Below are 111358 nucleotides of genomic sequence, written 5' to 3' on the forward strand. Positions count from 1 at the left end.
GTCATCCCCGCCAGCAAAATCAACGACGCCTACGAGCGCGTCCTGGCCTCCGACGTCCGGTACCGCTTCGTCATCGATGCTTCCACCTTCTAGGAACCAGCTGGCGCGTTTGTCAACAACGGACAGGGGTTGTGGCCCCCGCCTTTTGGCGCGGTCCACAACCCCTGGTTTGCCTGCGCTAGCCGGGGATCGCACTACCCGGAGCCTGCCAAGTCCTCCCACAGAGGCTGGGCCACTTCCACGATCAGCCCCTCCGGGCCGCGGATGTAGCCAAGCCGAAAGATGCCCTCGTAGTCCACCAGCTCGCCGACCAGCCCATACCCGGCCACGCGGGCTTTTTCCACCACGGCTTCGACGTTGGCAACGCGGTATGCGATGTGGCGGAGTCCGTGGGCGTTCGCCGGAAGCACCGGGTAATCCTTCTCCGGCGCCGGTTCACTGAAGGTACTTAGTTCCAGCTTCCCGCTGCCATCCGGTGCGCTGACCATGACCATCCTGGCCCTGGCGCCCCGCAGCGCGATGATGCGGTCCATCCACGGCCCACTGATCTCGGCCCCGCCCTGACGCACAAAACCAAGCGCCATGAAGAACTCCACAGCCGCGTCCAGATCGTGCACCACCATGCCCATGTGGTCGAATTCCATCAACGCCATGCTGACAGCCTACAGTTCCCGCAGCCGCTTGGGACTGGGGTAGGCGTCCCGCATGTGGTCGCTGGTCAGGAAGTCCGCGATGCCGATCATGAGAACGGCAAAGATGATCTGCTCCACCACCATCCAATACGGGTACAGCCCTGGAATGGTGGCCACCACCAGGGTGATGACGGGGAAGATCTGGCTGAAAAGCCGTAGCCGTTGATAGCCCCAGTAATACCCCTGCTCAGCCCGCCAGGCAAAGAAGAACAGGGTGAGCGTCATCAACAGCACCACCACGCCGCGGAACCAGACGGCGAACCCCACGGGCGTGCCACGAATTTCAAGGATCAGTGCGATGACAATGGCGCTTAGGCCCACCAGCACTTCGAGGGCCAGTATCCAATTCACCCAGCGAAAGGCCTTGCGCGTGCGCGGATGCACCCGCGCCGATTCTTCAATCACATAGTGGCCGTTGCCGCCGCCGGCAAGTTTGTCGATGTCCAGTCCAAATACTTTCAAGGCCGTCATGAGAACAGCTTAGGGGGCCGGACGGTGACCGTCACACGGGCCGCCTGCCCGCCGCACGCCGGGATCAAGTGCCGGCAGGGAGCTAGCGGGCCATGTCCGGGCTGACCGGTACCAGGCCCACGCCGTCACGCCGGTGAATTTTCACCGGCGACCGGTCAAAGCCCTTGGCATCGAGGTTGTTCCCGAGCCGGTAGGCGGCAAGTGCCTGGTCATACAGTTCATTGAGCCGGGCGCCGGAAAATTCGCTGCGGCTGCCGTCGATGAAAGTGATGGCGATGGACATCTTCCTTGGAAGGTGACGGCTCATGTGGATGAAGCCGTCGGTGTCCTGCGCGAGGTTAAGCATGGATGTTGCCGCCTTATTCTGGGAAGGTTCCAGTCTGCCTTATCCGGGCCGGTTCAATGAACGCCGGCGGAACCAACATAGCTGCAATCAGTGGCTCACCTCAGGGCCTCGGCCCGCTGCAGCACCGGGGCTTCGGCCGCCTGGCCGGACGTCAGGACCACCCTCGCCAGCCGTTCCAAGCCAAGCCCAACAACGATGGCAACAACGGTGGCAACTGCAGCTCCCAGCAGGGCGTTGTCCTTGATCCACGCTCCGGCGAGCGCGCCGATGCCCACCGTGTAGCCGGCCCACAGCAGGGATGAAAGCGCCGTGATCGCGGCAAATCGCTTCCGCGGGAACCCGGCCGCCCCGGCGCTGAGACTGACGGCCACACGGCCCACGGGGATGAACCGGGCTGTGAGAATTACGGACAAGCCGCGCTGGTCCAGTTCCCGCCCCACGCGGGCCAGGGTCCGCTGCATGCGCGGGCGCCTCATCCAGCGGAAGCGCTTGGGACCCATGCCCCGTCCTGTCGCGTAGGCCACGTTATCGCCCAGGAACGCGCCGACCGCTGCCGCAAGCAGTAGCGGAAGCCAGCCGGGCACACCTTGCGCAGCTGACAGTGACGCCAATCCCACGACAATGGTCTCGCTCGGAAAGGGCGGGAAGAACCCGTCGATGATGCAGGCAATCACCACTGCCGCGTATATCCACGGCTGTCCGGACGCGCCGAGTAGAAGATCGTTGACCGCGGTCAGCAAAGAATTGATGTCACCCATGTGTGGCTCCTGTTGGCAGCTGGCGACCAGAAATGGCCACACCTCAAGCCTGTCGGTACCGGCTGCACAATGACATCCAGGAGGCCACCCATTCACGGTAGGGATATCCCTACCTCCCGTCATGGGGCTGGGCGTTCATCCCAGGTGGCGGGCCCGGTCCAGCAGGTACTCGCGGATGGCCGCCTGCCCGGTCACTGCGACTGCGGCGGCGAAAGCGGCGGCTGCTTCCTCCCGCCGGCCCGCACGGGCCAGGAACTCCGCCCTGGTGGCCAGCAGAGGCTGGAAATGTTTGACGGCGGCAGGCACCGTTGCGCTTGCACCTGCACCGATGGCTTCCAAAGCGGCCAGCCCGGCCGCGGGTGATTCAGTGCGCCCGATGACGGCTGCCAAGGCCACCCGCGCCCCAAGGCTGGGGGCAATGGTTACCAGCGCCGTGTAGAGAGTGCGCAACGCCGGCCAGTCGGTTCGTTGGGTGCGGGCGCGCGCGCAGTGCACCGCCTGGATGGCTGCCTCGAGCTGGAAGCGCCCAGGAGCCCCCGCTGCTGCCGCCTGGCGTAGGTAGCTTTCCCCTTCGTTGATAAGTTCCACATCCCACGCCGCGGTGTCTTGTTCCTCCAGCGGCACAAAGCCGCCTCCCCGTGAGGCTGCGCGTGCCTGTGAGAGTGTGATCAATGCGGCCAGCCCCCATGCCTCCGGCTCGTTCCGGAGCAGCCCGGCCAGGCTCACGGCCAGGTACTGCGCCTCGCCGGCCAGGTCCTCCCCATCCTCTGCGCCGGCATCCTGCACGGAGGCATCCGCCGCGTCCCGAAAGTCAAGCGCATAGCAGCCATAGATCGCCTCAAGGACGGCTGGCAACCGCCCCGGCATGGCGTCCCTGCCGGGCACGGTGAACGGTATGCGCGCCTCCTTGATGCGTTTTTTGGCCCGCACCAGCCTTTGTGCCATCGCCGTTGCGGGGACGGCAAAGGCAGAGGCGATCCGGCCGGCGTCGAACCCCAGGACAGTCTGGAGCATCAGTGGCGTGCGCACGCCCGGGTCGATGGCCGCGTGGGCGCAGACGAAGAGGAGTTCCAGGCGTTTGTCGCCAATTGCATCGATATCCAGCTCGTCAAGGGCTGTCATGGCGGCACCGTCGTTTCGCCCTGCGTCGTCCAACGGTGCGGAGGTCTTGTGGAAGGCCGATTTCCAGGTGTCGCGCTGCCGGTTGCGGGCCACAGTGAGGAGCCACGCTTCCGGGTTACCGGGCACACCATTGGCCGGCCAGGTGATGAGCGCTTGTTCAAAAGCTGCGGATAGTGCATCCTCGGCCAAGGCAAGGTCGCCCGTGGACGCGGCCAGCAGCGCCACGAGCCGGCCGAAGGAGGCGCGGGCCACGTGTTCCGCAGCAGCCCGCGCCTCCCCGGCAGTCACGTGTTGGGCTGCCAGGCGCCGTCGACAGTGTAGGTGGCGCCCGGGCGGATTTCCACGGCTCCCCACTGCACCGCGGGAGCCTTGGCACCCCAGTCGATGGCGGCGTCCAAGTCCGGAACATCGATCACGAACGTCCCGCCCAGCTGCTCCTTGGTGTCCGCGAAGGGCCCGTCCTGCACCCGCAGCGAGCCGTCGGCCATGGTCAGCGTGGTGGTGTTGGGTGATTGCTGGAGCACCTCTGCACTGATGAGGATGCCTGCCTGATGGAGCGCGGCGGCGTAGCTGTTGAAAGACCGCCTGCCCTCCGCCATGGCGTCTTCGCCCAGTGATTCGGCGTTCATTTCCGGGTAGTGCAAAAGCAATGTGTAGCGCATGGTTCATTCTCCTTGATCCGGGTATCGCCGTCCATGGGGCGGCACCACATTTTGGTCCTTCACAGGGATGACGAATGAACGTCCGCCGGATCGACAGTGCCGGTAGCCGTTGCCGGAAGTATTCTTCGAAAGTTGGCATCAATTTTGTGTGACAAGGGTCACATTGGACCGAAATCGGCGTAGCGTTGTCCGTGCACCCAAAGGAGGGGCACCATGGAAACAACACCAGCCTCCATCGTCGGATTACCGGACTTGATGCATGCAGTGCGCGTCGAGGCGCGGGGCATCATGGAGGAGAACAAGGGAGATTACGTCGCCGAACACCGGGCCGTGCTCGCAAGGCTGACGGCCGCCGAGGTCATCGGCGACAACGAGGCCGAGACACTGCTTGGGCTCTACAAGCTCGGATACGAGGCGGGCGAGCCAAAGGGCAACGCCCAGAGGGCCTACTTCGAAACCCGCGACGTCTATGCCAAGATGCTCGCGGCCAACAAGCCCAGCCCGGTAGCCCTGGTGCTGGCCTCGGCGGCGCTGGGCTCCTTTGAAGTCTCGGTGGACCCCGGAGGCACCACGACAGTCTCCATCGCCAGGGTCAGCTACGGCTCCAGCATGGCCGGAATCGGGGCAGGACTTGGCACGCTCCTGGGCGGTGTCGCAGGTGGTGTGCTCGGAGGGGCCATTGGCGGCCTCCTCGGCGGCATGATTGATGACAAGAAGGGCAAGGGCAAAACCTGACGGGGACGCAGGAGTCCTGGTCCTGGGAAGGCCCCATGGTCAGTAGCTTCCGGACGCCGGCCGGCCGGCAGTCCTGGCGGCCGACGTCGGCTACGCGCGGCACCGCACAGGCCGGCTTTCCTGCCTCAGGGCGGCCCGGACGGCCGGCAGGACCTCGGCTGCCAGGAGTTCGATGGAGCGCAGGGTTGCCGCCTGGGCAACCCACCCAAACACACCTGAGCCAGGAAGCGGGGGTGGCCCAGGACCTCGCGTTCCCACAGGACTTTGTCCACGATTTCCGCCGGGCCGCCGGCAAGGAATGCGCCGCGCGGGCCGGCCCAATCCTGGAAACTGGCACGGTCAAGCCCGCCGGCGCGCGGCACGTTCTGGCCAATGTAGAAGGAGTGCTGCGGGTGAAACGTGTCCTCGGCGCCCTGGGAGATTTCCTCCACACAGAAGTGTGACGTCACTCCAACCTGCCCCGGCTCCCTGCCAGCGGCCTCGGCGGAATGCCCGTGCAGCTCCGCCAGCGAAGCGAACCGTTCCGGCCGCGCCCGAAGGGACTGCCGGCCCGGAATTGCCCCAAGGCCCTGGCCACGCCGCTGGCGTGGCGCATGCAGCTGGCCCGCTCCACCACCCGCCGGACCACAGCTGCCGAACAAGTCCCCATCGACCAATTGCGCCAAACTCAAATCAGGAACGTCTGACCAGGTCCCCCGACGACAGGACAACCATGGGCGCCGGAAGATCCCAGCCAAGCCCGACAGCTAGCCGAGGCTGGAGCCGTTCCGCAGCAGGTCAAAGACCACGGCGATGGACGCACCGGGTTCCCCGCTGGACACGGCGTAGGTGTATCCATCCAAGGCAAGGTGCGCCACCATTTTGGCCGTGAGCGCGTTAGCGCTTGATGTTTCCCTGATGGCCGCGGCAAGTGCGGGCTCGTGCTGCTGCCACCGCGCCCGCCAGTACCCCAGCAGCGCGGGGGTCCCGTTCACGAGGTTCATGAAGGAAGCAAAAGAGGGGTCGCTGGATTGGGTGGCCGAGACGGTGTTCGTCTGCAGGAACCAGCCCTCGAGGGCATCCAGGACGCCCACGCCTCCAGCGCGCTCCCTCACCGCGAGAATCAAGGCTGCCGCCATGTCATCGTCTTCATCGAAGAGCAGGGCTTCCTTGCTGTCGAAGTGCTTGAAGACCGTCGCCACGGCAACGTCCGCCTGCGCGGCGACTTCCCGAATGCCGACGGCGTCAAAGCCCCGCTCAAGGAACAGTGTCAGCGCGGCCGTGGCAATGGCGGCACGCGTGGCCGCCTTCTTGCGCTCCCGGCGCCCGGGCGTGGTGTCTTCAGTTGCCTGCGATGTCATATCCACAGCATAGCGCACAGCTCTACAAAAAGAGTTGTTGCGAAAGTAGAGTTGTTATGATTTTATGGAAACAGCACGACATCCACACCATTCCACAGAGGAGACTTCCCATGACATCCACATCACAAACACCCCGCATCAGCATCATCGGCGCCGGTCCCGGCGGCCTGACAACCGCCCGCATCCTCCAGCAGGCCGGCATTCCCGTCACCGTTTATGACCGTGATCCTTCCCCTGGCTTCCGCGATCAGGGTGGAACCCTGGACATGCAGACCGACACGGGCCAGAAAGCCCTGCGCGCGGCAGGCCTGCTCGATGAATTCATGGCCATCAGCCGCCCCGAGGGGCAGGACATGCGCTCACTGGCCAAGGACGGCACCGTCCTGTTTGAACATCACTCCCCCGAGGGGGAAACTGACGCCCCGGAGATTGACCGCGCCGATCTGCGCGAGCTGCTGCTGCGATCCCTGCAGCCGGGTACCGTCCGCTACGGGACGAACCTCGACCGCACCGAACCACGCGGCGATGGCCGGCTTGAACTGTTCTTCCGCGATGGCACCTCGGAAATGGTGGACCTGGTCATTGGCGCGGACGGCGCGTGGTCCAAGGTGCGTCCACTGGTTTCAGCTGCGGAGCCTTTCCACGAAGGAGTCATCTTCGTGGAAATCCAGTTCGACAATGTTGACGCACAACACCCGGAAGTCGCCAAGCTGGTGGGACGCGGCGGCATGTTTGCCATGGAGGACAACAAGGGAATCGTTGCCCAGCGCCAATCCGGAAACCGCATCCGTGCCTACGTCGCATTCCGCGACGGCACCGATTGGCTTGAGCGCCGCGGCCTGGAGTTGGACAACGCCAGCGCCGTTCGCGCCACGCTGCTTGAGATGTTTGAGGGTTGGTCGCCGGAACTTCGGCGACTCATCGAGGAATGCAATGACCTGTTCCTCTCCCGACCCCTCTTCGCCCTCCCCGTCCCGCCCCAATGGACCACCCGCGCCGGCGTGACCCTGCTGGGCGATGCCGCGCACCTGATGTCCCCCGTCTCCGGCCTTGGCGCCAACACCGCCATGCTGGACGGTGCCGACCTCGCCCAGGCAATAATCCGTGAGCCCGATCTGCCCAGCGCCGTCACCGCCTACGAAGCACTCATGTTCCCCCGTGCTGCCACCAATGCAGCCGCTTCCCACGAAGGTTTGCAGATGATGGTGTCCGACGGCGCCCCCGATACCGACCACTTCGCGCTGGAGCACCAGGGCAGCAAATAAGTCCTACCGGAAAGTGCGACGGCGGCACTCCCCTTGGGTGTGCGGCCGTCGGCGCGCCCGCCTTAGCTTCCGTTGTAGTCTTCGTCGGTGATGTGCCCGCCCCAGATGGTGGTCGTGACGGGGTCCCCGCCGTTCTGCAGCATGGCAATATGGTGCATGAAGGCGCCGGGGGCGGCGCGGAGGGTTCGATGGGCGTCCCGTTCCACACGTCGGCAACGAGCATGTCGTCGGTGGGCTGGGCCGGCTTCTGGGCGAAGGGGCGAACGACCTTTTCCGTGCTCCGCGCAGTACCGGGGGAAATTCGGCCTCCTGGACAGCCATGGCCAGACTCTCGAGGCCAGCTCTTGGCGCTCATGGTAGCCACAGCTGCCACTTAATCAATCGTCCGGGAACAAGCAGGGGCGAACCAATCAAACCGCATGCGCACCAGCTGACGTAGGCAGAGCGTTCGCGAAGTGGATGTCACCGGCTGGGCACTGCGCCCGCGGCCGGGTCTCCGCCACCAGTTCTCACAATTTCCCTCAGCGGCGGCGCCCCGCCCACAGCCCGAAGAGCAAGGGCACCACGGATGCGATCATCAGCACGCTGCCAAGCACTGTGTCGTCCGCCCGGACCACGGCACCGGCGATGAGCAGGGCACCGAATACCAGTGTCGATCCTGCCCGCTGTGCCGTGCGATTGAGCCGGGCCAACTGCCGTTCAAGGCGCGGGACGGCCACCGACAGTGAGCCGTCCTCGATTCGGGTGATCAGCCCGTCCAGGCGCTTCGGCAGACGCAGGGCCACCCCGGCGGCGTCGAGCGCCTGCCCAGCCACGTCCTGGACGATGTTGCCGCGCTCGTCGCGCAGCAGTTGCGCCGCATAAGGCTCGACCGAATCCCACAGATTGAACTGGGCGTCCAGCGAGCTGCACACACCCGATGTCAGAGACATCGCCCGGATGATGAGCAGGAAGTTCTCCGGCAGCTGGAACGGCAGCGAGCGGACTACGTCACCGAACTCCACCCCAAAATCACGGAACTCCCGCGGGTCAACGTCGCGAAGCTGGGCAAAGCCCATCCCGCCAAACCGGGCGAAAAGGTGCGTCATCGCCCGCTCAAGGGCCGCAGTGTCCGCCGTCGGCACCAGCACACCTATGTCGCCGATGGCAGCCACCAGACCCTTGCCGTCACGCGAGGCGGCCGCGATCAGCAGCTTCCGCAGGCCGCTGCGCGTCTTGGGCGGAACTTCGCCCATCATGCCGAAGTCGATGAACGTGAGCTTCCATGGACGCTCTGCGGATGAACCGGCAATCGGTGTGATAAAGATGTTGCCGGGGTGCGGATCGGCATGGAAAAAGCCGTTCGTGAACAACTGGTCAAACATGACCGAAGCGAAAACCGGGGCCACCTGCGCCGGGTCGATGCCCGCCGCACGCAGCCCCTGTGCATCCGTGATCTTGATGGCCGTGACATCTTCGAGGGTGAGTACCCGGCGGGTGGTCCGCTCCCATACGACGCCGGGCACGGCCACCCTCTCGTCGGCGGTGAAGTCAGCGGCAAAGCGCTCTGAATTTGCCGCCTCGTTCAGGTAGTCGATCTCTTCAAGGCTGGTCTGTGAGAACTCTTTGATCAGGGCGGGCACGTCGGCACGGTTGGACACGATGCGGATGCGGCTGAGCCAGCCGCCCACTTTGCGCAGCGCGGCCAGATCGACGTCGACAATCGCACCGATGCCCGGCCGCTGCACTTTCACCACCACGGTGCTGAGCCCGGAGTCGGCGGCATTGCCGGGAAGAAGCCTGGCCCGGTGTGCCTGTCCGAGAGATGCGGCGGCGATGGGCGCCTCCTCGACCGAGGCGAACACCGTATCCAGCGGCGCACCCAGCTCCGCCTCGGCAAGGGCCCGGATCGCAGGGAACGGAACTGGCGGCACCTCGTCCTGCAGCCCTTCGAGTTCGGCGGTGATTTCCGGCGGGAGCACATCGAGCCTGGACGACATGAACTGGCCGACCTTGATCATCAGGCCGCCAAGCTCCACGGCGAGCACGTGGAAGCGCTGCGCGAAGCGCCGCATCCTCTTTGTCCGGGTACGTTCGGCAATCCTGCCCAGCCCGATGCGGGGGAGGAACAGCTCAAACCACCAGGTCACCGAGAGATGCCATGCGGCGAAGCGCAGGATGCGCCGGTATCGGGCACGGATGTCCCCCGCGCCGGGCACCGGGTCTGCCCGGTCGCGTCGAACCGACGTCACCCCTGTCAGTCCTGGGCGAGAATGGAGTACAGCCGGCGGCGTGCCTCATCCAGTACCGCCACGGCTTCCTGCACCTGCTTCGAAGTACCGGTCCGGCCCACTTGCGCCGCGGCCTGTGCCAGCTCGACGCCGGCCTTGGGCAGCGCCGCGAACCCTTTTCCTGATTCCGGTCCAGTCGAGTCCCAGGGCACTGATTCCTTGGAACCGGCAACCTCCTCCCGGCCTGCCTCGGTCAGCGAGTAGATCTTGCGGCCGTTTGATTCCTCGGCACTGATGAGCCCCTCATCGGCCAGCAACTGCAGCGTGGGGTAGACGGAGCCTGCACTGGGCTTCCAGCTGCCGCCGCTGCGCTCCTCGATTTCATGGATGATCTGGTAGCCGTGCATCGGCTGATCAGCGAGCAGGGCCAGCACCGCAGTGCGCAGTTCGCCGCGGCCCGCCCGGGTGCCCGTGCGCTTGTCAAACCTTGAACGCAACTCCTCAACGGCCTGCCACACGCCGTCCATGTTGCTGCCGCCAAAACCGCCTGCCGGGAATGAATTATGCATCATGCTCTCCTTGAGTCAACCGCGAACGATACTAAACGATAGCTAACGATATACCCGGATGCCGACAAAAATCCATAGTGCGGGAAGCGGGGAACGGCGAGCAATGGGAGAGTTCCCCGGCCATGCCGTCGACCAGGACTCCGCCACCGCCGAAACCCGGATCAACGGATCATGAGTTTGGCCGGGCGGCAGCCCATGCGCGGTGTTCTTCCCGGCTCCCGCAGGCTTCAGCCGGCATGTCCGGCTCTCCTTGCGATACTGGGCGATATAGTCGCTCCGCCCCCGGGCGCAATTCCGTGCGAGATACTCAACAGTGCAGACGTCATCGCTCCAATGACTCCATCAACGCAGCCGCCGGTCCTGCACCACTTTGCCGAGCCAAAGCGCGCCGGAGCGCACTGCGGCAACCGGTCCGCCGTCGACCGAAACTCGGTGCCCGCGATGAAGGAACAGTCGACTTCCGCCATGAAACCAGAGCCGCAGCACCACCTCCGTTTGGCACACCCGACCCATGGCATTGAAGCGGCCATCCGATTTTGGGTCGATGGCGTCGGATTGACACTCCCAAGGAGGCCAGGAGGACGGACCGTCAGGGCACAAGCTCGCATTCATTGGCTGGCCGGAGGCTGCCTGGCACTTGGAAATAGTCGAAGACCACACCCTTCCACCGTCGCCAACCGCTGAAGACCTCCTGGTGATCTACCTCGGCGGCCCCATCGGCGAAGACGCGATATCGCGGATCGAGAACGTAGGCGGCGTCCGCGTCCCCTCACGCAATCCCTATTGGGATAAGCACGGCATGTCCTTCGCCGACGCTGACGGGTATCTCCTTGTCCTCGCTGCCGCGACTGGCCATAACTCCATTCACATCGCGTTGCGGGCCTTGCTGTGACTGGTCGCCAGGCGGACGAGTCCGCTGTGCAGTCGGGCACAGCAGTCCCAGTGGGAAAGGCCCCTGGCGCATTGTCTGATATTCAGGCCTGTACGGCCCAGTGCCCGGCGCCCGGACGGGTCACTGCCGGCCACCGGGCCAAGGTGGGCTAAAGGACCCGGTCGGTGCCGCCATCGTGGTTTGCCTTGAAGCGGGCCCGGAAGTACTCCCCCACGACGGCGCCGCCGAGATCCTCGGGGGCGGGCGCGACGACGCGGCCGCCGATGCGCCGCGCGATTCCCTGGACGAACCGTTCGAGGCTGGGCTCGTCACCGAGTCGGAAAAACGTCACCTGCGTGCCGGCCCGCCCGAGGCGGTCAAGTTCGGCGACAGTGGCGCGGATGGTCTCGGCGGCTGGCGGCCAGGAGAACAACGACTCGCCCCCCGCCGCCAGATGCGCGGTGGGTTCGCCGTCGGTGACGATGAGCAGGACATGCGCCATGGTCGGGTGCCGGCGGAAGAAGCGGCCGGCCAGCAGCAGGCCGTGGTGGAGGTTGGTGCCCTGGTCCCGCAGGGGAGGCAACGCCGTGAACTCACCGATGTCCATGGACTGCGCGTAGCGGCCGAACGTGATCAAGGCCAGCCGGTCACCGCGGAAGCGGGTGGAGATGAGCTGGTGCAGGGCCAGCGCCGTGCGCTTCATCGGAAGCCAGCGTCCTTCGGCGGCCATGGAGAACGACACGTCGACGAGCAGGGCTACGGCAGCCTGGGTGCGGGCCTCCGTTTCCGTGACTTCGATGTCGCCCGCCGCCAGGTGCAGGCCGCTGCCCGGGTCACCACCATCGACGATGGTGCGGCGGATGGCATTGGTGATGGTGCCGGTGACATCCCACGGTTCGGCGTCCCCGAACTGCCATTCGCGGCTGGAACCTGTCTGCTCGCCGGCGGCACCGGCCATCCGCGTGTCCCGGCTGCCCTGCCGCCCTGACAGTTGCCTGGCGGCGTCCCGCAGCAGCGATTTCCCGAGCCGCCGCACTGCCTGCGGGGACAGCCGCAGTTCGCCGTCGGCACTGCGGCGCAGATAGCCGCCGTCGTGCATGGCCCGCTCAATCTCGGCCAGGTCGCGCGCGGAGACGGCGGCGTTCTCGCCGAGCTGGCGGGCGAGGGCCGCCAAGTCCACATCATCCAGATGTGCCCCGTTGTGGGACTGGGAGAGCTGTTCGGCCAGCTCATCGAGCTCGGCGAGGTCCGCAAGGACGCCAGTCCCGTCGCCAAGGCCGAGCCCTTCCCGGCCCTCGAATTGTTCGGATCCGGTCCAGTCCTCGCCGGGGCGGAGGGCGCGCAGGCTCGAGTCCAGCTGATCGAGCCGGGCCGTGAGCTCCGGCGATCCGAAGGCCTGGGCGGACAGCCGCATCAGCTCCCCGCGTTGTTCCGGCGACATCGACTGCAGCAGCCGCTGCGCCGCTGCGGCGCGCCGCGCGAGGGCGTCGATGAGTTCCTCCACGGATTGCGGGTTTTCAGGGAAGAAGCGGCCGTGCCGTGCCATGAACTCCTGGAAGTCAGCGTCGGTGTCCTCCCCGTGCCGGTGGCGTTCGAGCAGTTCGTTGAGGTCGCCGAGCATCTCGCTCACGGCTGCGCGGTCCTCATCCGTGGCGTTCTCCAGCGCCTCCTTCATGCCGGCGAACCGCTGGTCCAGGACCTCGCGGCCGAGCAGGTCCCTGATACGTTCGTAGGCCTCCCGCGCCGTGCCGGACTGCCAGTCGTACGAAGCGAGTTCGTTGACTGCCGCCGCCGTCGAAGCGGGCAGATTTTGCAGCTGCATTTCCCGGAACGCGCGGTCGGTGTTGTCCATCATGGCGTCGCGGGTCAGCTGCTTGCGCTCCTCCAGGACGGCAGTGTCCAGCAGCTTCTTCACTTCCTCGAGCGTGCCATCAAGCCGGTGGCGGCCCAGCAGCTCGTGCCTGCGCTGCTGGATGCGGCCGGCGAGTTCGTCGAGGCCCTCACGGTTGCGGGTGCCGCGGCGCAGGAACTCCTGCAGGGCACGCCGCGGCGAATAGCCGCCCATGACGTCTTCGGCGATCGCGTCCAGCGCCTCGGCCAGATCGACCGGCGGGGCGAGTGGGTCCGGTCCTCCGGTGTACCGGCCGTATCTGGAAGACCCATTGTGAATACCCATGATGCGTCCCTGTCCCCGATCCGGTGCCTAGCCGTAGATGGTTTCCCTGCCGTCGGACTCCTTGGAGATCCGGCGGGCAAGGAAGAGGCCCTCGAGGGCCAGTTCGATGGCGGAGGCGCGCTGTCCGTCATTTTTTGCGTTCAGCCGGGCGCCAATCTCCTCGTAGAGACCGCTTCCGTTCAAGGACGGGAGGCTGTCCAGAAATTCCCTTGCGGTGACCTCATCCCCGGTGGTCACGGTGGTGTGGCCGTCGAGCGCCGCCACGAGGGGCCCAAAGTCCAGTCCGCGGTAGTGCAGCCGTACCGCTTCCGCCGTAGCCATGCGCAGGAGGTGGTCCAGGACGGCCTCCTCGCGCCCCTCCTCCCCCGATTCAAATTCGAGCTTTCCAGTGAGCACTTCCATCGCCGCTTCCAGATCGACCATGCGCGAGACGGCATTGGCCTCCCCGCGCACGGTGGAGCGGCGCAGCGCGGCCGCCGCCACGGTTTCGGCACCAGCGATGGCGAAGCGGGCGGAAACACCGGAGCCTTGATTGATCGCCGGGGACTGGCGCAGCGACCTGGTGTAGCGGGCAAGGATCTCGACAATGACGGGCGGGACGTCGGCGGCCAGCCGCCCCTCCTGGCGGATGATGGCCACCTCGTCGTCCAGCTCCAGGGGGTAGTGGGTGCGGATTTCGGCGCCGAAACGGTCCTTGAGGGGCGTGATGATCCGGCCGCGGTTGGTGTAGTCCTCGGGATTGGCCGATGCGACGACGAGCACGTCCAGCGGCAGCCGCAGCACGTAGCCGCGGATCTGGATGTCCCGTTCCTCCATCACGTTCAGCATCGCAACCTGGATCCGTTCGGCCAGGTCCGGCAGTTCGTTGATGGCCACGATGCCGCGGTTGGAACGCGGGACCAGGCCGTAGTGGATGGTTTCCGGGTCACCGAGCCGGCGGCCCTCGGCAACCCGCATCGGGTCGACGTCGCCGATCAGGTCGGCGACAGAGGTGTCTGGAGTGGCGAGCTTCTCGACATAGCGTTCCGAGCGGTGCCGCCAGGTCACACGCAGCCGGTCCGCTTCGGTCAGTACACGGGCCTTCGATTGTTCCGTAATGGGTTCGTAGGGATGCTCGTTGAGTTCCGATCCCTCGATCGCCGGCGACCATTCATCCAGCAGCCCTGCCAAGGTGCGCAGGAGCCGGGTCTTGCCCTGCCCCCGCTCACCCAGCAGGACCAGGTCGTGGCCGGCGATCAAGGCCCGCTCCAGCTGGGGCAGGACGGTTCGGCTGAAACCGTAGATCCCAGGCCACGGGTCACGGCTCGCCGCCAGCGCGGCGAGCAGATTCTCGCGAATCTCCCGGCGCAGGTCCTTGTGGACATGGCCGGAGGCACGCAATTCACCAAGGGTAAAGATTTCGGGGCGATCACTCACCCCTCAACGGTAATCCCGAATGCACCGGGAATCCAGCATCCAACTTTGACGTTTCCAGCGCGCAAAACCCCAAAAGCACCTACGCTGGAGCATGATGACTGAGACAACATCGGCGCCGCCTCCGCCCCCGCGCACCCTCCTCCTGCTGGTGCGTCACGGCGAGACTCCCACCACGGGAATGGTGCTGCCCGGCCGGACTCCGGGACTTCATCTGTCCAACCATGGCAGGGCCCAGTCCGAACGCCTTGCCGAACGGCTCCAAGGCCTTGCCGTGGACGCCATCTATTCCTCCCCCCTGGAGCGCACCCGCGAAACCGCGGCGCCTGCGGCGGCCGTCACCGGGCTTGCGATGCACGACGACGCCGGGCTGCTCGAGTGTGACTTTGGCGAATGGACCGGAGCCACCCTTGCCGATCTCGCGAAGCTGCCGCAGTGGCAGACCGTGCAGAACAGTCCGTCAACCTTCCGCTTCCCCGGAGGGGAGAGCTTCCCTGAAATGCAGGCCCGGATGGTCGGGGCACTCAAGGGACGCTGCGCAGCCCACCCGGGCGGCGTCGTCGCCTGTTTTTCCCACGCTGATCCGATCAAGGCCGCCGTCGCCCATGCCCTGGGCACTCCCCTGGACCACTTCCAGCGGATCTTCATCAGTCCCGGCTCCGTCTCCGTCATTTCACTGGTTGAGGGCCGGCCGCCCGATGTGCTCATGGTGAACTCGACCCAGGAGCCCCTGGGCGGGCTGAGGGCCACATGAAACGGGATGGACAGTGCCCGCGCGGGAGCTGAAGCTGCTTCTTGAGGGGCGCGTCGAGCTCATCGGCCGCATCCCGCACAGCAGCAACGCCGCGTTTCTGGCCGAGGTCTCGGACGGGGACGACACGGGGTGGGCAGTCTACAAGCCCGAAGCCGGGGAACGGCCGCTATCGGACTTTGAACCCGGGCTGTACCAGCGCGAACGGGCAGCCTATCTGCTCAGCGACCACTTGGGCTGGGACATCGTGCCGCCCACGGTAGTCCGTGAAGACCCGCCCCTGGGTGTCGGATCGCTGCAGTGGTTCATCAATGCCGACGCGCGGGAGCACTACTTCACGCTGTATGACGACGCGCCCGAGATCCACCCGGCCTTGGCGCAGCTCGCCCTGTTCGATTGCATCGCCAACAACACCGACCGCAAGAGCGGCCATGTGCTGCGGGACTTTGACGGCCGGGTATGGGGAATTGACCACGGACTGTGCTTCTCGGCCGGATACAAGCTGCGCACCGTGATCTGGGAGTTTGCCGGCGAACCCATTCCAGAGGCACTGCTGGCGGACATCGCCCCACTCGCCGTGACCGTGCCTGGCGTGATCGCCGAGCTCCTGGACGACACCGAGGTTGCGGCACTGCGCCGACGGGTGCAGCGCCTGCTGCGCCAAGGCGTGCTGCCCTCGTTCTTCACCGGCACGCACTTCCCGTGGCCGCTCGTCTAAGCGGCGGCATGGGCCAGGCGGCCCTCGGCCCACCGCCTAAAGCGAACCGCGTCCAACGGGGAAGACCACCCGCCCTGACCGGGGGAACGGGCGTCGGTGGGCGCGCCGCCGTCGGCCTTCCCGGGCATCTTCGGGATCATGCCGGTGAATGGCGGCCCGGCGGGTTCAGAGCACCTTGGACAGGAAGGCCTTGGTGCGCTCGTGCTGCGGGTTGGCGAGCACCTCGCGGGGGTTGCCGGATTCCACCACCACGCCGCCATCCATGAAGACCAGCGAATCGGCCACCTCCCGGGCAAAACCCATCTCATGTGTCACCACAATCATGGTCATGCCGGTGCTGGCGAGTTCCTTCATGACATCCAGCACCTCCCCCACCAGCTCCGGGTCCAGCGCACTCGTGGGTTCGTCAAAGAGCATCAGTTTCGGATCCATCGCCAAGGCCCGGGCTATGGCCACCCGCTGCTGCTGGCCACCGGACAAGTGCGCCGGGTAGTGCCCTGCCTTGTCGCCGAGGCCCACGCGTTCCATGAGTTCAACGGCACGCTTGCTCGCCTTTGCCTTCGACGCCCCCTTGACCCGCATGGGCGCCTGAATGATGTTCTCCAGGGCTGTCAAGTGGGGGAAGAGATTGAAGCGCTGGAACACCATGCCGATCTCGCGCCGCTGGAAGGCCGCTTCCTTGGGCCTGAGCTCATACAGCTTCCCGGCCTTTTGGCGGTAGCCCACCAGCTGCCCCTCCACGGAAAGGCGGCCGGCGTCCACGCGTTCCAGGTGGTTGATGCAGCGCAGGAACGTTGACTTGCCGGACCCGCTGGGTCCCACCAGGCACAGGACCTCACCGGAATTCACGGTCAGGCTAATGCTTTTGAGCACGCGGTTTGATCCGAAGCTCTTGGACACGCGGTCCGCGTGCACCATGGGTGTCCCGCTCATTGCCTGCCCTCCTCAATGTTGTTCATGCGAATGTTGGTGATGTCCGACGCCGGCCCCACCGGTGGGAGGGACTTCTCCGCCTTCCGCTGTCCGGAACCGCGGGCAAACCGCTTTTCGATGAAGTGCTGGCCCACCATGAGTATTGAGGTGAACAGCAGGTACCACAGGGAGGCCACAATCAGCAGCGGCACCGGAGTGAATGTCACCGCCGAGATGCCCCGCGACACCCCGTACAGATCGATGCTCAGCGGGATGGCCGCGACGAGCGAGGTGGTCTTGAGCATCGAGATCACCTCGTTGCCGGTGGGCGGGATGATGATGCGCATCGCCTGCGGCACCACCACAAAACGCATCGTCTGGCCCCACGACATCGCCAGGGCCCGCGATGCTTCCTCCTGGCCCTCATCAACCGAAAGCAGTCCCGCACGGACGATCTCGGACATGTAGGCGGCCTCGTTGAGCGCGAGACCGATGACCGCTGTCACGAAAAGGTTGGTGAAAATGTCATTGTGGAAGGAGATCCACGGTGTCATGAAGGGTATGCCAATGGTGAGCACCGGATAGATCAGCGAAACGATTCCCCAGAAAACCAACTGCACATAGACCGGCGTCCCGCGGAAGATCCAGATGTACAGCCACGCGACGCTCTTCACGACGGGGTTTGGGGACAGCCGCATGATGGCCAGCAACAGCCCCAGGACGATGGCAATGACCATGGCATAGAGCGTCAGCTGCAGCGTGACCAGCGCGGCCTGGCTGATCCGTTTGTCAAAAATATACTTGCCGACATCGGCCCAGCCGAAGTCGTCGCGCTGGGCCGCGTCGATGACAAACACGGCCAGTGCCAGGACCAGCACCACCGCAATGAGGACCCGCCATGGGTGGCGCAGCGGGATGGCCGTGATTGCCTCCCCTTCCTGATCGTCGGCCAGCGGATCATTCGCCCGGGTGGCGGCGGCGTGCGCCCCCGGGCGCGGCCCCAAATCCGGCTCCGGATCGTTCGTCACCGGCTAACCCTTCGCCGCAACGTTGAGTGCAGCGGTCTTCACGCCGCCACTCTCCACGCCCCACTTCGTGAGGATCTTCGTGTAGGACCCGTCATCGATGAGGGACTGCAGGGCTTTCTGCAGGACCGGGGTGAAGGCGGAACCCTTGGCAACCGGCATGCCGTAGGGCGCTACCTCGAAGGCGTCGCCAGCGGTCTGAAGCTTCTTTTTTGTCTGGGAAATCGCATACAGGGTGACGGGCGAGTCGGCGCTCATGGCGTCAACCTGGCCCACCGCAAGGGCGTTGGTTGCCTGGTCCTGGGCGTCGTACTTGAAGATGGTGATGGCGGGCTTTCCGGCATCGGTGCACGCCTTGGACTTGGCGGGAACCTCATGGGTGTCCTCGTACGTGGTGGCCTGCACTGCCACCTTGAGGCCGCACGCGTTGTTCGGGTCAACGGTCTTGCCCGCCGGGGATGCCCACTGGATACCGGCTGAGTAGTAGTTGACAAAGTCGGCCTGCTTTTCCCGCTCCGTGGTGTCCGTGAAGGAGGACATGCCCATGTCATCCTTGCCGCCCTTGATGGCCGGCAGGATGTTGTCGAACGTGCCGATGTCGAAGTTGACCTTCAGGCCCAGGACCTGGCCCAAGGCGTTGGTCAGGTCCACGGACCACCCGGCAGGCTTGCCGTTGGCGTCCTTGAACTCGTTGGGCGGGTAATTGTTGGCCATGCCCACATTGAGGACACCGGCGCTCTTGATCTTCTCCGGCAGTGAGGCTGCGATGGCGTCATTCTTCTGGACGGTGACGGTGTCCGCCGTGGCCGCGGCAGTGCCGCCGCCCGGGGAGGACGCGCTGTTGTCAACGCAGCCTGTGAGCATGAGCGCGGCGACGGCGGCGACGGCGGGAAGTGCGTAGATGCGGCGCATGGGAATTCCTTAGTTGTTGTTGCTGCCGGACGAAGAGCCGGACGGTGGGTACGTTTCCGTACGCACCTAAAATGCTGCGTACGACGAACCTCTTGTCTAGGGTCCGGCGATAGATGAAGCGTCCTCATGTGTCCTGGTGCGTGCAGCGCAGGCCACTTTGCCTGTCGGCTGGATCACACCGGGCCACCCGTTGCAACTAAACATACAGGTACGCCCGGCCTTCCGAACGTACATTCGCACCAATCTTGATCCTTGCCACCCCCTGCGGAGTGAGGATAATGAGTCCCAAGGTTCAAACATTTTCCCGTCATTTGCGGGGGCAGCGGGCGGTGGCTGCCGGTGCGGACCGGCGTTGCTTGTGAGGAGTCACCATGCGGTGGTGGGCAGGTGCGTGGACGCGGGGATACGCCTTGGCGGCCGTTGCCGTTCTGGCGCTCAGCGGCTGTGGCGCGTCACCGCCCGCGGCCGCACCGCCGTCGTCCGGAGACGGTGCGCAGACCGTCGCAGCCCCCACCGGGATTGTCCCGGGGAGCCCTCCCGTGAAGCACGACGGCGGGACGCTTGCGTGGGTGCCGCCGGGGCCCGTCGATCCGGCCGATCCCCCGCAGAGCCAGTGGTATGTGCTGCTTCAGGCCAAGGACTGCGACGGACTGGCCGCCGCCGTCGATGCCGGCAACGCCACCACGCCCGACGGCTTCGCGCTGTGGAGTGCCGCCACGGCGGCCTGCCGGGCCGTGTACCAGGGCCAGGTTTCCGGGTGGACGGAAGCCGCAGCCGGCTTGGCCGCCCTGCAGCAGCCGGGGCAGGACCACTGCCTTGACCGCGCCGCCTACGACCTCGTGGCGGCATTGGTGGCGTTCCATTCACAAAACCCGGCGGCGGCGCCGTCGCCCGAGGTGGGGTCCGGGACGGCCTGCCCGCTGGGCCTGACAGGGCTGGACGCACTGGACGGCCAGGGGCCTACAGCCACCCCCTCGAGCGGATTGGCCGGTGGCCGCTTCCAGCTGGCTGGCCGTTTCCTTGACGTCGTCGCGGTCATGGTGGGAGGGCAACGCGTGGCGGCCGAAGCGGATCCGGACCAGCCGGGACGGTGGGACATCGTCATCCCGCCCGCCGCTGCCACGGGCACCGTCCGAATCACGGCTGAGGGAAGCTCCGGAGCGCTCCCCGGCTCGCTCACTTTCACGTATCTCGACGACACAGCCACCCCACCAGTCTCCACTGCACCCGAGGCGCCAGGCACCACCACGGCCGTCGACGGGGGTGCCGGCTGATGGACGGCCAGGCCGGCGCCGGCCACACCGAAGCGGACCCGGCGGTCCTTGCCGATGACGGCGAAATTGCCGCGGGAGGTCCCGCCGCGGGAGGTTCCGCCCCAGCACCGGGCAGCAGCTCCGTGGGGACTCCCTCCCCGGGCGGCGCAGCCGCCACCGCCGCGGCGCCGGATGCCGATGTCCGGACGCCGCTGGCGAAAGCCCTGGCCATCATCTCCTCCATTGGCCCTCCCGTCACCGTGGCCACGGCACTGCTCGTGTACTTCGGCTGGGCCCGCTCCGATGCCCAGGCACGGGCCATGGGCCTGGACGTCAGCCTGTTTGGCTACACCGTCCAGGATTACGCCCTGAGGGGCATCCGGTCCCTCTTCTTTCCTCTGGTATCCCTCTTGATTGCCGGACTCGTATGGCTGGCCGCCGACGACTGGGTGCGCAGCCAGCTTCGACCGGGCCGGCGGGGCCGCCTGGCGGCCCGGCTGTCCGCCGCAGCGGCCATCGGCGGCATCTGCCTTGCCGCAGCTTGCTGGCTGCTGGCGGTGGTCCTCCCCCAGGGGGCATTTTTGGCGGTACCCTTTCTGATGGCCGCCGGCGTCCTGCTGGCCGAGTGGGGCGTGCGCCTGCACCGCCTCACGCTGGGGCGCGGACCCCGGCCGGCCGGCAGGCTGGTGGTGCAGCACCGGGCCCTGGAGACAACGTTTGTGTTCACGCTCGTGACGGTGCTGCTGTTCTGGGGCGTCTCGGATTTTGCCCAGGTGGTGGGGCGTGGCCTGGCGGCCGACATCGAGGCACAGCTGCCGTCGCTGCCGCGGGCGGACGTGTACAGCCATGCCGATCTGTCCATCGGCGCTCCCGGCGTGAAGCAGACCCGGCTGGGTGCGGCGTCGGCCCCCGTATATAGATACACCGGCCTGCACCTGCTGGTGGTCAGCGGCGGGCGCTTCTTCCTGCTTCCCGACGGCTGGACGCTGGCCCGCGGCACCGTCGTCGTCCTTCCGGACAACGACGCCGTCCGGGTGGAGTTCGGCAACCGGTAGGGCGGCGGGCCGAAGCGGCCGCCAGCCTGCTCATCCTGTGGCTCGGGCCCGCCATGTTCGCGTCCGTCAGCGCCACCGCGGGAAGCCGCGTCCACGCCTACCACGCGGCGGAAATGGCGGACCTTGCCGGGCGCGTCCTCGTCGGGACGCTGCGGGGCCCGGGAGGGTCGCTGCCGCTGGTGCCCGCCGCCGCCGTCATGGTTCTCGGCCTGGCCGGGCGCCGGGTGGTCCAACGCCGGCGCCCGGCCGTCACCGCCGTTTAGCGTCCCAGGCAGGCGTGCCCAGGCCGACCAGCTCGGCGCTGACCTGCCAGAGACGCGCCGCAGCCACCCGGTCATCGGAGCGCGGGGCGGACTTGCCGGCCTTCCCGTTGGCAAAGCAGCAGCCCGTCACCCCCTCCAGCCCGGGCGCGGATGACACGAGGATGGAGGTGGCGGCACCCCTGGCCGGGGACTTCATGAAGGGCCGCAGGAAGGGAATAAGCACACGTTGGATGGCGCCCGGGTCCTCGGCCCCGAACCGCGTGTTCACCACGCCGGGGTGCAGGGCGTTGGCCGTAACCCGGCTGCCCGTGAGCCTCCTGGCGAGTTCATGGCTGAACATCACATTGGCCAGCTTGGACTGGTTGTAGGCCCGCGCCCCCGAGTAGGCGCGTTCGCCCTGCAAGTCGCCAAAGTCGATCCTCCCCAGCGCCTGCGCGTTCGACGCCACCGTGACCACACGGGCAGTGCCTCCCGCCAGCGTCCGCTCCAGCAGCAGGTTTGTCAGTCGGAACGGAGCCAGGTGGTTGAGCGCAACGGTGCGTTCGAGCCCATCGGCGCTCACGTGCCGGGTATCCCAGCAGCCGCCCGCATTGTTGACCAGGACGTCGATCCGCCGCAGCGCCGCCAGCACCTCCCCCGCCAAGCGCCGCACCTCCGACTGGGAGGACAGCTCCGAGACGAACCCATCCACCGCCCCGCCGTCGGCGGCGCGGATCTCCCGGGCTGCCCCCTCAATGCGTCCCGGATCCCGCCCCACAATGGCCACGTGCGCACCCATCCGGGCCAGTCCGACGGCGGTTGCCCGCCCGATCCCATCGCTCGCCCCGGTGACCAGCACGGTCCGCCCTGCCATCGAACCTGCCTGCTGCTGCTTCATGTCATTGCTCCCATCGCTTTTGCCTGACGCCTTTCGTTGCTGCCGATTCCGCCCGGCTCAGGCGGATCCCGGATTCAACGCGTCGGCGGGAGGATCGAACGGCCCCTGGCCCAGGCGGAACGGCGGATACTTGTCCGTCATCAACGCCACATAGGCCATGGTGCGCAGCGCCAACCGGTTGATGCCCATGAGCAGGTTGAACACCCCCACGCGGTACACCCCCGTGAAGAGCAGGACGACGGCGGCCACCAGGACCAGAACGCCCACCAGCGAGATGCCCGAGGCGGACGCGGACGCCCATGCACCGCCGGTCAGCAGCGAAACAACGAGCAGCTGCGGCAGTGCGAAGAGCCAGGACTTCAGCAGGATCTGCCAATGGGACAGGCTCTCCGGACAGGCGACGAAGAAGTCGGCCGGGTAGGCGGTGCGGGCCAGCGTGAATGGCGGGTACTCGTCCGTACCCAGAACCCCGTAGGCGTAAAAGGACACCCGCCAGTTCCAGCGCAGCACGCCGACCGCGAACTGAAACAACGCCGCCGGGTAGCGTCCGGTGAACAGGATGGCCACGCCGGCGGCGAAGGTCACCACCAGGAAGGCAACCCAGAGAACGGCCAAGACCGCGTAGTGCGGAATGGCCAGGAACCACTTGACCAGCCACTTCCACCGGGAGAGTCCCGGCTCAAGCTGCCCGGTCAGCTGAGCCGGCATGGACGCCGCATTTTTCGGTCCTGACCGCCTCCGGCGGCGCGCCCGGGCTGATGCCCCCGCCAAGTCCGGCGGCTCCGAACAGGATCAGGGCTGCACCAAGGGTCATTCCGACGGGCGCCCAGGGAAGGGGAAGGGCCGTTCCCAGCGCCCCCAGCGAGGTTGCGCCCAGGAGGACGCCGGCAACGAGTGCGAACATGTACACCCCCGGCCTGCGGGCCGCCGGCGGACCGGCCTTGGAAGGGGTTTCAAACGGTGTCGATGTTGACATGGCTTGCTGCTTTCATGGGGTGTTGCGTGATGGGTGGCCGTGCATGAAGGGCCTGCCATTGGACTGCGTGTGGCGAGCTGTTAACGCGTAGGACGGTGGACTATTGGGGTCGCCGGACGGTGATGGCGAGTTTTCCGCGCGCCTTCCCGGCCTCGAGATGGCGCATGGCGTCCCGCGCCTGGTCCAGCGGGAAGGTCCGCTCCAGGCACGGCCTCACCTTTCCCGCTCCGATGAGTTCCGTGAGCAGTTCAAGGTCCGCGGCCCGCTGCTTGGCGGCGACCATGGTCAGCCGCTGCGAGATGAACGGTGAGAGTGCCATCCCACGCATCTGCCGGCCCATGCCGGTCAGCCTGCCGCCGTGCTCCCCGCCCCCGACGACGGCGGTCCCGGTTGCCGAGAGCGCCTTGCGGAGCAGGGACAGGGAAGGGTTCCCTGCGAAGTCGAGGATGAGGTCGTAGTGCCGACTGCCGTCGGCAAAGTCGTCCCGGGAGTAGTCAATGGTGTGGTCGGCGCCAAGGGAACGCACCAGGTCCAGTTTTGACGTGCTGCAGACGCCGGTGACGTCGGCGCCAAACGCCTTGGCCAGCTGGACGGCGTAGCTGCCCACGCCGCCCGAGGCACCGGTGATCAGGACCTTCTGCCCGGCCCGGACCCGTCCGGCGTCGCGCAGTCCCTGCAAGGCGGTGACCGCGGAGACCGGAACCACCGCCGCCTCCTCGAAAGACAGGCCTGGCGGCTTAAGGGCCAGTTTGTCCTCGCGGGCCGTGGTGTATTCGGCGAAGGAGCCGCTGCCAAATCCGAACACCTCCTCCCCCACCCGGAACCGGGTCACGGCCGCGCCCACGGCGGCGACCGTGCCGGCAAGATCAAGGCCCGCCACGGGGTTCCGGGGCCTGCGCAGCCCCGTGAAGAGGCGCATGAGATACGGCCGGCCCGTCATCATGTGCCAGGTTCCGCGGTCCAGGCCGGCGGCGTGGACCCGCACGAGCACTTCGTCGTCCCTGACCGCGGGCCGGTTGATCCGTTCCTGTCGCAGGACGTCAGCATCGCCATAGCGGTCCCGCACCACGGCCCGCATGAGCCCGCCCTCCACTGACGGGTGCACCGCCCGTGAATCTTCGGTCCCGTACTGTCCTCCCATGACTTTTCCTTTCGTTGTTGGTGGTTCCGGCAATTCCCAGCCTTACTTAGTAAGAGAGCATAACGTACAGTGTACGAAAATGCGATAGTCTGGGCCCATGACGGCAGAAGAAATTCCTGAGGCAGCCCTGGACCGCGTACCACTGAGCCGCGAACGGGTGCTCCAATCCGCCGTCACCATTGCCGACGGGTCCGGCATCGCCGCGCTGACCATGCGCTCACTGGCCCGGGCCCTGGACGTCAAGCCCATGTCGCTCTACTACTACGTCGCCAACAAGGGGGAAATCCTCGATGCCATCATCGACATGGTCTTTGGCGAGATCGACATGCCCTCCACCGATGGCCACTGGCAGTCGGAAATGCGGCGCCGTGCCAGCTCTGTCCGTCAGGCGCTGCAACGCCACCCGTGGGCGATCGGACTGCTGGAGTCCCGGTCGGCGCCCGGGCCGGCGACCCTGCGCCACCATGATGCGACCCTGGGTGTGCTCCGAAACGCCGGACTGTCCGTGGCGCTGACGGCCCATGCCTATGCACTGCTCGACAGCTACATTTACGGCTTCGCCCTGCAGGAGGCCGCGCTCCCGTTCAACGGAGCCGACACGGCGTCCGAGGTCACCGAACCCATCGTGGAACTGTTCTCCGCCGGCGACTACCCCCACCTCGTTGAGATCGCCGCCGAGCACGTGCTCCAGCCCGGCTACGACTTCGGCGACGAATTCGACATCGGGCTCAACGTCATCCTTGAGGCCCTCGCCCGGTGGATACCAAAGGACACCGGCCGTGGCAGCCCCGCTGCTTGAGACGAAGCTGATCGTCCCGAGGCGGCGGCGCTCCCTGGTGGCGCGCCCGAGACTGCGCGAACGCCTGGACCGCGCCGGCGAAACGGCCCTGACGCTCGTTTCGGCTCCGGCAGGATTTGGCAAGACGACGGTGCTCACGGAGTGGCTTGCCAGCCGTCCCGAACACGAACGGCCCGCCGCGTGGCTCTCGCTTGACCCGCGCGACAACGATCCAGTCGTGTTCTGGACGTACCTGATCACCGCGCTGGGGCGGGCAGCACCCGGCATCGGCGCGACGGCACTGCCGCTGCTTCAGCCGCCGGCGCCGCCCATCGAGTCCTTGCTTTCCCTGCTGCTCAACGACGTGGCGTCCAGCACGGACGAGTTGGTGCTGGTGCTCGACGACTACCACGTCATCCACTCCCAGTCCGTGCAGGAAGGGATGGACTTCCTGGTCCAAAACCTGCCGCCGCAATTCCACGTGGTGGTGGCCGGCCGTGCAGACCCCGCGCTGCCGCTCGCGCGCCTGCGCGGGCGCGGCGCCCTGGTGGAGGTCCGCGCGGCAGACCTCCGTTTCACCCCCGGGGAAACTGCGGAGTATCTCAACGAAGTCATGGGCCTGACACTGGCCGCCGCCGACATTGCAGCATTGGATGGGCGGACGGAGGGCTGGATCGCCGCACTTCAGCTGGCGGCGCTGTCCCTCCAGGGGCGGGAGGACGCGGCGGGGTTCATCGCCGGTTTCACCGGGGACGACCGCTACGTCGTCGACTATCTCGCCGAAGAGGTGCTGCGCGGCCTGCCCGGGGACGTCCGGGACTTTTTGCTGCAGACCTCCATCCTCGAGCGGTTGGGCGGCCCCCTGTGCGACGCCGTCACCGGCCAGGCCGGGGGCCAGGCCACGCTCGACGCACTGGAACGAGGCAATCTGTTCCTGACACCTCTGGATGCCCACCGCACCTGGTACCGCTACCACCAGCTCTTTGCCGACGTTTTGCGGGCACGCCTGCTCGATGAACACCGTGACCAGCTTCCCCAGCTGCACGGGAGGGCCAGCATTTGGTGGGAGCAGAACGGCGAAGCCGCCCCGGCAATCCTCCATGCCCTGGCAGCGGAGGATTTCGAACGGGCGGCCGATCTAATGGAACGCGCGGTGCCGGCCATGCGCCGGAGCAGAAGCGAGTCCTCCCTGCTGTCCTGGCTCAAGCTGCTCCCGGAGGAATTGTTCGGTACCCGTCCCGTCCTCAGCGTCAGCATGGCCGGGGCATTGCTCGCTGCCGGCGAGACCACCGGTGTCGAGGAACGGCTGCTGGACGCCGAGCGGTGGCTGGGCCCGGCGGCAGGAGGCAGCAAGGGACGTCCGCCGGCTCCGGCCATGGTGGTGGTGGATGAGGAGGAATTCCACCGCCTCCCGGCAGCCATTGACCTCTACCGCGCCGCCCTGGCCCTGACGCGGGGCAACCTGACCGGCGCGGCACGGCACGCAAGCCGGGCCCTCGACGCATCGCCCCTGGACGACCACCTTGGCCGGGCCGCAGCATCGGGCCTGTTGGGCCTCGCGGCCTGGACCGGCGGCGACTTGGAATCCGGCATCCGGGGTTACCAGACGTGCGTGGCAGGTCTGCAGCGGGCAGGCCACATTGCGGACACCTTCGGGTGCACGGTCGCGCTGACCGACCTCAGCCTGGCACAAGGCCGCCTCAGCGATGCCATGCGCACCTGCCGGCAGGCGATGGAGGACGCGTCGGGGCCGGACGGCTTGGTCCTGCGGGGAACGGCGGACCTGCACGTTGCCATGAGCGGAATCCACCTTGAGCGCAACGACATCCCGGCAGCCACAGCGGAACTGCAGCGGAGCCGGGAGCTGGGCGAGCACCTGGGCCTGCCGCAGAACCCGTACCGCTGGCAGGTGGCAATGGCCGGAATCAGGGCTGCCGAGGGTGATCCGCGCGGCGCCCTTGAACTGCTCGATGAAGCCGGCCGGGTGTACATCAGCGACTTCTTCCCGCAGGTGCGGCCGATCCCTGCCCTGAGGGCGCGGGTCCTGGCCGGCCAGGGCCTGCTGGGCGAGGCGTTTGGCTGGGTTCGCGAGGTCGGCATCACGGCCGATGACGAGCCGAGCTACCTGCGCGAATTCGAGCACATCACCTTGGCCAGGCTGCTCCTTGCCCGCCATGCCACGGAAGGGACGCCCGGTGCCCTGGACGATGCAGCTGCGCTTCTCGAACGACTCCTGGCGGCAGCGGACGCAGGGCGGAGGACGGGAAGCACCATGGAAATCCTGGTGCTGCGCTCGCTGGCGCAGCGGGCAGGCGGCGACATCCCGGCAGCGCTCGCTTCCCTGCAGCGGGCGCTGGCGCTGGCCGAGCCGGAGGGTTACGTCCGCCTCTTCGCCAACGAGGGAGCCCCCATGGCATCCCTGCTGGGCACGGCAGCCAAGCAAGGTATGACCCCGGCCTACGCCCGCCGGCTCCGGGCCGCCGCGGGCGCCCTCATGGCTCCGGCTCAAACCGGCCTGATTGAGCCATTGAGCGAACGGGAGCTGGACGTGCTCCGGCTGCTGGCAACGGACCTGGACGGCCCGAACATTGCCCGTGAGCTCATGGTGTCCCTGAACACCGTGCGCACGCACACCAGCCACATCTATGCCAAGCTCGGCGTCAACAGCCGGCAGGCCGCGCTCCGGCGCGCCGGCGAACTGAATCTGCTCTCACGCAAGGGATAGCGCAAGTCCCGGCAGGCCGCCGTCGCACTCGAAAGCGGTGAACGGAGCGCAGCAGAACCACCACGTCAATCACCATAAATGGTGATGCCCGCTCATCATCACTGCTCCTACATTTGGATCACATCAGGGAATGCCAACCACCTTGGCACCGATCCAGCCGCCCGCCACGGCGAAAGGAGCATCATGGGCAAGCCGAAACCAGCCGCCCGCCACGACGCCGGATGGTACGAAATTCGCCTTCAGGGCCACCTTGATCCCCGCTGGTCAGCCTGGTTTGACGGCCTGACGCTCACCAACAACAGCGACGGCACCACGGCGATCCGCGGCCGCGTTGCCGACCAGGCCGCCCTTCACGGACTGCTGCAAAAAGTGCGCGACGCCGGGCTGCCGCTCGTCTCGCTCACCCCGGTCAAGCCGGTCAAGCCGGTCAAGCCGGTCAAGCCGGTCAAGCCGGTCAAGCCGGTCAACCCCGACCATCCACCGGCACCCGCCACCACACCCTGACCGGCGCCACCCAACCTTGCAGTATCCAATTCTTGCAGTGCTCAATCCAATGAGGAGACAACCATCATGACCATCACCGACCACACCACGGCAACAGGACGCGCCCCGATGAGCTCAAGCAGGAAGACCTCGCTGGTCGCCGGCGCGCTCTACCTGCTCACCTTCGTTTCCATCCCCACCCTCGCCCTCTACCGCCCGGTGGCAGAGACGAATTTCATCACCGGCGCCGGCCCGGATGCGCCCATCATCATTGGCGGCATCCTGGAGATCATCGTCGCCCTGGCCGGCATCGGCACCGCCGTGGCGCTCTTCCCGGTGATCAAGCGGCAGAATGAGGGGCTCGCACTGGGCGTTGTCGCAGCGCGGGTCTTCGAAGCGGCAGCCATGTTTGCGGGCGTCGTCTGCCTGCTGGCCCTGGTGACCCTGCGCCAGGCCGGCGGCGGGGCAGGCTCTTTGGCCACCGGCCAGGCACTGGTGTCGATGCACAACTGGTTCTTCATGGCCCAAAACCTGATGCCGGCGGCCAACGCCCTCATGCTGGGCACACTGATGTACAAGTCCCGCCTGGTGCCGCGCGCCCTTCCCATCATGGGATTCATCGGAGCGCCGCTGCTTATCGTCTCCACCTTCGCCACGATTCTCGGCGTCAACGACCAGATCTCCGCCTGGTCCGGACTCTCCGCGCTGCCGGTCGCGGCGTGGGAGTTCTCACTCGGCGCCTGGCTGGCATTCAAGGGATTCAAGCCCTCACCCATCACCGCCGAGATGGATTCCGCTCGGGGCGCAGGGCGCGGCGCATCAGCCTAACCAGCCACCTGGAAACGGCCGGACCCATGGCGGGTCCGGTCGTTTTCCGTTGCAGGCCAGCCGCGCCTTTGAACATAATTCCGAAGGGCGGGCCCGCAGCCAGGCACGCATTCAGCCGCCTGCCCCGGCTTCCGCACACCTCCACGCCGCTGCGGCGTCCGCACACGTCCGCGCAGCTGACAATGTCGGAGGCCGCCAGGTCCACCAGTTTTTGCGTTCCCGTTCGGGCGCACACGATCCAAACCATCCCCACGGACGGCAGGGTGCGGCTCACCCTTCCTTTTTACGCCAGCCTGCCGTCCCGCCAGGGTTCGATTTCGGCACCGGCCGACAGCCCGACGGACCGGCGGTCGAGGGGTGTTGCCTGTGTTTCAGTCATGTCCCGCTCCTTCCCTTCAGCTGCCCCTCGTCTTCCATTGTGCTGCGCTGCCGTGCTGTCCGGAAAGGGGAAAGATGGACCTGCCGACCCCCATGAAGCGCCGGGAGGGGAACGCGGCGACAGGTAATCAGGCCCGCGGTCCGGCACCTGCCGCCTCCGGGCCGCGGCGCGTCAGGCCGGTGGAGGATGAGCGTGTTCCTGCCGTGAAACCGGGCAACACTTAACGCGACCGTACCGGGATACAGTTGCGGGCGGCGTAGTAACGAGCCATTTCAAGCACGGCGGCGGGCTGGCCGCGTGGTGCGATTCCGCACCCCCCGCCATGCCGGCATCGTAAGTCAGCGGAGCGTCAAGCCATCGGCCCGGCCGAAACGACGCAGGCAATACAAGCCGTTGCCCGCCGCCCGCCAGCTATTCTTATTCAATGAGAATTACCGGGCTTATGTGGTGGTCTAGCACACACACTTGTTCCAGGCACCCCACACCTCCGCCCGAAGGAACCTGATCCCCATGACTGCGCAGCGCACCATCCTCAAGACCAAGGTTGGCATTGTCGGCGGCGGTCCCGCCGGCCTGATGCTCTCGCACCTGCTTGCCAAGAACGGCATCGAGAACATCGTCGTTGAGGCGCGCGACCACGAGACGATCCACAACACCCACCGCGCCGGCATCCTTGAGGCCCAGGCCGTGAAAATGCTCGTCGAATCGGGCGTTGGGGGCCGCGTGCTGTCCGATGGATACGAGCACAGCGGCATCGACCTGCGCTTCAATGGCGAGTCCCACCCGCTGGATTTCACCGGTCTTGTGGGCGCCACGGTGACCCTGTATGCGCAAAACGAGGTCTTTGTCGACCTCGCTGCCGCCCGGAAGCGCGACGGCGGCGACGTGCGTTTCTCCTCCGAGGTCACCGCGCTCATGGACCTGGAAACCGAGACCCCTAAGTTCCGTTTCACCGACGCCGCAGGCACCGAGTTAGAGGTGCATTGCGACATCCTGGTCGGTGCCGACGGGTCCCGCTCTTTCTGCCGCCGGCAGATTCCGGACACCAACCGCCAGGACTTCAAGATCGAGTACCCCTTTGCCTGGTTCGGCATCCTCGCCAAAGCACCAAAGTCGGCCCGGGAACTCATCTACGCAAACTCCCCGCACGGTTTTGCGTTGATTTCCCAACGCAGCGAGACCGTGCAGCGCATGTACTTCCAGTGCGACCCCAACGAAAATGTGGACGACTGGTCCGAAGACCGGATCTGGAGCGAGCTGCAGCGCCGCGTCGACGGACCGGACGGATTTACGCTCAAAACCGGAAACATTTTTGACAAGACAGTGCTGAAGTTCCGCTCGTTCGTGCGCGAACCGCTCTCCCACGGCCGCCTGTTCCTGATCGGCGACGCCGGGCACACAGTCCCGCCCACAGGCGCCAAGGGCCTGAATCTGGCCTTCGCCGACGTCTTGGTACTCTTCGAGGCGCTTGACTCTTTCTACGCCACCAAGAACGACGCCCTGCTGCGCGGCTACTCCGACAAGGCGCTCAGACGCGTATGGAAGGCGCAGAACTTCTCCTACTGGATGACTTCCATGCTGCACACGCCGGTGAACGCCGACCCCTTCATGGCCCGCCGTGCGCTCGGCGAACTCGACACCGTTGCCTCCTCCCGGTACGGACAGCAGTACCTGGCCGAGTCCTACACCGGCTGGCCGCATTCCTAAGCCGCCTCAGGGATTTCCCTTGACATCCCACCAAAAGGAGCTCGCAGTGAGCAGCGAAACCAAACCGGACAAGACATTCAACGATTCCCACGTGGTGGATCCGGCAGCCAGGGTCCCTGCGTTTCGACCGCCCGCGGGGATTACCCCTCGGTGCGCTCGACGTCGTCGTCCGTTTCGGGCACCTTCGGCAGGGATTCCGTCGGCGGCACATGGGGCGTGATCATCGAGGCGTAGTCATGGTCGCTGGAGTACTTGAGGAATGAAAGATGCGCCTCGTACCGGTCCAGGACGTCGTTGATGACCTGCTGCTGGCTCAGTCCCATGAGGTCGTAGCCCTCCGTGCCGGTCTGCGTGAAGACCTCCAGGCGGTAGTACACGTCAATCTCCCGGGACATGCTGCGGCCGCCAAACATGGGCACCGGCGCCTCCACCGCGGCCACCTGGTACTGGAAATTGCGGTGGTCCTCCATGTTGACCACGAGCGTGTGCTCATCAATGCCCGTCTCGGCGTTGGGCGCGGTGGTGAGCCCGGCGTTGTAGCCCAGCTCGTTGAACTCGTTGGCCACGTCCTGGAGCGCCGGCTGCACAATTCGCTCGACGAACTGCGCCACGGCATTGTTTGACGGATAGGAGCGAATGCGCGCCAGCCGCTGGCGCCAGGTCTTCTCCGGGGTCTGGCCGCCGTGCATGGCAACCGAGCGCCTGCGCATCACCTGCCCCTCACGCTCCGCCCGTTCCATTCGCAGCACCTTCGAGAAGGAAGCCATGACGAGGTAGGCGATGATCGTCACCGGAAGGGCGAAAATGAGCGTCGCGTACTCCATTGTCGTCACCCCGCCGGCCACGAGCATCGCCACCGTGAGGACCGCGGTGACCAAGGCCCAGAAGATGCGCAGCCACTTCGCCCCGTCCACTGACGGGTCCGGGATTGAGGAGGAGAAGTTGGACATCACCATCGCCCCCGAGTTGGCGCTGGTGAGGTAGAACAGCAGGCCGGACAGCGTGGCCAGCCCAATGAGGAAGGGCGCACCGGGGAACATTTCCAGGAGCGAATACCAGCCGTGTTCGGGGCTCTTGATGGCCTCCTCGGCAAAGGCCCTGTTGCCGTTCAGGACCTCGCGGAGGGCGCTGTTGCCGAAGATCGAGACGATGAAGAAGTCGCAGAGCACCGGTGCCGTGATGGCCGCGATGACGAACTCGCGCAGCGTCCGGCCCCGGGAGATGCGCGCCAGGAAGAGCCCCACGAACGGCCCCCACGCCAGCCAAAACGCCCAGAAGAACAGTGTCCAGCCGGCCATCCATTCTGCGCCGCCGGATTCATAGGCGAAGGTCTGCAGGGTCCGTTCGGGGAACGTAACGATGAAACGGCCGATGTTCTCCACCATGGCATTGAGCAAAAAGGACGTGTTTCCGGTGACGAGGATGTAGAGCATCATGGCCCCGGCGGCCCAGAGGTTGAGCTCGGAGATCAACCGGATGCCCTTGTCCACGCCGGAGGTGCAGGCCGCCACGGTCATGATCACGTCGACCGCCACGAGGGAGATCTGCAGTGCCAGCCCTTCCTGGAGGCCGAAGAGCCAGGCGATGCCGACGTTGAGCAAGATGACGCCGATCCCCATCGAGGTTGCCACGCCGAAAACGGTGCCGACGAGCGCAAAGATGTCGATCACGTCGCCGGTGGCCCCGCGCACCCGCTTGCCCAGCAGCGGGTACAGTGCGGCCCTGATGGACAGCGGCATGCCCCAGCGGTACGCGAAATACCCCATGGCCATGCCAAGGAGCGCATAGATGGACCAACCGGCAATGCCGTAGTGGAACATGGTCCAGACAACCGCGTCCTGGGCGGCTGCGGCGGATTCGGGCGTGCCGGAGGGAGGTGAAACAAACTGGGTGATTGGACCAGTCACCGAGAAGAAGAGCATGTCGATCCCCACGCCGGCGGCGAAGAGCATCGCCACCCAGGTGAAGAGGTTGTACTGGGGCCGTGAATGGTCGGGGCCCAGGCGGACACTGCCCTCCTTGGAGAGCGCCACCCACAGGACAAACACGATGACCAGGGTGATGGTGAGGACGTAGTACCAGCCGAGGTTCGTGGCGATCCACGTGACGACCGAATGCATGATGTCCCTGGCCTGGGCTGGCATGGCCATGGCCCAGACGGAGAAGGCGAGAATGATGACGGCAGAGATGATAAAGACGCGCCAGTTGACCCGGGGGTTGCGGTCCTCAACAAGCTCGGTGGGGCCGCGGCTCAGCTCACCGCTGGAAATCGGCGGGCGGTTTTCATCCGTCTCCGGAGGCCTGCGCCGCCCGTCCACTCCGAACCGGCTGCGCTCGACCATCGCCTTGAGGGACTCGTTCCCGGCCTGTTGTGCGTCGCCTGCGTCAGCCAATTGATCTCCTTCGATGCAGTACGGTGCAGGCCGCCGGCTTCGGCCCGACACATGTAACGGCAGTGATCCGGCGGAGCGGCCCACTGCGGCCTTGCAGCAAGATCATGGTAGGCCTCATTCGAAGGGGTCCGGTAGGGCCGGCACCATGTCACAGATGGCGGGGCTGTCTCGTCTTAGCTTTATAACAGTCTCTAAAGTTAGGAAGGTGATGGTCATGCGGGTTTTCTTGGCAGGCGGGACCGGGGTTGTGGGGCGGCGGCTGGTGCCGCAGCTTCTGGCCCGGGGCCACCAGGTCACGGCGACGACGACGTCGTCGGACAAGTTGGCGTTGCTGCAACAGTTGGGCGCCGAGGCGGTGGTGATGGACGGGCTGGATGCTGTGTCGGTTGGCGAAGCGGTCGCCAGGGCTCGGCCCGACGTGATTGTGCACCAGATGACGGGGCTCTCCGCAGCACATGCGGGAAAGCCCGACTTGAGGCATCCCGACCGGTTCTTCGCCGCCACCAACCGGCTGCGCACCGAAGGGACGGACCACCTGCTCGCCGCAGCGGAGGCGGCCGGCGTGTCCCACGTAGTGGCGCAGGGCTTTGGCGCCTTCAACGCAGTCCGCACGGGCGGATGGGTCAACACCGGGGAGGACCCTCTGGACCCGGACCTGGCCGGCGCGCCCGGGGTGAGGGACGCGATCCACCACCTCGAGGATGTGATGGTTAAGGCTGGCGGCACGGTGCTGCGGTACGGCAGCCTGTACGGGCCCGGCGCCATCGAGGACCAGGTCACGCTTGTGCGCAAGCGGCAGTATCCGCTCGTCGGGGGCGGCACCGGCTACAACTCGTGGGTGCATCTCGACGATGCGGCGGGCGCCACCGTGCTGGCGGTGGAACAGCGGGCCCAGGGCGTGTTCAACATCGTCGACGACGAGCCGGCCCCCGGCCGGCGAGTGGCTGCCTTATCTGGCGCAGTGTGCGGGCGCGAAACGGCCCATGCGGCTCCCCGCCTGGCTGGCCAGGCTGCTGGCCGGGGACATGGCGGTTATGATGACCGAGGGGCGCGGCTTCTCCAACGCCAAGGCGAAGCGCGAACTCGGCTGGGAACTGCGCTACCCGTCGTGGCGCCAGGGCTTCAAGGACGAGCTGGCGTGAGCCGGGTCCAGGAGTTCGAGGCGCTGCGTCCGCTGCTGTTCGCGATCTCCTACCGGATCCTGGGCAGTGTGGGCGAGGCCGAGGACGCTGTTCAGGAGACGTGGCTGCGCTTTGACGCCTCCTCGACGCTGCCGACGTCGGTCAAGGCCTTCCTCTCGGCCGCGGTCACCCGGATCTCCATCGACGTCCTGCGCTCGGCCCGCGTGCGGCGCGAGACATACGTGGGGCAATGGTTCCCCGAGCCGCTGGTCAACGACCCCTACGACGATCCTGCCCGGGCGGAGGAGCTGGCCGATTCGGTGTCGATGGCGGCCCTGCTGCTGCTCGAGCGGCTCAGCCAGCTTGAGCGGGCAGTCTTCGTGCTGCGCGAGGTGTTCGCGTTCGACTTCCCCGAGATAGCCGCGACGGTTGAGAGATCCGAGGCCGCGTGCCGCCCACTCGCGGTCCGGGCGCGGCGCCACATGGAGGCCGAACGGCCCCGCTTTGACGCGGACCGGAAGGTACGGGACACCCTGGCGGCCCGCTTCTTCGATGCACTCCGGGACGGCGATCTGGCAGGCCTGCAGGAACTGCTCGCCGCTGAGGTGCAGTTGGTCAGTGACAGCGGCGGCAAGGCTCCCCAAGGGGCAAGGGAATCTCTGGCGCAGGGAAGGTTGCCCGGACGCTTACCTCGATATTCTCATTGTTCATCGAGGTTGGAGGGACTGTGGAGCAACACGCGGTCAACGGCCAGCCAGGCGCCATCTTCCGCGACAGGGACAACAAGGTGCTCAACACCTGGGCCCTTGACGTCCTCAACGGGAAGCTCCAGGCGATCCGTATCGTCATCAACCCCGACAAGCTCGGGCACATCGGTCCGGTGGCGGATGCCTGGGCGGTCGTCCGCGAGGCGAACGGGGCCCGCAGGCCGGGTGTGTGACCCGAAGGGCCGTGGCTCACTACAGGCGGACGTAGGCCCAGCCGTCCCACTGCCGTTGTGCGAGATGGACGACGGCGGACGGGACCGGTGTGACTCCGGGCAGGAGGCTGTCGCGGTCCACGGCCGCGGACCGCATGCTGTTTTCACAGGCGAGGACCGCAACGCCGCGTTGCAGGACCTCACCAACCCGACCGGCCAATCCGCCGTCGGCGCCCAGCGCGGTGACGGCCGGGCCCTGGATGACAATTTCGATGGTGGCCCCGGGAAGGCCCGCGGCCGCATTCAGGGCGCTGCGGAAAACGCCTGCCACCTGTTCGCCGCTGGCGCCTAATCCGTGCATGAGCAGGCCCTTTAGGGCGTCGTTGCCGTCAACCATGGTGGTGTCCTTTCGCTTAGCCACTCGAGAATACCAGCGCCTGGATTCCGGCGCGGTTCCGGCGCGGTTCCGGCGCGGTTCCGACCATTGACGTGCAAGTAGTCGCCTGCCTGTGGGGTGGCCCCAGCGTTGGGTGCCGGCGGCTGATCGAGCTTGCCGCGACCGGTGGACGAGGCCTCGAACGGAGCAATTTGGCCGTTTCTCCCTCCACAGGAAGGTCCATCTCCGAACTCGTACACATATTCGAACAATCATCAAACTTTGTCAGTGGCAGGCCGTAGTGTTGAGGGTATGGAAGCAACGGCACGGATGCCGGGAAATCCCGGTTCCACACAGGAGGGAAGGGGCGCTGGCGTGCGTGTCCGCCGGCTGATCACCCTGGCCGAGGCCCTCACCCGCTCTGCCAAAGCGGCTTCCACCACCGCCACCCCCGGCTCGGGCACTTCGGGTGCCGGCCCGACCGCGTTCACCGCGTCCGGCGAGGCTTCCGGGGCAGCTTCGCGGGATGCGTGCCCGCCCATTGCCGACGGGCGTCCCACAGCCCCGCTGGGCATGGACGTTGACTCCCTCAGCGATGCGCAGGCCGTGTCCTGGGCGCAGGAGCTGGAGCATCTGGGCGGATTCCTGGCCGCTTTGCAGGTCCAGATAGCCGGGAACCTGGCGGGGCGGGTGCGGGCGGGACGTTTTGACGGTGTCAAGCTCCCTGGAGACCTGTTGGGCACGAGCCTGAAGCTGGGCCGGAGCGAAGCGGCGCGGCGGCTGCGCCTGGCCGAGCGGTTCCTGCCTGCCACGGACGAGGCGACCATGGTGACGGCCCCCGCGGCGCAGCCGGTGACAGCGGCAGCATTTTTTGGCGGGGAACTCTCCGCCGAGCGCGCCCTGACTGCCTCGCGCTACACCGAGGAGGCCCGCCACCTGGCCGACGCCGGCCGGATCACCGATGAAACGGCTTGTAAGGTTGAGGAAACCCTGACCGGCTACGCCCGCACCATGGACCCGGACTCCCTGGCCCGGGTCGGCTTGCGTACGGTGAACACCCTGGACCCCGACGGGCAACAACCCACTGAAGGGGAACTGGTGGCCAAGCAGGGCATCACTTTCCGCCAGCCACGCCGCGGCCTGGTCCATTTCGAGGGTTGGGCCACCGTGCCCCAGTACGAGGTCTGGATGGCTGGGACCGGTTCGGCAGCAAACCCCAGGCAACGCACCGATCTCAATTCCGACCTCAACCTGGTCAACACCGGCGGTGAAGACACAGCAACAACGAAAGGCTCCGGTGGCGGCATCAATGCCGGAACGGGTTCGACCCGCGCCGGGGATGACGCGATTCCCGGGCAGATGGACTTGGATGGCTTCCTTACCCCGGGCGATGACCTTGCAAGTCAGGACGGGCCCGGCGACCCGGACCGGCTCCGCGACCAAGACGGGACCGGCGACCAGGCCGAGGAAGAACCGGGCGGAAGTGGGGGACGGTGGCCGCCGCCGGGCCAGGGCCCGATCCCCGACTGGGCCCAGGGGCCACGGGCTGAAACACAAACGCCGGCACCAGCAGAACCGCCCGCCCAGGAAAGCCGAACAGCCCAAGCCCGACCGCCGGAGCCCGACATTGCCGACAACCCAGGCGTCGGGGAAACTCCGGCGCCGTGGCCACACCTGGTCAACGGGATCCAGGTGCCGGAGCCCGGCTCCGACGAGGAACTTCCCGGACTGGACCCGATCGACCCCGCCTGCACCAACCCGGTCGTGGCAGACCGGCGCACCCGCGCCCAAAAGCTCCTCGACGGCACCATCGAAGGCATCAAGCTCGCCGCCCGCACCGGCAAGCTCCCCATGAACGGCGGGCTAAAACCCCAGCTGTTCATCTCCACCACCGAAACCGAGCTCCAGCGCCGCACCAAGTGCGGCCAACCCGGCGGCATCGCCTTCCTGCCCTACAGCGGACCCCAACCCCTGGCCCTCTTCAGCACAGAACTCTGCGACGCGGACGTCACCACCATGATCCTGGGCAACGGACAGGACATCCTCAACGTCGGCCGCACACAGCGGCTATTCACCAACGCCCAACGAAAAATCCTCATCGCCCGCGACAAGGGCTGCTCCTTCCCCCACTGCACCAGGACAGCCATGACCACCGACGCCCACCACATCACCCCCTGGGCGGACGGCGGCGAGACCAACATTTCAAATGCGGCGTTGCTTTGTGAAGTGCACCACCATGCGGTCCATCGAGGCTTTTGGGGCGTTGAACTCATCAATGGCGTGCCCTGGTTTACGCCCTGCTTCAAGCTCGACCCCACCCGAACCAAGCTCCGCAATTACTACCACCATGGCCGTCCCGACACGGGAGACTGAACATCACGGCCGCGGGCGGCAGGGGTGATCCGGCCTGTCGAGCCCCCGGGCCCGGCTACCCGTCCTGATACGCTCGATCACCGGATCTCCCGGGACTCGACCACGGGGGTTATGTCAGGAGCCGGCCTGCCGAGCCAAGTTGGTGTGCGGCTTCAACGACGCGGTCCGCCATGGACTGCTCGGCCGGCGTGCCCCAGGACCTCGGGTCGTAGGACTTTTTCAAGCCCACTTCCCCGTCAACCTTTAGGACTTCGTCGTAACGAGACAGCATGTAGCCGGCAATGGACCGGGTGAACGCGTATTGGGTGTCGGTGTCGATGTTCATCTTCACGACGCCGTGGCCCACAGCGTCGCTGATTTCCTGGGGCGTTGAGCCGGAGCCGCCGTGGAACACCAGGTCCAGCGGCCGGTCAACGCCTGTTTGTTGTGAGAGTGCCGCCTGGATCTCGCCCAGGAGGGCCGGGCGGAGCTTCACCTTCCCCGGCTTGTACGCGCCATGGACGTTTCCAAACGTCAGCGCGGACAGATACCGGCCGTTGCCACCCGTTCCGAGTGCCTCAACGAGCCGGCCGGCATCGCCAACGGTCGTGTACAGCTTCTCGTCCACGGAACCGACAATGCCGTCCTCTTCGCCTCCCACCACGCCCACCTCAACCTCCAGAATGGTCCGCGCCTGCTGCGAGAGCCCCAGCAGGCGGCGGGCGATCTGCAGGTTTTTTCCCAGCGGGAGGGCCGAACCGTCCCACATGTGGGATTGGTAGAGCGGCAGTTGTCCACCTTGAACCCGCTGGATGGAATGTTCCAGCAGTGGCAGGACCCAGTCATCGAGATTGGCTTCAGGGCAATGGTCCGTGTGCAGGGCGATTTTAACCTTGTAGTACCTGGCCACCTCATGGGCGTAGGCCGCCAGGGCCAGCGACCCCGCAGCCCGGTTCCGCGCGGCCCCCGCGAGATACTGCGCGGTGCCCACCGACACCTGGATGATTCCGTCGCTCTCCGCCTCGGCGAAGCCGCGCAGGGCTACGTTGAGGGTCTGTGACGATGTGACGTTGATTGCCGGGTAGGCAAAATGCTCCGTCTTGGCGGTGTCCAGCATCTGCGCGTATTCGTCGGGGGTGGCAATTGGCATGGCAGGCTCCTTGATCAGTCGGTGCAGCCGCAGGAATTCCGGTGGTGGTAGATGGTCTCCGTACGGAGGACTTGGCGTGGGCCGGTTTGTCCGTCGATCCTGTCAATCAAGAGGTCGACGGCGGTTCTGCCCATCGTCTTGACGTCCTGTTCGATCGCGGTGAGCTGAGGTTCGAAGACATCGGCCCACTCAAAGTCGTCATAGCAGGCCAAGGCAACGTCGCCGGGCACTGTGAGCCCGAGGTCCTTTAGCGCCTGCATGGAACCAATGGTCATGGCGTTGTTCAGGACAACAAGCGCCGTGGGGCGTGAGGAAGGGTTGGCAAAGATTTTGTGCACCGCGCGGTAGGCGTCCTTGGCCTTGGAATTGCCTGCGACCATCGTCGATCTCACGGCCGGATCGGCACTCGAAATGGCCGATTCATATCCGCGGATCCGTTCGTCGGTGGACTGGATTCCCGCCAGCCCGGTGACCGCGGCGATATGGGTGTGCCCTCGCTCGACCAGGTGTCTGGTGATAAGCCGCGTCGGTTCGACGTTGTCCGGGGCCACCTGGTCACAGTCCACATCAGCATGCCGGTCGATGAGGACCACCGGCGTCCCGTCGTTGAGGACGCGTGGGATGTTGGCGGTTTCACTTTGCGGGGCCGGAGCAATAATCATGCCGTCAACCCGCCGGTCCAGAAGCGTTCCGAGAAGCGCCGCTTCGGCCGCCTCGTCGTCGTGCGAGTCGCCCATGACCAGGCTGTAGCCGCGGGCCGATGCGCGTTTCTCGATGCTGTGGACCAGATTGGCGAAATACGGATTCTGCAGGGCGGAAATGGACAGGCCGATGGTGTGCGTGCGCGAGGTGACGAGTGCCGTCGCCAGCGCATTGCGCCGAAAGCGCGTGGAAACCATGGCATCCAGCACGCGCTGCCTAGTGTCCGGGCTGACCGCGCGCGTCTCATTGAGCACATGCGAGACAGTGCTGATCGAGACTCCGGCCTCCCGGGCGACATCGGCCATGGTACCCAAGGATCCTCCTGAAATTGGCGTTGCTCAGTATGTGGCACCACTCACATTATTTTAATTCAAACGCTTGCGCAAGCGTTTGCGAGGGGCTTACAGTGGAGCCACTCGACGGCAGACCCCTGCCTCACTGGTCGAAGGAGTCCAGATGACGAACACCAGCAGTTTCAAGAAAATCACCCACCGCGCCGGGATGCGACGGTCCATGTCCGCCCTCGTATTGGCAGGCGCCCTTGCCCTTACCGCCACGGCTTGCGGCGGCTCCGGGACCTCCGGATCCACAAACAGCGGCGGAACGGCCAACGTCAAGGTTGGCCTCATCACCAAGACAGACACGAACCCATACTTTGTGAAGTTGCGCGAGGCGGCCAAGGCGGAAGCAGCCAAGAAGGGCGCCGATCTGATTGCCCTCGCCGGCAAGTTCGACGGCGACAACGAAGGCCAGGTGACCGCGATTGAGAACCTGGTCAGCCAGGGAGTCAAGGGCATCCTGATCACGCCCAACTCTTCCACTGGCATTCTTTCCGCAATCAAGCAGGCCCGGGATGCCGGCGTCGTCGTTATTGCGCTGGATACCGCAACGGACCCCGCCAACGCGGTGGACGCAACGTTTGCCACGGACAACAAGCAGGCCGGAGTGTTCCAAGGCAAGTGGGTCAAGGGCACGCTGGGCAGCAAGACGCCCAAGCTGCTGATGCTTGACGGCACCCCCGGCGGCACGGTGGACGACTTCCGCCACAACGGCTTCCTGGAGGGCATGGGCATTGCTGCCGGATCCTCGGAGATCGCAGGCATGGAGAACACCAACGGCGACCAGACCAAGGCCCAGACTGCCATGGAAAACCTGCTTCAGCGCGTTCCCGATGCCAATGCGGTTTACACGATCAATGAGCCAGCCGCTGCAGGCGGATTCCAGGCAATTTCCGCTGCCGGCAAGACCAAGCAGATCACCATGGCATCGATCGACGGCAGCTGCACCGGCGTGCAGAACGTCAAGGCAGGCAAGATCGGCGCGACCGTCATGCAGTTCCCTGCCAAGATGGCCCAGCTGGGAGTGGACGCGGTGGTCAAGTTCGCCCAGGACGGCACCAAGCCGAGTGGCTTCAATGACACCGGGGCACAGCTGATCACCGACCAGCCTGTCACCGGACTTGACTCCAAGGACACGGCTTGGGGCTTGCAGAACTGCTGGGGATAGGCACAAGGAAGGTAATTCATGACTACTACCACCACCGACTCCATCAGCCCCGCGCCTCCCCGGTCCCACCGGGACTGGACGTGGGTTGCACGGCAGCCCCTCGTTGGGCCCCTGGCTGCACTCATCCTCGCCGTCATCGTGTTCTCCATTGGGTCGCCCCGATTCCTCACTCCCTACAATTTGTCCTTGATTGGCCAGCAGTCGATTGTGATCGGCATCCTGGCCGTGGCCCAGACAATCGTGATCCTTACGGCAGGCATTGACCTTTCCATCGGTGCAATCGCCGTTCTTGGAACCATCGTGATGGCCAAGACCGTTGAAAGTGCAGGCGGGGTGGGTGCACTGCTCATCGCCCTGGTGGTCTGCGTCGCCATCGGGGCGGTCAACGGCTCCCTGGTGTCGTTCCTCCGCCTGCCGCCCTTCATCGTGACATTGGGAACCTTCACGGCGGTGGCCGCCGCCAGCCAGCTGTATGCCGGTTCCGCCACCTACCCGGTGACCTCCCCGCTTCTGACCTTCTTCGGCCAGGACTTCGGTGTCGGCGCGTGGCGCACTACCCTGGGCGTCGGGGTGCTGGTCATTGTCTACATTGTCTGCTTCTACGTTTTAAGGCAGACCGCGGGCGGCCAGCACGTGTATGCCGTGGGCGGCAATCCGACGGCGGCCCGCTTCACCGGCATCAAGATCAACCGGACCCTTCTCATGGTGTACATCATGACCGGGGTGATCGCCATGATCGCGGCCTGGGCGGCACTGGGCCGCATCCCGAACGCGGACCCCAACGCATATCAAACGGCCAACCTGGACACGATCACCGCCGTCGTCATTGGCGGGACCAGCCTCTTTGGCGGCCGTGGATCGGTCGTGGGAACGCTGATCGGGACGTTGATTGTGGGTGTTCTGCGCAACGGCCTGACCCTCATCGGCGTCGACAACCTCTACCAAAACATCGCCACCGGCGTGCTGGTCATCCTTGCCGTTGCCTTTGACCAGATTGCCCGCAGGAGGACGCAATGACCAACTTGGAGACAGTCGTGCTCGAAGCGCACAACCTGGTCAAGCGCTACGGCTCGGTCACCGCGATCAACGGTGCTGAATTTGAGTTGCGCGCCGGCGAAGTGCTTGCCGTCATCGGCGACAACGGAGCCGGAAAGTCCAGCCTGATCAAAGCGCTCTCCGGGGCACTCGTGCCCGATTCCGGCGAGATCAAGATGGACGGCGAAACGGTCCGGTTCAAGACGACGCTAGATGCCCGGCACCGCGGCATCGAGACGGTGTACCAGGATCTGGCCGTAATCCCGGCCCTGGACATTGCCAGCAACGTTTTTCTTGGCCGCGAGGTGCGCAAGAAGGGCTTCATGGGCACCGTGTTGCGCCAACTCGACAAGCCCCACATGCGGTCTGAATCGATGCGCCACCTTTCCGATCTGAAGATCGGCGTCAAGTCGGCAACCCAGGCTGTTGAAACCCTGTCGGGCGGTCAGCGGCAAGGGGTGGCGGTGGTCCGGTCCGCGGCCTTCGGCAAACGCGTCATCATCATGGACGAGCCCACCGCAGCCCTCGGCGTCAAGGAATCGGGGATGGTCATGGACCTCATCCGCCAGATCCGGGAACGCGGCCTGCCCGTGATCCTCATCAGCCACGACATGCCGCACGTCTTCGAGGTTGCCGACCGGATCCATGTGCACCGCCTGGGCAAGCGCGCGGCGGTCGTGGACCCCAAGGTCCGGAGCATGGCCGAGGTTGTTGCGTTGATGACTGGCGCCTTGGAGCCGACCGAGGAGGAGCGCGGCGGTGGCGCCTGATCGGCCCGCAGGCCGGCCCCAGGGCATCTTTGTGGGGTTGTCGACCCTGGACATCATCCAACGGGTCCGGGAATTTCCGGGCCGCAACGCCAAGGCCACGGCATTGCGGCAGGACGTGGCGGGTGGCGGCCCGGCACTCAACGCCGCCGTCGTCTTTTCCAGGCTCGGCGGCAAGGCAACCTTGGTGACCCGGCTGGGCCACGGGAGCATCTCCACGGTGATCCGCGAGGATCTTCAATCCCGCGGCGTGAACGTTGCCGACCTCGCCGGGGCCCAGTACCAACCAGCTGTCTCCACCATCACCATCGATGACGGCACGGGCGACCGGCAGATCGTTTCGACCGACGCGCTCGGCCAAAAAGGCAATTTGGCGCACTCCCTCCCGCCGCACGACCGGGAAATTCGTGCCGTGCTGGACTCCCTCGGCCGCGCCGACGTCATTCATCTTGACGGCCACCATCCGGACCTGACGCTCGCCGCCGCCCGCTGGGGCAATGATTTGGGCATCCCGCGCGTGGTTGATGCGGGCCGGTGGAAGCAGGTCATGGCGGAACTTGTCCCACTTTCAACGGACGTCATCTGCTCGTCCGACTTTGCCGTCCCCGATGGCCATGGTGGGCCGCTGCCGTGGATCCTGGACCAGGGCGCGGAGCTTGCCGCCGTGACGAACGGGCCCTTCCCCGTGCAGTGGAAGACCCGTCTCGGCGAAGGAAGCGTCGATGTTGAACAGTTCCACGCCGTGGACACGCTGGGTGCGGGCGATTTCTTCCATGGAGCATATAGTTTTGCTCGAGCGTTTCACACTATTGCCGGGCGGGGGCCCGACCCTGCGGCATCACTAAGATTTGCGGGCCACATCGCGGCACTGAAGTGTGCCAGTCCCGGCACCCGGGAATGGCTGGATTCACTTGCCGGCGAATGGCCTCCTGACCATCTGAGAACGGAATGACCATGACCACCCCGGTCCACCTTGACGATCTAATCAGCAGCGCCGGCGCCCTCGCCGCTGGAGGCGGCAGGGTCATCCTTGGCATCACGGGTGCCCCCGGCGCCGGAAAATCCACTGTCGGCACCCGGATCGTGGACAGCCTGGGTCCCGACAAGGCCGTTCTGGTGCCCATGGACGGCTTTCACCTGGCGAATGCAGTGCTGCTTGCGAATGGTCTCCGCCAGGTCAAGGGCGCCATCGAGACCTTCGACGATGCGGGATATGCCAAGCTGCTCCAACGAATTCGCGAACAAAAGTCCGGCGAAATAATCTACGCCCCCAGTTTCAACAGGGACCTCGAAGAGCCCATTGCCGGCAGCATCCCCGTAACGGCTGACGTGCCCCTCGTGGTGACCGAAGGAAACTACCTGCTTGCCGAGGCGGGCGCGTGGCCGTCAGCCCGAGAGTGCCTTACGGAATCCTGGTTCCTCGACCCCGAACAGGACCGCAGGCACCACTGGCTCATCACCCGCCACATGGACTACGGCAAGTCCGCCGAAGACGCACGCTTGTGGGCCCTTGGATCCGACGAGGACAACGCCAGGCTCATCGAAGCCATGGCACACCGGGCAGACCGGGTCCTGCGGGTGAAGGGGCTTTAAGGAGACACTTAGCCGTCTTGGTCCAAGGTCAGGCGACCGGCGCGGTCCCCAGCCGGGGCAAGGCCCGGACAACGCGGCACCCCTGGTCAGTCCCGCCCCGGCACGGCCCCGTGCAGGGCGTTGCGGACCAGCTCGTCGGCGAATTCGAGCGTCAGCGGCTCGTCGGGGATGAGGAGGCGGTGATAGCAGGCGCCCCACAGCTGGTCGACGATGACGTCCAGGGAGAATCCATCGCGGAGCTGGCCGCGGTCCCGGGCGCGCTGGAGCGCCGCGATTGCCAGGTCCCGCCGCGGCCGGGAATATGCGGCCGAGAAGGCCGCCCGCAGGGCCGGATCAGTCTGCGCGGCGCCAATCAGCTCCACAATGACCGTGCCGGCGCCCTCCTCCGTCATGAGGTGGACGAAGGCGCGCAGCTGCGTGCGCAGGTCCGCCTCGATGCCGCCCGTATCGGGGAACTCAAGGCTGTGCTCGACGCGGGCGAAGTAGGCCTCGGCCGCCAAGGCACCGGCGCTGGGCCACCACTTGTACAGGGTCGTCTTGCTGGAAGCTGCGAGCGCAGCAACCTTGTCGAACGTCACCGCCCCCAGCCCCTGCTCGAACAGCAGGGTGGCCGCGGCGTCTACCACCCTCCCCCTGACCTCGGCGGCCGGCCTGCGGCCGCGGCCGCGCCGTTCCGGCAGGGCGGCACTGGATACACTTTTTATGGACATGTTGTCCATTATGGCATAGTCTCACTAGTGTACAACTTGTGCATTTAGGAGACGTAATGGAAGAACAGCAGATCCGCAGCGCGATCGTGACCGGCGCATCCGGAGGCATTGGGCGCGCCGTCGCCGAACGCCTCGCATCCGACGGCGTGGCTGTCGTGGCCCATTACAGCGGGAACCGACGGCGGGCCGAGGAAGTGGCCGAGACGATCCGCGCCGCGGGCGGCCGGTCCATCGCCGTTGGCGGGGACGTTGCGGACGGGGCCGCCATGGGGGCATTGTTCGATGCGGCGGAGGAAGCGTTCGGCGGGGTCGACGTCGTCGTGCACACCGCTGGCATCATGCCGCTCGCGCCGCTCGCCGAGCTGGACCTCGACGTGTTCGACCAGGTCCAGCGCACCAACGTGCGCGGCACCGCCGTCGTCGCCCAACAGGCGGCGCGCCGCGTGCGTCCGGGCGGGGCGGTTGTGCTTTTCTCCACGAGCATCACCCGGCTGCAGTCGCCTGGCTATGCTGCGTATGCGATGTCAAAGGGCGCGGTGGAGGCGCTCACCTTAATCCTGGCGCGCGAGCTGCGCGGCCGCGACGTCACGGTCAACACTGTCGCCCCTGGCCCCACCGACACTCCGCTGTTCCGCGAAGGCAAGCCGCAGCAGCTCATCGACACCATTGCCGGCCTGAACCCCATGGGGCGCCTGGGCGCCCCCGGCGACATCGCCGACGTCGTCGCAGCCCTTGCCGGCCCGCTCCGCTGGGTCAACGGACAGGTCCTCTACGCGAACGGCGGCGCGGCTTGAGCCGGGCGTAGGCGGAAGCGGTGAAGCAGCTGCCGCGCGAGGGACCGCTGGACCTGGGCGCAACCCTCGCCGAACAGCGCCCGCTGCTGGATGCGCTGATGGCTGCCCGTCCCTGCCGTCAGGTGTGCGCACGTCCCGCGGCAGTCTGGGCGGCGTTCCCGTCGTCGAGGTGTTGGCTGATGGGGCCGACGCCGTTGCCGCCTACCGCGGGCTGCATGCCTCAGGCGTGCCGCATGTGTTCCAGGGCATTGCCGCCGAACTGGACGAGGGCGCCGCCGCCCTGGAGTCCACGGGCAGGTTCCCGTGCAGCCACCTGGGCGCTGAACGGCCTTACGGTGGCAGGCCTCCCCAGTGCCACCTGGGACCGGAACGGAACCATCACTGCAGTGCGGCGTCAATGACATGAAGCGGGGACTGAACCGTCACCGGTAACTTGGCTGTTCCCCGGCGGGATCGGCCACAACAACGTCCAGGCGCGGATCCGCCAGAAGCCCGTTGATGGCCCCGACGCCGGCCCCGATCCCGGCCCAGTGCGGGTCGACGTCGTTGGCCACGCACCAGGCATGATCGGCGGCCCAGACAAATGCGGGGTCCGGGGTCCACTGCCGCGGTGAGGGCCGGCCGCTGCTCGGAATATCCCATTCGAGGGGCTCGGCGACACTGCCATGGAACAGAAAATACGAACGGTTCGGCACCGCCACCCTCGGTCCGTCCAGCTCCTGCGCCCAACCGTCCCAAAAGGCGAAGTGGCAATCCACCTGCGTGCTGGTATGCGACGCCAGCACGGTCAGGACTGCCTGAAGCACCCCGGTCTCCGACAGGACGCCTTCGGCATCGGCATCGTTTTCGCTTAGGCACTCATAAGCGGGGTCGGGCAGGAACCGCACCCGCGAATGGGCGGGAAAGGCGGACGGACCGAACGAAACCAGCTGCTGGCAAGGGAGCTCGGCAGCTGTGAGCCAGTCCGCGTCCGAGACGTCGGAGCAGGGCGTGAGCATCATGATCCGAGCCTAACTGGGCGGCGCCTGCTCCGAACCCACTGCAACGGGGGGAATGAAGAACATGGTCCAAAATGTCTGGCGGGCTTCACGGGCGGTTCGGCGGTGGCTACAGTTTTAGTAGCACTTTGACGAACGGGAAATGCGGGTTCTTCGCAGCGGTCACGCGGGAGCGAATCCGAGGAGGAAATTGATGGGCAGGCAGGAGCATTCACCGGGCACCCGCATTCACGAGGGCGGGTACGGCGCACCCATGCCAGAGGACGAGATGCCGGACACGGCGGCGGCCACGGACGCAACGGATCCCGCACGGCGGGAGGAGGGGACCGGCGTCGAACCTTCTGAAGCCGCCTCGCAGGACGGGCGAACAAAATCATAGGAGATGACCCCATGGAGACAGTACCGGGAATAGACGTTTCAGTTCCACCCGCCGGAACAGGCTGTGCTGAATGCGAGGCCGGCGGCGGATGGTGGCTGCACCTGCGACGCTGCACCCAATGCGGGCACATCGGATGCTGTGACTCCTCACCCGGCCAGCATGCGACGGCCCACGCACAATCAACGGGGCACCCAATCATGTGCAGCTTTGAGCCGGGCGAAGACTGGTTTTGGAACTACGACACTTCCGCCTACGTCGACGGACCCGAGTTGCCGCCGCCGGCACATCGACCGCGCAACCAAACGGCGCCCGGGCCCGCCCCACGCGTCCCCGGCGACTGGTCCAATCACCTGCACTAGGAAACACCGTCCATCACTGCCGGCAATGCCGCCGGGCCATAAGCCACTGGCCCGGCGGCGTACACCCGCCGCTTAAGCGGTGCGGAAGTAGTGCCCCGCCTCCAGGTCCTCGATAAGGCCCGGGTGAGTCGGCTCCCAGCCAAACAACTCACGGGTGATGACGCTGGAGGAGCGGCCGCCCAGGCTCAGGATGGGACCAAGGAAGCCAAAGTGGTCAGCGGCGTCCGCAGGGTCAACGCTCTGAACGGGAACATTGAGGTGGCGGCCCATGACCTCGGCAATCTGGCGCAAGGGCACCTCTTCATCGCCCACGGCGTGCAACACCGTTCCCGCGGGAGCGTTCTCCAGCGCCAGGCGGAACAAGTGCGCGGCGTCGAGGCGGTGCACGGCCGGCCACACGTTGCTGCCGTCGCCCACGTAACCCGAGATGGCCTTCTCCCGGGCAACGCCAACAAGTACCGCCATGAATCCGTGGTCGCCGTCGCCATGCACGCTCGGTGACAGCCGCACGGCGGACGAACGAATCCCCCGGTCCTTGAAACTGAGCAAATTGCGTTCCGTTTGAAGGCGCGGGGACCAGTTTGACGCTGGATCCGGCCGGTCGGTTTCAACCGCGGCCGAACCCAAGAGCCCCGAGGCGGCCACCAGCGGCCGGCCGGTGCCTTCCAGCAGGTCCCCGAAAAGCTGGACGGCAGCGGCGTCATCAGCTGCGGCGTCGTTGTGCCGGCTGAAATCGTGGTTGAAGGCGGTGTGAATGATGCCATCAGCCCCCTCGGCGCCCGCACGCAGGCTGTCAAGGTCGGTGATTTCCCCGCGCTGAACTTCAGCGCCGGCGGCCCTAATGGCTTTCGCTGAGGCGTCCGACCGCGCGAGCCCGACTACCGTGTGGCCTGCAGAAGTGAGTTCGGCGGTGACGGCAGAGCCGACCCAGCCTGAAGCTCCGGTTACAAAAACTCGCATGAGATAAACCTCCCGTTGGGGCTGGCCGCTCACTGCACCGCATGCGCAGAAAACGTTGATGTCAGTCACTGACATCAACAATACATCTAATGTCAGTCGCTGTCATCAGATAGAATCAATCCATGAGTAGATGGGAACCCGATGCCCGCGGACGGCTTCAGCGGGCAGCGATGGAGCTTTATGTGGAGCACGGTTTCGAGCAAACCACCGTGGCGGAGATCGCCGAACGGGCCGGACTTACAGAACGCACCTTCTTCCGCCACTTTGCCGACAAGCGGGAGGTCCTGTTCTTCGGCCAGGAGGCGCTGCTGGAATTATTTGTCTCTTCCGTGGCGCAGGCTCCCGAGGGCACGGCACCGTTTGAAATGGCTGCCGCCGCACTCCACGCGGTTTCTGGTGTATTTGAGGATCGCCGCCCCTGGTCCCTGGAGCGCCATCGCGTCATCAGCGCCAACCCCGCACTTGCGGAACGTGAGCAGTCCAAAATGGCCCGCCTCTCGGAAGCGGTCGGCACCGCCTTGCGGGACCGCAATATTTCCGAACCCACGGCCAGCCTGACGGCGAGCTCCTGCATCTCGGTGTTCCACATCGCCTTTCAGACTTGGATCGCCGAGGACAACACGCGCGGATTCCCGCAGATAGTCACGGAGACGCTGGACGCACTGAAGGCAGTCACCGCCGGCACGTGATGCCGGCAGCAACTGCCTTCAGTGATTGATCCTTCAATGACCGATCCCTCAGTGATTGGTGCGCGTCAACATCGCTGGTGACGTCGCACAAACCAATTAGCGCTGCGAGGCGGGTGGCTCGTCAATGGCGGACCGGTCGGCGTCACCGAGCACTGCGCCCAGTTCCTGAGAGTCCTCGCCCGGCTCGCCTCGCGGGATGTCTTCGCCGCCACCCCTGGCGTTGGGGTCCTCGGACTGTTGGCTTTGATTCTGGCTATCAGTGGTGAATGCGCCACCGCGTTCCCAGCTGAAGCGCACGCCGGCCGATCCGTCGTTGGGCCGGCTCACTTCCGTGGTGATCTCGGCTTCCGGGGATCCCATTACCCTAAGCTTGTCCTGGTATGAACCAGTCACTTCCTCAAGGCTCTGCTGGGTCCACTCCCCCGGCCGCAGCCGCGTGGAAATCTCCACCGGTTCCGCATTTGACGCTGTCATTTGGCTCTCCCAACATATTTGATCAGACATATTTGATCCGGCGAAATTCCAGCTTCGGGCACGCAGTGGTTGCGGTGCCGCTGGCACACCATGAACTGCGCAGGGCCCTGAACTGCCGGCTATGAATTGCGCAGGGAATCAATCAACTCCTGCTTGCGCTGACCGGAATATCCTTTCAGTCCGATCTCCTTGGCCTTGGCGCGCAAGTGGTCCACGGTCCAGTCGTCATAGGATCCGGCCTTACCGCCCTTTCGGCCAACGGATTCGCGCCCCTTCTTGGCGGCGGCATTGGAGATCCTGGCGGCCTTTTCCTTGGACGCGCCGTCGTCCCGCAATTCCTCGTACAGTTCGGGATCTTTTAGGCTTGGGTTCTTTTTCCCTGGCATGTCCCCACCTCTCGCTTGCGATTCAGTGCGGACACCAGCCCGCGCTTGGAACACTGCAGCTACATTTTCCACGCTAAGGGCGGAGGCGCACGGACGCAAGCGTCGGGCAGCAATGCGCACGCATCCACTCTTGGATGACACCCGCGCACACGGTCCGCCTGTCTGAAATTGTGTGCAGTAAATAAGGGTGGCAGGGGCCACCGCGGCCCGTTAGAGTACAAACTACCGGCACCACGACAAGGTCATTCCCCAACCACGTCCGCGGCCGCAAAAGTCGCATTCCCCATGACAAACCCTTTCAATAGATGGAATAAATGGCGGAGACGACGATGGCGCTCAAGGGAGATTCCTGAGGGGATTCACCGTTCCTTGCGAGGTATCGCAAGTAGCTACGGAAAGGATCCGACATGTCCCAACCCGCATCAGGCGGTTCACCGGGCACAGACCCCGCCACGGGCATCACCGATCCCCGTACAGCCTATGGGGCCGGCCCCTTTCCGGGCCAGGATCAGGACTATCCCGGCTGGACCGGAGCCATGGATCCGGTCCCCGACCACGGCGAAGGCAGCCATGTCGGCAATCACCGACTGGATGGCTTGACGGCGTTGATCACGGGGGCGGACTTGGGCATCGGGCGGGCCGTCGCGATCGCCTACGCGAGGGAAGGGGCGAACGCGGTATTCACCTATCTGCCCGAGGAAGACGGGGACGCCGCGCAAACCGTGCAACTGATCGAGGAAGCCGGCCAACGAGCATTGGCCCTGCCGGGGGACCTCCGCGACGAAATTTTCTGCCAGCGGCTTATCGCCCAAACCGTGAACACCCTCAGGAAACTGGACATCCGGGTCAACGCCGTCGCCCCCGGTCCCATCCGTGCACCCCTGCAGCCACCCACGCAACCGGAGGAGAAGATCAGGAACTTCGGCCAGGACACCCCTTTGGGCCGGGCCGGACAGCCCGCCGAACTGTCCGGCGCCTACGTCTACCTCGCGGACCCGGCCAGCACTTATGTCTCCGGGACCATCATCGTCGTCACCGGCGGGCGATACCTGGCATGACCAAGGGGACGCGGCAGGAAGTGACGGTCGGTGGCCACCGTCTTTCCCTGAGCAATCTCGACAAGGTACTCTACCCCGAAACGGGCACCACCAAGGCCGACGTCCTCGCCTACTACACCGAGGTGGCGCCCTATCTGATCGCCGCCGCACGGGACCGCCCGGCAACCCGCAAAAGATGGGTCAACGGCGTCGGCACCCCGGAGAAACCCGGCCAAATGTTCTTCCAAAAGAACCTCGACGACGCCACCCCGGACTGGGTACCCCGCGCCACCCAGGTGCACAAGGACCACAACAACGACTACCCGCTCCTCAACGACCTGGCGACCCTGACCTGGCTGGCCCAAATCGCCACCCTGGAAATCCACGTACCGCAATGGCGATTTGACCACAAGGGCCACCCACAAAACCCCGACCGCCTGGTCCTGGACCTCGACCCGGGCGACGGCGCGGGCCTACATGAATGCGTCGAAGTCGCCCTCCTGTCCCGCCCCCTGCTTACGGACATGGGCCTGGACGCGGTCCCGGTTACCAGCGGCAGCAAGGGACTCCACCTCTACGCCGCGCTCGACGGAACGGCCAGCTCCCAGGAAATATCCGACGTCGCCCATGAACTGGCCCGCGCCCTGGAAGCTGACCACCCCAAGCTCGTCGTATCCACCATGGCCAAGGCGCTGCGGCCCGGCAAGGTACTCGTGGACTGGAGCCAAAACAACGCCAACAAAACCACCGTGGCCCCGTACTCCCTGCGGGGCAGAACACAACCATGGGTGGCGGTACCGCGCACCTGGCGCGAACTTGCCACCGGAAAACTCACCCAGCTGGACTACAAGAACACGCTCAAACGGCTTAAACGCCGCGGTGACCCTTTCGCCGCGGTCAACGAAAATGCAGCGGGCGACGGCGCCCCGGATTCCACCGATGACGCTCCCGGGCCGGCGGCACAGACAGAACTGCTGGCCTCCTACCGGGCCAAGCGCGATCCGGGCAAGACTCCGGAACCGATGGTCCAGGACAGCACGGAATCCGGAGCCGGAAACAGCTTTGTCATCCAGGAACACCATGCCCGCGCGCTGCATTGGGACTTCCGGCTCGAACGGGACGGAGTGCTGGTGTCCTGGGCGCTGCCCAAAGGCGTGCCCACCAACCCCGGGAAGAACCATCTGGCGGTGCAGACGGAAGACCATCCGCTCGACTACGGCAGCTTCGCCGGCACCATTCCGCGGGGCCAGTACGGTGCCGGTGAAGTGACCATCTGGGACAGCGGATTTTACGAACTGGAGAAGTGGCGCGACGGCAAGGAAATCATCGCCACACTCACGGGACGTCCCGACGGCGGACTCGGCGGCCCGCGCCGGCTCGCCCTCATCCACACCAAGGGCGACAGTGGAGCGAAATCGCAGTGGCTCATTCACGTGATGAAGGAGCAGTCCGAAGAAGGGCACAACGGCCGGTCAGGTGCACGGGGTCCCGCGTTGGAGGGTCCGTATTCGCCCATGCTGGCGGCGACCGGGTCTGTAGAACAGCTGAAGGATCCTGAGCAGTGGGCGCTGGAGATGAAGTGGGATGGTGTCCGGGCGATTGCCACGGTGGAAGGCGACACTGTGAAGCTCACAAGCCGGAACGGCAAGGACCTCACGGCCCGCTTCCCGGAGCTGGTGCAGGCCATCGCGCTCAGCGTCCCTGCGGACTCGGCCATTTTGGACGGGGAAATCGTTGCGCTGAACCCTTCCGGCCGCCCCGATTTCGGTTTGCTGCAAAAGCGCCTGAAACTTCTCAAGCCTGCCGAAATCATTCGGGCCGCCGAACACATGCCAACGCATTACATGGCCTTCGATGTCCTGGAGATCGGCGGTGCCTCGGCCGTAGACCGGGAGTTCTCCCAACGCCGCGGGTTGCTGGAGGAATTGCTGTCAGGCCTGCCGGCAGCCGGGAAAAACGCCGTCGGGGCAAAGGCGACCCGTCAATTGGCCAGCTCCGCCAGCGTACAGCTCTCCCCCATCATGACGGGCTCACTGCAGCATGCGATGGAATTGAGCCGGAAAACGGGACTCGAAGGCGTCGTCGCGAAACGCCACGACAGCGCGTACCGTTCGGGCCGCCGCACGGAAAACTGGGTCAAATTCAAGCACGTCAGGACCCAGGAAGTGGTGGTGGGCGGCTGGCGCGACGGCAAGGGAAACCGCCGGGGAACGATTGGATCACTCCTGGTGGGGATCCCCGATGGTAACGGCAAGCTGGTCTACGCAGGACGGGTGGGCAGTGGTTTTAGCGACGTGGAACTTGCCGAACTCGCGCGCTCCCTGCAGGGCCTGAGCCGAAAGACGCCGCCGTTTGCCGACGTGCCCGCCGCCGATTCCCACGACGCGCACTGGGTCACTGCCAAGCTGGTTGGCGAGGTCAGCTTTGCCGAATGGACCGGTGCCGGACGCCTTCGCCAGCCCGTGTGGCGCGGCTGGCGCCTGGACAAGGATCCGGCTGAAGTGCGACGTGAGGACGGACCAGCCAACAAGGAGAGGCCATGACCGTCGCGAAAGAAAAGGCAACCGAAGATTCCACCTTGAACAACGTCTCGACAAATGCGCGGACCTGCCCGGGCGCATCGCCCGCCGCGTGGTGCTGATTGTTATCAGCGCGTTTATCCTGTTGGCGCTCTTGCAAGTCTTTGGTTCCGGCACCAGCAAATCGGTCACTGCCAACGGTATGACAGTCACCGTCGACTACCCCCGCGCCGCCAGGGCCGGGATGCCAGACTCAGTGGTCATCCATCTGCGGGACGGGTTGCCCCTCGGCGAACCGGTCACGATTTCCATCCCTGAAGAGTATTTGGATACTTTTTCTGTCGGCGACATCTCCCCTGCCGCAGCGAGCGAATCCTATTCGGACGGTTACCTCCGCCTGGAATACGATCCACCCAACACTGCGGAGTTCACCCTGAACCTCCGTGGCGACTGGGAAACCGGAAACGACACCGGCGCCTCGGGCAAGGTTCAGGTCGCCACGGGCGGGCACACCATTGCCACCATTCCCCTCAAGACTTGGTTGGTGCTCTGATGGACATTGTCATTCGATCTGCCGTTGCCTTCATCATTCTGTGGCTTATTACCAGGGCTGTGGGCCCGTCCACCCTGGGTGAGCTGAGCTCCTTCGAGCTGCTTCTGTTCATCACCATGGGCGACCTGGTCCAGCAAGGGGTCACCCAGGGAGACTACTCGGTCGCCGGCGCCGTCATGGCCGTGGGCACCATGGCACTGTTCACCGTGGGCCTGTCCTACGCAAACATGCGGTGGCCGAAACTCGGAAAAATCGTCCAAGGCACACCGGTGGTCATCCTCCATGGCGGCGTTCCGGACCTTAAGGCCATGCGCCACGAGCGGCTGGGAATCGACGATCTCATGGGTGCCGCACGGGGCCAGGGCTTCCGAAATTGCTCCGAGATCGACATGGCCGTTCTTGAACCCAACGGCAAGATCTCCTTCTTCGCCATGGACCAGCAGTCATCCAGCGGTGCCCCCGAGGAGCCCGAAGCAGGATAGCGGGCACTCACCCAGGAAATGCAGGGCAGGAATGGGCAGGCGCAGGCATCGCCCTGCCGCCCGCCGCATTAACCCCGGGACGTTTATTCAGCCGCTAGGCTCCCTTTTTGCGCGCCGTCTTCTGCGCGGTTCGGTTTTTGATCCCGCCTGAGCCCTTCGCCGGGGTCGTGCCTGTGCGCTTCTTCTCGATACTGCGTTTCAGTGCCTCCATCAAATCCACCACGTCTCCCGAACCGGATTTCTTGGCGGCTGCGCGCTTTCCGTCTTCCCCGCCGCCAAACGTTTCCCCGGTATCCAGCGAGTCCCCCTGTTCGAGCTTTTGCTCGATCAGCGCGCGCAGCTCGAGCTGATACTCATCTTCAAATTCCCGGGGCTTGAAATCGCCCGTGAATTGTTCCACCAACGCAGAGGACATCTTCAGCTCCTGCGCACTGATCCTCGTTTTGCTTCCACCTGCAGGGAAATCGGCTTCGCGGACCTCGTCATTCCACAGGAGTCCCTGCAGGACCAGTACCTTGTCCCGAACCCGAAGGACACCCAGCCGTGTCTTTTGCCGCAACGCAAACTTCACCACCGCCGTCAATTCCGTCTCTTCCAAGGTCCGCACCAGCAGGGCATACGCCTTGGGCGATTTTGAATCCGGTTCCAGGTAGTAGCTGCGCTCGAGCATGATCGGATCGATTTGGCCGTTGGGCACGAACTGGACCACTTCAATCTCACGGCTCTTTTCCGCCGGCAGCGACTCCATGTCTTCGTCTGTGAGGACCACAGTGCGTTCGCCGTCGTCGTAAGCCTTGTCGATGTCCCCGTAGTCGATTTGTTTCCCGCAGACTTCACACCGGCGCTGGTACCGGATCCGGCCGCCGTCCGCGTCGTGAACCTGGTGGAGCCCCACATCGTGGTCCTCGGTGGCGCCATGGGCTTTCACGGGAACGTTGACCAGACCGAAAGCCACGGACCCTGTCCATATTGATCTCATGGAACAAGTCAAGCAGTCCGGGGGCGCCAAGGCCAGAGTTCCCTTTCCCAGTGCGCCCTGCACCGGGACAGCGGGTCAGCTGGGAGTCTCCCCAGGCAGGAGCCGGCGCCGCAATGCCACGAGAATCCGCTGCACATCCAGTGCGACAGCGGCGCCAGGGTTGAGTGCGGCGGCGTCGGAGCCGCTGTGCTCGCCCAGCGCGGAGGTGAGTTTCTTCAGGGAGTCGGAGGCGCAGTCGAAAGTATCCTCGTCAGCGGATGCCCCTTCCCAGGCCGTCAACACGTCGGCAACTGCCTGCAGGCAGTTGCCAATCGGCTCGCATAGCTCGGGTTTAAGGTGGACGTCAACTGCGCTGCCCCAGATGGCGCCGGCCAGGACCTCGGTGAGGTCGCGCACGTAAAAGGTGATGTTTTCCAGCACGGCCAAGTCAACAAAGCCCTCGGCAACAAGAAGTTGCCGCGAACGGCGGTAGGCGCGCGGATTGGCCTTGTGGCTCTCATGCGCCCCGTGGACGGCACCCCGGATGTCGCCGACAGCGGCCGCCAGAACCTGTTGCCGGTCCGCCCACTCATCATGCTCCGGCGGCCATTTCTCCCCCAGGGCCTTGGCGGCGTCCTCCAGCTGGCTGATGAGCACATTGCGCCCGCGCGAAATTCGCAGCTGGGCGGCGTCGAGGTTCAAAGGCGGGAAAATCGTGACGTTGACGACCAGGCCAACAAGCACGCCCACTCCCATTTGGGCCGAATACCCGAAGGAAAAATCGTCCGCGTTCCGGCCGCCAATGATCAACACCAGCAACGTGGCCACGGGCACATAGTCCCGGCCTGCGCCCAGGCGGGGCAGGCCGGCCAGCAGCACACCCAGGCCCACGGCGGCGGAGATTGAAATGATGTTAGGGCTGCCCAACGCGAGTACCCCGATGCCGAGAAGGATCCCCAGTATCAACCCCACGAGCGTCTGCAGCCCCGTTCGGACTGAACCCATGAAAGTGGGATACATGCTCACCAGAACGCCCAGCGGCGCATAATAGGCGTACTTGCCGGCCCCGCCCGGCAGGTGGATTGCCAGGAACCAGGAGATGCCCACCGCCAGGGCGGTCTTGGCTGCGAGCAGCGCCCGCTGGCCGGCCACCGACGACTTCACCCACGTCAGCACCGTTCCCGCGCCGGCCCCGACGCCGGTTCCGGCGCCGGCGCCGGCGCTCAAGCGCACGGCCCTTCAAGTGGCGCTGCTGAGCCTGCCGTCATTATTCTTGTTTGCATTGCATGGTGCCTCCGATGGCCTTGCCTCGCCTGCCCTGCCTGCCTGTGCGGCCACCACATCGATGGCCAATGCGAAGACGGCAGTACCCTCAACCATGGACCCAGCCGGTGGCCCCGTCAATGCCCCACGTCACAGGTTCACTTCACTTTGAGGCTGCGCACGGTTGGGTCCGGGGGCTGCGCCACTTGCCAAGTGGCGCAGGGCTGGGAGCCGGGCCCGCGCAGCCTCAAAGTGGCAGCGCTTCACAGCCGCACAAAATTCGGGGCCGCCCACCGCAGGTTTCAGCCCGGGGCCGCCCACCGCAGGTTTCAGCCCGGGACCACCCCTGGGCCGCGTCTGGCGATCGACCGCCGGCTTCGACGGAAGCGGCCTCAACGATGGCTGTTGTGGCGGCGGTAGGATTCCGACATGGCTGAATCTGATATGAAAGCAGTTCTGCACCGCTATCTCGACACTGCCCGCGAGGCCATGCTGTGGAAGCTGGACGGGCTGTCCGACTACAACATCCGCCGCCCGCTGACGCCCACCGGAACAAATTTACTGGGGCTGGTCAAGCACCTTGCCGGTTGCGAACTGGACTACTTTGGGGACGTCTTTGGCCGGACGCCGGACATCGTTCGCCCCTGGTCGGAGGATGACGGCGACAACGTGGACATGTGGGCCGCGCCCGGCGAAACGCGGGAATTCATCACCGGCCTGTACCGCCGGGCCCGTGACCACGCCGACGCCACCATCGCCGCATTGCCGCTGGACGCCCCCGGCCGGGTGCCGTGGTGGACGGCGGGGCGGCAGGACGTCACCCTGCACCAGATCCTCATTCACATGATCGCCGAATCGCACCGGCACGCCGGGCACGCCGACATTGTCCGCGAACTCATCGACGGAACTGCCGGCCTGAGCCAGGGCAACGAGAACCTGCCGGAGCAGGACGAAGGCTGGTGGGAGGCGTACTGCAGCCAGCTGGAGCAGGTGGCAAGGGAGGCCCGGTGACGCGGGGCGCCGTCGTGCTTCAGAGCAGCGTCAAAGCAGCGGCAGCGCCTGCTCCCTGGCCTGCTTGCGGAGAATCTTCCCCAGCATGGAGCGGGGCAGGTCCGGCAGCTGCACAATGCGCGCGGGCACCTTGTAGCCGGCCAGCCTTTCCCGGCAGTGCGCCCGCAAGGCGGACTCGTCCAGCTCAGCGCCGGGTGCCAGCTGCACGGCGGCAACCACCATTTCGCCGCCGCGCTCCAGCGGCTTGCCAAAGACGGCGGCGTCGGCCACGGCCGGGTGTTGGCACAGTGCATTCTCCACCTCGGTGGGCGAGACGTTGAAGCCGCCCGTGATGACCAGCTCCTTCGCGCGGTCCACGATGGTGGTGAATCCGTCAGGGTCCACGGTCACAATGTCCCCGGTTCGGAGCCAGCCGTCCGCGGTGAGTGCCTTGGCGCTCTCCTCCGGGTTGTTCCAGTACCCCGTGAAGACCTGGGGACCCTTGAGCAGCAGCTCGCCCGGCTGTCCCTGCGCCACGTCAACGGCGGGGTCGTCGACGTCGGCCACCCTCATCAGTGTTGACGGGAACGGCACGCCGATGGTGCCGTTGCGCCGCGTGGGGTGGAAGGGGTTGCCCAGGGCCACCGGGGAGGATTCGGTCATGCCGTATCCCTCCACCAGCAGGCCCCCAGCCACGGATTCCCACAGCTCCACCACATGGTCTGGCAGGTTCATGGCACCGGAAATGCAGAATTTGCAGGACCGCAGGGACACGCCCATTTCCTTGGCGGCCATGGCCGTGCGTTCGTAGATGGGAGGCACCGCACAGTAGACCGTGGCGGGCGACTTCTTCATGGCCGCCAGCACCAGGGAGGTGTCAAACTTGGGAAACAGCACCAGCAGGCCCTGTTTGCGGATGCCGAACGTCAGGTACAGGGTCATGCCGAAGGCATGGAACATCGGCAGGATGGCATACAGCACTTCCTTGCCGAGCTGCGCCCCGTGCATCCATGCCTCACCCTGGAGGGCGTTGGAATAGAGGTTGAAATGGCTCAGCATGGCCCCCTTTGGCCGGCCCGTGGTTCCGGAGGTGTAACCGATCACGGCCAGGTCCCCCACCGCGGGGCGCGGGTGCGCGGTGTCGAGGTTGCCGCCGGCCAGCAGTTCCTTCCACGGCATGGTGCCCGGCGCGGGCCCGGTCAATGCGGCGCGGGTGGCGCGCAGCTTCCTGACCGGCAGCGACAGGGCCAAGCGCTTGCCTGCCGGGAACGCAGCCAAAAGGTTGACGGAGATTACGTGGTCAACCCCGACGTCGGCCGGAAAGTCACGGATCGCGGCCACGGCCTTGTCCCAGACAATGGCAACGCGCGCCCGGTGGTCCTCGAACTGGTGCCGCAGCTCGCCCGAGGTGTACAGGGGGTTGTGCTCGACGACGACGGCGCCCAGGCGCAGGACCGCGTAAAAGGCCACGACATGCTGGGGGCAGTTCGGCAGGACCAGGGCCACCCGGTCGCCGGCGCGCACGGCGAGTTTGCGCAGCCCCTCCGCGGCGCGGTTTACCTGTTCGCCCAGTTCCCGGTAGGACGTTTGGCGCCCGAAGAATTCCAGCGCGGGCCGGCTGCCGGCTTCAGCCACCGAACGTTCAAACATGGCAACTAGCGATTCCGTGGGCAGTTCAATTTCCGCCGGCACGCCCGGCTGGTAGTTCTTTACCCAGGGCTGTTGGGGCCTGGTCGGCTTATCCGTGTTCGGCATGGTTCCATCCTGCCGCGGCCCCGCCACGGTGTCGAACCGCACCGTCACCTTGCACGCAGCCTGTTGCCGAGCCGGCGCAGGCGCTGCCGGATGAACGCGGCGCGGCAGGGGCCGTTGAAGATGATGAAGTCGTCAAAGCGGTGCCCACCGGGGCGGGCTGCCACCGCGTGGGCAGCTTCCCGCACCCCGGCGAGCTGCCGGAGACTCATCTGCAGGGGCGGCTCGTCCGGGTGGAAAAGGGTGCCCAAGGGATAGTCATGTCCCGCGCGGTTGGTCATTTCAATGTGGCAGCCCATGACCGAGGTGACCGGGCGTGTCCGGGCGAGGTCCACCATCAGGTCAAGGCTCGCCGAGAACGCAGCCATGTCCTCGACGTATAGCCGGCCCCGGTACACGGTGTCCCCCGTGAGCAGCCAGCCGGTCCACGGATCAAAAATAGTGACGGCCGCTTCCTGGTGGCCGGGCGTCGGAATGACGTCGAGTACCCGTCCGCCCAGGTCAACGTTTACGGGGACGCAGTCCCCGGTGAACCCGAACCATCCGCACACGGCCGCGGCGGCTGCGCCGACCACCTCGGTATCCGGCCGGCCGGCAAACTGTCCGTCCCCGGCGATGTGGTCACCGTGCCCGTGGGTGTGCGCCACCACCAACCCGTAACCGGCTCTCGGGTGCGCGGCCAGCCACTGGACGACGATCGAGTCCACGGTTGCCCGCAGCGGGAAGCGCGTGGGATCGGCGGTGGCGCCCGTGTCCAACAGCAGCGCCCGGCTGTTGCCGAAAAGCAGGTACAGGAAGGGCGCCTCATAGCTGGATGCTTTGCTTTGTCGCGGGATGAAGCTGTGTTCGTCGTGCCGGTGGACCTGGATCAGCGGCTCGGCGGCCGCGTTCCGGGACCGGCTGCCGTGGATCCAGTTGACGTCCAGGTTGGGTGTGACAGGGGCACCTGCCACAAAGTCGACGGCGGTTATTGCCTGTATCCTTCAACTTCGCTGGCAGAGCGCACCTGCGCGTCGTCGGGACTGTCCCCGGCATGGACTTTCGCCTGCCGCTGGCGCAGCAGGTCCCAGCACTGGTCCAGCTGGACCTCGATGGCTTTTAGCTGCGCCGCACGCTCAGGCAGTTTTGCCTGGTCCGCGGCGGAATCGCGCAGGTCCTGTTCAGCTTTGACCAGTTCCTCAATTTTGTGGTGCACCTGGTACTCGTCCATTACGCATCTCCTTAGTTGAACTGCGGCGCCACTTGGGCTGTCCAGACTTACGTTAGTGCGGTTTCCCTCCGGTGGCACCGATTTGGGGTGGATCCCTGCGAACTCTTGACTTGCAACGTGGCCGGGAGGAACCTCATGTTTAACCATGCTGTAGGCGGTCCGACCGGACCACGGCACGGGGCGAGGAGGCACCATAATCATGGCCAGAACCAACTCCCGGTACGGATGGATCCCCGACCTGCCGGACCAGCGCGATTTTCACTTTGCTGCCCCGCATGCGGTCCAGGCGAACCTGCCGCCCGCCGCAGACCTCACCCCCCACTGCCCGCCGGTCTATGACCAAGGCCAGCTGGGCTCCTGCACCGGCAACGGCGTGGCCGGTGTCATCCAGTTCGACGCACTCAAGGAAAGCCTTGCCGACAGCTCCACGCCGTCGCGCCTGTTCATCTACTACAACGAGCGCGTCATTGAAGGCACCGTGGATTCCGACTCCGGTGCACAGATCCGCGACGGCATCAAGACCGTCGCCACCACCGGGGCCTGCGCCGAGACGCTCTGGCCCTATGACATCGCCAAGTTCACGGCCAAGCCAAAGGCAGCCTGCTACACGGCCGCCAAGAAGCACCGCGCCATCACCTACTCCCGCGTCGGCCAGACACTCAGCCAGCTCAAGGGTTGCCTGGCCTCCGGCTACCCCATCGTCTTCGGATTCACCGTCTACGACAGCTTTGAAAGCGCAGACGTGGCCAAGACCGGCGTTGTCCCCATGCCCGGAGCCAGTGAAACGGTCCTCGGTGGGCACTGTGTGGTGGCCGTCGGCTACGACGACGCCAGCCAGCGGTTCACCATCCGCAATTCCTGGGGCGACGGCTGGGGAAAGGCCGGCTACGCCACCATGCCCTACCCCTACCTGCTCAGCAATTCACTGGCCAGCGACTTCTGGACGGTCAGGTCCACTTCCTAAACAACCCGCCGCCGACTGTTCGGGCCCGTCCAAACGGGCCCGGATCGCCGGGACGTTGCAGGCACCGATCATGAGCGCCGTCAGGAGCGCAAGGCCGCCTTGACCCAGTCCATGGCCTGCTGAATGGCGGCCCGCGACGCATCGCTGTCGTCCAGAATGTCGAAACTGTGATGCCCTTCGACGACGTCGATCACCTCAAGGTTCAATTCCTGCCTCTCCGCGGCGGCAATGAATGCGTCCACCGCCGAGGCAATGACGGGCTGCTCCCGGCCGACCCTGGTCACCAGTAGCGGCACGCCAACTCCCCCTTCCAGGGCATCAATGGGACGGAGCCGCCCATCAACCTCCATGCCCGGCAGCGGCACCATGACCGGGTAACTTGCGGCGATGCCGCGCAGCCACGGTGGCGGGTCCCGCAGCCAGTCCGCGGCCAACAAGCCCGAACCGGAGAAGAACCACAATGCCACCCGCTCCGGGTCGGCCCCGGGAAGTGCACGGGCCAGTTCCACCGCGGCTGTGATGACATCCGCTGCCGCTGGGAACGCGGCCGGTGAATCCAGGCCGTGGTCCACAATGACTCCAATGGCCCCGTTGTCAGCGGCCAAAGACGCGTAACCGGCAAAGACCGGCCAATCACGGGGCTGGGGCTGCATCTCGGGTGGGATCGGGCCGCCGGGGACGAAGACGATCACTGGCAGAAGTCCGTCCCCGGAAATACCCGGCCGGTAGATGTCCACGGCGCCCTCGCGGCGTCGTTCAATACCTGGAACCGGGACGACGAACGGCAACATAAAAGTCGGAATGGCCATGGCCAATTCAAGCAGACTTCCAGGCAACCATGAGCGGCGTTACATTCGTTTTTACAGGCTTGTTGACATGGGCGACTCCCTTGCCGTCTCCTCCACGCCCCGTGGTGCCTCCGTCCCGGCCCTGGCACAATGCAACCATGGAAAGCGACCCTGGTGAGCAGACGGGAAGTGCCCAGATTCAAAAGTGGGCCGGAATCATTGTAGCGCTATGCATCATTATTCCCCCGCTGCGGCACGTCAATGACCAAGGCTGGACCCTTGCAAACATCCTCCTGGTTTCCGCCGGTGTGCTGTTGCTGGCCCATTGGACGTTGAAAATAATCTTTCCAGGCCGCGCAATCTTTCCGGGCCCTGCGCGGCGCAGGCAAAACGCCGCCAAACGCTGACGACGAAACCCGGGGTCGAAGCACCCTACAGGCTGTGCCGTGCCGGACCGGTGGATCCCGGAAAGTATCTGCCATTGTGCCAGCCCGCCCCGTGATGCGAGCGAATCAACCACCGCATGGCCGTCCGCCGGGCCGGACGGGCCGCACTTGCCGGGCACAGGCCTGCTGCGGGTATACTCATGGAAACTCCGGCAGGGGCGTCCGTCAAATACGCGCCCACCAGCTAATCCTGAGAGACATTCAAGAAGGCAGGGGGACCCGTGGAGACGACGATGCAGTTCCGCTCGGCCGTCACTGAGTGGGCAGCCGGCGCTGCGCATGCCGCGTCGACTGCCCGGGAACTTGCGGTGGGCGTCCAAACGGTGGTTCTCGTTGAAGGTGCCAGCGATGCCGCTGCGATCGAAGCCCTTGCTGCACGAATGGGCCGGACCCTTGACGCCGAGGGAGTCGCCGTCGTCCCCTTGGGAGGGGCTACAAGCATTGGCAGGTTTCTGGACCTGCTCGGCCCTGCGGGTCTTGGCTTGAAACTGGCCGGTCTCTGTGATGCGGGCGAGGAACGCTATTTCATGCGCGGTTTGGAGCGGGTGGGCCTTGGCCTCTGCTCCAGCCGCACGGAACTGCGGCGGCTCGGCTTTTCGGTGTGCGTCGCGGACCTTGAGGACGAATTGATTCGTACCTTGGGGGCGTCATCAGTCGAACGGATTGTGACAGCCCACGGTGACCGGCGTTCCTTCCGCCTTTTCCAGAACCAGCCCGCCCAGCGGGGCCGGTCCGTTGAGCGGCAGCTCCGGCGTTTCATGGGAACCCACAGCGGGCGCAAGATCAGTTATGCGCGCTTCCTGGTTGACGGGCTGGACCTGGATCATGTTCCGGCGCCGCTGGGCGGGCTGCTCTCGCGTGTGTGAAGTGCCCGCAATACTCCAGGCAGGAACACAGCCAAGCCCTTTCCTCCCGGGCACTGTGGCGCGCACTCCGCGGCAAGACTAGGCTGGAATCTGGAAGAAATCCCCATCCGGCCACCAAGGGAGAGGCGCCATGACAACGCTTCCGGATCGACCCAACACCGCACTGATCGTCATCGACGTACAAAATGGCGTGGTGGATGAGGCCTACGGGCGCGACGCCGTCGTTGCCAATATCAGATCCCTCGTGGATAAGGCGCGCGGCGCGGGCACCCCGGTGATTTGGGTCCAGCATTCCGACGAGGAACTTCAGAAGGGCAGCGAGGCCTGGAAATACGTCCCGGAACTGGTCCGCCGGCAGGAGGAACCCCTGGTGGCCAAGTCCTACGGCGACTCGTTCGAGGCCACGGACCTGGAGGAGGTCCTGGCCAAGGCCGGCGTGGGCCGGCTGGTGGTGGCTGGCGCCGAAACGGATGCGTGCATCCGCTCCACCATCCACGGCGCGTTCACGCGCGGCTATGATGTGACGCTGGTGGGCGACGCCCACACGGCCGGGGACAAGAGCCAGTGGGGCGCGCCGCCGACAGAGGCCGTCATCGCCCACACCAACCTGTATTGGCAGTTCCAGGACGCGCCCGGACGCACTGCGGCAGTGGCCACAACGGAGGACGTCAGCTTCATCAGTTGAGCCGCCAGTTCCGCCGGAGAAGTTGTTCCGTACGCTTGGAATGGGATCTCCCCAAGCGCTTGCCGGGGAGCGGTGCCTGCCCATTGGCACCCCTCGATTGGCACCCGGCGATGGCCCCTACGCCGTGCCGCGGACGCATCAGGGTGTTGCTGCGCCGGCACAAGCGCGATGAATTCAAGAACCTGGACGCCCCCGCTCTTGCCTTGGTCACGCCTCTTCAGATTAACGGATACCTCAGCCGGCAGCCGGGTTCGGGCCAGAACAGGTAGTCAGCGGCCGCCCTCTGCGGCCCCGGGGGCCATTGCGGTAATCCGCGGGTGGCCGGCCGGAAGCAAATCACCGGATCGGCGCCCCTGCACCTCCCCAGCCACTCATCGTCCGGGAGCCGGTCCGTGCGGGCGTGTCCAGCGGCGCCCCCACTGCGGCCAACCGTACGCTTTATTCATGGACCCTGAAATTTCCCAGGAGATCGACGGGCAGATCTCAATCAACGAGCTGCTCGTCGCCATGGGCGAGCCTCCCGTTGAAGCCTTCATCCTCCAAGACGCCCCGGACGATGCCGCCGAACTCTTTGCGGATGTACCCACGCTTCCCGGATTCTAGGCAGCCGCAGGACGACAGGCCCGGGCCCCCCGGAACCCGACGCCCAAAAGGAACCACCGCCGCCGGTCACGGAGAGCGGCCCGTCAGTCCCCGCCGTCGCGCTTGAAGACCATCATCAGGGCACGCATGCCCAGGACAAAGCCGCCAAAGAGCAGGGCAAAGCCAAAAACGCCGTAAAGGTGGACTTCCCCCGTCAGCAGCGGACCCTCGTTGCTGGTGATCAACATGATGGCGCCCAGCACAGCCGCCCCCGCCAGCACGGCAACCACCAGCTGTTGGAAAAGTCCGGTGAGGTAGCGGCGGTCGGCCGGATGGGCGAGGACGCGCACGTTCATTGAAAAGCGCCCGTGCTCCAGGTCTTCGCTAATGTTGTTGATCCGGCGCGGCAGGCGGTTGAGCAGCGGCAGCAGCGCCATCATGCGCTGCTCAAGTTCGTCCTTGACGCTGCCAAGGCCCATCTTCCCGCTCATCAGCCGGCTGACCTCGGACCGCGCGGCCGCCACCAGGTCCATGCCGGGGTCAATGACCAGCAGCGTGCCCTCGACGGCTGCGAGGGCACGGAATGCGGCGCCGATCTGGGGAGGGACGGAGAACCTGTGCGCAATCACCAGGGCAAACAGCTCACCAAACATCTTTTGGCTCCCGCCGGCGCGGAACCCGGTGCGGAAGCGGGTGAGCAGCTGCCCCAGCGAGCGTTCCACGGCCCGCGCGTCGAGGTCGTCGGGACGGTCCAGCAGCTCAATAAGCGCATCGGTGGCTCCGGCACTGTCATTCTTGTCGATGGAATACAGCATCATGCCCAGTGCCGACTGCGTGGCCGGGTCGAGCCTGCCCACGGCACCAAAGTCCAGCAGACCCAGCTTCCCCTCCGGGGTGATGAAGATGTTGCCGGCATGCAGGTCGGCGTGGAAGACGCCGTCGGAAATGATCTGTTGCAACGTGGCCCCAAGCAGTGTTGCAGCCAGTTCGGAACGTTCGACGGCGGTGAGTTCTCCCAGCTGCCGGCTGGCTGAACTGATGGGGAGGCCGGGCAGCTGGTTCATGACGAGCAGCGGCTCGCCGGAGAACTCCGCATAGGCGTGCGGGACCGTCACGGCGAACCGTCCCGAGGACTCCAGCGCATGCTCAATGCTGCGCATGTTCTCCAGCTCCACCGTGTAGTCCAGTTCTTCCGCCAGGGACCCGGCAAAGCCCTGCGCCAGCTGGTGCACACCCAGCGACCTCCCCCAGGGTGTGGTCCTGTTGAGCCACCGGGCCAGTCGGATGATGATGTCCATGTCAAGGTTGACCTGGTCCAGGGCGCCGGGCCGCTGGACCTTGATGACCACCGGTGTCCCGTCCAGCAGCACAGCCCGGTGGACCTGGGCCACGGACGCTGCGGCCAGCGGCACCTGGTCCACCTCGCTGAAAACCTCCGGTAGCGGGCGTCCCAGCCGTTCCTCAACGGCTGCCGCGATCGTCTCCCACGACTCCACTGTCGCATTGCTTTGCAGCGTCTCCAGTTCGCGGATGTAGGCCCCCGGCAGCAGGTCGCGCCGGGTGGAAAGCATCTGGCCCAACTTGACGAACGTGACCCCGGCTTCATTGAGTGCATCCCGAAGGGCGCGGGCCGTTTTCGCCTCGCGCTCAGGGCCGCCGCCCTGGCCGAAGCCGCGCAGGCGGGAACCGAGTCCGTGCCGGACGGCAATCGAGACGATGTCCGTGTACCAGCAGGCGCGCCGCCGCCGCGCATTCCATCCCGTGAACAGCGTGGCGAACCCGGGCAGGGTCCCGGTGGGGAAGGCCGCCTCGATGAACACCAGGGCGCCCACTCCCAAGGCAAAGATCCAGCCGACAGACAGAACCGGGAACAAGACCGCCACGGCGGGGGCCACGTTCAGCCCGTTGGTGTTCTGGCCTGTTCCGGCACGGTAGAGGTACTGCACGGTCAGGCCTCATGGCTGCGCTCATGACGAAGCCGACGGCTATGGAGCGGGGCCACCCGATGGGCACTCCCACCACGCGCCGCACCACCGTGGCGGCCAGCCAGGACTGCAATAGCAAAAAGAGCAGCCCCGCAATGGTGAGCAGCACGATCAAGGCAACATCGAGTACTGCCATCAGGAGCGGCTTCGGGTGACGGTGGTGCGGTCAGCGTTCATTGTGGCTCCCAACGACGGCGGATTGTCACCTCACACTAACGGCGGCGAGGCGCCGGGCGATGACCGTTCCGACCAAAAAAATGCCTTCTGCCAGCCTGTCTCGGGCACCCCTCCCCCGAACATTGAGCGGGAGACTCCGGGAGTGTCACCTGGCCGCGTTGCGAACCGCCGCCAAGACGCCGTCGTGCTGTGTGGTGCCGTAGGAGACGATGTTGTCCCTGCCCGCGATGCGCCGGGCCACGCTGTCCATGGTGGGGACGTCGTCGTCGAAGGCCATGTGGTGCGTGGCGACGCTGCGGGAGTCCAAGGGGCCGGTGGTCTCCACGGACCAAACGGCGTCGGCCGTGCCGGTGGCGGGGTCGAATAGCCTGGCCAGCTCCCGGTCTGCGCGCACGCACTGCTGCAGGCCGAGGATGGGGGTATCCGGCTCGGCGTCCAGCGCCCCCCGGACCAGGTACAGGACGGACTTGCGGTACACGCCAAAGCAGTTGTCGGCCAGCGCCAGCTCCTCCTTCATGCCAAACATGGCCAGCCGCTTGATGCCGGAGCCAATGAGCGGTTCCAGCCCGTCCTTGAACGCGTCGGTGCCCAGTGCGGGAACCAACAGGCTGCAGCTTTCGAAGCTCGGGCCGGGACGCCCGCCGCGCCCGACGACCGCGGGGACAAAATGCCGATGGAAGTTTGCCCCGGCGCTGAACCCGGCCGCGTGCAGTGTGGCGGCCCCGGGGCGGGCCGCCATGAAGATTTGGACGGCCCCCGCCACGTAGGCCGCGCCCCCGCCGGGCTCGGACCCCAGCCGGGCGTTGTCCTTCATGGCACGCCAAACATCCGGGCCGCCGGTGGCCCGCAACGCGCCCTCGATCAAGCCGTCGGTGAAGTTGGTCCAGGGCAGGTCGACGGCGCGGGGAGCGTCCGGCGCGGCCACCATCTCGGCGACACAGGCGGCAATGAGGTCCCCGAGCGTGGCCCACAGCCCGGAGTGCCAGACAAACTGGATGGGGTAGATGCCGTTGGCCAGCCACCATGGGATGTTCCGCCGCGCCGCGGCCAGGGCGGCGGCCTCGCTGACCAGTCCACCATGGGCCCAGAACACCACTGGCACCGGTCCTCCCCCGCGGGCGTCGATGAAGGCCGGCAGGTGCGTGCTGAAAATGGCGTCGACGTCGGCGGCCGTGGTATTCAGCTCGGCGGTCGTGGCGAACTTGCCGTCCTGCAGTTCCACCACGTACGGTCGCAGCGCATCGAGCTGTCCGGTGGACAAGCCGGACGGACCTTCGACACTCGCATCATGAACCATGGCTGTCTCCTCCACCCCCGGCGCAACGCCTGATGCCATGGTGTCCACCGCGGAAGACGGCTGTCAAGGGCCGGGCCGCCGGATGGCTGCGCGCTAAGGTGGAGGGCATGAAGGCACCAATTCCCGGCACGGCCGTCGAGCCGGAACCGTTCCAATCGGCAGTGGCCCGCATAGCCCTGGAGTTGTTTGCCGAGCAGGGCTTTGAGGCCACCAGCGTCGACCAGATCGCCGCCGCGGCCGGGGTTTCCCGCAGCACGTTCTTCCGGCAGTTCGGCTCCAAGGAGGACGTGGTGTTCGCCGACCACGCCGCCCTGCTGGAACGGGCGCGCAAGCTGCTGGACCGGCCGCACGCCGACCCCTGGCTGGCCGTCTGCCAGGCCGCCGAACTGGTTTTTTCGCACTTCGCCGCCGAAGGCGCCCTGGCCGGACAGCGCTACACCGTGGTAAACGCCCACCCGGCCCTGCGCGACAAGGAACTGGTCACGGTCTTCCGATATGAACGCCTCTTCGACGCCCACCTGCGTGCGTTCGTGCCGGGGTTGGATCCGCTGGTTTCGGTCCGGTTCGCCGCCGCCGTAATCGCGACGCACAACTACCTGCTGCGCGAGTTCATGCGCGGCGCGCATCCCGTGACCGAAGTCCAGGTGCATGACGCGCTCGACGGCGTCCGCCGGCTTTTCGGGGTTCTCGACGATCCGGTGGAATCAGGCCAGAATCATTCGGGCCCCCCGTCCGGCGGCGCCGCAGCTGGCGCTCCCACGTCCGACGGCGCCGCAGCGCGTCCAAAGCCAGCCGGATCCGGCCCTGCCACGGGCAGCCCAAAGCCTGCCACGGCCGATCCGGCGGGCGCTGCCCCGCCGACTGAAGCGCCACCCGGGGCACAGGGGGCACCTGACGACGTCGTGGTTGCCGTGTTTTCCCGCGCAACCCCCGCCGCGGAGATCGCACGGGCGGTGCAACAGGCGCTGGACGCCGGCACCCACTGAACCTCAGTTTCATTTGACGTGACATTCAGTTCCACGGCAAACTGGCGGGAGACGAAACCCCCGCAAGCCAAGGATGCCCCCATGCCCGACTATGACGTCAGCGAACCGCTCGACACCGACTACTTTGCCGCCTTCGCCCAATTGCCCGAGGCGGACCGGATGGTGTGGGCGCGCGCCCGCAGCCTGAGTGCCGAGGCCCTGCCGCAGATGAACGACTACTGGGACCGGGCCGACTACCCGCTGCACCTGGTCAAGCGCATGGGTGAATTGAACCTGCTGACGGACGGCATCGAGGTGCCCGGGCTCGAACGCATGTCGCCCATGGCGGCAGGCCTGGTCAACATGGAGGTCTCGCGCATCGACGGCTCGCTGGGGACGGTCATCGCGGTCCAGGGCGGGCTGGCGCTGCGTTCGATCGCCTGCTTCGGCTCGGACGAACAAAAGGAACGCTGGATGGGCCCGCTGGCCCGCGGCGAGGAATACGGGGCCTTTGCCCTGACGGAACCGGACCACGGCTCGGACTCCGTAGGGCTCACCACCACGGCCCGCCTGGACGGCGGCGAGTGGGTCCTCAACGGTGAGAAGAAATGGATTGGCAACGGCTCCATCGGCGGCGTGACCGTGGTGTGGGCCAGGGTGGACGACGGCGGGGTGCGCGGCTTCCTGGTGGAGCAGGACACTCCCGGATACGAGGCCGAGACGATCACGGGCAAGGCGTCGCTGCGGGCCATCTTCCAGGCCCGCATCAAGCTGAACGAGGTGAGGATTCCGGCGTCGAACGTGCTGCCGGGCAGCCACACCTTCAAGGACACCTCCAAGGTGCTGGTGGCCACCCGGCTCGGCGTGGCATGGTCGGCGTTGGGGCATGCGACGGCAGTGTACGAGGCCGCGCTGAACTACGCGAACCAGCGCATCCAGTTTGGCAAGCCGCTGGCCAAGTTCCAGCTGGTGCAGGAACGGCTCACCCAGATGCTTGCCGAGCTGACGGGCATGCAGCTCATGTGCGTGCAGGCGGCCACGCTGGATGCCGCCGGGAAGTTGAGGCCCACCCAGGCGTCGATGGCCAAGTACAACAACACGCGCAAGGCCCGCCAGATCGCCTCGACGGCCCGGGACATGCTCGGCGGCAACGGGATACTGCTGGAAAACCATGTGGTCCGCCACCTGCTGGACATCGAGTCGATCCACACCTACGAGGGCACCGAAAGCGTCCAGACGCTGCTGATCGGCCGCGACATCACCGGCCAGAGCGCCTTCGCCTAGCCGCCACGATAAGGTCCTGGGTCCTGGGAGACGCCGCCGAGGTTCGGGATAGTGACGTCCGACCTCGCTGCCTTGTTTGCACGGAGGTTACCGCAGCGGCTTCACGGGTGCCATGACGTTTGAGCTGGTGTTAGTCGTTGGAGCTGGTGTTAGCTGCTGGACCGGTCGTTACAACTGCCATTTGGACGCCAGCACCAGCACACGTGAAAATTCAGGAGCCGACTGCCACCCCAACTGAAGAACGGGCGGTCCCGCCGTCGCGTCCCCGTCCCTGGGTACTTTTCGAGAGCCGGGCGCGCTACTTTTTGGCGAGCAGGCGCTCCACGCGCGGCTTGACCTCTGTGGCCAGCAGCGTGATGGACTCCAGCAGGTGTTCCTGGGGCAGGCCGCCAATGTCGGCCTGCAGGAAGTGGCGCATGTGGCCCAGGTAGCCGTGCAGGTGGACGATCCGCTCTGCCACTTCGTCGGGGCCGCCCACATAGTAGGCGCCGGGGGCGTCGGCCTGCGCCTGATAGGCGCCCTTGTCCGGGGCAGGCCAGCCGCGAAGGCGGCCCATCTCCAGGTTCATGTTGTACCAGCCCGGATAAAACCGCTCCAGCGCCTCCTTTTTGGTGGGCGCCACGAGGCCCAGCGCGGCAACGGAGACCTTGGTGTCATCGCCTGTGTGGCCCGCCTGGGCTGCCGCATTCCGGTACAGCTCGGCCAGCGGAGCAAACCTGTGCGGCGCCCCGCCAATGATCCCGTAGGAAACCGGCAGGCCCAGGCGGCCTGCCCTGGCGGACGAGGCCGGGCTGCCGCCGGTGGCGATCCACAGCGGCAGCTTCCCGCGCACGGGCCGCGGGACCACGGCCAGGTTGTCAATGCCTGGACGGACTGTGCCGCTCCAGCTGACATTTTCGGTTTCCGCGTTGTTGATGGCCATGAGCAGCTCAAGCTTTTCGGAGTAAAGCTGGTCATAGTCGGCCAGGTTGAAGCCGAACAGTGGGAACGTCTCTACCGACGAGCCCCGGCCCGCCGTGATCTCAATCCGGCCGCCGCCGGAAATGGCATCCGCCGTGGCAAACTGCTGGAAGACCCGGACGGGGTCGTCGGTGCTGATGATGCTGGCCGCGCTGCCGAGCACGATGTTCGTGGTGGCGGCCGCGGCTGCGGCCAGCATGGCTCCGGGCGAGGAGGCCGGCATGGACACGGTGTGGTGTTCGCCCACGCCAAAGTAGTCCAGGCCGGCCAGGTCGGCATGGACGATGGCCTCAAACAGCTTGCGGATTCCCTCCCCCGTCGACCGCGGCGTTCCGTCCGTGTTCAGTGGGGTGTCGCCAAAGCTGTAAGCGCCAATTTCCATGATTGTCTCCAGACTTCCCAATACGTTGTATTGCAGATCGTATGCCAAGCAGATGATTTAGGCAATCCGGGAAAGCCGTTCCCGGCCGGATGGCGCAACAGCCACGGGCCACCTGCAGCATCGCTGCCAAGACAAGCGCCACCGGAAAGGACGCACCCGTGGCTGCAGCCAGGGAACCACAGCCCCTCGACTTCGCGTATACCGCCCCCATCCACAGGGACGGCGCTTTCGTCACGTATCTCGTGGTGGACGGTTCCGCCGTGGCCATCCGTGCACTTTGCGCGCATGATTGAAGGTGGCGCTAAACGAAAATGGAGGCGACCCGCATGGGCACTGAGTTGGTTTTGGTCACTGGCGGCTCGGGATTCCTCGGCGCCCACTGCGTTGCCCGGCTGCTCACGGACGGCTACCGCGTGCGGACCACCGTCAGGTCGCTGGACCGCGAGCCGGACGTGCTGGTCCTCCTGCGCCGCGCCGGCGTGGACCCAGACGGGCGGCTTACCTTTTCGGCTGCAAACCTGACCGACGACGCCGGCTGGCCGGCAGCGGTGCACGGCGTCGACTTTGTGCTCCACACGGCTTCCCCCTTCCCGCCCGTCCAGCCCAGGGATGCGAACGAACTGATCATCCCGGCCCGCGACGGCGCGCTGCGCGCACTGAGAGCGGCACGCGAAGCGGGTGTAAAGCGGGTGGTGCTGACGTCGTCGTTCGCGGCAATTGGCTACGGCCGACCGGTCCTGGACCGGCCCTATACGGAGGAGGACTGGACCGATCCCCACGCCAAGGTCAGCCCCTATGTCAAGTCCAAGACCCTGGCCGAGCGCGCGGCATGGGACTTCATCGGCGGGGCTGGCGGCATGGAGCTGGCCGTGGTCAACCCGGTGGGCATCTTCGGGCCCGTGTTGGGGACCAGGCTGTCCAGCTCCATTGAAATTGTGCAGCGGCTGATGTCCGGCGCCGTGCCCGCCACCCCCAGGGTGTCTTCCGGCGTGGTGGACGTACGCGACGTCGCGGCACTGCACATCTTGGCCATGGTCACCCCCACCGCGGCCGGCCAACGCTTTCTGGCCTCGGCCGGCGATGCGATGGGCCTGCCGGAGATGGCCAGGGTACTCCATGCCCGGCTGGGCGGGGTGGCCGCGAAAGTTCCCACGCGCGTCATGCCCGACCTGGTGGTGCGGCTGGCGGGCCTGTTCAACAGGTCCCTGGCACAGGAGGTCGTGCCGCGCCTGGGCAAGGTCAAACACCTCTCCAATGCCAAGGCACGGGAGCTGCTCGGCTGGGAGCCGCGCTCCAACGAGGATGCCCTGGTGGCCACGGCCGAAAGCCTGGTTGAGCTGGGGCTGGCCTGACTCCCGCCCTGTTGAAGTTGGAGATCATCACCGATCCTGACGTTCAGGTGGAGACACCCACCGCCAGCTGCCAAGCGGGAGGTGGCTGTCTCAAATCAACGAAGACAAGCGGAGCCGTGCGGACTCAATCCTGGACGACGCTCAAAATGTTGCCTGCGGGATCCTTGAACCACGCGATCAGGGGGCCGCCGCGGCGGAAGATGCCCTTCGCGTCGGTCTCCATCTGTGTGCCGGCATAGCGTTCAAAGACGACGCCGGCCCCTGCCAGTTCGTCCACAGCGGCCTCGATTTCCGGGACGGGAAAGTTCAGCACGGTGAACGCTGCCGGCACGTGGGCCTGACCCTTGGGGTAGGCAATCACGGACCCGCCGCCGGGCAGGTGCAGTGTCAGGATTCCGTTGGCCTCGCTCACCTCCAGTCCCAGGATTCCGGCGTAAAAGTCGCGGGCGGCTTCCGTGTTGTCCACCGAGAAGCCGCTGAAGGCCTTGCTGTTTTCCAACATGTTGTTCTCCTCTTGTGGATGCTGTCCGCCGTGGCCTGCGGCGTCTGTGCGTGGCGCCATTCCTGATTCAGCGTGCGCTTTTCCTAGTTGCCCCTGCACTAAGCGGCGCCCAAGCCGGGCGGTGCCCAGGTCAAGCTTAGTCTCGTGGCATCCTGCGGAACAGTGGCAGGCACTGCCCCGCAGGAACTATCTTCGTTCTATCCGGGGGGCCGGAGCCCGGCCCGGCTAGGGGTTGGCGCCGTCGCCGGTGCCGGTGCCGGTGCCGGAATCGTTGTCCGTGCCGCTGCCAGTACCCGAACCGTTGCCAGTGCCTGGACCATAGTTGCCGTGGTACCGCCCGCCACCGAATTGGCCGGTGCCCGCACCCCGGTGCGGCGCGCTGGCTTCGCCCACCCCGTAGCCGATGGCGCCGCCCCCGGCCCCTGCCAGCAGGACAGCAATCACGCCGGCAACGACCACCTTGGGGATGGTCCACCAGAGTCGCTTGAAGGGCGACCGGGATGACCGGGGCAATCCGGCCCGGGCGCTTCCAGCCCGACCTTGAGCGCCGTAGGCCGATTCCGGGTCATATTCGGCACTGCCGTACGGCCCACCTGCCAGGGGAGAGCCGTCCCGGGTCTGCCTCGTATCCGGTGGGGCCTGCCACGCCGGAGGAAGCGGAACCGTCGTGGGGTCCCCACCGCGGGACGCGGCAGCGGCCGGATGCGACCCACCCGGTCCCGGCCCTGCCTGTCCAGACCCCTGCGCCGCTCCGTTGTTTTCAACTTCTTCCTGGCTCACTACTTGCTCCTTCACCTGCGCCGGCGTTCTCCGGCACCTTCAGTAAAGGTGGCTTCCCTGAACCACATCTGCGCACACTTGGTGTGCCTGCTGTGAGAGACATTTACCGCGTCCCGGCGCTTGTCAGGGCCCTCTTGAACGCCCATTCCCGGCGTTGTGAAATTGGCATGAAGTTAACAGATACTTTTCCGACGGCCGATATATAGTTCAAGTAAGGGCTCAAGGAGGATGTCGAAATGATCACTTATGATCACGTTGTCAAGGGCATGCTGGTAGTTGATTCACAAGGACGCGAGATCGGTAAGGTCAGCCACGTGGAGCCGGCCAACGCCAAGATCGCCGACTTTGAGGAAGCCGCAAGCGTCTCCACCCAGGACCCTATCAATCTGATCCTGACCGCCATTTTCGGGGCCACTCCGCGCGTGCCCAAGGAGATGTCCTCCCACCTGTTCCGGTCCGGTTTCGTCAAGATTTCCGGGCACGGCCTGTGGTCCGGAAGCCGCTTCGCCGGCTTTAATGCCATCGACAGGGTCGACGACCACCACGTCTACCTGTCCCGCACGGTGCACCAGCTGGACGCAATGTAGCAGCGGGGCCCTCCTGTCAGGAGCGGCCGCCGGGAGGCCCAACGACCAGCAGTGTGGACATGATTCCCACCAGCAGCACGGCAAACGTCGCACCCAGGAGCACGGGCCGGTTGAGCAGTGCGCGAAGCACCACATTGGGCCAGGTGCCGTCGGCAGGATGGCTGGTGCTGTTCCTGCGCCAGTTGCCGTCGAGCTTGCCGCGGCGTTCGAGCCAGGCATCAAAGGGAATGGTGGCGTACGGGATCACGGCCGTGGCCACGCCAAAGGCAATGAGCCGCTTGGGCCAGCGCTGGTTCACACCCACCAACACCGCCGTCAGCCCGTAGCCGATGAACACCAGTCCGTGGAGAAACCCGGCGACGCTGACCGGCCAACCGCCCAACTGCACCCCGTATTTGAGGACCATGCCGGCAATTAGCAGTGTCCAGGTGATGGATTCGGCTACGGCGAAGGTGCGGTAGAACAAACGGGGCGACATGATCTGGGGGCAGTCCTTGCGTGGGGTGATGGGCGGGCGGTGGCGCTCAAGGACCCAGCCTATCCTTTTACGGCCCTGCCGCCTTTGCCAGCGGCCCCTGTTGCAGCACTGTCCAGACCCAGCCTGCGCCGCCGAGACCTGGCCGATTTTTCGCTGGGTCCGGTTTTTCCCAGCCCCAGATGGACGACGCCGAGCACCGCCTTCGCCGCCCGGACCACTGGAAGTGTTACCGGGCCCAGGTGCGGAACCTCCAACCCAAGCAGCATGCGGTAGTGCGGATCCAGAGTGCAGACTGCCGCCGCGAACAGGACCCTGTACCCCAGTTGCTGCGAGCGCGGCAGCGGTGGGTGCTTGAGGAATGCGACGGTGTCCGCGACGCGTTGGTCACAGCGCAGTTCCGGAGTGAATTGTGCCAGCTGCCGGTGCAGTTCGGCCACGGTGAGTGGTGGATTGGCGACGCCCATGAGGTGGCCGGCCACCGCCCAGTCGGCCACATAGTTGTCCGGACCTCCGGGGATGGGGCCGCCCAATGCCTGGTGGGAAGCGAGGAATGCTTCGGTGAAGGCCAGGTGGACCCAGCGCAGCAGCCCGGGGTCGTTCGCGGTGTAGTCCAGCTCCACCCCCGTGTTCGCGCTGTAGCGCCCGGTGATGTGGCGGTGGATGCGCAACACCTTGTTGGACGCCGCCTGCGCGGCCGCTGTGTCCCCATAGGTGACGGTGAAGATCCAGCGGATGGTCCCGGCCAGCCGCGACAGCGGATCGTCCTTATAGTCGGAGTGGTCGTGGACCCCGGCCATTGCCCCCGGGTGCAGTGCCTGGATGAGCAGGGCCTGGATGCCGGCCACGACGGGCGTCATGGACCCGTGGACCGCCCAGGCCGCCGATTCCGGCGCAAAGAAGCCGCCGTCGTCGCCCATTTCCAGGTCAAGTTCCCATTGCGGGACGGTGGCGGAGTTGGCGCTGAACGTGCCGCGCAGCTCGCGCCGCCACCGGGCCAGGATGTTTTCCATGGTTAGCCGTCCGGGTTCGTCCCGTCCCCCACCGGCGGCACTGCGTTGCCGAAGGCGACAGGGCCGGGCAGCGGCAGCTTGGCGTGGAATCCGTTGCTGTGGGAGTGGTTCTTGAGCCCTTCGATCACCCACGGCATAAAGTATTCGCGCGCCCAGACCAGGTCCCCGGCCCGAGCCTGGCGCCAGCTTTGGACCGGCAGGGGCTTGGGGTCCAACGGCGCCAGGGAGTTCGGCACGTTGAGGGTCTTGAGCACCATGGTGGCCACGGCGTGGTGGCCCAGGGCGGAAGGGTGCAGCCTGTCGGGGCTCCACATGCGCGGGTCGTGGAGTTCGGGCATGACCCACATGTCTGCGACGACGGCGTCGTGCCGTTCGGCGATGCTGCGGACGTTTTCGTTGAAGATGGCGATCTTGGTTCGGAACTGGCCCATGATGGTGGAGCGACCGGAATCCGGCCCGACGAACACCAGTACCGTGGCATCGAGTGCCCGCAGCTCAATGACGGCCCGTTCCAAAGCGTCGGCGATCTTGTCCGGGTCGGCCCCTGCGTGCAGGAGATCGTTGCCACCGCCCTGAATGGAGACAAGGTCGGGGTGCAGGGCGAGGGCCTGGGGCAGTTCCGTGTCGATGACCTGGCGCAGCTGCAGCCCGCGCACGGCCAGGTTGGCGTAGGAGAAGCCGCTGCAGCCGGCGCTCAGTTCCTCCGCCACCCGGTCCGCCCAGCCACGGAAGCCGTTGGGGCGCAGCGGTTCCGGATCCCCCAGCCCTTCGGTCAGGGAATCGCCCAGGGCCACGAACCGGCGCCAGGGGTGCCGGTGTTCCGGGTCCCGGTGGTTGTTATTTACGGCGCCGTTCGCCGCGGCCGAATTGCCCATGCTCCCATCCTGCCCCTCGCAGCAGCCAAGCGATAGCCTTCACGCCGCCTGAAGGGGGCAAGGGCGCGCAGGCACCCGCCGCCGGTGGCGCTCCGCTTCCCCTCCACTGGACGCATGCCCGTTCCCTTCGGTCCGCGCCATGGCCAAGCCGGACGCGCAGGCGGACAATGAAAGGGAGGGCCGTTTAATCGTGAATCGCCAGGCGGCGGAGGAAAGACACAGCCATGACACAGACACCAGCACATACCGCCCCGACCAGCGGGACCGCGCCGTCGAGGGAATCCGCCCCGACCCGGGAACACAGCGAAGTTGCGGCCGAGGGAACGGACGGAACTGAGATGCCCGAAATCCGGATGCACTCCCAGGACGCGGCCGAGGGGCCGGACCGCGACGCTTAGGAGGCACCGTCGTCGAACCTCAATCCGCTGAGGGCACTGGGCCACGGGCTCGAGGGACCCTCTGGGGATGGCGGGTGTTGGGAGGGAAAGCCGGCAGGCGCCGGAGGTTGGGAACGCGCGCCGAGGAGTTCCTCCAGGCGCTCGTACCTTCCCTGACGCCGGCGTCCATGCCGGAGGCGACCATGCCGTCGCGGTCCTCCTGCGACTGGAACACACTGTGTCCGGTGATTCGGGTTCGGCCGCCCAGGTCCTCCAGGACGATCCGGTCCAGGCTCACGTGGCCGGGGACGCCGTCGTACTCGAAGGTCTGGACAATGCTCCGGTCGGGCACCGGATCGTGGAAGACGCCGCGGACACCATGGACGGCGCCGTCGGCGCCGTCGGGGCCGGCCTGCGTGAAGGCCCACGTGCCGCCGATCCGCGCGTCCCGGTCAAGGATCTCCGTGGTCAGTCCGCGCGGGCCCATCCACTGGGCGACAAGTGCGGGGTCGATGTGCGCGCGGTACACGTCCGCAACCGGGGCGTTCACCACCCGCACGGTGTCCACGAAGGGCACTCCGCGTTCAGCGGTGACAACAAGGGCATTGTTCGTCGTCATTCTTCCCATCTTCTTTCATTCATCTTTGGCTTCTTCGGCAGCATTCATGGTTGCCAGCACCGCGTCGAGCCGCCGGTAGCAGGCTTCGGCGGCCAGCCGGTAGCCGTCAATCCAGGCGGTCAGTTCCTCCAGGGCGGCCGGGGCCAGGTGGCAGGGGCGGCGCTGGCCGTCCCGTGTCCGGGTGAGCAGGCCGGCCCGCTCCAGCACTTGGATGTGCTTGGAAATTCCCTGCTTGCTCAGTTCGAACGGTTCGGCGAGTTCGTTCACCGTGGCCGAACTGCGCGAGAGCCGCGCGACCAGCCTGCGGCGGACGGGGTCCGCCAGGGCCAGGAACGCCCTGTCCAGCCGCTCGTCCTCCGATCCAGCTGCCTGCATCCACTCACTGCCTCTAATCAACCAATCGCTTTATCAACCATTTGGTTGACTCTCTAAAGTCACGCCCGTGGACACTCACGCGTCAACGTTTTTTGGCGACGGCCTTTCGGGATTCACGGTGTTCCTTTTGTGGCGCGGTTCAGTGGTGGAACGCCACGCTTGCCCGCGCCCGGCCGGCCAGCCGTTCCATCGACTTGGCCAGATCGGCCAGGAACGCTTCCGCCAGGTCAAAGGTGAAGCCGTTGCGCACCACCACGCGCAACACGTCCACGTCCTCCATGCCCTCCGGCATGGGATATGCCGGCACGATCCAGCCAAAGCTGCGAAGCTCGTGCGAGACGTCATAGACGCTGTAGGACTCAGGAGCCCCCAGTTTGAAGGCCAACACCGGCAGCTCGTCCCCGCGGCTGAGGAGGCTGAACCGGCCCGTTTTCTCCACGCCGGCGGCAATGAACCGGGCTATGTCCCGGGAGCGCTGCTGGATGCGGCGGTAACCCTCAAAGCCGTACCGCACCAGCACGTAGTACTGGGCGATCACCTGGGCAGCGGGACGGGAAAAGTTCAGCGCAAAGGTGGGCATGGACCCGCCCAGGTAGTCGACGCTGAAGATCAGGTCCTTCGGGAGGTCGTCTTCGCTGCGCCAGAGAACCCAGCCGACGCCGGGGTACACCAGCCCGTATTTATGCCCGGAGGAATTGATGGACTTCACCCGGTCCAGCCGGAAGTCCCACGGTAGTTGCGGATCCAGGAACGGTGCAATGAACCCGCCTGAAGCCGCATCCACATGCAGCGGCACGTCCACTCCCGTGTCCGCGGCCAGTTTGTCGAGGGCTGCGGCAATCTCCGCCACAGGTTCGTAGGAACCGTCGAATGTCGAGCCGAGCACTGCCACGACGCCGATGGTGTTTTCATCGCAGGCCGCTGCCGCCTGTTGGGCGGTCAGGTGCGTGGCGCCCTCGAGCGGGACGAGCCGGGCCTCCACGTCCCAGTAGCGGGCAAACTTTTCCCAACAGACCTGCACATTGGCGCCCATCACCAAATTTGGTTTCCCGGCATCCTGTCCTGCGGCCTCCCGGCGGGCGCGCCACCGCCATTTCAGGGCCATGCCGGCCAGCATTGCCGCCTCTGAAGACCCCGTCGTGGAGCAGCCCACTGCATCCGCTCCCCCGGTTGGCTCCGGCGCGCGCCACAGGTTCGCCAGGATGTTCACGCAGCGCCGTTCAATCTCGGCCGACTGGGGGTATTCGTCCTTGTCGATGATGTTCTTTTCCAGCGATGCCTGAATCAGCATTGCGGCCTCCGGCTCCATCCACGTGGTAACAAAAGTCGCCAGGTTCTGCCGTGCGTTCCCGTCCAGCATGAGTTCATCCTGCACAAACCGCAGGGCCGCGCGGGCATCCTGCGTGCCGCGCGGCAGCCGGTGCTTGGGGATCGTCCCCACCCCGCCGTCAAAGGCGGGGTCCAGGACCATCTCGTCCTGCCGGACGTGGTGCTTGTGCAGGCTCATGCATCGCTCCTTCTCAAAGGGACAGGCTGTCCTCAGACGAGGCTATCGGCGATCTCCGCTGTTGAGAAGGACGCTTTCCCGAACGGGTGCGGGCCCGCAGAAACCAGGTTCCCTGCCTCGGCCGTGCAGCGGCGTGTGGGCATCCGGCCGCAGTATGGCCAGAATGGGAATGCGTTGAGTAGCCAGCATTTTCCGTGCGACGGAACCGCCAGCCAACTCGTTGACGCCCGCCAGAAGTCCGGGGCGGCGGGCACCGACCACTATTACCGCAGCGGACAGGGACTCCGCAAGACGGCCCAAGGCCAGGGCGGGGTCCCCGCCCAGAGTCCGGAACGAGTGCCTGACGCCCCTGGCATCTGCGGCCTCAAGCACGAGCCGCTTCAAGTCCCGGGCGGTCCGGGCCGCATCGTCGTGGAGGTCGACCGCCGGGTCCAGGGACTGGCTGGTGACGTTGCCGTCTGGATCCCACTCGATCAGGTAGCTGCTGGGGTCAACGTAGGCCCCGGCCAGGCTGGACCTTGTTGCTCCGGCCAAGTCGACGGCGCACCGGCGCACCGCGGGATCCTGGTCCGGGAGCAGTCCCACCACTACCGCACCGGAGCCAAACCGGGGTTCCATGGGGCTCTCGCTCCGCTCGGGTTCGCGCCAGGACGGGCGCGAACGGTGCGTCAATTATCCGTCCGCGGCCGGCAAAGGGGAAGCCGGGGTTTCCATGGCTGCCCCGACGATGCTCCGGGCCACGTGGTCCGCGTCGCGCCCAACGCCGCCGAGCAGTGCCGACGTCAGCCCGTATTGGAAGGGCATGCCCACAAAATACAGTCCAGGCAGCGCGGCCACAGCGCCGCGCAGGCTCACGGGCCAGCCGCGCCCGTCCACCGGAAGCCCTTCGATCCAGGAAAAGTACGGCCGGTACCCCGTGGCCCAGATGACTGTCCGCACGCCCGGGGCGGGAATTTCGGGGAAGGCGGGTTCGCCGTCGTCCGCCACGTCCAGCAGCCGCGGCAGGATTGTCGCACCGGCCCGCTGTGCATCCTGGATGGACACCGAGATGAGCGGGGCGCCATGGGCAGTGACCTTGGGTGCCACCTTGCGGCCGATGGGCGTGCGAAGCGTCAGCACCCGGTGGATGAATTGCCAATACAGCCCGCCTGCGTACTTGAGCAGCGGGGCGGGAATGTGGACGGGCGCCCTTCCCGACAGCCAGACCGCGTGCGTGGCGGCCAGTTCGACGGCGATTTCCACCCCCGAGGTGCCTGCGCCCACCACGAGCACGCCGCCGTCGGGAACAGAGCCCGGGTTCCGGTACGTGGAACTGTGCAACTGCAGGATGCGCGGGGACAGGCGGCCGGCCAGTTCCGGGACATGCGGCACAGCGTTGGCTCCTGTTGCCACCACCACGGAGCGGGCGGTCCTGGTCCCCTGCGTGGTTTCCACGTCAAATCCGCCGTCCGCGGCCCGCACCGCCGTCACCTCCACTCCGTATTCCACCGGCAGCTCTTCCGCGTACTGGGCCAGATAGGCAGCAACCTCATCCCTTGCGGGGAAACTTCCGCGCGGCGCCGGGAACGGCAGCCCGGGCAGGGCACAATATTGGGCCGGCGTAAACAGCCGCAGGGAATCCCAGCGGTGCCGCCATGCGTCGCCGGGCCGGCCGGCTGCCTCCAGCACTTGGCAGCCCGCTCCATGTTCGCGCAGCTGCCGGGCAACAGCCAGCCCGGACTGCCCGGCGCCGATGATGATGGTTCCGTCGAAAGAAGATGCAGCCATGATGTGCCTCCGCATGCCGCGATTTGAACTTCTCACTAGAATACGCTTCTAGTCATTGGAATGCTATTCTCTTTTTATGGACAGTGCGAACCCGCGGACACCTGGCAGGTCACCCAACCGCCGGGAGGTCCAGTCGGTGCAGACCAGGGCGCTGATAGTGGAGACGGCACGGGAGCAATTTGCGGCCGGCGGCTATGCGGCCACCACCATCGAGTCCATAGCCACCGGCGCGGGCGTGGCCATCCAGACCATTTACAATTCAGTCGGCAACAAGCCGGCCCTGCTCTCCGCCGTGCTTGATGCGGCAGTTTCCGGCCCCAACGCCCCCACACCCGTGCCGGAGTTCCTGCGCGACCGTGCCGCGGGCACCGGTGACTTCGCCGGAATGGTGGGCATGCTGGCCGACTGGTTCGCCGAAGCCATGCCCCGCAGCCAGGGGATCTTTGCGGCGATCGGCCAGGCGGCCGCCGTCGAGCCGTCAGTGGCAGCGCTGCGGGACCAACGCGCCCGGCAGCGCCTGGACCACTATCTGGAGGCCGCGGCGGCCATTCGGCAGCGGGGCGGACTGGGCAGCGGCATGAGCGACGACGACGCGGCCGCCGTCATCTTCACCATCGGCAATCCGGACACGTACGCGTCCCTGGTGGTCACCTTCGGATGGCCGCTTGAGCGGTACCGCAACTGGGTCTTCACCGCACTCGTGGGCGCGCTACGCTAGGCGCACATCCGGCGGCCTCTGTAATTCAAGCTGCCGGGCCCGCCGGGCCCGCCGGCCTCGGCGCGGGCGCTTCCGAGACCGGGCCCGGCGCGGGCGCTTACGCGACCGGCCTCTGCGCGGGCGTCAGCAATACGGGCCTCGGCGCGGGCGTCCTAGAGCCGTCCCACCACCACGGTGCCGTCCATCTCATCAGAATGACTCATTCGGGCCCGAAAGCCGTGGGCCTTCAGGATGGCCACTGACGCGTCGGCCTGGGCCGGGCTCGTTTCCACGACGAGGCATCCACCGGGTGCCAGCCATTCCGGTGCCGCCGCCGCGATGCGCCGTTGAATGTCCAAGCCGTCGGCGCCGCCGTTGAGCGCTGCATCCGGTTCAAAAACGCGTGCTTCCTGTGGCATGAAGGCAATGTCGTTTGTGGGGACGTACGGGGCATTTGCGGTGATGAGGGTGATCCGGCCGCGCTGTTCCGGCGGCAGCGGGTCAAACAGGTCGCCGCAATGGGGCCGCCCGCCGAAGGGTGCCAGGTTTTCGGCGGCGCATGCCACCGCGACGGGGTCAATGTCTGCCGCGTGGATTTTCAGACCCGGAAATTCGACGGCAAGCGCCGCCGCGATCGCTCCGCTGCCGCAGCAGAGGTCCAGCACGGCGCCGGCTGGCGGGCCCGCCGGCGAGCCGGCCGAGCTGCGGAGAATTGCGGCCGCCTGCAACACCAGGAATTCGGTGCGGAGCCTGGGCACAAACACGCCGGGAGCAACCTTGATCCGCAGGCCGTGAAATGCGGCCCAGCCCACAATGTGCTCCAGGGGCAGCCCCTCGACGCGGCGCTGAAGCATTGTGCCAAGCTCATGCGGGGTGCGGGCGGACGCCATCAGGATTTCCGCTTCATCCTCGGCATACACGCAGCCGGCCGCGCGCAGCTGCGCGACGACTCTGGCGGCGGATGAATCCGGCATTGGCTCCATGACGTTCCAACACTAGCGCGGTAAGGGTTTGGACGCTGCAAGTCACGGTAGTTCATGCGCCTGCCTGTGCCTTCGGCGTGGAGACTGCGGAATTTCCACCGTGGCGGCCCACCATGCGGTTCAACGGTCACATATTCGCCTCAAGACACGCTGAATACCGCGTTATCTGACCGTTGATTCCCGACGCCGACGCTTTGCTTCACTACCTGACCATTGGCTGGGGTCAGCCTGGTCCCGTACGCATGCGCAAAGTTCGCCTGAGGACACAGATCTGGCGGGCGGCTCGAACGGAAGCGTCAGGATCCGGGCACCCCGGCAGTAATGGAAATGGTGTGCTCGCCGTGAGCTGCCCGCAGCCCGCCGGGGCTACGCTGTGAAAATGACGTTCGACGCCGGCGCCCCCAACGCCTCCTTCCCCGCCTCCCTGCGCACCGCCTTGGCAGGTGTTGCACTGCCGGAGAAGGCCGACGGCATGGCCGCATACATGAAGTCGGCCATGCCGTACCTGGGCGTGCCGTCCCCCGTGGTGCGTAGGACAGTTCGGGCCCTGGCCAGGGAGCATCCCTTTGCGGGCGTGGACCAGTTGCACGCCACGGCCGCGCAGCTCTGGAGTGGCGCTGAATTTCGCGAGGAACGCCATGCGGCCATCATGCTCACCAACTCACGGCTGGCCCGCGGCGAAGTGGCGCTTCTGCCGTTTTACGCCACCGCCATTGCTGAGGGACAGTGGTGGGACTACGTGGATTCCGTGGCGCCGCGCCTGGGCGGGCTCCTGCTGGCGCACCCTGCCACCATGGAACCGCTGCTGCGCGAATGGAGCGGGCACGTGAACTTTTGGTTCCGGCGCGCCGCCATCATTGCCCAGCTGCCGGCGAAGGCGGATACGGACACGGTGCTGCTGCACGATGTCATGGTGTCCAACCTGGCGGACAAGGAGTTCTTCATCCGCAAGGCAATTGGCTGGGCACTGCGACAACATGCCAGGACCGACCCGGCATGGGTGCGGGAATTTGTGGAACGCTACGGTGAGCGCCTCAGCCCGCTGTCGCGCCGCGAGGCGCTCAAGCACCTCGGCTAAGTTGGGGGCCGGCCGGCTGCCGACGTGCTCGGCCCCAGAGGCTAACGGCGGGCGCGTTCGCCCTTCGATGCCGCCCGCTTGGACGCGCCACCCTTTTCTTCCTCATGCCTGGCGTCGCGCACGGCCAACGCAGGCCGGAACAACCCGCGCGTCTTCCGGTCCCACAGCATGAGCCACAGCGCTCCCAGCACACCGACGCCGATGGCCACGCCGCGCACCGCGGCCACGGGAATCCACTGGAACACGCTCAATTGGTCGGTCAGGGCAATCAGGGTGAAGAACATCGACAGGTAGTACACGCAGCGCAACTGCCAGCCATCCTTGAGGCCCGTCACGGCAAAGAACGCCAATAGCCACAGCATGTACCACGGCTGAATCATCGGGGCCATGAGCACCACGGCGGCAAAGGCCCAGGCCATGCGCCGCAGCACCGCCTGGCTGTACCGGCGGTCTTCGGCGGGTTCGGCGCCCAGGCCACCGTCCGGCGTCGTACCCACCTTGATGAGTGCCAGGGCGATGACGATCAGGATTGAGCCGAGCTGGCCGATGGTCTGGATGACTCCGGTCACCACCGCCCCGGCGCCGCCCACCAGCCCCACCAGGAAGCCCACGATGTGTGAGAACATCCCCACGGGCGCGTACCAGATCCACACGGTGCCCGGGGTCTGCAGCGCCGCCAGCCAGCCGAAGCCGAGCCCGTTGACCAGGCCCATGGCGGCCATGATTCCCATGGATATGGCCAGGGTGGCGGCCCACAGGCCAAACTTGCGCAGCCAGCCCGCCCGCGACCCGGCCCACAGCAGGCCCACGAATGGCAGCGCAATCAAGGTGATGGGCTTGATCGCGATGGACAGGGTCACGAGCACAATCCCGGCCACCGGATGCCTGGCGGAGGCGTAGTAGACGCCAGCCACGACCAGACCCAGCATGAGCGAGTCGTTGTGCAGGCTGCCAATGAAGTTGATGAGCGCCACGGGGTTCAGGACCACCAGCCACAGGGCCCGGTTCGGGTTGAAGCCGTGCCGTTCGGCCAGCCGCGGCACGTAGATCGCCAGGAGGATGACGCCGAGCAGGCTGGCCAGGCGGAACGGGATCAAGGCCAGTTCCGGACTGCCGTTCGCCATGCCGACGGCGGCCTGCTCCAGCCACAGCCACACCGGGCCGTAGGGCGTGGGGGCCTCGGTCCAGAGCGCGTCCGGGCCCAGGTTGTAATAGTTGCTCAGCGCGGAAATGCCGTTGGTGTACGGGTTCAGGCCCTGCTGCATGAGCCGCCCCTGGCCAATGTAGGCGTAGGAGTCGCGGCTGAACAGCGGCAGGGCAACCATCAGGGGGGCCGTCCACAGGGCCAGGGCCTTCAGGAGCACCGGCCGGGAGGACGGATCCCAGGCAGTCAGGTGCTGTCGCAGCCGCAACCAGGCGCGCAGCAGCAGCAGCAGCGCGCCAACGCACAGCAGCACGGTGCAGATAATGACGGCCGCGGGCGTGGTCCTGGCCAGAATGAACAGCGGTGTGCGGATCAGGGGCGAAACACTGGTGGCCATCCAGCCGACCCCAAAGGAGCCCAGCAACAGCATCACCGAGCCGGCAAAACCCTGCCAAACGGCGGACCGGGAGGTCCCCCCGCGGGCCGGCTGCTTTTCTGACACCGGGCTCCTCGTCTCGAGCTCGGCAACCTCCGGGCTGGTCAAATACTCTTCTCCTGAACAATCACTGGCCTGCACATCCTGGAACGCAAATATCCCGTGGCTGCGCCCCGGGCGAAGCGGAGGAAGAACCACCGGCTGCGCTAACATGATAAAAGCCAAGGGGCACCTTATCTTGGCAGTCTACCCAACCACGCTTGAGAAGGACCCAACCATCTCCACGGACACATTCTTTGCCGCGCTCTCCCGCTTCCGGGACCGGCTCCTGCCGGCACCAGCCCAGGCCTGGCTTAAGTCACCGCCGGGGCTGTGGAGCGTTTTCGGCGCCGTCCACCTGTTCTTTTTGGTCTTTGCCGCGGTCCTTTCCCTGCGTGGCGAGGCATTCAGCGACACCTTCATTTACCGTGTCTGGGCCGACACCGGCTTTGACGAAACCCGCATCACCGGCCCCAGCCCCTGGGTCTACCCCATCCTGGCGCTGCTGCCGATGGCCGCCGCGCACCTGTTTGGCAACGCACCGTTCCTGTTCCTGTGGGTGCTGATGATCACGGCCCTGAACTTCCTGGCTGTGGCCAAGCTCACCGGCTGGGGCCGGCGCCGGGCCGCCATCCCCGCCGCACTGTGGTGGCTGGGCTTTACGGCGCTGCTGGGCTGGCTCGGCTTTGCCCGCGTGGACGGCTTCACGGCCCCGGTGGTGCTGATCGCACTGTCCCTCGGCGTGGCCCGGCCGTTCCTCGCCTCCTTCATCCTGAGCGCGGCGACGTGGATGAAGGTCTGGCCGGCCGCCGTCGTGCTGGCGCTTTTCACCGTGGTGAAGCATCGGGTGCGCGTAGTGCTGGCCGGCGTGCTTGCCACCGCCCTGGTCGTGGTCCTGGCGCTGTCCATGGGCTCCCTGCCGAAGCTGCTCAACTTCCTGCTCCAGCAGGGCGACCGCGGCATGCAGCTCGAGGCCACCTTCACCACCCCCTGGCTGTGGATGAGCGTGCTGGGTCTGGGCGGGGCTCGGATGTACATGAACCAGGACATCAACTCCATGCAGGTGGACGGCCCCGGCACCGAGGTGATGAGCGTGCTGATGCAGCCGCTGCTCATCGCCGCCGCGCTGCTGGTGGCCGGGCTGATCTTCTGGGCCCTGCACACCGGCAAGCGCAATGGCGGCGCGGACCGGACCGAGCTGCTGCTCCTGGGCGCGCTGGCCCTCGTCACCGCATTTGTGGTGTTCAACAAGGTCGGATCGCCCCAGTTCATGGTGTGGCTTGCCCCCGCCGTGGCCGTCGGATTGGCCCACAACTGGCGGGCCTGGCGCGTGCCGGCCACCCTGCTGATCGCCATCGGGGCGCTCACCTTCGTGGTCTACCCGCTTTTTTACGACGCGCTTTCGCACAACAACCCCGTTATGGCCGCCGTGCTGACGCTGCGCAACATGATGCTGGTGGTGTTGTTTGTGTGGAGCGTGCGGGAGCTGTTCCTGATGGGCCGCCGGCGGTCCGCCGTTCCTTCCCTGCACGACGCCGGGACCCCCGCCGGTGCCAAGGAGTCCTGAGATTTCCACGCCACTCTTCGACCGGGTCCTGGACCGCGCCATTGTGGTGAGGGGCCGGTTCCTCTCCCCCGCCGTCCTGGCCTGGTTCCGCACCCCCGCCAGCGTCTGGTGGGGATTCGGCGCCGTCCACCTTTTCTTCCTGGCCTGGATGTTCAGCTTCTTTGTCCACGGCGACACCTTCAGCGACACGGAACAGTACCGGCAGTGGGCACTGCTGGGCTACAACCCGTCGGACTTCCATGGCACCATCAGCCCCTGGGTCTACCCGGTGCTGGCCCAGGTGCCCATCTTTGCGGCCAACCTGTTTGGCCCGTCGCTGTACCTGCTGGGCTGGACGCTGATCATCACGGCGCTGAACGCCGCCGGTCTGGTGTTTCTGACGCGCGGCAGGCGCGCCCGGAGCGGCATTGCACCGGCCTGGTTTTGGCTGTTCTTCACCGTTTTCATGGGCTACCTCAGCTTTGCCCGGGTGGAGGGCATCACGGCCCCGATAGTGCTCGTGGCCCTGCTGTACGCGGCCGAGCGTCCCGGCGTGGCGGCGGTGCTGCTCTCGGTGGCGACGTGGATCAAGGTCTGGCCCGCCGCCGTCGTCCTTCCCCTGCTGATCGCCAGCGCCAGGCGGCTCCGGGTGCTCCTGGCCGGCGTGGCCGTCAGCGCCGTGGTGGCCGGCGCCACAGTGCTTTCCGGGGCCGGGGCCCACCTCCTGGACTTTGCCGTCAACCAGGGCGAGCGCGGCATGCAGCTCGAGGCGACATTCTCCACCCCCTGGGTGTGGCTGAGCGTGTTTGGCCTGGGTGGGTCCAGGATTGCGGACAATGTGGCCATCAACTCCACCGAGGTCTACGGCCCCGGCGCGCCGCTGGCCGCCATGCTCATGCAGCCGCTGCTGATCGTGGCCGCCGTTGCCGGCGCCCTCATGATGATCTGCGCATTGCGGCGCGGCGCCGAGCGGGAGGAACTGCTCCTGGAGGGCTCGCTGCTGATGGTCACGGCGTTCATTGTGTTCAACAAGGTCGGTTCGCCGCAGTTCATCATCTGGCTGGCGCCGGTGGTGGTTGCCGGGCTGGTCCACAACTGGGACCGCTGGAAGATCCCCGCCACGCTGTTGATGGGGATCGCGTTCACCACGTTTGTGATCTATCCGCTGTTTTACACCCCGCTCATCCATGCCAACCCGGTCATGGCCGCCGTGCTGACCATCCGCAACGTGCTCCTGGTGACGCTGCTGGTGTGGGCCGTGCGGCGCACCGTGGAACTGGGCCGCAGGGGCCCGGACCGCGTGGCACCCGCACCGAAGTAGCAGCCCCGCGCCGAGGCTGCACCGCCGCACGGCCCGCCTTCGCCGAGGCTGCAGGTCACCGCGGCGTCCGGCGAAGATGCGTGCGTGTCTCGAAGCGCACCCGCTACCCCGGCGCTGGAGTCGGCCGGTTGAAGAGCAGTTTCCGGGTGTGCACGTCAACCAGCAGCAGGTAAACCACCGCGGCCAGCGACACCGCGAACGCCAGTATGTGGGCGGACACGGGCAGCGACACGAAGTTCCACACAAACACCTGGTCCTGGGCGCCGAAGACCACGAAGAAGCCGACCACCACATAGAGGAGCTTGACCTGCCAGTTGTTACGGATGCCCGTGGCGGCAAGGAACGGCAGGAACCACAGCACGTACCAGGGCTGGATGATCGGGGCCAGGAGCACGACGGCGGCAAACGCCAGCCCGAGGCGACGCACCACGCGCTGCGGGTCGCCGAAGAGGACAAGCCAGCCCGCGACGGCAATGCTGGCCACTGTCAGCACAGTGCGGAAGCCGTCCGCGGCCGCGGCGCCGTCCAGTCCCACGGCATTCGCCGCCAGCTCCACCATCTGGCCGCCAAAGCCGGACGGTGAATATCCCGTATATCCGGGTGTCCCGTCGGTCAGCGCCCACGTCCAGCCCAGGCCCAGGCCGTCCGGCAGGCCCGCGAGCAGCAGCAGCCCTCCCGAGATCACGGCGGTGGCGGCCCAAAACAAGAACCTGCGTCCCCAGCCCGCCGCCTGCCCCGCCCACAACAGGCCGATGAAGGGCAGCAGCACAATGGTGATCGGCTTGACGGCGATGGAGGCCGTCACCAGAACGATGCCCAGCAACGGCCTTCTGGCGCCCGCGTAGTAGGCGCCCGCCACGGCCAGCCCCACCATGAGGGCATCGTTGTGCGCGCTGGCAATGAAGGAGATCAGGAACAACGGGTTGGCTGCCACAATCCAGAGGGCGCGCGCCCCTCCCATGCCGTGCAGCGCGGCCAGCTTGGGCACGTAAACGACGCACAGGGCCACGCCCGCACCGGCCAGAAGCCTGAACAACAGCACCGAAAAGTCCGGCTGGGCCCCCGTGACGGCCACCACGCCGCGGGCCAGCCACAGGAACAGCGGACCGTAGGGTGTCCGGTTTTCCGCCCACGACGGGTCGGTCCCCAGCATGAACCAATTGCTTAGCGTGGAGATGCCGGTGGTGTACGGGTTCAGGTGCTCGGCCATGAGCCGCCCCTGGCCGGTGTAGGCGTAGACGTCCCGGGAAAAGATGGGAACGGAGACCAAAAGCGGGGCGCCCCACAGCACCACCGCCAGCACCACCTGCCGCAGGGATCCGGGGCCCCAGCCGGCCAGGCGTTGGCCCAGCCGCAGCCAGGACCGCAGCAGGGCCATGGCGCCAAGCACCAGGAGGGCGGTGGAAACCAGCACGCCGGTCCCCTCGGTACGCATGGCAATAACCAGAGGGTTGCGGATCATGGGAGAGCCATTGGCAATCCAGCCCACACCAATGGAACCGGCCAGCACCAGCAGGGAACCGACAACGCCCTGCAGCAAGGCAATCCAAGGCCGCTGGCCGTGCTGTTCCAGCTGCCCCACGGAACCGGCGGCGCGGGGTGGGGATGCCATCAAAAGTCTCCGGCCGTCGAAAGAACGTTCACAGGAAAGCAGGCCAGCGCCAAGGGTGGCGCCGGCAGGACCCCCATTTTACCAGCGAGGCAGCTCCCGGGCGGGACGCGGTACATTGGACGGGTGCCTATTACTAATGAACGCATTGTGTGGATTGACTGCGAGATGACCGGCCTCGATGCCGTCAATGACGCCCTGATCGAGGTGGCGGCGCTGGTCACCGACTCCGAGCTGAACATTCTGGGCGACGGCATTGACGTGGTCATCAAGCCGTCGGACGAGGCCCTCTCCCAGATGGGCGACTTTGTCCGCAACATGCACACCTCCTCAAAGCTGCTGGACGAGCTGGCCGGCGGAATCACCATGGAGGACGCCCAGGCCCAGGTGCTCGCCTACATCAAGGAGCATGTGCCGGTGCCGAACAAGGCGCCGCTGGCGGGCAACTCAATCGGCACCGACAGGGTATTTTTGGCCCGCGACATGCCCGAGCTGGTGGAGCACCTGCACTACCGGGTCATCGACGTCTCCACCATCAAGGAGCTCTCCCGCCGCTGGTACGCCCGCGCCTACTTCCAGGCCCCGGCCAAGACCGGCGGCCACCGTGCGCTGGGGGACATCATGGACAGCATCAACGAGCTCAAGTACTACCGCGAGGCCGTCTTTGTGCCGGCTCCGGGCCCGGATTCCGCCACCGCCAAGAAAATTGCCGCGAAGTTCCCGGGCTAATACCTGCCTCACTTCGGGGACAGTGAAGACGGAGAATGCGATCTGGCCCACATTTTCCTTCAAAGCTGCCGCTTTTGGTCATGGGCACCCCCGGGACCGGGTAGACTAGTCGACGTTGCCCAAAGCGTGGAGCACACTTTCATGGTGTGCCTGCCGGACGGTGGCGCATGGTGGGATTAGCTCAGTTGGCAGAGCGCCTGGTTGTGGTCCAGGAGGTCGCGGGTTCAACCCCCGTATCTCACCCCAAGGTGTTTGAAGTTTAAACACGAAACACCCCGGTCAACTGATCGGGGTGTTTTTCATTCCCCAGTATTGCCGTTGTTCCCGTACAGAGGATCTTTCATGACCATCCACCCCGTGACCATCCTGGGCGAACCCGTGCTGCACCGCCGGGCGGAGGAGGTCGCCTCCTTCGACAGCGGACTGAAATCCCTCGTGGCGGACATGTTCGAGACCATGGACGCAGCCCACGGCGTGGGCCTGGCCGCCCCGCAGATCGGCGTGGGCCTGCGCATCTTCACCTACCGGATGGAGAACGACGACGGCGTCCCCGACCGTGGCGTTTTGGTGAACCCCTCGCTGACTGTAGGAAAAATTTCCGGCAAGTCCCCGGACCCCGACGAGGAGCTGGAAGGCTGCCTTTCGGTGCCCGGCCTCGATTTTCCACTCAAGCGCGCCGACTGGGTGCGCGTGCGCGGCTTCGACGCGGACGGCGCCCCACTGGACTTTGAGGCCACCGGCTGGTTTGCCCGGTGCATGCAGCACGAGTACGACCACCTCGACGGCAAGCTCTACGTTGACCGGCTCAACGACCGCTACGCCCGCAAGGCCAAGCGCGCCCGCAAGGAACGCGGCTGGGGCGTCCCGGGACTGACCTGGATGCCCGGCGTGGACCCGGACCCTTTCGGGCACTGACCGCTGGCAGCGAAGGTACAGCTATGGCGCTCTGGCGGCGCACCGGGCCACCATAGCTGTTGCCTCGACGCCCGTGCGGCCGTCGACGGCCGCGCCGGGCTCCATGTCGTTGAGGTTGGAGATCACGACCGCCCCGGACCCTGTGATGATGCCCACCCCACGTGTGTCTATGACGCGGTGTGGGCCATCCGTGCACCGGATGGAGTAACTTGGCTGTACAGATTTTTTTGCACGCAACACAAGCCGGCTGATCCCCTCTGGGAAGGCTGGCCGCGAGGGGGAACGATGTCCGAGTCCACGACCACCGGCGAAAGTACGGCGGCAGCAATACCTCGGAAAGTCATCGGGCTGGCTGTCGCCGGCGCGTTGGGTGGCTTCCTGTTTGGCTTCGATTCCTCGGTGGTCAACGGCGCCGTCGACGCCATCCAGGGCCAGTTCGGCCTCGGCGACGCACTGACCGGCTTCACCATCGCCGTCGCACTCCTTGGCTGTGCGGTTGGGGCATACGTGGCCGGGCGGATCGCCGACGCCAAGGGCCGCATCCCCGCCATGAAGCTGGGCGCTGCATTGTTCCTGGCCAGTGCTGTCGGCTCCGGTCTGGCGTTCAACGTCGGGGACCTGATTTTCTGGCGGCTCGTGGGCGGGCTGGGCATTGGGCTGGCATCAGTCATCGCACCGGCGTACATCTCCGAAATTTCCCCGCGCCGTCACCGCGGGCGACTGGCGTCCCTGCAGCAACTCGCCATCACGGTCGGCATCTTTGCCGCCCTGCTCTCGGATGCGTTGTTTGCCAACAGCGCAGGCGGGGCAATCAACGAATTGTGGTTGGGGCTGCCCGCTTGGCGCTGGATGTTCCTGGCCGGCGCGGTGCCCGCCATCGCCTACGGCTGGATCGCGTTTGTACTCCCCGAATCCCCGCGCTTCCTGGTCCTGAAGGGCAAGGAGGAAAAGGCCAAGGAAGTCTTCCTGACCATTGCCCCGGCTGAAGACGCCGACCGCAGCATCCGCGAGATCAAGGAGGCTGTCAAGGAAGACTCGCTCGCGGCCAGAAAGGGGTCGTTGCGCGGGAAGCGGTTTGGCCTGCTGCCCGTGGTCTGGATCGGCATCATCCTCTCCGTCCTGCAGCAGTTCGTTGGCATCAACGTCATCTTTTACTACTCCACCACGCTGTGGAAGGCAGTGGGCTTCCACGAAAGCGACTCGCTCACCATTTCCGTGGTGACGGCCGTTGTGAACATCCTGGTCACCCTGGTCGCCATTGCCCTCGTCGACAGGATTGGCCGCCGGCCCATCCTGCTCACTGGCTCCATCGGCATGGCCGTCTCCCTCGGGGCCATGGCACTGGCATTCTCCTCCGCGTCCGGCTCAGGCCCCGACATCACACTGCCCGGAGCCTGGGGCCCCGTCGCCCTGCTTGCCGCCAACGTGTTTGTCATCAGCTTCGGTGCCTCGTGGGGACCGTTGGTGTGGGTGTTGCTGGGTGAAATCTTCCCGTCCCGCATCCGGGCCCGTGCGCTCGGCCTGGCGGCGGCCGCCCAGTGGATTGCCAACTTCCTGATCACCCTCAGCTTCCCGATCATGGCCGCAGCCTCCCTGCCGCTGACCTACGGGATGTACGCGCTGTTCGCCGCGGCGTCGTTCTTCTTCGTCATGTTCAAGGTGCCCGAAACCAACGGCATGTCCTTGGAACAGGCGGAAACGCTCTTCGTCAAGAAGCCCAAGGGCTAGCCCGAAAGTTTGAGCTGACGGCGCCTCTCCGCAACGCGTCGACGTCATCAGCTCAAACCTCAACGGCGGATTCGGTAAGCTGAATTGATGATCCCGCAAACAGTGCTGAGCACGGAACTGTCCCTTGACTATCTGGATGTTGCCGGGGAGGACAGGGCGGAGTGCCAACTACTGCTGGAACGGCAGATCAGTCCTGGGGCCGAAGTGGTCCAGGATTTCCTCTCCGCCAGGCTGGGCAGCTTCAACACCGCCGTACCCGAACTCTCCACCGCAGCACTGCCCGTCACGGAGCGGGACTGGATCGAAGGCATGCTCCGCTTTGTCCCTGCCATCCGCAACTGGCACGCCGAGAGGGACATTCCCGATTCCGTCACGCTGGACACGCTCGCAGACTTCGGCCGCAACCTGGCCATCAACCGGCGCGTCCACGGCCGCTTCGGCATGGACACCTGGACATGGCTCACCCACCTTTTCGCCGGGCGCATCTTCGCCCTGGGACGCCTGCAGTTCCTGCTCCACCAGCCCGAATCGGCCATCCCCGGCGTGGCCGACGATGAATGGATTCTGGGCATCCACATCCCCGAGAACGGCGCGCTAAGCACCCACGCCGTCGCAGAAAGCCTCGCCTGCGCCGGCCCGTTCTTTACCAGGCATTTCCCCGACAAACCCGTCAAAACCGCCAACTGCGAGTCCTGGCTGCTGGACCCCTACCTCCGCGCACACATCGACAAGTGGTCCAACATCTCCCGTTTCACGGCGCTGTTCACGCCCTATGGCATACCCCGCGACGAGCCCACCGATGCCGTCTACTTCACGTTCCGCACCCGCAGCATGGGCCGCCTCTCCGAGCTGCCCCGCACGACGGCGCTGCAACAGCTGGTCCTGGAGCGCATCGAATCCGGCGGCTCCTGGCAGCTCGGTTTCGGACACCTGACGCTGCCCTGAACCCTGCACGCCGGGCGCCAGGACATCCTGGGAGCCAGCCGGCGCGGACCGCAGCAGAGGCGGGCGCCGGGCCTTCCCGGGACGAGCCCGCGTCAGCCCGGCGCCAAAGGGTTCACGGAGAACGGCTCCCCCGCCCCGCCAGTCCCGGCAGGCGGGCGCACCGCCCCGGGAGGTGACCGCCGTCGTACCTCCCGGCGGGACGGTCACCGGGCCTGCGCTAAACTTGGGAGTTGGTGTTTTGCCCCGGCCCCGCCATCGAACGTCCTCACCGCCAGAAAGTAGTCTTGTGTCCTCTCCGGTCCAGTCCCCCGCCCACGCCACGGAAATCACCGGCCAGGCGGGCCGGCGCCGCACCTTTGCCGTCATTTCGCACCCGGATGCCGGAAAGTCGACATTGACCGAGGCCCTGGCGCTGCACGCGAAGGTGATCGGCACGGCCGGCGCCACGAACGGGAAGTCCAACCGGCGCGACACCATCTCCGACTGGCAGCAGATGGAGAAGGACCGCGGCATCTCCATCAGCTCCGCCGCCCTCCAGTTCTCCTACCGGGACACCGTCATCAACCTGCTGGACACCCCGGGCCACGCGGACTTTTCCGAGGACACCTACCGGGTCCTGGCCGCCGTCGACTGCGCCGTCATGTTGGTCGATGCCGGCAAGGGGCTGGAAACGCAGACCATGAAACTCTTCGAGGTGTGCCGCCAGCGAAACCTGCCCATCATCACCGTCATCAACAAATGGGACCGTCCCGGCCTTGACCCGCTGGAATTGATGGATGAGATCACCCAACGCACCGGCCTGGCGCCCATGCCGCTGACCTGGGCCATTGGCATTGCCGGCGATTTCCGCGGTGTGTGGGACGTCCAGCGCAACGAGTTTGCCAAGTTTGCCCGCAACAGTTCGGGCGCCCACATCGCACTGACCGAATACCTCAGCCCGGAGCAGGCCGCCGAGTCGGAGGGCGATGCATGGCAGGAGTCGATTGACGAGGCCAGCCTGGTCGTGGAGGCCGGCGCTCCGCTGGACCTGGAAGCGTTTTACGCCGGCCGGGCCACCCCTTTGCTGTTCTCCTCCGCCGCCCTGAACTTCGGCGTCAAGCAGATCCTGGACGCCCTGGTGGACTACGCTCCCCCGGCGGCCCCGCGCCCGGACCTCACCGGCGGCACCCGCGCCGTCGATGCGCCGTTCTCCGGCTTTGTGTTCAAGGTCCAGGCCGGCATGAACCAGGCGCACCGCGACCACGTGGCGTTCATCCGTGTCTGCTCCGGCAAGTTTGAGCGCGGGATGGTGGTCACGCAGGCACGCACCGGAAAGTCATTCGCCACCAAGTACGCCCAGCAGGTGTTTGGCCGTGAGCGCGAGGTGATCGACACCGCCTTCCCGGGCGACGTCGTCGGGCTCGTCAATGCCTCGGCACTGCGCGTGGGGGACAGCCTGTATGTGGAGGAGCCGGTGGAATACCCGGCCATCCCGCTGTTTGCCCCCGAGCACTTCCAGGTGGCCCGGTCCAAGGACCCCAGCAAGTACAAGCAGTTCCGGCGCGGCATCGAGCAGCTGGAGCACGAGGGCGTCATTCAGGTGCTGCGCTCGGACCTGCGAGGAGACCAGGCGCCCGTGCTGGCCGCCGTGGGGCCGATGCAGTTTGAGGTGGTCGAGGACCGCATGCACCACGATTTCAACGCCCCGATGCGCCTGGAGCGGCTCCCCTATTCCCTCGCCAGGCTTACGACGCCGGACGCCGCAGTCACGCTGAGCACTGTCCACGGCGCCGAGGTGCTGGAGCGCAGCGACGGGGAGTTCCTGGCGCTGTTCAATGACATCTGGGCCATGCGCCGGGTGGAAAAGAACCACCCGGACCTGTCCCTGGCCGAGATCGGCACCAGCCGGGAGTAGGTCCCTGCGGCCCGGCCCGGCCTAGCTTTCCTTGGTCACGCGGGTGAGGTCGGCAGCGGCAATGTCACGGAGTTCGTGGAGCTGGTCCAGGCGGGACTGCGGGATCTTTCCGGCGCTAAAATCCGCGGTGGCTCGGGCCAGCTGGCGGTTGGCCTCCTCGAGGTTGTCGTTGGCCAGCTGTAGCGGGTTGGTGTAGTCAGATTCGCTCATATCGGCATCATTGCACCGATTCCCGGGGCTGGCCATCATCACCGCCTTTGTGTCCTCCGGCGTGTCTCCGCGGTGCCGGGGTGTCCACAACATAACGGCCTGCCTTGTCAGGCCGGGCCAGGCCCGTTTTGCCGGCGGGACGCCCTCATGACCCATAGCCCGAGGCCAGGACCTTCATGGCCGGGCAGGGGCCCAGCACCCGCGCCATTGCCGCCTTTTCGGCCGGGGTGACCCACAGCCGGTAGGCCGCCTTGACGGAAATTTGCCGGGCGACGTACTGGCAGCGAAACTTCTTCTCCGGCGGCAGCCAGGTGGCGGCGTCGGCGTCTGACTTTTCCACGTTCGCCGGTCCGTCGACCGCGAGCAGGTTCAGGGGATCGTTCGCCAGGCTTTGGCGCTGCACGGCAGTGAGCTGCTGCGCCCCTGTCTGCCAGGCGTTGCCGAGGGCCACCAGATGGTCGATCTGGACGGCCGCGCTGGTGGTGGCGCCGCGTTGAAAGGTGACGGTTTGTCCCGTGTAGGGCTCGTGGAAAGTGCCCGTCCTGACCTGGCACAGGGAGCCTTTTTCAAAGGTGGTATCTTGCAGGTCGCGGCGCAGGATGTCATTGCGGGTGTCGCAGCCGTTGAAGTCCGCATCCAGCCAGGCCTCGCCAAAGGCACTGCGGTCGTAGTTGGTCCGGGCTGCACGGCCCTTGACCGGCAGGGTTTCCAATACTGCAAGGGCGGTGGCTGCGCCAACGCGCACCACCGGGGCGCCGAGTGCCGGCGGTGGCGTGGCCAGCACGGGGGGCGGACCGGCGTCGGGCTCGAAGGGCCACCGGCCGCTCGCGTGGAGCCACCCGCCCAGGGCCACAGCCAGCAGGACGAAGAGCACCGCCGCGGTCTTGAACAGGGCTCCTTCGGGGCCGCGGCTGCCGTCGTTGCCCGGACTGCCATCACGGCCGGCCAGTCGCACACGGCCGCCAGGGTTGTCACGCCCGCCACGGCCCGAGCCGGGCAATAGTGCAGTCCGACGTGTGGTCAGCAGCACTGCATGCCGGGCCATGGACCATCCCTTCCGCACGCCCCGCTGCACGACGCCATTGCCGGAACGGCCGGCGCGGGCGCGGCCTGCTCGCCATGTTCCGAGTCTAGGCACCCGGCCCCAAGCCTGCAGGAAGTTATCCACACCCCGGCCCGGCGCCGCTCATGAGTTGACCCTACTTCCGGCATGCGCAGGCCGCACGCCTGGAACAGCGCATAAGTCAAATTCACTTCCGGCATGCGCAGGCCCAGCCCCCGGAACTGCGCCAGTGCACAAGTTGCGCAGGCGGGAGGGGTGCGCCCTGCGCATAGGGTCAACCGTTCCCCGCAATAGCTGCAAAGTCTGTATCAGTTTTGCTCAGCTTGGGGAGATGTGCGAGGCTCCGGTTGTCCTGGAGTGCCCCTACCGTCCTGCAGGGTCGATCACGCCAATCACGGAGCCGATAAGACTGTTACTGGCGCTGGCGACGGATCTGCAGTGGCTTGACAGTACAGCAACGGCGGTCTCGGGGGGGGTGGTGGGTCACTGACCGTACAGCAACGGCGCACTCGCGGGGCTGTGATCGACCTTTTCCGTACTCTGGGCGCCATTCCGGACCAGATTCAGTCTACTGGACCGCCCTACGTGTGCTCTCAGAGATCGCTCTTGGCACCCTATCGCCACACGCGCTGCCACGTGAACCAATCATCAGCGGGCGGCAGGGACCGGCCGGCCCAAATCGGATACGCACCCACTGGACTATGAGCCGGCGAGTCCCTTGTACATGATGTGCAGCGCCACCGGACCCAGGGAAGGGTGGTCGAAGGCGTCCGGAATGCTCGTCATGATGTCGAACCCGAGCGACTCCCACAGGTGCACGGCCCCTGTATTGGATTCCACGACGGCGTTGAAGATCATCCCGCGGTAGCCGTGGGCAAAGGCGTCGTTGAGGACATGGTGGGCCAGCAGCCGGCCGTAGCCCTTCCCTTCGTGGTCCGGGTGGACCATGAAGGAGGCATTGGCGATGCGGCTGCCGGCACCGGGGAGGTTGGGGTGCAGCTGGGCGGTGGCCACGATCATGGGTGGCGAGTCCCCACCGGTTTCCTCCGTGACCACGTAGCTGCGCAACACGCGCAAGGAGGCTCCGGCGTCGTGCGTGGTTTCGACGGGCTCGCCGGCATCTGCCGGAAGCCAAATCCCGCGGAGGGCCTCCTCCGGGGAATCGGGCGGGAAGGTGTATGTTTCGCCTGCGCGGACGGTCGGTTCCATGACGGCCCAAATTCCGGGCCAATCGGCGGCGGCTGCCTCACGTATCAACATGCCCGCCAGTCTACGCACCCGCGGCGGCGGCCCCGAAAAACGATGACGCAAGAAAAAAGGATAGGGCAGCCTGTACGCCGGGTTTTGTCGTCCGACGCGGTTTCCCGCGGCGGAGAGGCAACCATCCATCTACGAACGCCGTTGCCGACGCCCTCTAGCAGCCTACCCAGGCACTCGGGCGGACAGCCCTCAGTCATGCCCTGTCTGGCCTTGCTCCGGGTGGGGTTTACCAAGCTTCCCCAGTCACCTGGGGAACTGGTGGTCTCTTACACCACCGTTTCACCCTCACCCGCTCCGGCCTTGCGGCCGTGCGGGCGGTCTATTTTCTGTGGCACTTTCCTGCGGGTCACCCCGAGTGGGCATTACCCACCACCCTGTCCTGCGGAGCCCGGACGTTCCTCGAGCCACGTAAGTGACGCGCGGTTGCCCAGCTGCCCTATCCAGTCATCAAGTCTACAGGCCGCGGGGCCCCAGGCGAGCGAAGCGAGTTTGGGGAGACCGGAAGACGCTACAAGGATTGAAGAAATGTCCGGCGCCGCACCTGGTTGCTGCCAACCAAGTACGACGCCGGTCCCTGTCCTGGGTGCCTGCCTTAAGCGAGTGCCGGGGCAGCTTGGGCGGCGGCCGGAACCCCGGCCGTTTCGGAGGGGGCCGCCTCGTCGAGTGCCGGGAACTGGCGCGGGTGGACGCCGGCCATTTCCTCCATGACGCGCACCACCTGGCAGCTGTACCCAAATTCGTTGTCGTACCAGACGTACAGCACCAGGTTCTTGTCGGTGCTGATGGTGGCCAGCCCGTCGACGATCCCGGCGCGGCGGGAGCCCACAAAGTCGCTCGAGACCACTTCGGGGGAATCGATGTAATCGATCTGCTTGCGCAGTTCCGAGTTCAGCGACATGTCCCTCAGGTAGGTGTTGACCTCGTCCTTGGTGGTGCCATTTTCCAGCGTCAGGTTCAAGATGGCCATGGAAACGTTGGGGGTGGGAACACGGATGGAGTTGCCCGTCAGCTTGCCTTCGAGCTCGGGCAGGGCCTTGGCCACGGCCTTCGCGGCCCCGGTTTCCGTCAGAACCATGTTCAATGCGGCGGAGCGGCCGCGCCGGTCGCCCTTGTGGAAGTTGTCCGTCAGGTTCTGGTCGTTGGTGAACGAGTGAACGGTCTCCACGTGACCGTGCACAATGCCGTACCTGTCATTGAGGACCTTCAGGACGGGGGTGATGGCGTTAGTGGTGCAGGACGCCGCAGTGACAATCGTGTCGTCATCGGTGATGGCGGCGTGGTTGATGCCGTGCACAATGTTCTTCAGTGCGCCCTTGCCGGGGGCCGTCAGCAGCACGCGAGCCACGCCCTTGCTCTGCAGGTGCTGTGACAAACCTTGCTCGTCGCGCCAGCGGCCGGTGTTGTCCACCACCAGTGCGTTGTGGATGCCGTACGACGTGTAGTCGATGGTGGAGGGGCTGTCCGAATAGATGACCTGGATGGCGGTGCCGTTGGCCTGGATGATGTTGCGTTCTTCATCAACGGTGATGGTTCCGGTGAACGGGCCGTGGACCGAGTCGCGGCGCAGGAGGCTGGCACGCTTGGTGAGATCGGCGTCGCCGCCCTTGCGCACCACGATGGCGCGCAGGCGCAGGCCGTGGCCTCCGCCGGAGTGCTCGATCAGGATGCGGGCCAGCAGGCGTCCGATCCGGCCGAAGCCGTAGAGGACCACGTCGGTGCTGGTTCGTTCGTCGGCGCCATAGCGGTTCACGATGTCCGCCAGTTCCGTGCGCAGGAAAACCTCCAAGCTTGGCTGTCCCGAGGCCTTGAAGCCGGCGTTGAGGCGGGCCAGGTCCAAGGATGCGGCACCGAGCTGCAGTGTGACGAGGGTTTCCAGGAGCGGGAGGGTTTCGGCCAGCGGCAGTTCGACGTCGTCGATCTGCCGGGCAAAGCGGTGGGCCTTGAGCAGGTCGATGACCGACTGGTTGATCAGTGACCGGCCGTGGATGCTGGTGATCACGTTATTTTCGCGGTAAAGACGGCCGATCAGGGGAATCATGGTTTCCGCGAGGGTCTCGCGCTGGATCCATGTGTCCAATGCGGCATCGCTGTTCGTTGAAGCGTGGTTGAGCGTCACGAAAAAGTACCTTCCTGGCCTAAAACACCCTTGGTCCAAGCCAGTTTCATTTTAGGCAGCAGACAGGCATTACCAGCGAGTTCAGTGCCGCACTTCACTAGACCGGTCTATCCCCGCGTCCTCCCACCACTCCCTCCTTCCATTCGATCCGTTCCCAGCGGGTCGCCCGGATTTGTGGGTCAGGAGCGCCGTCCGCCGCGAAGCCGGTAAGCTCGCAGGGTGTTGATTCTGCTGCCCCCGTCCGAAGGAAAAACCCCCGCCGATGCCGGCAACCCCGTGGACTTGGGGCAACTGCACTTTGCGGACCTGACGGAGGCCCGGCAGGAAGTTGCCGCAGCGCTGGCCGTCGTTTCCGCACGGGAGGACGCGCTGGCGCATCTGGGTGTCGGCGCATCGCTGGCACACGATGTCCTTCGCAACACGCGCCTGGCCGACGAGCCTGCGGCGCCGGCCCACAGCATCTACACCGGGGTCCTGTACGACGCCCTTGGCTACCACAGCATGACTGCCACCCAGAAGCGCAAGGCCGATGCCGTCGTCGTGGTGGTCTCCGGGCTGTGGGGAGCCGTCGCCTTCAGCGACAGCATTCCGGCCTACCGGCTGTCCATGTCCGTGGGGCTGCCCGGGCTGGGCAAGCTTGCCAGCTACTGGAAGCCGAAACTCGGTGCCGCGCTGGCCGGGCACGCCGAGGGGCAGCTGCTGGTCGACTGCCGCTCCAGCACCTATGCGGCCGCGTGGGTTCCCGAGCCGGAACGGACCGTCGCAGTGAATGTGTTCACCGAACGTGACGGCACCCGCAAGGTTGTCTCGCACTTCGCCAAGCACACCCGCGGGGAGCTCGCCCGGCACCTGCTGACCCGCCGCGGCAAGGCCCCGGAAACCCCCGCGCAGCTGGCACGCGCCGCCGGTGAAAAGTGGGTGGTGGAACTCGTGCCCGGCACGCCCCGCAAGCACCACACATTGAACATCATTCTGGCGGACTAACACCGATTCCGCTGATCGAGCCTGTCAAGACTCGAGGGCCAGCCGAGCTGTTCTACGCAGCGCACGGAACGGCGGCGGCGCACAACACTGCCCTGCGCGGTGACCGCATCAACGGGCGCGCATGGCAGGTCAAGCTCAACCGGCGGCTACATCCAGTCGGGCGAACGGACCAGGATGGCGCCGGAGTCGGGGCAGAACACGACGTCGTCCGGGGCGGCCCCCTTGATCTCGGCCAGGTCGCCCGCGCTCAGCTGCATGCCGGACCCTTCGGAGGTGCCGTGGAACAGCCGCGCCGCCCCCACACCGTACTTGGCCAGCGTGCGGTCGTAGATGGCCAGAAGCGCCGGCTCAAAGGTGGCTGCCAGCTCGGCGCGTTCGGCGGCGATGGCGTCGCGTTCCATGCGCAGCGCACCCAGCCTGCTGCGGATCTCACCGACCACACCGTCCAGCACCGATTGCATCTGTGCCACCAGATCGTGCTGGGATTCCTGCCTGCCCTTCGCGTCGTCGAGGCCCTCCATGACTTCCAGTTCGACGTCTTCAAGGTCGCCGCGGCGCCTGGACAACGACTCGATGTCGTTCTGCAGTGCCACCAGGTCCTTGGACAGCCCGGTTCCGCTGTTGAGCTTCGCGTCATCCTTGGCGATGCGCTCGGTGACCTGGGCGACGTCGTCCTCGGCCTTGGTGAGCTTGCGCTGGAGGTCTCCCACCTCGGTGTCCAGGACCACCAGGTCACTCTTGGCCACCGTGACCCCGCCGTGGAGGTCCGGCAGTCGCGGATCTTCCTTCAGTGCCTTGGCCTGCGCATCCAGGGAGCGCAGCCTGGCGTCCAAAACCTGAATGTCGAGCAAACGCATTTGTTCCGCCGGTGCTGCCTTCGCCATGTGGTTCCTCCTGCTTGAAAGCCAATTTCGGTCAATAGCCTGCTGACAGCCTAGCGGCCGAGGGGCCCCGCACGAGCGCAGCGAGTGTGGGGAGGTCGCGACGGCGCTAGCGGCCGAGGGGCCCCGCACGAGCGCAGCGAGTGTGGGGCGGTCGCGACGGCGCTAGCGGCCGAGGGGCCCCGCACGAGCGCAGCGAGTGTGGGGAGGACGGCAGGCGCTAGTTGCCCGGCGTCAATATGAAATCCCATGGATCCGTGTTGGTCTGGCTGACGGCCAGCTCCGCCTCGAAACCCTGATCCGCCAGCACGTTGCCCAAGGCCTGCGCCGCGACTGGCAGCCACAGCCACTCGCTGGCAAAATGGGACAGGTCGATGAGGTACGGCCGGCCGTCGCTGCTGGATTCCCTGGCTTCCGACGCAGGATGGTGGCGCAGGTCCGCCGTGACATACACGTCCGCGTCCGAGGCCCTGACGGCATCGAACAGGCCATCCCCGGCGCCGCCGCAGACGGCCACCTTGCGCACCAGCGCGTCCCGGTCCCCTGCCACGCGCACTCCCCCGGCGACTGCCGGCAGCGTCAAAAAGATCCTCGAGGCCAGCTCGCCCAGCTTCTCCACGCCGGGGAGCACGCCCACCCGGCCAATGCCCTCCTCCACCAGCCCGTGCGCCGCGGGCATCAGCGGTGCGACGTCCTCCAGGCCCAGTACGTCGGCCAGCACGTCGGAGACCCCGCCCACGGCACTGTCGCCGTTGGTGTGGATGGTCAGCAGAGCACAGCCGCCCTCGATCAGCCGGTGCACGGCTCGGCCCTTGCCGGTGGTCGCGGCCACGGAGTTCACGCCCGCAAGCAGCAGCGGGTGGTGGGTGACCAGGAGCTTGGCGCCCCATTCCAGGGCCTCGTCAATAACTACCAGCGTGGGGTCAACGGCAAACATGATCCGGTCAACTTCCGCATCCGGCCGCCCCGTCACCAGGCCCACACGGTCCCAGTCCTCGGCCAGGGATTCGGGCCACAACTCCTCGACGGCGAGCAGCACTTCGGACAACATGGGCGTTTCAAGCGCCGCCTCACCGGGCTCCGCGTCCGTCCCTTGCGCGTTCGTAATTTCCGTGTCTGTTACTTCCGCGTCCGACGCCGGAGCCCCCGCCGCCTTTTCCGCTGCCTCCGCGTTCCCCGGGGCGGGCAACGGCGCATCGGCTGGTTCAGCGGGCGTGGCACTGAAATCCACTTCCCCGGGCCGTTCGGCGGCCGACTGCGCTGCGGCGGCGTCCGGCGCCCCGGCGGCTTGCGCACCCGGGTGCGTGCCGGCGTCGTGCGTGGGATTACCTGGTTCCATGCTCATCTTTCCAGCTTAGTCGTGTGTGGGCTGGGCCACGGCCGGGAATCAATTGCGCGGGCGGCGGCTTATAGATGGATGTGAAGACTTTTGTATTGGGCGGCGGGTGCTTTTGGTGCCTTGATGCCGTTTACCAGATGACCAAGGGCGTGGAGTCGGTGGTGTCCGGATACACCGGCGGCGCCATTCCCAACCCGACATATGAGCAGATCTGTTCCGGCATGACAGGGCACGCCGAGGTGGTGTCGGTGACATTTGACGAGGCCGTGATCCCGGCGGACACCATCTTGGACATGTTCTTTACCCAGCACGATCCCACTACGTTGAACCGGCAGGGCTACGACACCGGCACGCAGTACAGGTCCTCCATGTTTTACACGAACGCCGGGGAGGAGGAAGCATTCCGGGCCGCGATTGAGCGTAACCAGCCAAACTGGCGGGACCCGATCGTCACCGAGGTCTCCCCCCTGGGACATCTCTACGAGGCGGAGGGCTATCACCAGGACTTTTACGCTGAGCGGCCCGAGGTGGGCTACTGCCAGGTCATTATCAACCCGAAGATCGCCAAAGTAAGAAAACATTACGCAGAGTGGCTGACCGCGTAGAATCCGCAGCAGGCGACTCGTTACGCTGGCGTCTGACACAACTGGGCTGCGCCATCCGGCGCCCACTTACTTGAGAACAGGACCATCCATGGGACGCATCTACGACAATGTGACGCAGCTGGTGGGCGGCACCCCGCTGGTACGGCTGAACCGGCTGACCGAAGGTCTGAACGCCACCGTGGCCGTCAAGCTGGAGTTCTACAACCCGGCCCACAGCGTCAAGGACCGCATTGGCGTGGCCATTGTCGACGCCGCCGAGGCATCGGGCGAGCTCCGCCCCGGCGGCACCATCGTGGAAGGGACCTCCGGGAACACCGGAATCGCCCTGGCCATGGTGGGTGCGGCCCGCGGCTACAAGGTCATCCTGACAATGCCGGAGACCATGTCGACCGAACGCCGCGTCATGCTCCGCGCCTATGGTGCGGAGATTGTGTTGACGCCGGGTTCCGAGGGCATGCGCGGCGCCGTGGAGAAGGCCAAGGAAATTGTTGCCAACACGGAGAACTCCATCTGGGCGCAGCAGTTCGCGAATAAGGCCAATCCGGAAATCCACCGCACCACCACGGGCGAGGAAATCTGGGAAGACACCAACGGCGGCGTGGACATCCTCGTGGCCGGGATCGGCACGGGCGGGACCATTACCGGGGCCGGCCAGCTGCTCAAGTCCCGCAAGCCGGGCGTGCAGATTGTTGCCGTTGAGCCCATCGACTCCGCCATCCTCAACGGCGGGGCTCCCGGTCCGCACAAGATTCAGGGCCTGGGTGCCAACTTCATCCCCGAAGTCCTGGACCAGACCATTTATGACGAAGTCCTCGATGCCACCTTGGAGGATTCCGTGGCCGTGGCCCGGGCCCTCGGAAACCAGGAGGGCATCCTCGGCGGCATCTCCTCCGGCGCCGCGGTGTGGGCCGCCCTGGAACTGGCCAAGCGCGAAGAGAACGCCGGTAAGCTGATTGTGGCCGTGGTCCCCGACTTCGGCGAACGTTACATTTCAACTGTTCTTTACGACGACATCCGCGGGTAGCCCACCATCATTTGGATCCGTTTGGCCCGATTACATCTAATGGAAGAAGTCTGTGGGATTTTTCGCCAGGTTACGCGAGGACCTCGAGGCCGCACGGTCGCATGACCCGGCGGCCCGCGGTTCCGCGGAAAACTTTTTCGTCTACTCGGGGCTGCACGCCATCTGGGTGCACCGGCTGACTCACAGGATGTGGGCCAATCCGGCCCTGCGCTTCCCGGCCCGCGCCCTGTCGCAGCTGGCACGCTCTTCCACCGGCATTGAAATCCACCCCGGTGCCACCATCGGCAGGCGCTTCTTCATCGACCACGGCATGGGCGTGGTCATCGGAGAAACGTCGGAGATCGGCGACGACGTCATGATCTACCACGGCGTCACCTTGGGCGGCCGTTCGCTGGCCAAGGTCAAGCGCCACCCGACCATCGGCAACCGCGTCACCATCGGCGCCGGCGCCAAGGTCCTTGGTCCCATCACCATCGGCGACGACTCCGCAGTGGGGGCGAACGCCGTCGTGGTCAAGGACGCGCCGGCCAACTCCATCCTCACCGGCGTTCCCGCCACGTGGCGGCACCGGGATGCCAAGAAGGAAATGGCACCCGCCGTGGACCCGGCCGAGTACATCGACCCGGCCATGTGGATCTAATGCCCGACGCCGGCAACGGCTCGGACAGCGCGCTAACTCGCGCTAACGATACGTGGCGCACTGTCGGGGCGCGGCATGCAACCGCCAGCGGGACAGGCGCACGACGCCCCGAAGTGCTTTCTCACGGGCAACATGCCAGTTGCCACCGGGTTCGCGGATTTCAGTGGCCATGGATTTATGCGACGATACCGGTGCAGAAATGAATGCGATGCGTCCACGCGGTGGTTTCTACTCTTCGTATTCCACGTCCGCGAAAGTCTTAACTTCTTCGCGAAGTTGCATGGCGATACTGGCACCCTCTTCTTTCCAAGCCGCCTCGTTTTCGGGCGAACCCCAACCGTATTCATACAAGACCTCGGCATCCCACGCGTCATACCAGGTGCGAAGCCGGCTCGTGAGATTCTGTGACAGTCCAAAGTCTGCCGGCTCCATTGTGTATTTGGTTGGTCGCTCGGCGGTACTGTTCTCCCACAGTGGCCACCGATGGCCGTAATCTGGAAACAGGCGTATGACGCGACGGGCGCGCTTATCGGACATGACTGAATCGTAACTTGTCTCCAACCTCGTGGTGGAAACCCTACCGGCAAGAGCAGGTCAGCGACGACGTTGCGATGGCCCCCGGAGTGGGATCCACGCTGCTGCCTTGTATCGAAAGCGACAGTCAGCCAGCCAGGTATTGATAGCGTCTGTTCCCAAGAAATGCCACAAGTGAGACCACGGCCACCACAGCCAGAATCCCACCACCCATGAGCCCCAACATCACTCCCGGCGTCGCGTAGCCCATCATGATCAGCGCGATAAAAGCCGACACGACGAGCACGATGAAGACGAGCAGACAGCCGATAATTGCGTGGATCCAGCCTTTGGCCGAAGCCTCAAATTTGTGATCGCGGGCGAGTGCGACAAGGCGCAAGCCAATAACGGCAATACCCTGCCAGCAGACGATGGCAAGGACACCCCAGACCACGGATGGGACCGCGACCGGCTGGACTTCCGGGAACACGTCAATCACGTTCCCAACCTCAGTGGGAAGAACCCACACCTGCGCGAATACGGACAGGGTCAGCAAAACGAAAAGAACCGCAATCAGCACGAACGAGGTTTCACGACGCATTGCGGCCTCCTCCAACCACTACTCGGTTGACGTTACAGGGAACATTCCTAGCCACATGCTACCAACGTCAGTGTTGAGCCGCCCGAACAACAACTACGGAACCGGAAGGGGAACCCTGAGCGGATATATGGGGCGGCTGCCCCGTTTAGGACGATTTTCAATCGCATCCTTGTTTCGGTAAGCGCGGAAGATTGACATTGGCAGCCGTTCCCAGCGAGGATGAGCCAACACGGTCGACGGCGTGGTGAGCTGCCTCGACCCTTATGATTTTGTCTTAGCCTTGGGGGCACCATGACGAACACGCAACAGACGAACAGCAAACCACTGCGTGCCATCGGATGGCTGGTGGCGACAGTCCTACTACTGGTCGGCATATGGCTGGGGATCGTCCTGCCGCTATTCGCGATGGCCTTCGGGCGAATCATTCCCGGTGTTGTTGCTTTGATAGCCGGGATCGGCGTCATCGTTGTATTGCGCCGCTACCGCGTTGCGTAGGCGTTGTTTCCCTGTTCATTGATGTGCCAGTCCGTGGGCAGAATCGTATTTCGACACTCCCGCCGGTGAGGAACCGCAACAATTCAGGGGCTGGTGCGTTTGTGGCGACGCGCGGATGGCAGCGGAATCCGGAAACCGTAGTATTTGAGGGTAGCCGCCAACAAGATGGAGTCCTGATGTCAACCCTGCCCGAGTTTGTTTCGCCCACGGCCATCGCCGACCAGGTGGATCGTTCACAAGTCCTTTCCGCGGAAATTCGCCCGCTGTGGGAAGGCGCCCGATTGAGTGGTCCGGCGTACACCGTGCAGTGCGCCCCCGGGGACAACTTGATGCTCCACGCCGCGATTCACCGGGCGCCGGCGGGCTCAGTGATCGTGGTCGACGCCGGGGACGCATCGCACGCCGTCGCAGGCGGCAACGTCTGCGCCGTGGCGCAGCGGCGCGGGATTGCCGGATTTGTCATCGACGGTGCCATCCGCGACGTGGAGGAGATCCGAGATCTGGAATTTCCCGTCTTTGCCCGTGCCGTGGTTCCCAAGCCCGGCCGGAAGGCCGTGCCCCTCCCTTTGCAGCAGCCCGTGAACTGCGGAGGCGTGCTCGTGCGTTCCGGCGACCTCCTTTCGGCAGACCAGGAAGGGATTGTCTCGGTGCCGGCCGCAAGTGTGGACGCGGTCCTGAAGGCTGTTGCCGGGAAGGCCGAACTTGAGAGGGAACAGTCGCTTGACGAATGGGAAACGGACCACCAACAGAAGATCAACTCGATCCTGCGCGAGGCCGGCGTGGACTGGTGAGCCGGGCCGCCGCCGTCCTACTCCCCGTTAAAAATCGATAACGCAGAAGTTGGGCGAAAATCCCCGAAATCGGGGTAAATCCGTCCAACTACTGCGTTATCGATGACAGCGCGAGGGGATTAGTGCGTGTCGACGGCGCTGATCTCGCTCTTGTCGCCGCTCCACTGCGTGTGGAAGGTGCCCTCGACGTCGACACGGTTGTACGTGTGGGCGCCGAAGAGGTCGCGCAGGCCCTGGGTCAGGGCGGCGGGCAGGCGCTTGCGGCGCAGGCCGTCGTAGTAGGCCAGCGAGGAGGAGAACACCGGCACCGGGATGCCCAGCT

General features: G+C 65.9%; 116 protein-coding genes, 1 tRNA gene and 1 other RNA gene (1 of these 118 cut by a window edge). 58 read left to right on the plus strand and 60 right to left on the minus strand.

Annotated elements, in window-relative coordinates; genetic code table 11:
• Window positions 1-194 precede the first annotated feature (194 nt).
• The 6 genes from CVV68_RS13815 to CVV68_RS13840 all read right to left on the minus strand — a co-directional run bounded on the left by CVV68_RS13815 (window position 195) and on the right by CVV68_RS13840 (window position 4051).
• Window positions 195-653 (minus strand): VOC family protein, encoded by a 459-nt coding sequence (locus CVV68_RS13815; protein WP_211320846.1) that lies wholly within the window; start codon window positions 651-653, stop codon window positions 195-197.
• 9 nt (window positions 654-662) lie between these two features.
• On the minus strand, window positions 663-1163 hold the full coding sequence (locus CVV68_RS13820; protein ID WP_110501600.1) for a hypothetical protein: 501 nt from the start codon (window positions 1161-1163) through the stop codon (window positions 663-665).
• 82 nt (window positions 1164-1245) lie between these two features.
• Window positions 1246-1509 carry a hypothetical protein gene (locus tag CVV68_RS13825; RefSeq protein ID WP_110501601.1) on the minus strand — a complete coding sequence of 88 codons (264 nt, stop codon included), beginning with the start codon at window positions 1507-1509 and terminating at the stop codon, window positions 1246-1248.
• A 95-nt stretch (window positions 1510-1604) separates the two neighbouring features.
• Entirely contained in the window at window positions 1605-2267 is a 663-nt protein-coding gene (locus CVV68_RS13830) for a DedA family protein (protein ID WP_170133180.1), read from the minus strand.
• A gap of 135 nt (window positions 2268-2402) precedes the next feature.
• A complete protein-coding gene (locus CVV68_RS13835; protein WP_110501603.1) occupies window positions 2403-3677 on the minus strand; it encodes an RNA polymerase sigma factor in 1275 nt (424 codons plus the stop codon).
• Window positions 3674-4051: a YciI family protein gene (locus tag CVV68_RS13840; protein WP_110501604.1), complete on the minus strand. Its 378-nt coding sequence runs from the start codon at window positions 4049-4051 to the stop codon at window positions 3674-3676. Before CVV68_RS13840 ends, CVV68_RS13835 begins: the two co-directional genes overlap by 4 nt.
• A 213-nt stretch (window positions 4052-4264) precedes the next feature.
• On the opposite strand from CVV68_RS13840, the gene CVV68_RS13845 reads away from it, so the two are divergent.
• The 3 genes from CVV68_RS13845 to CVV68_RS23915 all read left to right on the plus strand — a co-directional run bounded on the left by CVV68_RS13845 (window position 4265) and on the right by CVV68_RS23915 (window position 5472).
• Window positions 4265-4786, plus strand: a complete 522-nt coding sequence (locus CVV68_RS13845; RefSeq protein WP_110501605.1) for a hypothetical protein — start codon at window positions 4265-4267, stop codon at window positions 4784-4786.
• Window positions 4787-5019: 233 nt separating this feature from the next.
• The gene (locus CVV68_RS13850) at window positions 5020-5229 is read left to right on the plus strand and encodes a hypothetical protein (RefSeq protein ID WP_110501606.1); all 210 of its coding nucleotides are present in this window, start codon (window positions 5020-5022) and stop codon (window positions 5227-5229) included.
• Window positions 5230-5280: 51 nt separating this feature from the next.
• Window positions 5281-5472, plus strand: a complete 192-nt coding sequence (locus CVV68_RS23915; RefSeq protein WP_110501607.1) for a hypothetical protein — start codon at window positions 5281-5283, stop codon at window positions 5470-5472.
• A 60-nt stretch (window positions 5473-5532) separates the two neighbouring features.
• Here the strand turns inward: CVV68_RS23915 and CVV68_RS13860 are convergent, their stop codons facing one another.
• Complete coding sequence (locus CVV68_RS13860; RefSeq protein ID WP_110501608.1) at window positions 5533-6126, minus strand: TetR/AcrR family transcriptional regulator; 594 nt, start codon at window positions 6124-6126, stop codon at window positions 5533-5535.
• Window positions 6127-6236: 110 nt separating this feature from the next.
• Here CVV68_RS13860 and CVV68_RS13865 point away from each other — a divergent pair, with 110 nt between their 5' ends.
• Window positions 6237-7391, plus strand: coding sequence for an FAD-dependent oxidoreductase (locus CVV68_RS13865; protein WP_110501609.1), 1155 nt, complete (start codon window positions 6237-6239; stop codon window positions 7389-7391).
• A gap of 62 nt (window positions 7392-7453) precedes the next feature.
• Here CVV68_RS13865 and CVV68_RS13870 read toward each other — a convergent pair whose 3' ends face one another.
• From CVV68_RS13870 to CVV68_RS13880, 3 genes are all read right to left on the minus strand, one after another.
• Window positions 7454-7597 carry a hypothetical protein gene (locus tag CVV68_RS13870; RefSeq protein ID WP_211320847.1) on the minus strand — a complete coding sequence of 48 codons (144 nt, stop codon included), beginning with the start codon at window positions 7595-7597 and terminating at the stop codon, window positions 7454-7456.
• Between the two features lie 315 nt (window positions 7598-7912).
• Entirely contained in the window at window positions 7913-9622 is a 1710-nt protein-coding gene (locus CVV68_RS13875; RefSeq protein WP_110501610.1) for an ABC1 kinase family protein, read from the minus strand.
• Window positions 9623-9627: 5 nt separating this feature from the next.
• Window positions 9628-10170: a PadR family transcriptional regulator gene (locus tag CVV68_RS13880; protein WP_110501703.1), complete on the minus strand. Its 543-nt coding sequence runs from the start codon at window positions 10168-10170 to the stop codon at window positions 9628-9630.
• 637 nt (window positions 10171-10807) lie between these two features.
• On the opposite strand from CVV68_RS13880, the gene CVV68_RS23920 reads away from it, so the two are divergent.
• Window positions 10808-11062 carry a hypothetical protein gene (locus CVV68_RS23920; RefSeq protein WP_211320848.1) on the plus strand — a complete coding sequence of 85 codons (255 nt, stop codon included), beginning with the start codon at window positions 10808-10810 and terminating at the stop codon, window positions 11060-11062.
• A gap of 148 nt (window positions 11063-11210) precedes the next feature.
• Here the strand turns inward: CVV68_RS23920 and CVV68_RS13890 are convergent, their stop codons facing one another.
• Both CVV68_RS13890 and CVV68_RS13895 read right to left on the minus strand, forming a co-directional pair.
• Window positions 11211-13217 (minus strand): vWA domain-containing protein, encoded by a 2007-nt coding sequence (locus tag CVV68_RS13890; protein ID WP_110501611.1) that lies wholly within the window; start codon window positions 13215-13217, stop codon window positions 11211-11213.
• Window positions 13218-13244: 27 nt separating this feature from the next.
• Window positions 13245-14633, minus strand: coding sequence for a sigma 54-interacting transcriptional regulator (locus tag CVV68_RS13895; protein WP_110501612.1), 1389 nt, complete (start codon window positions 14631-14633; stop codon window positions 13245-13247).
• Window positions 14634-14727: 94 nt separating this feature from the next.
• On the opposite strand from CVV68_RS13895, the gene CVV68_RS13900 reads away from it, so the two are divergent.
• Both CVV68_RS13900 and CVV68_RS13905 read left to right on the plus strand, forming a co-directional pair.
• Window positions 14728-15384 carry a histidine phosphatase family protein gene (locus tag CVV68_RS13900; RefSeq protein ID WP_110501613.1) on the plus strand — a complete coding sequence of 219 codons (657 nt, stop codon included), beginning with the start codon at window positions 14728-14730 and terminating at the stop codon, window positions 15382-15384.
• Window positions 15385-15397: 13 nt separating this feature from the next.
• On the plus strand, window positions 15398-16099 hold the full coding sequence (locus CVV68_RS13905) for an SCO1664 family protein (RefSeq protein ID WP_110501614.1): 702 nt from the start codon (window positions 15398-15400) through the stop codon (window positions 16097-16099).
• A 165-nt stretch (window positions 16100-16264) separates the two neighbouring features.
• Here CVV68_RS13905 and CVV68_RS13910 read toward each other — a convergent pair whose 3' ends face one another.
• From CVV68_RS13910 to CVV68_RS13920, 3 genes are all read right to left on the minus strand, one after another.
• The gene (locus CVV68_RS13910) at window positions 16265-17032 is read right to left on the minus strand and encodes an amino acid ABC transporter ATP-binding protein (RefSeq protein ID WP_110501615.1); all 768 of its coding nucleotides are present in this window, start codon (window positions 17030-17032) and stop codon (window positions 16265-16267) included.
• Window positions 17029-17964, minus strand: coding sequence for an amino acid ABC transporter permease (locus CVV68_RS13915; protein ID WP_110501704.1), 936 nt, complete (start codon window positions 17962-17964; stop codon window positions 17029-17031). The genes CVV68_RS13910 and CVV68_RS13915 overlap by 4 nt, the downstream gene beginning before the upstream one ends.
• A 78-nt stretch (window positions 17965-18042) precedes the next feature.
• Window positions 18043-18948: an ABC transporter substrate-binding protein gene (locus tag CVV68_RS13920; protein ID WP_170133181.1), complete on the minus strand. Its 906-nt coding sequence runs from the start codon at window positions 18946-18948 to the stop codon at window positions 18043-18045.
• A 371-nt stretch (window positions 18949-19319) separates the two neighbouring features.
• Between CVV68_RS13920 and CVV68_RS13925 the strand changes: the two genes are divergently transcribed.
• Genes CVV68_RS13925 through CVV68_RS13935 form a run of 3 tightly spaced genes read left to right on the plus strand, consistent with a single transcriptional unit; the run spans window position 19320 to window position 21519 of the window.
• Window positions 19320-20222 (plus strand): hypothetical protein, encoded by a 903-nt coding sequence (locus CVV68_RS13925; protein WP_110501616.1) that lies wholly within the window; start codon window positions 19320-19322, stop codon window positions 20220-20222.
• On the plus strand, window positions 20222-21256 hold the full coding sequence (locus CVV68_RS13930; RefSeq protein ID WP_245933536.1) for a hypothetical protein: 1035 nt from the start codon (window positions 20222-20224) through the stop codon (window positions 21254-21256). The genes CVV68_RS13925 and CVV68_RS13930 overlap by 1 nt, the downstream gene beginning before the upstream one ends.
• A 53-nt stretch (window positions 21257-21309) precedes the next feature.
• A complete protein-coding gene (locus CVV68_RS13935; protein ID WP_110501617.1) occupies window positions 21310-21519 on the plus strand; it encodes a hypothetical protein in 210 nt (69 codons plus the stop codon).
• On the opposite strand, the gene CVV68_RS13940 is transcribed toward CVV68_RS13935, so the two are convergent.
• The 4 genes from CVV68_RS13940 to CVV68_RS13955 all read right to left on the minus strand — a co-directional run bounded on the left by CVV68_RS13940 (window position 21506) and on the right by CVV68_RS13955 (window position 24513).
• Window positions 21506-22396 (minus strand): SDR family oxidoreductase, encoded by an 891-nt coding sequence (locus CVV68_RS13940; RefSeq protein ID WP_110501618.1) that lies wholly within the window; start codon window positions 22394-22396, stop codon window positions 21506-21508. The genes CVV68_RS13935 and CVV68_RS13940 overlap by 14 nt on opposite strands.
• Before the next feature lie 57 nt (window positions 22397-22453).
• A complete protein-coding gene (locus tag CVV68_RS13945; protein ID WP_110501619.1) occupies window positions 22454-23104 on the minus strand; it encodes a DUF4389 domain-containing protein in 651 nt (216 codons plus the stop codon).
• A complete protein-coding gene (locus CVV68_RS13950) occupies window positions 23076-23372 on the minus strand; it encodes a hypothetical protein (RefSeq protein WP_110501620.1) in 297 nt (98 codons plus the stop codon). Before CVV68_RS13950 ends, CVV68_RS13945 begins: the two co-directional genes overlap by 29 nt.
• Before the next feature lie 100 nt (window positions 23373-23472).
• Complete coding sequence (locus CVV68_RS13955) at window positions 23473-24513, minus strand: NAD(P)-dependent alcohol dehydrogenase (protein ID WP_245933537.1); 1041 nt, start codon at window positions 24511-24513, stop codon at window positions 23473-23475.
• Between the two features lie 97 nt (window positions 24514-24610).
• On the opposite strand from CVV68_RS13955, the gene CVV68_RS13960 reads away from it, so the two are divergent.
• From CVV68_RS13960 to CVV68_RS13980, 5 genes are all read left to right on the plus strand, one after another.
• Window positions 24611-25312 (plus strand): TetR/AcrR family transcriptional regulator C-terminal domain-containing protein, encoded by a 702-nt coding sequence (locus CVV68_RS13960; protein ID WP_110501621.1) that lies wholly within the window; start codon window positions 24611-24613, stop codon window positions 25310-25312.
• Window positions 25293-28016, plus strand: a complete 2724-nt coding sequence (locus tag CVV68_RS13965) for a winged helix-turn-helix domain-containing protein (protein WP_110501622.1) — start codon at window positions 25293-25295, stop codon at window positions 28014-28016. Before CVV68_RS13960 ends, CVV68_RS13965 begins: the two co-directional genes overlap by 20 nt.
• 183 nt (window positions 28017-28199) lie before the next feature.
• Window positions 28200-28520: a DUF8691 family protein gene (locus CVV68_RS13970; protein WP_211320849.1), complete on the plus strand. Its 321-nt coding sequence runs from the start codon at window positions 28200-28202 to the stop codon at window positions 28518-28520.
• Window positions 28521-28586: 66 nt separating this feature from the next.
• On the plus strand, window positions 28587-29327 hold the full coding sequence (locus tag CVV68_RS13975) for a DUF4386 domain-containing protein (RefSeq protein ID WP_211320850.1): 741 nt from the start codon (window positions 28587-28589) through the stop codon (window positions 29325-29327).
• Between the two features lie 889 nt (window positions 29328-30216).
• Complete coding sequence (locus CVV68_RS13980; protein WP_110501623.1) at window positions 30217-31413, plus strand: 4-hydroxybenzoate 3-monooxygenase; 1197 nt, start codon at window positions 30217-30219, stop codon at window positions 31411-31413.
• Window positions 31414-31553: 140 nt separating this feature from the next.
• On the opposite strand, the gene betT is transcribed toward CVV68_RS13980, so the two are convergent.
• A complete protein-coding gene (gene betT / locus CVV68_RS13985) occupies window positions 31554-33755 on the minus strand; it encodes a choline BCCT transporter BetT (RefSeq protein ID WP_110501709.1) in 2202 nt (733 codons plus the stop codon).
• Between the two features lie 265 nt (window positions 33756-34020).
• On the opposite strand from betT, the gene CVV68_RS25080 reads away from it, so the two are divergent.
• Both CVV68_RS25080 and CVV68_RS14005 read left to right on the plus strand, forming a co-directional pair.
• Complete coding sequence (locus CVV68_RS25080) at window positions 34021-36198, plus strand: NAD-dependent epimerase/dehydratase family protein (RefSeq protein WP_245933538.1); 2178 nt, start codon at window positions 34021-34023, stop codon at window positions 36196-36198.
• A 336-nt stretch (window positions 36199-36534) separates the two neighbouring features.
• A complete protein-coding gene (locus CVV68_RS14005) occupies window positions 36535-38595 on the plus strand; it encodes an HNH endonuclease signature motif containing protein (RefSeq protein WP_110501625.1) in 2061 nt (686 codons plus the stop codon).
• Between the two features lie 109 nt (window positions 38596-38704).
• Here the strand turns inward: CVV68_RS14005 and fbaA are convergent, their stop codons facing one another.
• Both fbaA and CVV68_RS14015 read right to left on the minus strand, forming a co-directional pair.
• The gene (fbaA, locus tag CVV68_RS14010) at window positions 38705-39724 is read right to left on the minus strand and encodes a class II fructose-bisphosphate aldolase (RefSeq protein ID WP_110501626.1); all 1020 of its coding nucleotides are present in this window, start codon (window positions 39722-39724) and stop codon (window positions 38705-38707) included.
• Window positions 39725-39738: 14 nt separating this feature from the next.
• Window positions 39739-40731: a LacI family DNA-binding transcriptional regulator gene (locus CVV68_RS14015; protein WP_245933539.1), complete on the minus strand. Its 993-nt coding sequence runs from the start codon at window positions 40729-40731 to the stop codon at window positions 39739-39741.
• A 151-nt stretch (window positions 40732-40882) separates the two neighbouring features.
• Between CVV68_RS14015 and CVV68_RS14020 the strand changes: the two genes are divergently transcribed.
• Genes CVV68_RS14020 through CVV68_RS14040 form a run of 5 tightly spaced genes read left to right on the plus strand, consistent with a single transcriptional unit; the run spans window position 40883 to window position 45327 of the window.
• Window positions 40883-41932, plus strand: a complete 1050-nt coding sequence (locus CVV68_RS14020; protein WP_245933540.1) for a substrate-binding domain-containing protein — start codon at window positions 40883-40885, stop codon at window positions 41930-41932.
• A gap of 18 nt (window positions 41933-41950) precedes the next feature.
• Window positions 41951-42949: an ABC transporter permease gene (locus CVV68_RS14025; RefSeq protein ID WP_110501628.1), complete on the plus strand. Its 999-nt coding sequence runs from the start codon at window positions 41951-41953 to the stop codon at window positions 42947-42949.
• On the plus strand, window positions 42946-43737 hold the full coding sequence (locus tag CVV68_RS14030; RefSeq protein WP_110501629.1) for an ATP-binding cassette domain-containing protein: 792 nt from the start codon (window positions 42946-42948) through the stop codon (window positions 43735-43737). The genes CVV68_RS14025 and CVV68_RS14030 overlap by 4 nt, the downstream gene beginning before the upstream one ends.
• Entirely contained in the window at window positions 43727-44686 is a 960-nt protein-coding gene (locus tag CVV68_RS14035) for a PfkB family carbohydrate kinase (RefSeq protein ID WP_110501630.1), read from the plus strand. Before CVV68_RS14030 ends, CVV68_RS14035 begins: the two co-directional genes overlap by 11 nt.
• Before the next feature lie 2 nt (window positions 44687-44688).
• On the plus strand, window positions 44689-45327 hold the full coding sequence (locus CVV68_RS14040) for a nucleoside/nucleotide kinase family protein (protein WP_110501631.1): 639 nt from the start codon (window positions 44689-44691) through the stop codon (window positions 45325-45327).
• An 86-nt stretch (window positions 45328-45413) separates the two neighbouring features.
• Here the strand turns inward: CVV68_RS14040 and CVV68_RS14045 are convergent, their stop codons facing one another.
• On the minus strand, window positions 45414-46037 hold the full coding sequence (locus CVV68_RS14045) for a TetR/AcrR family transcriptional regulator (protein ID WP_110501711.1): 624 nt from the start codon (window positions 46035-46037) through the stop codon (window positions 45414-45416).
• Window positions 46038-46093: 56 nt separating this feature from the next.
• Between CVV68_RS14045 and CVV68_RS14050 the strand changes: the two genes are divergently transcribed.
• Together CVV68_RS14050 and CVV68_RS14055 are read left to right on the plus strand one after the other, a co-directional pair.
• A complete protein-coding gene (locus tag CVV68_RS14050; protein ID WP_110501632.1) occupies window positions 46094-46831 on the plus strand; it encodes an SDR family oxidoreductase in 738 nt (245 codons plus the stop codon).
• A gap of 124 nt (window positions 46832-46955) precedes the next feature.
• On the plus strand, window positions 46956-47237 hold the full coding sequence (locus CVV68_RS14055) for a hypothetical protein (RefSeq protein ID WP_110501633.1): 282 nt from the start codon (window positions 46956-46958) through the stop codon (window positions 47235-47237).
• Between the two features lie 16 nt (window positions 47238-47253).
• Here CVV68_RS14055 and CVV68_RS23930 read toward each other — a convergent pair whose 3' ends face one another.
• Window positions 47254-47832 (minus strand): hypothetical protein, encoded by a 579-nt coding sequence (locus CVV68_RS23930; protein ID WP_211320852.1) that lies wholly within the window; start codon window positions 47830-47832, stop codon window positions 47254-47256.
• A 190-nt stretch (window positions 47833-48022) separates the two neighbouring features.
• Here CVV68_RS23930 and CVV68_RS14065 point away from each other — a divergent pair, with 190 nt between their 5' ends.
• Together CVV68_RS14065 and CVV68_RS14070 are read left to right on the plus strand one after the other, a co-directional pair.
• On the plus strand, window positions 48023-48208 hold the full coding sequence (locus CVV68_RS14065) for a hypothetical protein (RefSeq protein WP_110501634.1): 186 nt from the start codon (window positions 48023-48025) through the stop codon (window positions 48206-48208).
• 11 nt (window positions 48209-48219) lie between these two features.
• Complete coding sequence (locus tag CVV68_RS14070; RefSeq protein ID WP_110501635.1) at window positions 48220-48567, plus strand: UBP-type zinc finger domain-containing protein; 348 nt, start codon at window positions 48220-48222, stop codon at window positions 48565-48567.
• Between the two features lie 72 nt (window positions 48568-48639).
• Here the strand turns inward: CVV68_RS14070 and CVV68_RS14075 are convergent, their stop codons facing one another.
• Entirely contained in the window at window positions 48640-49527 is an 888-nt protein-coding gene (locus CVV68_RS14075) for an SDR family oxidoreductase (protein WP_110501636.1), read from the minus strand.
• Between the two features lie 122 nt (window positions 49528-49649).
• Between CVV68_RS14075 and CVV68_RS14080 the strand changes: the two genes are divergently transcribed.
• The gene (locus CVV68_RS14080; protein WP_110501637.1) at window positions 49650-50216 is read left to right on the plus strand and encodes a TetR/AcrR family transcriptional regulator; all 567 of its coding nucleotides are present in this window, start codon (window positions 49650-49652) and stop codon (window positions 50214-50216) included.
• A 96-nt stretch (window positions 50217-50312) separates the two neighbouring features.
• Here CVV68_RS14080 and CVV68_RS23935 read toward each other — a convergent pair whose 3' ends face one another.
• On the minus strand, window positions 50313-50690 hold the full coding sequence (locus CVV68_RS23935; RefSeq protein WP_211320853.1) for a hypothetical protein: 378 nt from the start codon (window positions 50688-50690) through the stop codon (window positions 50313-50315).
• A 119-nt stretch (window positions 50691-50809) separates the two neighbouring features.
• Entirely contained in the window at window positions 50810-51076 is a 267-nt protein-coding gene (locus CVV68_RS14090) for a DUF7218 family protein (RefSeq protein WP_110501638.1), read from the minus strand.
• 407 nt (window positions 51077-51483) lie between these two features.
• Between CVV68_RS14090 and CVV68_RS14095 the strand changes: the two genes are divergently transcribed.
• From CVV68_RS14095 to CVV68_RS14110, 4 genes are read left to right on the plus strand one after another with little or no spacing between them, the layout of a single operon-like run.
• Complete coding sequence (locus CVV68_RS14095; RefSeq protein ID WP_110501639.1) at window positions 51484-52134, plus strand: SDR family oxidoreductase; 651 nt, start codon at window positions 51484-51486, stop codon at window positions 52132-52134.
• Window positions 52131-54656: an ATP-dependent DNA ligase gene (locus CVV68_RS14100; RefSeq protein WP_110501640.1), complete on the plus strand. Its 2526-nt coding sequence runs from the start codon at window positions 52131-52133 to the stop codon at window positions 54654-54656. Before CVV68_RS14095 ends, CVV68_RS14100 begins: the two co-directional genes overlap by 4 nt.
• Window positions 54622-55185 carry a hypothetical protein gene (locus CVV68_RS14105; RefSeq protein WP_146238905.1) on the plus strand — a complete coding sequence of 188 codons (564 nt, stop codon included), beginning with the start codon at window positions 54622-54624 and terminating at the stop codon, window positions 55183-55185. The genes CVV68_RS14100 and CVV68_RS14105 overlap by 35 nt, the downstream gene beginning before the upstream one ends.
• The gene (locus CVV68_RS14110; protein ID WP_110501642.1) at window positions 55185-55667 is read left to right on the plus strand and encodes a DUF421 domain-containing protein; all 483 of its coding nucleotides are present in this window, start codon (window positions 55185-55187) and stop codon (window positions 55665-55667) included. The genes CVV68_RS14105 and CVV68_RS14110 overlap by 1 nt, the downstream gene beginning before the upstream one ends.
• A 94-nt stretch (window positions 55668-55761) precedes the next feature.
• Here the strand turns inward: CVV68_RS14110 and ku are convergent, their stop codons facing one another.
• The gene (gene ku, locus CVV68_RS14115) at window positions 55762-56646 is read right to left on the minus strand and encodes a non-homologous end joining protein Ku (protein ID WP_110501643.1); all 885 of its coding nucleotides are present in this window, start codon (window positions 56644-56646) and stop codon (window positions 55762-55764) included.
• Between the two features lie 75 nt (window positions 56647-56721).
• A complete protein-coding gene (locus CVV68_RS14120; RefSeq protein WP_170133184.1) occupies window positions 56722-57852 on the minus strand; it encodes an aromatic acid exporter family protein in 1131 nt (376 codons plus the stop codon).
• A gap of 465 nt (window positions 57853-58317) precedes the next feature.
• On the opposite strand from CVV68_RS14120, the gene CVV68_RS14125 reads away from it, so the two are divergent.
• Window positions 58318-58899, plus strand: a complete 582-nt coding sequence (locus tag CVV68_RS14125) for a DinB family protein (RefSeq protein ID WP_110501645.1) — start codon at window positions 58318-58320, stop codon at window positions 58897-58899.
• A gap of 30 nt (window positions 58900-58929) precedes the next feature.
• Here CVV68_RS14125 and CVV68_RS14130 read toward each other — a convergent pair whose 3' ends face one another.
• The 3 genes from CVV68_RS14130 to CVV68_RS14140 are packed head-to-tail and all read right to left on the minus strand — an operon-like array spanning window position 58930 to window position 61840.
• Complete coding sequence (locus CVV68_RS14130) at window positions 58930-60633, minus strand: long-chain-fatty-acid--CoA ligase (RefSeq protein ID WP_110501646.1); 1704 nt, start codon at window positions 60631-60633, stop codon at window positions 58930-58932.
• A 44-nt stretch (window positions 60634-60677) separates the two neighbouring features.
• Window positions 60678-61583 carry an MBL fold metallo-hydrolase gene (locus CVV68_RS14135; RefSeq protein WP_245933541.1) on the minus strand — a complete coding sequence of 302 codons (906 nt, stop codon included), beginning with the start codon at window positions 61581-61583 and terminating at the stop codon, window positions 60678-60680.
• A 14-nt stretch (window positions 61584-61597) separates the two neighbouring features.
• A complete protein-coding gene (locus tag CVV68_RS14140) occupies window positions 61598-61840 on the minus strand; it encodes a DUF2630 family protein (protein ID WP_110501648.1) in 243 nt (80 codons plus the stop codon).
• A 199-nt stretch (window positions 61841-62039) separates the two neighbouring features.
• Here CVV68_RS14140 and CVV68_RS14145 point away from each other — a divergent pair, with 199 nt between their 5' ends.
• On the plus strand, window positions 62040-62804 hold the full coding sequence (locus CVV68_RS14145; protein ID WP_110501649.1) for a C1 family peptidase: 765 nt from the start codon (window positions 62040-62042) through the stop codon (window positions 62802-62804).
• A gap of 80 nt (window positions 62805-62884) precedes the next feature.
• Here the strand turns inward: CVV68_RS14145 and CVV68_RS14150 are convergent, their stop codons facing one another.
• Window positions 62885-63613 (minus strand): alpha/beta hydrolase, encoded by a 729-nt coding sequence (locus CVV68_RS14150; protein WP_211320854.1) that lies wholly within the window; start codon window positions 63611-63613, stop codon window positions 62885-62887.
• Window positions 63614-64259: 646 nt separating this feature from the next.
• Here CVV68_RS14150 and CVV68_RS14160 point away from each other — a divergent pair.
• The 3 genes from CVV68_RS14160 (at window position 64260) to CVV68_RS23530 (ending at window position 66192) form a co-directional block, all read left to right on the plus strand.
• Window positions 64260-64904: a TOPRIM nucleotidyl transferase/hydrolase domain-containing protein gene (locus CVV68_RS14160; protein ID WP_110501651.1), complete on the plus strand. Its 645-nt coding sequence runs from the start codon at window positions 64260-64262 to the stop codon at window positions 64902-64904.
• A gap of 130 nt (window positions 64905-65034) precedes the next feature.
• Window positions 65035-65589: an isochorismatase family protein gene (locus CVV68_RS14165; RefSeq protein WP_110501652.1), complete on the plus strand. Its 555-nt coding sequence runs from the start codon at window positions 65035-65037 to the stop codon at window positions 65587-65589.
• Window positions 65590-66033: 444 nt separating this feature from the next.
• On the plus strand, window positions 66034-66192 hold the full coding sequence (locus tag CVV68_RS23530) for a hypothetical protein (protein WP_170133185.1): 159 nt from the start codon (window positions 66034-66036) through the stop codon (window positions 66190-66192).
• Window positions 66193-66275: 83 nt separating this feature from the next.
• On the opposite strand, the gene CVV68_RS14170 is transcribed toward CVV68_RS23530, so the two are convergent.
• Both CVV68_RS14170 and CVV68_RS14175 read right to left on the minus strand, forming a co-directional pair.
• On the minus strand, window positions 66276-68117 hold the full coding sequence (locus CVV68_RS14170; protein ID WP_245933542.1) for an ABC1 kinase family protein: 1842 nt from the start codon (window positions 68115-68117) through the stop codon (window positions 66276-66278).
• 361 nt (window positions 68118-68478) lie between these two features.
• Window positions 68479-69630 carry a hypothetical protein gene (locus CVV68_RS14175; RefSeq protein WP_110501653.1) on the minus strand — a complete coding sequence of 384 codons (1152 nt, stop codon included), beginning with the start codon at window positions 69628-69630 and terminating at the stop codon, window positions 68479-68481.
• Between the two features lie 107 nt (window positions 69631-69737).
• Here CVV68_RS14175 and CVV68_RS23940 point away from each other — a divergent pair, with 107 nt between their 5' ends.
• Both CVV68_RS23940 and CVV68_RS14185 read left to right on the plus strand, forming a co-directional pair.
• Window positions 69738-70616, plus strand: a complete 879-nt coding sequence (locus CVV68_RS23940; RefSeq protein WP_211320855.1) for a TetR/AcrR family transcriptional regulator — start codon at window positions 69738-69740, stop codon at window positions 70614-70616.
• An 81-nt stretch (window positions 70617-70697) separates the two neighbouring features.
• The gene (locus CVV68_RS14185) at window positions 70698-71879 is read left to right on the plus strand and encodes an acyl-CoA dehydrogenase family protein (RefSeq protein ID WP_110501654.1); all 1182 of its coding nucleotides are present in this window, start codon (window positions 70698-70700) and stop codon (window positions 71877-71879) included.
• A gap of 298 nt (window positions 71880-72177) precedes the next feature.
• Here the strand turns inward: CVV68_RS14185 and CVV68_RS14190 are convergent, their stop codons facing one another.
• A complete protein-coding gene (locus CVV68_RS14190; protein ID WP_110501655.1) occupies window positions 72178-73221 on the minus strand; it encodes an LLM class flavin-dependent oxidoreductase in 1044 nt (347 codons plus the stop codon).
• A gap of 158 nt (window positions 73222-73379) precedes the next feature.
• Between CVV68_RS14190 and CVV68_RS24625 the strand changes: the two genes are divergently transcribed.
• Entirely contained in the window at window positions 73380-73514 is a 135-nt protein-coding gene (locus CVV68_RS24625) for a hypothetical protein (protein WP_281268291.1), read from the plus strand.
• Window positions 73515-73547: 33 nt separating this feature from the next.
• The gene (locus CVV68_RS14200) at window positions 73548-74573 is read left to right on the plus strand and encodes an SDR family oxidoreductase (protein WP_110501657.1); all 1026 of its coding nucleotides are present in this window, start codon (window positions 73548-73550) and stop codon (window positions 74571-74573) included.
• Window positions 74574-74697: 124 nt separating this feature from the next.
• Here CVV68_RS14200 and CVV68_RS14205 read toward each other — a convergent pair whose 3' ends face one another.
• Window positions 74698-75075 (minus strand): VOC family protein, encoded by a 378-nt coding sequence (locus CVV68_RS14205; protein ID WP_110501658.1) that lies wholly within the window; start codon window positions 75073-75075, stop codon window positions 74698-74700.
• A gap of 225 nt (window positions 75076-75300) precedes the next feature.
• Complete coding sequence (locus CVV68_RS23205; RefSeq protein ID WP_146238906.1) at window positions 75301-75855, minus strand: hypothetical protein; 555 nt, start codon at window positions 75853-75855, stop codon at window positions 75301-75303.
• Window positions 75856-76091: 236 nt separating this feature from the next.
• Here CVV68_RS23205 and CVV68_RS14215 point away from each other — a divergent pair, with 236 nt between their 5' ends.
• Complete coding sequence (locus tag CVV68_RS14215) at window positions 76092-76442, plus strand: hypothetical protein (protein WP_110501660.1); 351 nt, start codon at window positions 76092-76094, stop codon at window positions 76440-76442.
• Between the two features lie 16 nt (window positions 76443-76458).
• Here CVV68_RS14215 and CVV68_RS14220 read toward each other — a convergent pair whose 3' ends face one another.
• The 3 genes from CVV68_RS14220 to CVV68_RS14230 are packed head-to-tail and all read right to left on the minus strand — an operon-like array spanning window position 76459 to window position 78805.
• The gene (locus CVV68_RS14220; protein WP_110501661.1) at window positions 76459-76920 is read right to left on the minus strand and encodes a DUF3817 domain-containing protein; all 462 of its coding nucleotides are present in this window, start codon (window positions 76918-76920) and stop codon (window positions 76459-76461) included.
• A gap of 59 nt (window positions 76921-76979) precedes the next feature.
• Window positions 76980-77930 (minus strand): oxygenase MpaB family protein, encoded by a 951-nt coding sequence (locus tag CVV68_RS14225; protein WP_110501662.1) that lies wholly within the window; start codon window positions 77928-77930, stop codon window positions 76980-76982.
• Window positions 77931-77932: 2 nt separating this feature from the next.
• Window positions 77933-78805, minus strand: a complete 873-nt coding sequence (locus CVV68_RS14230; RefSeq protein ID WP_110501663.1) for an SGNH/GDSL hydrolase family protein — start codon at window positions 78803-78805, stop codon at window positions 77933-77935.
• A gap of 224 nt (window positions 78806-79029) precedes the next feature.
• Here CVV68_RS14230 and CVV68_RS23535 point away from each other — a divergent pair, with 224 nt between their 5' ends.
• On the plus strand, window positions 79030-79203 hold the full coding sequence (locus CVV68_RS23535; RefSeq protein WP_170133186.1) for a hypothetical protein: 174 nt from the start codon (window positions 79030-79032) through the stop codon (window positions 79201-79203).
• Window positions 79204-79222: 19 nt separating this feature from the next.
• Here the strand turns inward: CVV68_RS23535 and CVV68_RS14235 are convergent, their stop codons facing one another.
• The 5 genes from CVV68_RS14235 to CVV68_RS14255 form a co-directional block, all read right to left on the minus strand.
• Window positions 79223-79801 (minus strand): SRPBCC domain-containing protein, encoded by a 579-nt coding sequence (locus CVV68_RS14235; RefSeq protein WP_245933543.1) that lies wholly within the window; start codon window positions 79799-79801, stop codon window positions 79223-79225.
• Window positions 79802-79816: 15 nt separating this feature from the next.
• On the minus strand, window positions 79817-80176 hold the full coding sequence (locus CVV68_RS14240; RefSeq protein ID WP_110501664.1) for an ArsR/SmtB family transcription factor: 360 nt from the start codon (window positions 80174-80176) through the stop codon (window positions 79817-79819).
• A 139-nt stretch (window positions 80177-80315) separates the two neighbouring features.
• A complete protein-coding gene (gene gad / locus CVV68_RS14245) occupies window positions 80316-81683 on the minus strand; it encodes a glutamate decarboxylase (protein ID WP_110501665.1) in 1368 nt (455 codons plus the stop codon).
• A gap of 42 nt (window positions 81684-81725) precedes the next feature.
• Complete coding sequence (locus tag CVV68_RS14250; protein ID WP_110501666.1) at window positions 81726-82301, minus strand: universal stress protein; 576 nt, start codon at window positions 82299-82301, stop codon at window positions 81726-81728.
• Window positions 82302-82355: 54 nt separating this feature from the next.
• A complete protein-coding gene (locus tag CVV68_RS14255) occupies window positions 82356-83450 on the minus strand; it encodes a flavin-containing monooxygenase (RefSeq protein ID WP_110501667.1) in 1095 nt (364 codons plus the stop codon).
• Between the two features lie 76 nt (window positions 83451-83526).
• Here CVV68_RS14255 and CVV68_RS14260 point away from each other — a divergent pair, with 76 nt between their 5' ends.
• Window positions 83527-84168, plus strand: a complete 642-nt coding sequence (locus CVV68_RS14260; protein WP_110501668.1) for a TetR/AcrR family transcriptional regulator — start codon at window positions 83527-83529, stop codon at window positions 84166-84168.
• Between the two features lie 152 nt (window positions 84169-84320).
• On the opposite strand, the gene CVV68_RS14265 is transcribed toward CVV68_RS14260, so the two are convergent.
• Complete coding sequence (locus CVV68_RS14265; RefSeq protein WP_110501669.1) at window positions 84321-85121, minus strand: putative protein N(5)-glutamine methyltransferase; 801 nt, start codon at window positions 85119-85121, stop codon at window positions 84321-84323.
• A 388-nt stretch (window positions 85122-85509) separates the two neighbouring features.
• On the opposite strand from CVV68_RS14265, the gene CVV68_RS14270 reads away from it, so the two are divergent.
• Window positions 85510-86208: a DNA alkylation repair protein gene (locus CVV68_RS14270; RefSeq protein ID WP_110501670.1), complete on the plus strand. Its 699-nt coding sequence runs from the start codon at window positions 85510-85512 to the stop codon at window positions 86206-86208.
• Window positions 86209-86249: 41 nt separating this feature from the next.
• Here the strand turns inward: CVV68_RS14270 and mptB (CVV68_RS14275) are convergent, their stop codons facing one another.
• The gene (gene mptB / locus CVV68_RS14275) at window positions 86250-87854 is read right to left on the minus strand and encodes a polyprenol phosphomannose-dependent alpha 1,6 mannosyltransferase MptB (RefSeq protein ID WP_245933544.1); all 1605 of its coding nucleotides are present in this window, start codon (window positions 87852-87854) and stop codon (window positions 86250-86252) included.
• Between the two features lie 172 nt (window positions 87855-88026).
• Here mptB (CVV68_RS14275) and CVV68_RS14280 point away from each other — a divergent pair, with 172 nt between their 5' ends.
• Window positions 88027-89394: a glycosyltransferase 87 family protein gene (locus CVV68_RS14280; RefSeq protein WP_245933545.1), complete on the plus strand. Its 1368-nt coding sequence runs from the start codon at window positions 88027-88029 to the stop codon at window positions 89392-89394.
• Between the two features lie 40 nt (window positions 89395-89434).
• Window positions 89435-90694, plus strand: coding sequence for a glycosyltransferase 87 family protein (locus tag CVV68_RS14285; protein ID WP_438502644.1), 1260 nt, complete (start codon window positions 89435-89437; stop codon window positions 90692-90694).
• A gap of 103 nt (window positions 90695-90797) precedes the next feature.
• On the opposite strand, the gene mptB (CVV68_RS14290) is transcribed toward CVV68_RS14285, so the two are convergent.
• A complete protein-coding gene (gene mptB / locus CVV68_RS14290; RefSeq protein WP_110501672.1) occupies window positions 90798-92306 on the minus strand; it encodes a polyprenol phosphomannose-dependent alpha 1,6 mannosyltransferase MptB in 1509 nt (502 codons plus the stop codon).
• A 123-nt stretch (window positions 92307-92429) separates the two neighbouring features.
• On the opposite strand from mptB (CVV68_RS14290), the gene orn reads away from it, so the two are divergent.
• The 3 genes from orn to def all read left to right on the plus strand — a co-directional run bounded on the left by orn (window position 92430) and on the right by def (window position 93947).
• A complete protein-coding gene (orn, locus tag CVV68_RS14295; RefSeq protein WP_110501673.1) occupies window positions 92430-93032 on the plus strand; it encodes an oligoribonuclease in 603 nt (200 codons plus the stop codon).
• Between the two features lie 170 nt (window positions 93033-93202).
• Window positions 93203-93278, plus strand: a tRNA-His gene (locus tag CVV68_RS14300).
• Window positions 93279-93374: 96 nt separating this feature from the next.
• The gene (def, locus tag CVV68_RS14305) at window positions 93375-93947 is read left to right on the plus strand and encodes a peptide deformylase (protein ID WP_110501674.1); all 573 of its coding nucleotides are present in this window, start codon (window positions 93375-93377) and stop codon (window positions 93945-93947) included.
• Between the two features lie 21 nt (window positions 93948-93968).
• Here the strand turns inward: def and CVV68_RS24630 are convergent, their stop codons facing one another.
• Window positions 93969-94103 (minus strand): hypothetical protein, encoded by a 135-nt coding sequence (locus CVV68_RS24630; RefSeq protein ID WP_281268292.1) that lies wholly within the window; start codon window positions 94101-94103, stop codon window positions 93969-93971.
• A 129-nt stretch (window positions 94104-94232) separates the two neighbouring features.
• On the opposite strand from CVV68_RS24630, the gene CVV68_RS14310 reads away from it, so the two are divergent.
• The 3 genes from CVV68_RS14310 (at window position 94233) to CVV68_RS14320 (ending at window position 98514) form a co-directional block, all read left to right on the plus strand.
• Complete coding sequence (locus tag CVV68_RS14310; protein ID WP_110501675.1) at window positions 94233-95675, plus strand: sugar porter family MFS transporter; 1443 nt, start codon at window positions 94233-94235, stop codon at window positions 95673-95675.
• Between the two features lie 87 nt (window positions 95676-95762).
• The gene (locus tag CVV68_RS14315; protein ID WP_110501676.1) at window positions 95763-96620 is read left to right on the plus strand and encodes an acyltransferase domain-containing protein; all 858 of its coding nucleotides are present in this window, start codon (window positions 95763-95765) and stop codon (window positions 96618-96620) included.
• A 286-nt stretch (window positions 96621-96906) separates the two neighbouring features.
• Window positions 96907-98514, plus strand: a complete 1608-nt coding sequence (locus tag CVV68_RS14320) for a peptide chain release factor 3 (RefSeq protein WP_110501677.1) — start codon at window positions 96907-96909, stop codon at window positions 98512-98514.
• Between the two features lie 21 nt (window positions 98515-98535).
• Here the strand turns inward: CVV68_RS14320 and CVV68_RS14325 are convergent, their stop codons facing one another.
• The 5 genes from CVV68_RS14325 to CVV68_RS14345 all read right to left on the minus strand — a co-directional run bounded on the left by CVV68_RS14325 (window position 98536) and on the right by CVV68_RS14345 (window position 103163).
• Window positions 98536-98724: a hypothetical protein gene (locus tag CVV68_RS14325; RefSeq protein ID WP_110501678.1), complete on the minus strand. Its 189-nt coding sequence runs from the start codon at window positions 98722-98724 to the stop codon at window positions 98536-98538.
• A 145-nt stretch (window positions 98725-98869) separates the two neighbouring features.
• Entirely contained in the window at window positions 98870-99769 is a 900-nt protein-coding gene (locus CVV68_RS14330; RefSeq protein WP_110501679.1) for an HNH endonuclease family protein, read from the minus strand.
• A 717-nt stretch (window positions 99770-100486) separates the two neighbouring features.
• Window positions 100487-101047 carry a GNAT family N-acetyltransferase gene (locus CVV68_RS14335; protein ID WP_110501680.1) on the minus strand — a complete coding sequence of 187 codons (561 nt, stop codon included), beginning with the start codon at window positions 101045-101047 and terminating at the stop codon, window positions 100487-100489.
• 57 nt (window positions 101048-101104) lie between these two features.
• Window positions 101105-101486: RNase P RNA component class A (gene rnpB, locus CVV68_RS14340), an RNA gene on the minus strand.
• Window positions 101487-101639: 153 nt separating this feature from the next.
• Window positions 101640-103163, minus strand: coding sequence for a glyceraldehyde-3-phosphate dehydrogenase (locus CVV68_RS14345; protein WP_110501681.1), 1524 nt, complete (start codon window positions 103161-103163; stop codon window positions 101640-101642).
• Between the two features lie 219 nt (window positions 103164-103382).
• Between CVV68_RS14345 and CVV68_RS14350 the strand changes: the two genes are divergently transcribed.
• Window positions 103383-104147, plus strand: coding sequence for a YaaA family protein (locus CVV68_RS14350; RefSeq protein ID WP_110501682.1), 765 nt, complete (start codon window positions 103383-103385; stop codon window positions 104145-104147).
• A gap of 146 nt (window positions 104148-104293) precedes the next feature.
• Here the strand turns inward: CVV68_RS14350 and CVV68_RS14355 are convergent, their stop codons facing one another.
• Together CVV68_RS14355 and CVV68_RS14360 are read right to left on the minus strand one after the other, a co-directional pair.
• Complete coding sequence (locus CVV68_RS14355; protein ID WP_110501683.1) at window positions 104294-105031, minus strand: zinc ribbon domain-containing protein; 738 nt, start codon at window positions 105029-105031, stop codon at window positions 104294-104296.
• Between the two features lie 217 nt (window positions 105032-105248).
• A complete protein-coding gene (locus tag CVV68_RS14360) occupies window positions 105249-106079 on the minus strand; it encodes a Nif3-like dinuclear metal center hexameric protein (protein WP_245933553.1) in 831 nt (276 codons plus the stop codon).
• A gap of 368 nt (window positions 106080-106447) precedes the next feature.
• Between CVV68_RS14360 and msrA the strand changes: the two genes are divergently transcribed.
• From msrA to epsC, 3 genes are all read left to right on the plus strand, one after another.
• Complete coding sequence (gene msrA, locus CVV68_RS14365) at window positions 106448-106972, plus strand: peptide-methionine (S)-S-oxide reductase MsrA (RefSeq protein WP_110501684.1); 525 nt, start codon at window positions 106448-106450, stop codon at window positions 106970-106972.
• A gap of 88 nt (window positions 106973-107060) precedes the next feature.
• Entirely contained in the window at window positions 107061-107996 is a 936-nt protein-coding gene (gene cysK / locus CVV68_RS14370; RefSeq protein WP_110501685.1) for a cysteine synthase A, read from the plus strand.
• Window positions 107997-108048: 52 nt separating this feature from the next.
• Entirely contained in the window at window positions 108049-108636 is a 588-nt protein-coding gene (gene epsC, locus CVV68_RS14375; protein ID WP_110501686.1) for a serine O-acetyltransferase EpsC, read from the plus strand.
• 228 nt (window positions 108637-108864) lie between these two features.
• Here epsC and CVV68_RS14380 read toward each other — a convergent pair whose 3' ends face one another.
• Both CVV68_RS14380 and CVV68_RS14385 read right to left on the minus strand, forming a co-directional pair.
• Window positions 108865-109173, minus strand: coding sequence for an immunity protein CdiI family protein (locus tag CVV68_RS14380; protein WP_110501687.1), 309 nt, complete (start codon window positions 109171-109173; stop codon window positions 108865-108867).
• A gap of 124 nt (window positions 109174-109297) precedes the next feature.
• Window positions 109298-109750 carry a DUF2975 domain-containing protein gene (locus tag CVV68_RS14385; RefSeq protein ID WP_110501716.1) on the minus strand — a complete coding sequence of 151 codons (453 nt, stop codon included), beginning with the start codon at window positions 109748-109750 and terminating at the stop codon, window positions 109298-109300.
• 291 nt (window positions 109751-110041) lie between these two features.
• On the opposite strand from CVV68_RS14385, the gene CVV68_RS14390 reads away from it, so the two are divergent.
• Together CVV68_RS14390 and CVV68_RS14395 are read left to right on the plus strand one after the other, a co-directional pair.
• Entirely contained in the window at window positions 110042-110245 is a 204-nt protein-coding gene (locus CVV68_RS14390; RefSeq protein ID WP_110501688.1) for a hypothetical protein, read from the plus strand.
• Between the two features lie 176 nt (window positions 110246-110421).
• On the plus strand, window positions 110422-111036 hold the full coding sequence (locus tag CVV68_RS14395; RefSeq protein WP_110501689.1) for an RraA family protein: 615 nt from the start codon (window positions 110422-110424) through the stop codon (window positions 111034-111036).
• Window positions 111037-111155: 119 nt separating this feature from the next.
• On the opposite strand, the gene gnd is transcribed toward CVV68_RS14395, so the two are convergent.
• On the minus strand, window positions 111156-111358 hold the 3' portion of the coding sequence (gene gnd, locus CVV68_RS14400; protein ID WP_110501690.1) for an NADP-dependent phosphogluconate dehydrogenase. It continues 1234 nt past the right edge of the window; the window shows 203 of its 1437 coding nt (coding positions 1235-1437); its start codon lies off the right edge, out of view; it ends in the stop codon at window positions 111156-111158.

The sequence above is a fragment of the Arthrobacter livingstonensis genome (assembly GCF_003219815.1).
In the GTDB taxonomy this organism is placed as follows: Bacteria; Actinomycetota; Actinomycetes; order Actinomycetales; family Micrococcaceae; genus Specibacter; species Specibacter livingstonensis.

Coding starts and splice junctions, on each gene's coding strand:
- CVV68_RS14100 (WP_110501640.1), top strand. CDS start 52,131: ATGACCAAGGGGACGCGGCAGGAAGTGACGGTCGGTGGCCACCGTCTT.
- CVV68_RS13845 (WP_110501605.1), top strand. CDS start 4,265: ATGGAAACAACACCAGCCTCCATCGTCGGATTACCGGACTTGATGCAT.
- CVV68_RS14095 (WP_110501639.1), top strand. CDS start 51,484: ATGTCCCAACCCGCATCAGGCGGTTCACCGGGCACAGACCCCGCCACG.
- CVV68_RS13975 (WP_211320850.1), top strand. CDS start 28,587: ATGACCATCACCGACCACACCACGGCAACAGGACGCGCCCCGATGAGC.
- CVV68_RS13890 (WP_110501611.1), bottom strand. CDS start 13,217: ATGGGTATTCACAATGGGTCTTCCAGATACGGCCGGTACACCGGAGGA.
- CVV68_RS13880 (WP_110501703.1), bottom strand. CDS start 10,170: ATGCATAATTCATTCCCGGCAGGCGGTTTTGGCGGCAGCAACATGGAC.
- CVV68_RS14145 (WP_110501649.1), top strand. CDS start 62,040: ATGGCCAGAACCAACTCCCGGTACGGATGGATCCCCGACCTGCCGGAC.
- CVV68_RS14260 (WP_110501668.1), top strand. CDS start 83,527: ATGGACAGTGCGAACCCGCGGACACCTGGCAGGTCACCCAACCGCCGG.
- CVV68_RS23935 (WP_211320853.1), bottom strand. CDS start 50,690: ATGACAGCGTCAAATGCGGAACCGGTGGAGATTTCCACGCGGCTGCGG.
- CVV68_RS14110 (WP_110501642.1), top strand. CDS start 55,185: ATGGACATTGTCATTCGATCTGCCGTTGCCTTCATCATTCTGTGGCTT.
- gad (WP_110501665.1), bottom strand. CDS start 81,683: ATGAGCCTGCACAAGCACCACGTCCGGCAGGACGAGATGGTCCTGGAC.
- CVV68_RS13910 (WP_110501615.1), bottom strand. CDS start 17,032: ATGAGCGGGACACCCATGGTGCACGCGGACCGCGTGTCCAAGAGCTTC.
- CVV68_RS14200 (WP_110501657.1), top strand. CDS start 73,548: ATGGGCACTGAGTTGGTTTTGGTCACTGGCGGCTCGGGATTCCTCGGC.
- CVV68_RS13920 (WP_170133181.1), bottom strand. CDS start 18,948: ATGCGCCGCATCTACGCACTTCCCGCCGTCGCCGCCGTCGCCGCGCTC.
- CVV68_RS14030 (WP_110501629.1), top strand. CDS start 42,946: ATGACCAACTTGGAGACAGTCGTGCTCGAAGCGCACAACCTGGTCAAG.
- CVV68_RS23930 (WP_211320852.1), bottom strand. CDS start 47,832: ATGATGCTCACGCCCTGCTCCGACGTCTCGGACGCGGACTGGCTCACA.
- CVV68_RS13945 (WP_110501619.1), bottom strand. CDS start 23,104: ATGCCGGCTCAGCTGACCGGGCAGCTTGAGCCGGGACTCTCCCGGTGG.
- CVV68_RS13820 (WP_110501600.1), bottom strand. CDS start 1,163: ATGACGGCCTTGAAAGTATTTGGACTGGACATCGACAAACTTGCCGGC.
- def (WP_110501674.1), top strand. CDS start 93,375: ATGACCATCCACCCCGTGACCATCCTGGGCGAACCCGTGCTGCACCGC.
- CVV68_RS14050 (WP_110501632.1), top strand. CDS start 46,094: ATGGAAGAACAGCAGATCCGCAGCGCGATCGTGACCGGCGCATCCGGA.
- CVV68_RS13980 (WP_110501623.1), top strand. CDS start 30,217: ATGACTGCGCAGCGCACCATCCTCAAGACCAAGGTTGGCATTGTCGGC.
- CVV68_RS14240 (WP_110501664.1), bottom strand. CDS start 80,176: ATGCAGGCAGCTGGATCGGAGGACGAGCGGCTGGACAGGGCGTTCCTG.
- fbaA (WP_110501626.1), bottom strand. CDS start 39,724: ATGCCAATTGCCACCCCCGACGAATACGCGCAGATGCTGGACACCGCC.
- CVV68_RS14220 (WP_110501661.1), bottom strand. CDS start 76,920: ATGTCGCCCCGTTTGTTCTACCGCACCTTCGCCGTAGCCGAATCCATC.
- betT (WP_110501709.1), bottom strand. CDS start 33,755: ATGGTCGAGCGCAGCCGGTTCGGAGTGGACGGGCGGCGCAGGCCTCCG.
- CVV68_RS14310 (WP_110501675.1), top strand. CDS start 94,233: ATGTCCGAGTCCACGACCACCGGCGAAAGTACGGCGGCAGCAATACCT.
- CVV68_RS13940 (WP_110501618.1), bottom strand. CDS start 22,396: ATGAAGCAGCAGCAGGCAGGTTCGATGGCAGGGCGGACCGTGCTGGTC.
- CVV68_RS14090 (WP_110501638.1), bottom strand. CDS start 51,076: ATGCCAGGGAAAAAGAACCCAAGCCTAAAAGATCCCGAACTGTACGAG.
- CVV68_RS14265 (WP_110501669.1), bottom strand. CDS start 85,121: ATGCCGGATTCATCCGCCGCCAGAGTCGTCGCGCAGCTGCGCGCGGCC.
- CVV68_RS14270 (WP_110501670.1), top strand. CDS start 85,510: ATGACGTTCGACGCCGGCGCCCCCAACGCCTCCTTCCCCGCCTCCCTG.
- CVV68_RS14230 (WP_110501663.1), bottom strand. CDS start 78,805: ATGGGCAATTCGGCCGCGGCGAACGGCGCCGTAAATAACAACCACCGG.
- CVV68_RS14315 (WP_110501676.1), top strand. CDS start 95,763: ATGATCCCGCAAACAGTGCTGAGCACGGAACTGTCCCTTGACTATCTG.
- CVV68_RS14250 (WP_110501666.1), bottom strand. CDS start 82,301: ATGGAACCCCGGTTTGGCTCCGGTGCGGTAGTGGTGGGACTGCTCCCG.
- CVV68_RS23535 (WP_170133186.1), top strand. CDS start 79,030: ATGACACAGACACCAGCACATACCGCCCCGACCAGCGGGACCGCGCCG.
- CVV68_RS14005 (WP_110501625.1), top strand. CDS start 36,535: ATGGAAGCAACGGCACGGATGCCGGGAAATCCCGGTTCCACACAGGAG.
- CVV68_RS14065 (WP_110501634.1), top strand. CDS start 48,023: ATGGGCAGGCAGGAGCATTCACCGGGCACCCGCATTCACGAGGGCGGG.
- CVV68_RS14185 (WP_110501654.1), top strand. CDS start 70,698: ATGCCCGACTATGACGTCAGCGAACCGCTCGACACCGACTACTTTGCC.
- CVV68_RS13825 (WP_110501601.1), bottom strand. CDS start 1,509: ATGCTTAACCTCGCGCAGGACACCGACGGCTTCATCCACATGAGCCGT.
- CVV68_RS14225 (WP_110501662.1), bottom strand. CDS start 77,930: ATGGAAAACATCCTGGCCCGGTGGCGGCGCGAGCTGCGCGGCACGTTC.
- CVV68_RS13815 (WP_211320846.1), bottom strand. CDS start 653: ATGGCGTTGATGGAATTCGACCACATGGGCATGGTGGTGCACGATCTG.
- CVV68_RS13960 (WP_110501621.1), top strand. CDS start 24,611: ATGACGGCAGAAGAAATTCCTGAGGCAGCCCTGGACCGCGTACCACTG.
- CVV68_RS13865 (WP_110501609.1), top strand. CDS start 6,237: ATGACATCCACATCACAAACACCCCGCATCAGCATCATCGGCGCCGGT.
- CVV68_RS14325 (WP_110501678.1), bottom strand. CDS start 98,724: ATGAGCGAATCTGACTACACCAACCCGCTACAGCTGGCCAACGACAAC.
- CVV68_RS13860 (WP_110501608.1), bottom strand. CDS start 6,126: ATGACATCGCAGGCAACTGAAGACACCACGCCCGGGCGCCGGGAGCGC.
- CVV68_RS14335 (WP_110501680.1), bottom strand. CDS start 101,047: ATGTTGATACGTGAGGCAGCCGCCGCCGATTGGCCCGGAATTTGGGCC.
- CVV68_RS14130 (WP_110501646.1), bottom strand. CDS start 60,633: ATGCCGAACACGGATAAGCCGACCAGGCCCCAACAGCCCTGGGTAAAG.
- CVV68_RS13950 (WP_110501620.1), bottom strand. CDS start 23,372: ATGTCAACATCGACACCGTTTGAAACCCCTTCCAAGGCCGGTCCGCCG.
- CVV68_RS14235 (WP_245933543.1), bottom strand. CDS start 79,801: ATGACGACGAACAATGCCCTTGTTGTCACCGCTGAACGCGGAGTGCCC.
- CVV68_RS14165 (WP_110501652.1), top strand. CDS start 65,035: ATGACAACGCTTCCGGATCGACCCAACACCGCACTGATCGTCATCGAC.
- CVV68_RS14045 (WP_110501711.1), bottom strand. CDS start 46,037: ATGTCCATAAAAAGTGTATCCAGTGCCGCCCTGCCGGAACGGCGCGGC.
- cysK (WP_110501685.1), top strand. CDS start 107,061: ATGGGACGCATCTACGACAATGTGACGCAGCTGGTGGGCGGCACCCCG.
- CVV68_RS14175 (WP_110501653.1), bottom strand. CDS start 69,630: ATGGTTCATGATGCGAGTGTCGAAGGTCCGTCCGGCTTGTCCACCGGA.
- CVV68_RS14125 (WP_110501645.1), top strand. CDS start 58,318: ATGGCTGAATCTGATATGAAAGCAGTTCTGCACCGCTATCTCGACACT.
- CVV68_RS14140 (WP_110501648.1), bottom strand. CDS start 61,840: ATGGACGAGTACCAGGTGCACCACAAAATTGAGGAACTGGTCAAAGCT.
- CVV68_RS14205 (WP_110501658.1), bottom strand. CDS start 75,075: ATGTTGGAAAACAGCAAGGCCTTCAGCGGCTTCTCGGTGGACAACACG.
- CVV68_RS13935 (WP_110501617.1), top strand. CDS start 21,310: ATGTTCGCGTCCGTCAGCGCCACCGCGGGAAGCCGCGTCCACGCCTAC.
- CVV68_RS25080 (WP_245933538.1), top strand. CDS start 34,021: ATGCGGGTTTTCTTGGCAGGCGGGACCGGGGTTGTGGGGCGGCGGCTG.
- mptB (WP_110501672.1), bottom strand. CDS start 92,306: ATGGCATCCCCACCCCGCGCCGCCGGTTCCGTGGGGCAGCTGGAACAG.
- CVV68_RS23530 (WP_170133185.1), top strand. CDS start 66,034: ATGGACCCTGAAATTTCCCAGGAGATCGACGGGCAGATCTCAATCAAC.
- CVV68_RS14355 (WP_110501683.1), bottom strand. CDS start 105,031: ATGGCGAAGGCAGCACCGGCGGAACAAATGCGTTTGCTCGACATTCAG.
- CVV68_RS13970 (WP_211320849.1), top strand. CDS start 28,200: ATGGGCAAGCCGAAACCAGCCGCCCGCCACGACGCCGGATGGTACGAA.
- CVV68_RS13925 (WP_110501616.1), top strand. CDS start 19,320: ATGCGGTGGTGGGCAGGTGCGTGGACGCGGGGATACGCCTTGGCGGCC.
- CVV68_RS14040 (WP_110501631.1), top strand. CDS start 44,689: ATGACCACCCCGGTCCACCTTGACGATCTAATCAGCAGCGCCGGCGCC.
- CVV68_RS14075 (WP_110501636.1), bottom strand. CDS start 49,527: ATGCGAGTTTTTGTAACCGGAGCTTCAGGCTGGGTCGGCTCTGCCGTC.
- CVV68_RS14360 (WP_245933553.1), bottom strand. CDS start 106,079: ATGTTGTCCGAAGTGCTGCTCGCCGTCGAGGAGTTGTGGCCCGAATCC.
- CVV68_RS13830 (WP_170133180.1), bottom strand. CDS start 2,267: ATGGGTGACATCAATTCTTTGCTGACCGCGGTCAACGATCTTCTACTC.
- CVV68_RS14330 (WP_110501679.1), bottom strand. CDS start 99,769: ATGGCCCGGCATGCAGTGCTGCTGACCACACGTCGGACTGCACTATTG.
- CVV68_RS14255 (WP_110501667.1), bottom strand. CDS start 83,450: ATGGCTGCATCTTCTTTCGACGGAACCATCATCATCGGCGCCGGGCAG.
- CVV68_RS14015 (WP_245933539.1), bottom strand. CDS start 40,731: ATGGCCGATGTCGCCCGGGAGGCCGGAGTCTCGATCAGCACTGTCTCG.
- CVV68_RS14380 (WP_110501687.1), bottom strand. CDS start 109,173: ATGTCCGATAAGCGCGCCCGTCGCGTCATACGCCTGTTTCCAGATTAC.
- CVV68_RS14025 (WP_110501628.1), top strand. CDS start 41,951: ATGACTACTACCACCACCGACTCCATCAGCCCCGCGCCTCCCCGGTCC.
- CVV68_RS13955 (WP_245933537.1), bottom strand. CDS start 24,513: ATGGGAGGACAGTACGGGACCGAAGATTCACGGGCGGTGCACCCGTCA.
- CVV68_RS14390 (WP_110501688.1), top strand. CDS start 110,042: ATGACGAACACGCAACAGACGAACAGCAAACCACTGCGTGCCATCGGA.
- CVV68_RS14150 (WP_211320854.1), bottom strand. CDS start 63,613: ATGGCCATTCCGACTTTTATGTTGCCGTTCGTCGTCCCGGTTCCAGGT.
- CVV68_RS14395 (WP_110501689.1), top strand. CDS start 110,422: ATGTCAACCCTGCCCGAGTTTGTTTCGCCCACGGCCATCGCCGACCAG.
- CVV68_RS14070 (WP_110501635.1), top strand. CDS start 48,220: ATGGAGACAGTACCGGGAATAGACGTTTCAGTTCCACCCGCCGGAACA.
- CVV68_RS13840 (WP_110501604.1), bottom strand. CDS start 4,051: ATGCGCTACACATTGCTTTTGCACTACCCGGAAATGAACGCCGAATCA.
- CVV68_RS13930 (WP_245933536.1), top strand. CDS start 20,222: ATGGACGGCCAGGCCGGCGCCGGCCACACCGAAGCGGACCCGGCGGTC.
- CVV68_RS13900 (WP_110501613.1), top strand. CDS start 14,728: ATGACTGAGACAACATCGGCGCCGCCTCCGCCCCCGCGCACCCTCCTC.
- CVV68_RS14385 (WP_110501716.1), bottom strand. CDS start 109,750: ATGCGTCGTGAAACCTCGTTCGTGCTGATTGCGGTTCTTTTCGTTTTG.
- CVV68_RS14215 (WP_110501660.1), top strand. CDS start 76,092: ATGATCACTTATGATCACGTTGTCAAGGGCATGCTGGTAGTTGATTCA.
- ku (WP_110501643.1), bottom strand. CDS start 56,646: ATGAGATCAATATGGACAGGGTCCGTGGCTTTCGGTCTGGTCAACGTT.
- CVV68_RS14080 (WP_110501637.1), top strand. CDS start 49,650: ATGAGTAGATGGGAACCCGATGCCCGCGGACGGCTTCAGCGGGCAGCG.
- CVV68_RS14190 (WP_110501655.1), bottom strand. CDS start 73,221: ATGGAAATTGGCGCTTACAGCTTTGGCGACACCCCACTGAACACGGAC.
- CVV68_RS14020 (WP_245933540.1), top strand. CDS start 40,883: ATGACGAACACCAGCAGTTTCAAGAAAATCACCCACCGCGCCGGGATG.
- CVV68_RS23940 (WP_211320855.1), top strand. CDS start 69,738: ATGAAGGCACCAATTCCCGGCACGGCCGTCGAGCCGGAACCGTTCCAA.